Origin of the sequence: Rhodococcus sp. APC 3903, from assembly GCF_030407755.1 — a bacterium.
In the GTDB taxonomy this organism is placed as follows: domain Bacteria; phylum Actinomycetota; class Actinomycetes; order Mycobacteriales; family Mycobacteriaceae; genus Rhodococcus_F; species Rhodococcus_F erythropolis.
This window is the reverse complement of the sequence record NZ_JASDCV010000021.1, coordinates 1-115,343: the sequence shown is the minus strand read 5'-3', so window position 1 is coordinate 115,343 and position 115,343 is coordinate 1. Positions and strand designations below refer to the sequence as shown.

General features: G+C 63.5%; 100 protein-coding genes and 1 pseudogene (1 of these 101 running past the window's edge). 44 read left to right on the top strand and 57 right to left on the bottom strand.

The window, feature by feature from the left end:
- Window positions 1–328, bottom strand: the beginning of a protein-coding gene (locus tag QMA15_RS25810; protein ID WP_029255775.1) for a GNAT family N-acetyltransferase. The gene continues 404 nt to the left of window position 1, outside the view; 328 of the gene's 732 nt are visible here — the first part of the coding sequence; its start codon is at window positions 326–328; its stop codon lies beyond the left edge, outside the window.
- A 216-nt stretch (window positions 329–544) separates the two neighbouring features.
- On the opposite strand from QMA15_RS25810, the gene QMA15_RS25805 reads away from it, so the two are divergent.
- Both QMA15_RS25805 and QMA15_RS25800 read left to right on the top strand, forming a co-directional pair.
- A complete protein-coding gene (locus QMA15_RS25805) occupies window positions 545–1,315 on the top strand; it encodes an HD domain-containing protein (RefSeq protein WP_019749288.1) in 771 nt (256 codons plus the stop codon).
- 508 nt (window positions 1,316–1,823) lie between these two features.
- The gene (locus tag QMA15_RS25800; RefSeq protein WP_279164087.1) at window positions 1,824–7,307 is read left to right on the top strand and encodes a carboxyl transferase domain-containing protein; all 5,484 of its coding nucleotides are present in this window, start codon (window positions 1,824–1,826) and stop codon (window positions 7,305–7,307) included.
- A gap of 69 nt (window positions 7,308–7,376) precedes the next feature.
- On the opposite strand, the gene QMA15_RS25795 is transcribed toward QMA15_RS25800, so the two are convergent.
- Genes QMA15_RS25795 through QMA15_RS25785 form a run of 3 tightly spaced genes read right to left on the bottom strand, consistent with a single transcriptional unit; the run spans window position 7,377 to window position 12,213 of the window.
- A complete protein-coding gene (locus tag QMA15_RS25795) occupies window positions 7,377–7,658 on the bottom strand; it encodes a hypothetical protein (protein WP_030536904.1) in 282 nt (93 codons plus the stop codon).
- Window positions 7,659–7,669: 11 nt separating this feature from the next.
- Window positions 7,670–11,788 (bottom strand): cation-translocating P-type ATPase, encoded by a 4,119-nt coding sequence (locus QMA15_RS25790; RefSeq protein ID WP_279164053.1) that lies wholly within the window; start codon window positions 11,786–11,788, stop codon window positions 7,670–7,672.
- Window positions 11,788–12,213: a hypothetical protein gene (locus QMA15_RS25785; protein ID WP_020908416.1), complete on the bottom strand. Its 426-nt coding sequence runs from the start codon at window positions 12,211–12,213 to the stop codon at window positions 11,788–11,790. Before QMA15_RS25785 ends, QMA15_RS25790 begins: the two co-directional genes overlap by 1 nt.
- Before the next feature lie 183 nt (window positions 12,214–12,396).
- Here QMA15_RS25785 and QMA15_RS25780 point away from each other — a divergent pair, with 183 nt between their 5' ends.
- Window positions 12,397–13,344 (top strand): aldo/keto reductase, encoded by a 948-nt coding sequence (locus tag QMA15_RS25780; protein WP_141488672.1) that lies wholly within the window; start codon window positions 12,397–12,399, stop codon window positions 13,342–13,344.
- A gap of 2 nt (window positions 13,345–13,346) precedes the next feature.
- Here the strand turns inward: QMA15_RS25780 and QMA15_RS25775 are convergent, their stop codons facing one another.
- Window positions 13,347–14,117, bottom strand: a complete 771-nt coding sequence (locus QMA15_RS25775; protein ID WP_019749294.1) for a hypothetical protein — start codon at window positions 14,115–14,117, stop codon at window positions 13,347–13,349.
- A 136-nt stretch (window positions 14,118–14,253) separates the two neighbouring features.
- Entirely contained in the window at window positions 14,254–15,483 is a 1,230-nt protein-coding gene (locus QMA15_RS25770; protein ID WP_141488671.1) for a hypothetical protein, read from the bottom strand.
- 104 nt (window positions 15,484–15,587) lie between these two features.
- Here QMA15_RS25770 and QMA15_RS25765 point away from each other — a divergent pair, with 104 nt between their 5' ends.
- Window positions 15,588–16,934, top strand: coding sequence for a DUF5691 domain-containing protein (locus QMA15_RS25765; RefSeq protein WP_020970170.1), 1,347 nt, complete (start codon window positions 15,588–15,590; stop codon window positions 16,932–16,934).
- A gap of 58 nt (window positions 16,935–16,992) precedes the next feature.
- Here the strand turns inward: QMA15_RS25765 and QMA15_RS25760 are convergent, their stop codons facing one another.
- The 5 genes from QMA15_RS25760 to QMA15_RS25740 form a co-directional block, all read right to left on the bottom strand.
- A complete protein-coding gene (locus tag QMA15_RS25760; RefSeq protein WP_020970171.1) occupies window positions 16,993–18,123 on the bottom strand; it encodes an acyl-CoA dehydrogenase family protein in 1,131 nt (376 codons plus the stop codon).
- A gap of 8 nt (window positions 18,124–18,131) precedes the next feature.
- Window positions 18,132–19,307 carry an acyl-CoA dehydrogenase family protein gene (locus QMA15_RS25755; protein ID WP_007736177.1) on the bottom strand — a complete coding sequence of 392 codons (1,176 nt, stop codon included), beginning with the start codon at window positions 19,305–19,307 and terminating at the stop codon, window positions 18,132–18,134.
- A gap of 107 nt (window positions 19,308–19,414) precedes the next feature.
- Window positions 19,415–19,861: a hypothetical protein gene (locus tag QMA15_RS25750; protein WP_020970172.1), complete on the bottom strand. Its 447-nt coding sequence runs from the start codon at window positions 19,859–19,861 to the stop codon at window positions 19,415–19,417.
- Between the two features lie 67 nt (window positions 19,862–19,928).
- Window positions 19,929–22,463 (bottom strand): FtsX-like permease family protein, encoded by a 2,535-nt coding sequence (locus QMA15_RS25745; protein ID WP_019749299.1) that lies wholly within the window; start codon window positions 22,461–22,463, stop codon window positions 19,929–19,931.
- A gap of 4 nt (window positions 22,464–22,467) precedes the next feature.
- Window positions 22,468–23,241, bottom strand: coding sequence for an ABC transporter ATP-binding protein (locus QMA15_RS25740; protein ID WP_003945134.1), 774 nt, complete (start codon window positions 23,239–23,241; stop codon window positions 22,468–22,470).
- A gap of 260 nt (window positions 23,242–23,501) precedes the next feature.
- On the opposite strand from QMA15_RS25740, the gene QMA15_RS25735 reads away from it, so the two are divergent.
- The 4 genes from QMA15_RS25735 to QMA15_RS25720 all read left to right on the top strand — a co-directional run bounded on the left by QMA15_RS25735 (window position 23,502) and on the right by QMA15_RS25720 (window position 28,135).
- On the top strand, window positions 23,502–25,064 hold the full coding sequence (locus QMA15_RS25735; protein ID WP_020908422.1) for a long-chain-fatty-acid--CoA ligase: 1,563 nt from the start codon (window positions 23,502–23,504) through the stop codon (window positions 25,062–25,064).
- Window positions 25,065–25,086: 22 nt separating this feature from the next.
- Window positions 25,087–25,497 carry a YchJ family metal-binding protein gene (locus QMA15_RS25730; RefSeq protein WP_021344960.1) on the top strand — a complete coding sequence of 137 codons (411 nt, stop codon included), beginning with the start codon at window positions 25,087–25,089 and terminating at the stop codon, window positions 25,495–25,497.
- 56 nt (window positions 25,498–25,553) lie between these two features.
- On the top strand, window positions 25,554–26,144 hold the full coding sequence (locus QMA15_RS25725) for a hypothetical protein (protein ID WP_019749302.1): 591 nt from the start codon (window positions 25,554–25,556) through the stop codon (window positions 26,142–26,144).
- A gap of 92 nt (window positions 26,145–26,236) precedes the next feature.
- Window positions 26,237–28,135: an ABC transporter ATP-binding protein gene (locus tag QMA15_RS25720; RefSeq protein ID WP_290287072.1), complete on the top strand. Its 1,899-nt coding sequence runs from the start codon at window positions 26,237–26,239 to the stop codon at window positions 28,133–28,135.
- Window positions 28,136–28,237: 102 nt separating this feature from the next.
- Here the strand turns inward: QMA15_RS25720 and QMA15_RS25715 are convergent, their stop codons facing one another.
- Window positions 28,238–30,013: a DEAD/DEAH box helicase gene (locus tag QMA15_RS25715; RefSeq protein ID WP_003945121.1), complete on the bottom strand. Its 1,776-nt coding sequence runs from the start codon at window positions 30,011–30,013 to the stop codon at window positions 28,238–28,240.
- Between the two features lie 102 nt (window positions 30,014–30,115).
- Between QMA15_RS25715 and QMA15_RS25710 the strand changes: the two genes are divergently transcribed.
- The 4 genes from QMA15_RS25710 to QMA15_RS25695 all read left to right on the top strand — a co-directional run bounded on the left by QMA15_RS25710 (window position 30,116) and on the right by QMA15_RS25695 (window position 34,377).
- Complete coding sequence (locus tag QMA15_RS25710; RefSeq protein WP_020908425.1) at window positions 30,116–30,943, top strand: carbon-nitrogen hydrolase family protein; 828 nt, start codon at window positions 30,116–30,118, stop codon at window positions 30,941–30,943.
- 55 nt (window positions 30,944–30,998) lie between these two features.
- Window positions 30,999–31,625 (top strand): phosphoribosyltransferase family protein, encoded by a 627-nt coding sequence (locus QMA15_RS25705; protein ID WP_029255786.1) that lies wholly within the window; start codon window positions 30,999–31,001, stop codon window positions 31,623–31,625.
- A gap of 126 nt (window positions 31,626–31,751) precedes the next feature.
- Window positions 31,752–32,450 (top strand): hypothetical protein, encoded by a 699-nt coding sequence (locus QMA15_RS25700; protein ID WP_019749306.1) that lies wholly within the window; start codon window positions 31,752–31,754, stop codon window positions 32,448–32,450.
- 139 nt (window positions 32,451–32,589) lie between these two features.
- Window positions 32,590–34,377 (top strand): long-chain fatty acid--CoA ligase, encoded by a 1,788-nt coding sequence (locus QMA15_RS25695; RefSeq protein WP_019749307.1) that lies wholly within the window; start codon window positions 32,590–32,592, stop codon window positions 34,375–34,377.
- Window positions 34,378–34,433: 56 nt separating this feature from the next.
- Here the strand turns inward: QMA15_RS25695 and QMA15_RS25690 are convergent, their stop codons facing one another.
- From QMA15_RS25690 to QMA15_RS25680, 3 genes are all read right to left on the bottom strand, one after another.
- Window positions 34,434–35,420: an NAD-dependent epimerase/dehydratase family protein gene (locus tag QMA15_RS25690; protein ID WP_279164054.1), complete on the bottom strand. Its 987-nt coding sequence runs from the start codon at window positions 35,418–35,420 to the stop codon at window positions 34,434–34,436.
- A gap of 87 nt (window positions 35,421–35,507) precedes the next feature.
- Complete coding sequence (locus QMA15_RS25685) at window positions 35,508–36,878, bottom strand: FAD-linked oxidase C-terminal domain-containing protein (protein ID WP_195790704.1); 1,371 nt, start codon at window positions 36,876–36,878, stop codon at window positions 35,508–35,510.
- Window positions 36,875–37,576 carry an FCD domain-containing protein gene (locus QMA15_RS25680; RefSeq protein WP_021334305.1) on the bottom strand — a complete coding sequence of 234 codons (702 nt, stop codon included), beginning with the start codon at window positions 37,574–37,576 and terminating at the stop codon, window positions 36,875–36,877. The genes QMA15_RS25685 and QMA15_RS25680 overlap by 4 nt, the downstream gene beginning before the upstream one ends.
- A 92-nt stretch (window positions 37,577–37,668) precedes the next feature.
- On the opposite strand from QMA15_RS25680, the gene QMA15_RS25675 reads away from it, so the two are divergent.
- Window positions 37,669–38,286 (top strand): isochorismatase family cysteine hydrolase, encoded by a 618-nt coding sequence (locus tag QMA15_RS25675; protein ID WP_020908430.1) that lies wholly within the window; start codon window positions 37,669–37,671, stop codon window positions 38,284–38,286.
- Window positions 38,287–38,291: 5 nt separating this feature from the next.
- Here the strand turns inward: QMA15_RS25675 and QMA15_RS25670 are convergent, their stop codons facing one another.
- Window positions 38,292–38,933 carry an alpha/beta fold hydrolase gene (locus QMA15_RS25670; RefSeq protein WP_020970182.1) on the bottom strand — a complete coding sequence of 214 codons (642 nt, stop codon included), beginning with the start codon at window positions 38,931–38,933 and terminating at the stop codon, window positions 38,292–38,294.
- An 83-nt stretch (window positions 38,934–39,016) separates the two neighbouring features.
- Between QMA15_RS25670 and QMA15_RS25665 the strand changes: the two genes are divergently transcribed.
- Window positions 39,017–42,460 (top strand): bifunctional RecB family nuclease/DEAD/DEAH box helicase, encoded by a 3,444-nt coding sequence (locus tag QMA15_RS25665; RefSeq protein ID WP_279164057.1) that lies wholly within the window; start codon window positions 39,017–39,019, stop codon window positions 42,458–42,460.
- A gap of 45 nt (window positions 42,461–42,505) precedes the next feature.
- Here the strand turns inward: QMA15_RS25665 and QMA15_RS25660 are convergent, their stop codons facing one another.
- Window positions 42,506–43,681, bottom strand: a complete 1,176-nt coding sequence (locus QMA15_RS25660) for an amino acid deaminase/aldolase (protein ID WP_020970184.1) — start codon at window positions 43,679–43,681, stop codon at window positions 42,506–42,508.
- Between the two features lie 70 nt (window positions 43,682–43,751).
- Window positions 43,752–44,399, bottom strand: a complete 648-nt coding sequence (locus tag QMA15_RS25655) for a TetR/AcrR family transcriptional regulator (protein WP_020908434.1) — start codon at window positions 44,397–44,399, stop codon at window positions 43,752–43,754.
- Window positions 44,400–44,477: 78 nt separating this feature from the next.
- Here QMA15_RS25655 and QMA15_RS25650 point away from each other — a divergent pair, with 78 nt between their 5' ends.
- Window positions 44,478–45,791, top strand: a complete 1,314-nt coding sequence (locus QMA15_RS25650) for a D-arabinono-1,4-lactone oxidase (protein ID WP_019749315.1) — start codon at window positions 44,478–44,480, stop codon at window positions 45,789–45,791.
- A 3-nt stretch (window positions 45,792–45,794) separates the two neighbouring features.
- Here the strand turns inward: QMA15_RS25650 and QMA15_RS25645 are convergent, their stop codons facing one another.
- From QMA15_RS25645 to QMA15_RS25630, 4 genes are all read right to left on the bottom strand, one after another.
- A complete protein-coding gene (locus QMA15_RS25645; protein ID WP_019749316.1) occupies window positions 45,795–46,760 on the bottom strand; it encodes an adenosine deaminase in 966 nt (321 codons plus the stop codon).
- A 7-nt stretch (window positions 46,761–46,767) separates the two neighbouring features.
- Complete coding sequence (locus tag QMA15_RS25640; RefSeq protein ID WP_019749317.1) at window positions 46,768–47,529, bottom strand: crotonase/enoyl-CoA hydratase family protein; 762 nt, start codon at window positions 47,527–47,529, stop codon at window positions 46,768–46,770.
- A 35-nt stretch (window positions 47,530–47,564) separates the two neighbouring features.
- Complete coding sequence (locus QMA15_RS25635) at window positions 47,565–48,758, bottom strand: AMP-binding protein (RefSeq protein WP_031332046.1); 1,194 nt, start codon at window positions 48,756–48,758, stop codon at window positions 47,565–47,567.
- Between the two features lie 93 nt (window positions 48,759–48,851).
- Complete coding sequence (locus QMA15_RS25630; RefSeq protein WP_021344976.1) at window positions 48,852–49,652, bottom strand: enoyl-CoA hydratase/isomerase family protein; 801 nt, start codon at window positions 49,650–49,652, stop codon at window positions 48,852–48,854.
- Here QMA15_RS25630 and QMA15_RS25625 point away from each other — a divergent pair.
- Complete coding sequence (locus QMA15_RS25625) at window positions 49,651–51,051, top strand: FAD-binding oxidoreductase (protein ID WP_279164058.1); 1,401 nt, start codon at window positions 49,651–49,653, stop codon at window positions 51,049–51,051. The genes QMA15_RS25630 and QMA15_RS25625 overlap by 2 nt on opposite strands.
- On the opposite strand, the gene QMA15_RS25620 is transcribed toward QMA15_RS25625, so the two are convergent.
- Both QMA15_RS25620 and QMA15_RS25615 read right to left on the bottom strand, forming a co-directional pair.
- Window positions 51,011–52,495, bottom strand: coding sequence for a DHA2 family efflux MFS transporter permease subunit (locus QMA15_RS25620; RefSeq protein WP_019749321.1), 1,485 nt, complete (start codon window positions 52,493–52,495; stop codon window positions 51,011–51,013). The genes QMA15_RS25625 and QMA15_RS25620 overlap by 41 nt on opposite strands.
- Before the next feature lie 2 nt (window positions 52,496–52,497).
- Window positions 52,498–53,121, bottom strand: coding sequence for a PadR family transcriptional regulator (locus QMA15_RS25615; protein ID WP_019749322.1), 624 nt, complete (start codon window positions 53,119–53,121; stop codon window positions 52,498–52,500).
- Window positions 53,122–53,265: 144 nt separating this feature from the next.
- On the opposite strand from QMA15_RS25615, the gene QMA15_RS25610 reads away from it, so the two are divergent.
- Window positions 53,266–53,955, top strand: coding sequence for a GNAT family acetyltransferase (locus QMA15_RS25610; protein WP_141488663.1), 690 nt, complete (start codon window positions 53,266–53,268; stop codon window positions 53,953–53,955).
- 35 nt (window positions 53,956–53,990) lie between these two features.
- The gene (locus QMA15_RS25605; RefSeq protein WP_020970189.1) at window positions 53,991–55,025 is read left to right on the top strand and encodes a glutathione S-transferase C-terminal domain-containing protein; all 1,035 of its coding nucleotides are present in this window, start codon (window positions 53,991–53,993) and stop codon (window positions 55,023–55,025) included.
- A gap of 10 nt (window positions 55,026–55,035) precedes the next feature.
- On the opposite strand, the gene QMA15_RS25600 is transcribed toward QMA15_RS25605, so the two are convergent.
- Window positions 55,036–55,446 carry a VOC family protein gene (locus QMA15_RS25600; protein ID WP_019749325.1) on the bottom strand — a complete coding sequence of 137 codons (411 nt, stop codon included), beginning with the start codon at window positions 55,444–55,446 and terminating at the stop codon, window positions 55,036–55,038.
- A 154-nt stretch (window positions 55,447–55,600) separates the two neighbouring features.
- On the opposite strand from QMA15_RS25600, the gene QMA15_RS25595 reads away from it, so the two are divergent.
- From QMA15_RS25595 to QMA15_RS25575, 5 genes are all read left to right on the top strand, one after another.
- Window positions 55,601–56,350 carry a hypothetical protein gene (locus QMA15_RS25595; protein ID WP_029538444.1) on the top strand — a complete coding sequence of 250 codons (750 nt, stop codon included), beginning with the start codon at window positions 55,601–55,603 and terminating at the stop codon, window positions 56,348–56,350.
- A gap of 68 nt (window positions 56,351–56,418) precedes the next feature.
- Window positions 56,419–57,420 carry an ATP-binding cassette domain-containing protein gene (locus tag QMA15_RS25590; protein WP_182262100.1) on the top strand — a complete coding sequence of 334 codons (1,002 nt, stop codon included), beginning with the start codon at window positions 56,419–56,421 and terminating at the stop codon, window positions 57,418–57,420.
- Window positions 57,417–58,190: an ABC transporter permease gene (locus QMA15_RS25585; RefSeq protein WP_019749328.1), complete on the top strand. Its 774-nt coding sequence runs from the start codon at window positions 57,417–57,419 to the stop codon at window positions 58,188–58,190. Before QMA15_RS25590 ends, QMA15_RS25585 begins: the two co-directional genes overlap by 4 nt.
- Before the next feature lie 36 nt (window positions 58,191–58,226).
- Window positions 58,227–62,036 (top strand): ABC transporter ATP-binding protein, encoded by a 3,810-nt coding sequence (locus QMA15_RS25580; RefSeq protein WP_279164059.1) that lies wholly within the window; start codon window positions 58,227–58,229, stop codon window positions 62,034–62,036.
- Window positions 62,037–62,211: 175 nt separating this feature from the next.
- On the top strand, window positions 62,212–65,973 hold the full coding sequence (locus QMA15_RS25575; RefSeq protein ID WP_019749330.1) for a multifunctional oxoglutarate decarboxylase/oxoglutarate dehydrogenase thiamine pyrophosphate-binding subunit/dihydrolipoyllysine-residue succinyltransferase subunit: 3,762 nt from the start codon (window positions 62,212–62,214) through the stop codon (window positions 65,971–65,973).
- 99 nt (window positions 65,974–66,072) lie between these two features.
- Here QMA15_RS25575 and QMA15_RS25570 read toward each other — a convergent pair whose 3' ends face one another.
- Window positions 66,073–66,702 (bottom strand): TetR/AcrR family transcriptional regulator, encoded by a 630-nt coding sequence (locus QMA15_RS25570; protein ID WP_007736130.1) that lies wholly within the window; start codon window positions 66,700–66,702, stop codon window positions 66,073–66,075.
- A gap of 71 nt (window positions 66,703–66,773) precedes the next feature.
- Here QMA15_RS25570 and QMA15_RS25565 point away from each other — a divergent pair, with 71 nt between their 5' ends.
- From QMA15_RS25565 to QMA15_RS25555, 3 genes are all read left to right on the top strand, one after another.
- Complete coding sequence (locus QMA15_RS25565; RefSeq protein WP_290287071.1) at window positions 66,774–68,348, top strand: NAD(P)/FAD-dependent oxidoreductase; 1,575 nt, start codon at window positions 66,774–66,776, stop codon at window positions 68,346–68,348.
- Window positions 68,345–69,175 carry an SDR family NAD(P)-dependent oxidoreductase gene (locus QMA15_RS25560; protein WP_019749333.1) on the top strand — a complete coding sequence of 277 codons (831 nt, stop codon included), beginning with the start codon at window positions 68,345–68,347 and terminating at the stop codon, window positions 69,173–69,175. The genes QMA15_RS25565 and QMA15_RS25560 overlap by 4 nt, the downstream gene beginning before the upstream one ends.
- A 63-nt stretch (window positions 69,176–69,238) precedes the next feature.
- Window positions 69,239–70,180 (top strand): alpha/beta hydrolase fold domain-containing protein, encoded by a 942-nt coding sequence (locus QMA15_RS25555; RefSeq protein ID WP_019749334.1) that lies wholly within the window; start codon window positions 69,239–69,241, stop codon window positions 70,178–70,180.
- A gap of 77 nt (window positions 70,181–70,257) precedes the next feature.
- On the opposite strand, the gene QMA15_RS25550 is transcribed toward QMA15_RS25555, so the two are convergent.
- Window positions 70,258–71,142: an ABC transporter substrate-binding protein gene (locus QMA15_RS25550; protein WP_279164060.1), complete on the bottom strand. Its 885-nt coding sequence runs from the start codon at window positions 71,140–71,142 to the stop codon at window positions 70,258–70,260.
- Window positions 71,143–71,345: 203 nt separating this feature from the next.
- Here QMA15_RS25550 and QMA15_RS25545 point away from each other — a divergent pair, with 203 nt between their 5' ends.
- The 4 genes from QMA15_RS25545 to QMA15_RS25530 are packed head-to-tail and all read left to right on the top strand — an operon-like array spanning window position 71,346 to window position 74,808.
- The gene (locus QMA15_RS25545; protein ID WP_019749336.1) at window positions 71,346–72,284 is read left to right on the top strand and encodes an ABC transporter substrate-binding protein; all 939 of its coding nucleotides are present in this window, start codon (window positions 71,346–71,348) and stop codon (window positions 72,282–72,284) included.
- Between the two features lie 4 nt (window positions 72,285–72,288).
- Window positions 72,289–73,434: an ATP-binding cassette domain-containing protein gene (locus tag QMA15_RS25540; protein ID WP_020908449.1), complete on the top strand. Its 1,146-nt coding sequence runs from the start codon at window positions 72,289–72,291 to the stop codon at window positions 73,432–73,434.
- Between the two features lie 4 nt (window positions 73,435–73,438).
- Complete coding sequence (locus QMA15_RS25535; RefSeq protein WP_019749338.1) at window positions 73,439–74,122, top strand: ABC transporter permease subunit; 684 nt, start codon at window positions 73,439–73,441, stop codon at window positions 74,120–74,122.
- Window positions 74,119–74,808 carry an ABC transporter permease gene (locus QMA15_RS25530; RefSeq protein ID WP_279164061.1) on the top strand — a complete coding sequence of 230 codons (690 nt, stop codon included), beginning with the start codon at window positions 74,119–74,121 and terminating at the stop codon, window positions 74,806–74,808. The genes QMA15_RS25535 and QMA15_RS25530 overlap by 4 nt, the downstream gene beginning before the upstream one ends.
- Window positions 74,809–74,879: 71 nt before the next feature.
- Here QMA15_RS25530 and QMA15_RS25525 read toward each other — a convergent pair whose 3' ends face one another.
- The 4 genes from QMA15_RS25525 to QMA15_RS25510 all read right to left on the bottom strand — a co-directional run bounded on the left by QMA15_RS25525 (window position 74,880) and on the right by QMA15_RS25510 (window position 78,295).
- Window positions 74,880–76,073 carry an NADP-dependent malic enzyme gene (locus tag QMA15_RS25525; RefSeq protein ID WP_003945072.1) on the bottom strand — a complete coding sequence of 398 codons (1,194 nt, stop codon included), beginning with the start codon at window positions 76,071–76,073 and terminating at the stop codon, window positions 74,880–74,882.
- 378 nt (window positions 76,074–76,451) lie between these two features.
- Window positions 76,452–76,826, bottom strand: a complete 375-nt coding sequence (locus QMA15_RS25520) for a hypothetical protein (RefSeq protein WP_020908450.1) — start codon at window positions 76,824–76,826, stop codon at window positions 76,452–76,454.
- Between the two features lie 3 nt (window positions 76,827–76,829).
- Window positions 76,830–77,441: a MarC family protein gene (locus tag QMA15_RS25515; RefSeq protein WP_003945093.1), complete on the bottom strand. Its 612-nt coding sequence runs from the start codon at window positions 77,439–77,441 to the stop codon at window positions 76,830–76,832.
- Window positions 77,441–78,295: a PHP domain-containing protein gene (locus QMA15_RS25510; protein WP_020908451.1), complete on the bottom strand. Its 855-nt coding sequence runs from the start codon at window positions 78,293–78,295 to the stop codon at window positions 77,441–77,443. Before QMA15_RS25510 ends, QMA15_RS25515 begins: the two co-directional genes overlap by 1 nt.
- Window positions 78,296–78,453: 158 nt before the next feature.
- Here QMA15_RS25510 and QMA15_RS25505 point away from each other — a divergent pair, with 158 nt between their 5' ends.
- Both QMA15_RS25505 and QMA15_RS25500 read left to right on the top strand, forming a co-directional pair.
- Window positions 78,454–79,524 carry a magnesium and cobalt transport protein CorA gene (locus QMA15_RS25505; protein WP_019749341.1) on the top strand — a complete coding sequence of 357 codons (1,071 nt, stop codon included), beginning with the start codon at window positions 78,454–78,456 and terminating at the stop codon, window positions 79,522–79,524.
- Between the two features lie 133 nt (window positions 79,525–79,657).
- The gene (locus QMA15_RS25500; protein ID WP_007736117.1) at window positions 79,658–80,104 is read left to right on the top strand and encodes an SRPBCC family protein; all 447 of its coding nucleotides are present in this window, start codon (window positions 79,658–79,660) and stop codon (window positions 80,102–80,104) included.
- A gap of 25 nt (window positions 80,105–80,129) precedes the next feature.
- On the opposite strand, the gene QMA15_RS25495 is transcribed toward QMA15_RS25500, so the two are convergent.
- Window positions 80,130–80,714 carry a suppressor of fused domain protein gene (locus QMA15_RS25495; RefSeq protein ID WP_019749342.1) on the bottom strand — a complete coding sequence of 195 codons (585 nt, stop codon included), beginning with the start codon at window positions 80,712–80,714 and terminating at the stop codon, window positions 80,130–80,132.
- A 71-nt stretch (window positions 80,715–80,785) separates the two neighbouring features.
- On the opposite strand from QMA15_RS25495, the gene QMA15_RS25490 reads away from it, so the two are divergent.
- Both QMA15_RS25490 and QMA15_RS25485 read left to right on the top strand, forming a co-directional pair.
- Window positions 80,786–81,484: a metallophosphoesterase gene (locus QMA15_RS25490; RefSeq protein ID WP_113683138.1), complete on the top strand. Its 699-nt coding sequence runs from the start codon at window positions 80,786–80,788 to the stop codon at window positions 81,482–81,484.
- Window positions 81,474–82,337 (top strand): hypothetical protein, encoded by an 864-nt coding sequence (locus QMA15_RS25485; protein ID WP_003945080.1) that lies wholly within the window; start codon window positions 81,474–81,476, stop codon window positions 82,335–82,337. Before QMA15_RS25490 ends, QMA15_RS25485 begins: the two co-directional genes overlap by 11 nt.
- Here QMA15_RS25485 and QMA15_RS25480 read toward each other — a convergent pair.
- Window positions 82,330–83,436, bottom strand: a complete 1,107-nt coding sequence (locus tag QMA15_RS25480) for a winged helix DNA-binding domain-containing protein (RefSeq protein WP_279164062.1) — start codon at window positions 83,434–83,436, stop codon at window positions 82,330–82,332. The genes QMA15_RS25485 and QMA15_RS25480 overlap by 8 nt on opposite strands.
- 10 nt (window positions 83,437–83,446) lie before the next feature.
- Window positions 83,447–84,712, bottom strand: coding sequence for an ATP-binding protein (locus QMA15_RS25475; RefSeq protein ID WP_141488657.1), 1,266 nt, complete (start codon window positions 84,710–84,712; stop codon window positions 83,447–83,449).
- Window positions 84,713–84,838: 126 nt separating this feature from the next.
- Between QMA15_RS25475 and QMA15_RS25470 the strand changes: the two genes are divergently transcribed.
- On the top strand, window positions 84,839–85,075 hold the full coding sequence (locus QMA15_RS25470; protein ID WP_202022982.1) for a hypothetical protein: 237 nt from the start codon (window positions 84,839–84,841) through the stop codon (window positions 85,073–85,075).
- Window positions 85,076–85,078: 3 nt separating this feature from the next.
- On the opposite strand, the gene ugpC is transcribed toward QMA15_RS25470, so the two are convergent.
- From ugpC to QMA15_RS25440, 6 genes are all read right to left on the bottom strand, one after another.
- Window positions 85,079–86,248, bottom strand: a complete 1,170-nt coding sequence (ugpC, locus tag QMA15_RS25465) for a sn-glycerol-3-phosphate ABC transporter ATP-binding protein UgpC (RefSeq protein WP_020908458.1) — start codon at window positions 86,246–86,248, stop codon at window positions 85,079–85,081.
- 4 nt (window positions 86,249–86,252) lie between these two features.
- Entirely contained in the window at window positions 86,253–87,083 is an 831-nt protein-coding gene (locus QMA15_RS25460; protein WP_019749348.1) for a carbohydrate ABC transporter permease, read from the bottom strand.
- Window position 87,084: 1 nt separating this feature from the next.
- Entirely contained in the window at window positions 87,085–87,966 is an 882-nt protein-coding gene (locus QMA15_RS25455; protein WP_044480569.1) for a sugar ABC transporter permease, read from the bottom strand.
- A gap of 80 nt (window positions 87,967–88,046) precedes the next feature.
- Window positions 88,047–89,384: an ABC transporter substrate-binding protein gene (locus QMA15_RS25450; RefSeq protein ID WP_029538448.1), complete on the bottom strand. Its 1,338-nt coding sequence runs from the start codon at window positions 89,382–89,384 to the stop codon at window positions 88,047–88,049.
- 226 nt (window positions 89,385–89,610) lie between these two features.
- On the bottom strand, window positions 89,611–90,105 hold the full coding sequence (locus tag QMA15_RS25445; RefSeq protein ID WP_003945065.1) for a general stress protein: 495 nt from the start codon (window positions 90,103–90,105) through the stop codon (window positions 89,611–89,613).
- A 106-nt stretch (window positions 90,106–90,211) separates the two neighbouring features.
- Entirely contained in the window at window positions 90,212–91,174 is a 963-nt protein-coding gene (locus QMA15_RS25440; RefSeq protein ID WP_020908461.1) for a CoA ester lyase, read from the bottom strand.
- A gap of 72 nt (window positions 91,175–91,246) precedes the next feature.
- Between QMA15_RS25440 and QMA15_RS25435 the strand changes: the two genes are divergently transcribed.
- The 5 genes from QMA15_RS25435 (at window position 91,247) to QMA15_RS25415 (ending at window position 96,785) form a co-directional block, all read left to right on the top strand.
- A complete protein-coding gene (locus QMA15_RS25435; RefSeq protein WP_019749352.1) occupies window positions 91,247–92,533 on the top strand; it encodes a CBS domain-containing protein in 1,287 nt (428 codons plus the stop codon).
- Window positions 92,530–93,072, top strand: a complete 543-nt coding sequence (locus QMA15_RS25430; protein WP_003945067.1) for a DUF1003 domain-containing protein — start codon at window positions 92,530–92,532, stop codon at window positions 93,070–93,072. The genes QMA15_RS25435 and QMA15_RS25430 overlap by 4 nt, the downstream gene beginning before the upstream one ends.
- A gap of 115 nt (window positions 93,073–93,187) precedes the next feature.
- On the top strand, window positions 93,188–94,615 hold the full coding sequence (locus QMA15_RS25425) for a lytic murein transglycosylase (RefSeq protein ID WP_279164063.1): 1,428 nt from the start codon (window positions 93,188–93,190) through the stop codon (window positions 94,613–94,615).
- Window positions 94,616–94,760: 145 nt separating this feature from the next.
- Entirely contained in the window at window positions 94,761–95,624 is an 864-nt protein-coding gene (locus QMA15_RS25420; RefSeq protein WP_003945171.1) for a lytic murein transglycosylase, read from the top strand.
- A 24-nt stretch (window positions 95,625–95,648) separates the two neighbouring features.
- On the top strand, window positions 95,649–96,785 hold the full coding sequence (locus QMA15_RS25415; RefSeq protein ID WP_003945178.1) for an Mrp/NBP35 family ATP-binding protein: 1,137 nt from the start codon (window positions 95,649–95,651) through the stop codon (window positions 96,783–96,785).
- A gap of 65 nt (window positions 96,786–96,850) precedes the next feature.
- Here QMA15_RS25415 and tatB read toward each other — a convergent pair whose 3' ends face one another.
- From tatB to sigE, 4 genes are all read right to left on the bottom strand, one after another.
- The gene (gene tatB / locus QMA15_RS25410; RefSeq protein WP_003945177.1) at window positions 96,851–97,243 is read right to left on the bottom strand and encodes a Sec-independent protein translocase protein TatB; all 393 of its coding nucleotides are present in this window, start codon (window positions 97,241–97,243) and stop codon (window positions 96,851–96,853) included.
- A 74-nt stretch (window positions 97,244–97,317) separates the two neighbouring features.
- Window positions 97,318–98,796 (bottom strand): trypsin-like peptidase domain-containing protein, encoded by a 1,479-nt coding sequence (locus QMA15_RS25405; protein WP_279164089.1) that lies wholly within the window; start codon window positions 98,794–98,796, stop codon window positions 97,318–97,320.
- 97 nt (window positions 98,797–98,893) lie between these two features.
- Window positions 98,894–99,253 (bottom strand): hypothetical protein, encoded by a 360-nt coding sequence (locus QMA15_RS25400; RefSeq protein WP_042952454.1) that lies wholly within the window; start codon window positions 99,251–99,253, stop codon window positions 98,894–98,896.
- Between the two features lie 52 nt (window positions 99,254–99,305).
- Window positions 99,306–99,902, bottom strand: coding sequence for an RNA polymerase sigma factor SigE (gene sigE, locus QMA15_RS25395; protein WP_029255812.1), 597 nt, complete (start codon window positions 99,900–99,902; stop codon window positions 99,306–99,308).
- Window positions 99,903–100,232: 330 nt separating this feature from the next.
- Here sigE and QMA15_RS25390 point away from each other — a divergent pair, with 330 nt between their 5' ends.
- Window positions 100,233–100,868: an O-methyltransferase gene (locus QMA15_RS25390; protein WP_007736091.1), complete on the top strand. Its 636-nt coding sequence runs from the start codon at window positions 100,233–100,235 to the stop codon at window positions 100,866–100,868.
- On the opposite strand, the gene glgC is transcribed toward QMA15_RS25390, so the two are convergent.
- Window positions 100,865–102,079, bottom strand: a complete 1,215-nt coding sequence (gene glgC, locus QMA15_RS25385; protein ID WP_003945185.1) for a glucose-1-phosphate adenylyltransferase — start codon at window positions 102,077–102,079, stop codon at window positions 100,865–100,867. The genes QMA15_RS25390 and glgC overlap by 4 nt on opposite strands.
- Before the next feature lie 132 nt (window positions 102,080–102,211).
- On the opposite strand from glgC, the gene glgA reads away from it, so the two are divergent.
- The gene (gene glgA / locus QMA15_RS25380; RefSeq protein ID WP_070386685.1) at window positions 102,212–103,384 is read left to right on the top strand and encodes a glycogen synthase; all 1,173 of its coding nucleotides are present in this window, start codon (window positions 102,212–102,214) and stop codon (window positions 103,382–103,384) included.
- A gap of 6 nt (window positions 103,385–103,390) precedes the next feature.
- On the opposite strand, the gene QMA15_RS25375 is transcribed toward glgA, so the two are convergent.
- The 10 genes from QMA15_RS25375 to dapE all read right to left on the bottom strand — a co-directional run bounded on the left by QMA15_RS25375 (window position 103,391) and on the right by dapE (window position 111,838).
- Window positions 103,391–104,230 (bottom strand): putative RNA methyltransferase, encoded by an 840-nt coding sequence (locus tag QMA15_RS25375; RefSeq protein ID WP_031331085.1) that lies wholly within the window; start codon window positions 104,228–104,230, stop codon window positions 103,391–103,393.
- Window positions 104,231–104,345: 115 nt separating this feature from the next.
- Window positions 104,346–104,513 (bottom strand): DUF3117 domain-containing protein, encoded by a 168-nt coding sequence (locus QMA15_RS25370; protein WP_003945169.1) that lies wholly within the window; start codon window positions 104,511–104,513, stop codon window positions 104,346–104,348.
- Window positions 104,514–104,664: 151 nt separating this feature from the next.
- A complete protein-coding gene (locus QMA15_RS25365; protein WP_019749361.1) occupies window positions 104,665–105,234 on the bottom strand; it encodes a DNA-3-methyladenine glycosylase I in 570 nt (189 codons plus the stop codon).
- Window positions 105,234–105,611, bottom strand: a complete 378-nt coding sequence (locus QMA15_RS25360; protein ID WP_019749362.1) for a DivIVA domain-containing protein — start codon at window positions 105,609–105,611, stop codon at window positions 105,234–105,236. The genes QMA15_RS25365 and QMA15_RS25360 overlap by 1 nt, the downstream gene beginning before the upstream one ends.
- 32 nt (window positions 105,612–105,643) lie before the next feature.
- On the bottom strand, window positions 105,644–106,585 hold the full coding sequence (locus QMA15_RS25355; protein WP_019749363.1) for a glucosyl-3-phosphoglycerate synthase: 942 nt from the start codon (window positions 106,583–106,585) through the stop codon (window positions 105,644–105,646).
- Window positions 106,582–107,481, bottom strand: coding sequence for a dihydropteroate synthase (gene folP / locus QMA15_RS25350; protein ID WP_279164064.1), 900 nt, complete (start codon window positions 107,479–107,481; stop codon window positions 106,582–106,584). Before folP ends, QMA15_RS25355 begins: the two co-directional genes overlap by 4 nt.
- A 30-nt stretch (window positions 107,482–107,511) precedes the next feature.
- Window positions 107,512–109,284, bottom strand: a complete 1,773-nt coding sequence (locus QMA15_RS25345; RefSeq protein WP_019749365.1) for a long-chain-acyl-CoA synthetase — start codon at window positions 109,282–109,284, stop codon at window positions 107,512–107,514.
- A gap of 112 nt (window positions 109,285–109,396) precedes the next feature.
- Window positions 109,397–109,954 carry a TIGR00730 family Rossman fold protein gene (locus QMA15_RS25340; protein WP_020908470.1) on the bottom strand — a complete coding sequence of 186 codons (558 nt, stop codon included), beginning with the start codon at window positions 109,952–109,954 and terminating at the stop codon, window positions 109,397–109,399.
- The gene (locus tag QMA15_RS25335) at window positions 109,948–110,751 is read right to left on the bottom strand and encodes a TIGR00730 family Rossman fold protein (RefSeq protein ID WP_003945176.1); all 804 of its coding nucleotides are present in this window, start codon (window positions 110,749–110,751) and stop codon (window positions 109,948–109,950) included. The genes QMA15_RS25340 and QMA15_RS25335 overlap by 7 nt, the downstream gene beginning before the upstream one ends.
- A 16-nt stretch (window positions 110,752–110,767) precedes the next feature.
- Window positions 110,768–111,838, bottom strand: coding sequence for a succinyl-diaminopimelate desuccinylase (gene dapE / locus QMA15_RS25330; protein ID WP_198586343.1), 1,071 nt, complete (start codon window positions 111,836–111,838; stop codon window positions 110,768–110,770).
- A gap of 49 nt (window positions 111,839–111,887) precedes the next feature.
- Between dapE and dapD the strand changes: the two genes are divergently transcribed.
- On the top strand, window positions 111,888–112,841 hold the full coding sequence (gene dapD, locus QMA15_RS25325) for a 2,3,4,5-tetrahydropyridine-2,6-dicarboxylate N-succinyltransferase (protein ID WP_019749368.1): 954 nt from the start codon (window positions 111,888–111,890) through the stop codon (window positions 112,839–112,841).
- A complete protein-coding gene (locus QMA15_RS25320; protein WP_290287069.1) occupies window positions 112,841–114,223 on the top strand; it encodes an amino acid permease in 1,383 nt (460 codons plus the stop codon). The genes dapD and QMA15_RS25320 overlap by 1 nt, the downstream gene beginning before the upstream one ends.
- A 9-nt stretch (window positions 114,224–114,232) precedes the next feature.
- Here QMA15_RS25320 and QMA15_RS25315 read toward each other — a convergent pair whose 3' ends face one another.
- Window positions 114,233–114,991, bottom strand: a complete 759-nt coding sequence (locus QMA15_RS25315; RefSeq protein WP_021345003.1) for an ABC transporter permease — start codon at window positions 114,989–114,991, stop codon at window positions 114,233–114,235.
- Window positions 114,991–115,343, bottom strand: a pseudogene (locus QMA15_RS25310) (ABC transporter ATP-binding protein); the annotation flags it as partial. The pseudogene QMA15_RS25310 and the gene QMA15_RS25315, both read right to left, overlap by 1 nt.

The following is a 115,343-nucleotide window of genomic DNA, read 5'->3' as shown; positions in this document are numbered from 1 at the left end:
CGAGTGCGGAACCGTCCATTTGCACCGAGCCGAACTGATCCACAACGCGCCACCCTTCCGGCGGCTGATGATCAAATCCTCGTAAACCTACTGTGCCGCCTGGACCTACGAGTGTGCGTAGGTTCTCCCAGTCTTCGGCGTCCAACTCGGGCGGATGACCGACAAACGGAGCGACTGTCGGGTCGTATCGCGCAACTCTCCCTGCCCAGCGAGCGAATTGCGCATGATGTCCGCGAAGACCTTGTCGCACAGGATCGTCCAGTGGATGGATGTCGACATCCGTGTCAACAGTCTCGACAAACGACGCCAGGGTCGCCTCCGTGGTCATCGAACCTCTTCCTATCCAAGTCTTCCAGTGATGGAGGCGACCGAAACTCCCCGCCCACCTCGATCACAACGCTAGGAACACTTGCTGTCGTAGTCGCCGGATAGAATCAAGATGATTCTGACTTCCGCCCCACGCCCAGTCACGACCACGGTTCGAGGGCAGATTCTCACAAAGACTTTCGTCGCGACATCTACACCAAACGAAAGGCTGTTCGCCATGAGCCACTCCGACCCGATCAGATCTGCATTCGACCAGCTACCTCTGAAGGAAATGGACGCAGCGACGCTGGTCTTCGCGATCGAGAGCGCCGTCGACGAGATGGCTCTCCCGGGTGAAACCTTGCGGCTCGCCATGGAGGTCGCGACCCTCGCGCACCTCGATCAGTTCAGAAAGAACGGGATCAAGTCAAACGAGGATCCCTACATCGTTCATCCCCTACGAAATGTGTTGCGGCTGCTTCGGTACGGGTGCTCCGATGTCGAGATCCTGAGCGCAACCGCGCTTCACGACACGGTCGAGGACCGACCACACGCCGTCATCGCACTCCTCGGTGGCCGGACTGCGGACGACATGTCTGCATCCGAAGCGCAAGAACGTGCGTCAACACTCATCGCCTCGCACTTCGGCCACAGAATCTCCGAACTTGTTGAGGCAGTGACCAATCCAATCGACTACCCGCACGACAACACCACCGGCTACCAGGATCACGTCATCCGCGCGATCGCGGATCCCGCAGTGTTCCTCGTGAAGTTCAGCGACTTCGTCGACAACGCGGGAAGCGTGAAGTACCTGAGCGAGACCGACAGGCTGAGGCTGGTCACGAAGTACGAACCACTCGTGGAGCACTTCAAGCGGGCTTCGCTTGCTCTCGCCAACGCATTGCAGCTCCCTCCCGCAGGACTCGACGCGATCGCACAGCACATTGCAACCATCGAAGGCGATTTCTCGAATACAGTCCGAGGGGACATAGAAAATACTCGCCAGTAGTACCGATCAGTAATAATCGAGCAATCGGGCGAATTCTCCGAATACGCGATTTTGTTACCAGTGAGTATTCACTTTCTTGCCAATTTCATTACCATCGTGATCCGTGTCACAGGGTCGAATTCCATTGCACTGCAATGATTTAACGCTATAAGTGTAACCGTGGTTCACGTTGACTAATATTCTTCAATTCGCCCAGGTGACATGAGCGTCGACATACTGCATTCTTAGATAAACCAGGGATTCCCTGGAAGCAGACACAATATGTTGCTGATTCGTGATTGGAGCGGTTCTGAGTCCACGCCTGCAGGGTGGCGTACAAGGCACGCCGTGCCTGAGCGCAGGGGACTCTACGAACCGGAAGGGCAATCACTTGCCGACGCGCAACCGGGGGAAACACAGCGCATCGCGGCGTAGTTCACGAACCAGGTAATCCGGGTATGTGGGACACGGTCGGCTCATATCGCAACGTACGTGACGAAGAATCTCATCAAGGACGGTGGCAGTGACAATGTTCAAACGAATCGCAGTGGTCAATCGAGGTGAGGCCGCGGTCCGGCTGATCAGGGCTGTACGCGAACTGAACGCCGAACACGACTACGGCATTCGCGTCATTGCACTGCACACCGAGGCCGAGCGCCGCGCCATGTTCGTCCGCCAGGCCGACGAGGGTGTGACCCTGCGCAGCACCGGCACCGGCAGCCCGTATCTCGACTACGCCGAACTCGAGCGAGCACTCCTCGCAGCCAAGGCCGACGCAGTCTGGGTCGGCTGGGGCTTCGTGGCCGAGGATCCCGCCTTCGCCGAGATCGTCGCGAAACTGGGCATCACGTTCATCGGCCCGAGGGCCGACGCGATGCGCCTGCTCGGAGACAAGGTTGCCGCCAAGATCCTGGCCGAGAAGGTCGGCGTACCTGTCGCCCCGTGGAGCGGCGGACCGGTCGAAACGCGCGCCGACGCTCGTCGTCATGCTCAGTCCATCGGATACCCCCTGATCATCAAGGCCCGAAGCGGCGGCGGTGGACGCGGTATCCGCAAGGTCTGGGCCGAAGACGAACTCGAAGTTGCACTCGAGCGCACGCAGGGCGAAGCAGAGCGGTCCTTCGGCGACCCCGTCGTCTTCCTCGAACGCCTTGTCACCGATGCACGCCACGTCGAGGTACAGGTCATCGCCGACAACCACGGCAATGTCTGGGCTCCGGGCGTTCGCGACTGCTCGATTCAGCGTCGCAACCAGAAGGTCATCGAAGAATCCTCTTCCCCCGTCCTGACCGAAGAACAGTCTGACCACCTCAAGAAGGTGTCCGCCGAACTGGTCAAGGCAGCCGGATACCAGGGCGCAGGCACGGTCGAATACCTCTACCAGCCCGAGAACAAGCTCTTCACGTTCCTCGAGGTCAACACCCGTCTGCAGGTCGAGCACCCGATCACCGAGGTCACCACCGGAATCGACCTCGTCAAACTGCAGATTCTGGTCGCCAGTGGTGACGAATTGGTCGGTGACTGCCCGCCCGCATTCGGCCACGCCGTCGAAGCCCGTCTCAACGCCGAGGACGCGGACAACGATTTCGCGCCGGCACCCGGCACCGTTCAACTCCTCAAGTTCCCGCTCGGCTCCGGCATCCGGGTCGACACCGGCATCGCTGCCGGGGACGTCATTCCGCCCGACTACGACTCGATGGTCGCGAAGGTCATCGCCTGGGGCCGCAACCGCTCCGAGGCACTTGCGCGCCTGCGTACCGCCCTTCGTGAAACCACAGTCGTACTCGACGGCGGCACCACCACCAAGTCGTTCCTCCTCGATCTACTCGATCGCGACGAGGTCATCTCGGCATCCGCGGATACCGGCTGGCTCGACCGCACAGGCGCCCTGACCGGCACCACTCGCCGCGCGGACGTCGCACTGATCGCCACCGCCATCGATGCCTACGACGCCGAGGAGTCCCTCGAGCGTGCGGCCTTCCTCGCCTCGGCACGCGGCGGCCGTCCCCGCGCCAACCATGCGATCGGCCGTACCGTCGAGCTCAACTACCAAGGTCAGGCATACAAACTGACCGTCGGACGTATCGGCCCGCACCGATACCGCGTCGACGGAGACGCCGGCGACATCGAGGTCGACGTCGATCGTCTCGGTGACTTCGAGTCACGGCTGGTGATCGGTGATCGGCGCTTCCACGTCGTTTCCGTCGTGAGCCCGGCTCGCTATCTCGTCGAGGTCGACGGCATCAGCCACCAGATCAGCCAGGACGACGCCGGAGTGGTCCGCGCGCCGGCTCCCGCCGTCGTGGTGGCTGTACCGGTCGCGGTCGGCGACGACGTCGAAGCCGGCTCCACCCTGGTCGTACTCGAATCCATGAAGATGGAGACCGCAGTTCGCGCACCGTACGCGGGCAAGGTGCGTGAAGTTCTCGCTACCGTCAACTCTCAGGTCGATGCCGGCGCGCCGCTCCTGCGCGTCGACCAGGTCAGCGAGGAAGCTGTCACGGAGAAGGCTCCGCGAGTCCAATTCGATCTTCCGGCGGCAACTTCCGGTTCCGACGCCCGCGACGACGCGTTGGCACAGCTCGAAGCACTGACCGCGATGATCAGTGGCTACGACGTCAGCGGTAAGCACGCAAACGCTGTTCTGGCCGAGTACGACGCACTTCGCAGCGCTCTCGAATCCGAGGACCGCGAACTGGTACAGGCCGAACTGGCTGTGCTGACCACCTTCGCCGACATCTGCGAACTCTCGCGCAACAAGCCCACCTCGGGTGAGTCCGCGAAGGACGAATCCGTCCACAGCCCCCGCGAGCACTTCCACACCTTCCTGCACTCACTCGACTCCGAGCGCGAAGGTTTGCCGACGTCGTTCCGCACGAGACTCGAACGGGCACTTCGCCACTACGACGTCACCGATCTGGAAGATCGCCAGGCCGTCGAGGAAGCGGTGTACCGACTCTTCCTGGCTCTGCAGCGCATGGAAGCCCAGATCCCGGTCATTGCAGCACTTCTCGAAGGCTGGCTCGTCGGCGACAAGGCTCCAGGTTGCTCGGCTCAGGAGCTCAACGAGGTTCTCGATCGACTCATCGTCGCGACGCAGGTCCGCTACCCCGTCATCGGCGACGTCGCCCGCAACCTTCGCTTCCGGTTCTTCGACGAGCCGCGCATCCGCAAGGTTCGCGAAGACGTCTACGACGGAGTACGCGGCAACCTCGCCTACCTCGAAGAGCAGCCGGACGCTGCCGATTTCGACGAGCGAATCGCCAACCTCGTCGCCACTCCCGAACCGCTCCTGGACCTGTTGGGTCGAAAGATCGGCCTTGGCAACCGCGATGGCGGCCCTCTGCTCGAGGTCATCACGCGTCGCTACTACAAGATTCACTCCTTCGAAGACGTCCGCGTTTTCGAGCACGTCGACCGCCGTTTCGTGACCGGTAACTTCGACCTCAAGGGCGACGGGCTGCATCTGGTCTCGACGGTGGCCGAATTCGACGCTCTCGGAACGGCTCTCGACGATGTCGCCACAATCGCGCAGGATGCTCCATCCGGTCGCGGCCTGGTAGTCGACATCTACCTCGACTGGCCGAATCAGCCCGCCGACGGCGACACGCTCGTCGAGACGCTGCGCACCGAACTCTCGCGCAACGAGACGATCACCCGGTCCCGCCGCGCGACTGTGATCATCTGCAATCCGAATGGGGAGCCGGTCCGCTGGGTCACCTTCCGCCCGATCGACGGTGAACTGGTCGAGGACAACATCATCCGCGACATGCATCCGCTCACGGGTCAGCGTCTGGACATGTGGCGCCTGAAGAACTTCAACGGCAAGCGTCTGCCGGCTCCGGAGAACACCTACCTGTTCCACCTCTCCGCCAAGGAGAACCCGAAGGACGAGCGCCTGATCGCTCTCGCGGAAATCCGTGACGTGACACCGCAACTCGACGACGAAGGTCAGATGGTTGCGCTTCCGGCCATCGAGCGCACACTTGCCGCGTGCCTCGACGGCATCCGCCGTGCGCAGTCCCAGCGCGGAGACAAGCGTCGACTGGCAGCCAACCGCGTCGTGCTCTACGTGTGGCCGGTCGCCGACGTTCCCAGCGAACGCTTCTCCGTGATCGCTCAGAACGCAGCCCGACTGACCGTCGGCGCCGGGCTAGAAGAGATCACACTCATCACCCGCCTGAAGGACCGAAAGGGCGGCGCGCCCAAGGAAGTTGCGCTGCGATTCTCCTACCGCGCAGGTGCCGGTGTGGTCATCAACAAGACCACGCCTCCCACTGAACCGCTGCTCCCCCTCGACGCGTACGCCCAGAAGGTCCAGAGTTCGCGGGCACGCGGCACGGTGTACCCGTACGAGCTGATTCCGCTCCTGACCGGCACCAAGGGCACCTTCGTCGAGCACGACTTCGACGAAGCGGGCGTCCTCTCACCTGTCGAGCGTCCGTACGGGCTCAACAAGGCCGGCATCGTCGTCGGCCTCGTGAACACTCCGACGCCGCGCTATCCCGAGGGAATGACCCGTGTCGCGCTCTTCGGTGACCCCACCAAGGCGCTCGGTACCGTGGCCGAGGCCGAATGCTCACGCGTGGTCGCTGCCATCGACCTGGCCGAGAAGTTGAACGCTCCGGTCGAGTGGTTTGCACTGTCCTCGGGTGCCACCATCTCGATGGAGAGCGGCACCGAGAACATGGACTGGGTCTCCCGTGGCCTGCGCCGGATCATCACCTTCACCCAGAACGGCGGCGAAATCAATATCGTCGTCACGGGAATCAACGTCGGCGCTCAGCCCTACTGGAACGCCGAAGCCACCATGTTGATGCACACCAAGGGCATTCTGGTGATGACCCCGGACAGCGCGATGGTGCTGACCGGCAAGCAGTCTCTCGACTACTCCGGTGGCGTGTCGGCCGAAGACAACTTCGGTATCGGTGGTTACGACCGCGTCATGGGCCCCAACGGCCAGGCGCAGTACTGGGCCCCCGACCTCACTGCGGCGTGCGAGATCCTGTTCCGTCACTACGCACACTCGTACCTCGCTCCCGGCGAACGGTTCCCGCGTCGCGCAGCGACGACGGACCCAGTCGATCGCGACGTACGTAGCTTCCCGCACACCCACCCGTCGAGCGACTTCGAGACGGTCGGCGACATCTTCTCCTCGGCGAAGAACCCGGATCGCAAGAAGCCCTTCGATATTCGCACCGTGATGCGGTCGGTGGTCGACCAGGACCACTCGGTTCTCGAGCGTTGGGCCGACATGGCCGGCGCCGACACCTCTGTCGTTCTGGACGCGCACCTCGCCGGACATCCGGTCACAGTGGTGGGCATCGAATCCCGCGCGATCCCGCGTAAGGGTCACTTCCCCGCCGACGGTCCCGACACCTGGACGTCGGGAACGCTGTTCCCGAACTCGTCGAAGAAGACGGCCCGCGCGATCAATGCGGCGAGCGGCAACCGTCCGATCGTGGTGCTGGCCAACCTGTCCGGCTTCGACGGTTCACCGGAGTCACTGCGCAACATCCAGCTCGAGTACGGCGCCGAGATCGGCCGCGCCATCGTCAACTTCGACGGACCGATCGTGTTCTGCGTCGTTTCCCGCTACCACGGCGGCGCGTTCGTCGTATTCTCCGGTGCGCTCAACGACAACATGGAAGTTCTTGCTGTCGAAGGTTCGTTCGCCTCGGTACTCGGCGGCGCCCCCGCCGCCGCAGTGGTCTTCACCCGTGAGGTGAACACCCGCACCAACAACGACCCGAAGGTGCAGCAACTGGAAGCAGACTTGGCAGCAGCCAAGGACGACACGGAGAAAGCACACCTGCGCGTCGAACTGAACGCTCAGCGCATCGCCGTCCGCTCCGACAAGCTCGGCGAAGTGGCATCCGAATTCGAAGCGATCCACAACATCCAGCGGGCCCGAGAGGTCGGCTCGGTGGATGAGATCGTCCCTGCCGCAGAACTGCGTCCGCAGATCATCGCAGCAGTCGAACGCGGCATGAAGCGCGCACTCGCGCAGTAAGTTTCTCCGCACGTCGAGCGGTCCCGCGAAATGCGGGGCCGCTCGATTTGTGTCCGCACCGCGCCGGCCTCAGACGCCCTCGAGAGCCTCTCCGATCTCTTCGAGGACGTGATTGTGCTGCTCTGTTGCGAGCAGATGCCCCGCCGCGATGGTGACTGCCACGGGCCACTCGATGATCTCGAACGCAACCATCAGTCCCATCACCGCAAAATAGGCGATCTGCTCGGGTCTCGGAACCGGAATGGCACCGACGATCGGTAGCTCCAACTCGAAGCTCCGTGCCGAACGGACGGATTCCACTACCGCGCGGTGATCGACGGGGTTCGTGTGGTCGACGGTGTTCTGGGACATGTCACGATTCCTCAGGATTCATCTCGGGTCGCCCGGGAGTTCGGCGACGTGTCACTTCCAGCAGCGACGCTCACAAGCGTGTCCGATTCACCGGTTTCCGCTTCTTTGATTTCCGCTTCGCTGATTTCCACGCTGTCGCGAGCGCTGACTCCCCCGGTTCGGGAGGTGTACGCGGTGCTCGTCCGCGTCGGGATCTTGCGAATCGTCGACTGACCTTCCGCGCTCTCCTCAGTTCCAGTCTCCTCAGTTGCGGCGATCCGCTCCAACACCCGCGGAGCCAGCGCCGCCAGCAGCGTCGCTGCCGACGCACAGCCCACTGCTTGACCCCACCCAATCGGACCGAGCGGCGTGCAACCGAGAAATTGGCTCACCACCGGTGTGCTGACGAGCGTCGCCAGCGCCGCAGCGGACCCGGCAACTGTTGCGACCACCAGCGGACTGCGCGATTCGAGCAGCGTCTGCCCCAGTTGGGTGCCCACCAGGGCAACCAACGCCACCGTCGACGCTCGCCGCCGCCTGCCGCTCGTCCGGGCCATAAGCCACGCTGCCAGCGCACCGATTGCCGTGGCACCACCGCGGACAGCGATCGTCTGCCACAACGCATGAGTGTCCATCTGTTCGGACTTCTCGGATCCGTTCTCGGACGGGGTGCTCACCGCAAGCGCAGCAGCGGGCAAGGCGTCCGTCATCAGATTGACCAGTAGCAACTGCCTTGCGTTGAGCGGTGATTCGCCGGACAGCGCAGAACCGATCAGAGCGAATGCGACTTCACCCGCGTTGCCTCCGAGCAAAACCCCCACCGCTGATCTGACCCGCCGCCACAATTGACTGCCCTCGTCCAATGCGTCGGTCAATCCGCCGACACGGCAGTCGAGGAGCACGATGTCTGCGGCGCCGCGCGCCGGATCGCTGTCAGTCGACGCCACCCCGATTCCCACGCTGGAAACTCGGATCGCCGCAGCATCGTTCGCGCCGTCACCGACCATGGCGCACACGCGCCCGTCAGTCTCCAACGCTTGCACGATCTCGACCTTCTGCTCGGGTGTCACGCGCGCAAAGACGCTGCTGCCGCGGACGGCGTTCCGTCGTTCTGCGCGAGAGAAGTTCTCCCAGTCCGGACCGGTGACCACGTCCTCGCGCGCCACATCCATCCCCAGTTCGGTGGCGACCGCCGCCGCTGTTGTCGGATGATCCCCGGTCAGCACGCGCACTTGCTGTCCGTTGCCTTGAAGTTCTCGAACAAGTTGCGTTGCTTCGGGTCTGAGCGTGTCCGAGAGTCCGAGAAGGCCGACCGCTTCCAACCCCTCGGAGCAACACTGTTCGAGAAATTCCGAGTCCTCCGCAGCGCGTCGCGCATCGTGTTCCGACAACTCGCGCTGTGCGACGGCAACCACCCGCAGTCCGCGTCCGGCCATGCTCTGAACGTGGCTCGCCGACACAGCATTCGGATCCCGCCCTGCCTCCGCCACGAATTCCGGTGAACCCTTCAGTGCGATCCGTCTGCCCAGTAGGGCTGCCGAGTACGGCCGCCCAGACCTGAACGGAACGAGGTTGAGCGCGTCGGCATCACCGAAAACCCGAGCCTCGTCCAGAGCTTGTTCGGCTGCATCGACGACGGCGGCGTCCGTCGAATGAAAGACGCGATCGTCGCGACTTCCCAGAGCACTGCGCGCCGCAACTTCCAAAATCTCACTTTCGCCCCAACCGTCGACGCGTTCGACCGCGGCCACCCGTAGCTTGTTCTCGCTGAGGGTTCCGGTCTTGTCGAAGCAGACCACGTCGACACGGCCGAGCGCTTCGATCGAACGTGGAGCACGCACCAACACTCCTGCTGCAGTGAGCCTTCGAGCTGCCGCCTGCTGAGCCAGGGTCGCAACCAGAGGCAATCCCTCCGGCACGGCGGCCACGGCAACGGCCACGCCTCCGGTGACGGCGCGGCGCAGACCGGTACCACGAATCAGACCCGCGACTGTCACCAACGCTCCGCCTCCGATACTGGCCGGCAGAGTCGCCCTGGTGAGTTCGCGCAGTCTGTTGGTCAGGCCCACAGCAGGTCCGGATCGGGATACACCGACATCGGCGCGCCTGGTCACCGTTCGAGCTCCGGTGGCCGTGACCACGCCACGACCGGAGCCGGCAAGCACTGTTGTCCCGGTATAGGCCATGCACCTTCGCTCGGCCAGGGGCATCCCAGGGGTCGGGTCGGTCTGCTTGTCGACGGGCATGGACTCCCCCGTCAACGACGACTCGTCGACTTCCAGCGATTCGGCGCTCAACAGTCGACAATCGGCGGGCACGATGTCCCCGGACTCGAGGGCCACGACGTCACCGAGTTCGAGCGCGTCTGCCGCAGTCTCGACCGTGCCGGCGTTGGTTACTCGCCGAGCTACCGGTTCCTGAGTCCGCAAAAGTCGCTGCACTGCCCGTTCCGAATGAAGTCGTTGAACAGCGGACATCGCGGCATTGCCGACCAAAACCGAACCGACCAGGACGGCGTCTACCGGTGAACCGAGGACTGCACTGGCCGCCGAGCCGGTTGCCAACACCGGCGTGAGTGGATCCGCCAATTCTGTTCGCAACGCCGATAATCCGTCACGGATCAACCTGAAGCGTGCGGGCGCTCGCACACGAGCGTCGGCGCGGCGCGGTGTATGCCGGACGGATTCGGCGAGTTCGCGAACGACAGAATCACCGTCCATCTCATGCCAGGTATCGCTCGGAGTACCGACAGGGGCGGGAGCCTGAATCACAGATCGGGACAGGGTGTATCCGGTCCACAGTCCCGCGGCCGAACCAGCCGTGACCGGCCCCGGCCCAGCCCCTCGAATTCCCGGAAGCATAATCAAGGCGCCCAATGCCGAAGAACCCGAGGAGAGTTCGACGCCGCGCCTCGTCGCTGTTCGGGCAGCCGAGAGCGCATGGACGACCCGCCACGCCCCGGCCAAGTCGGTGTGGATGTCGGCACTCACGTGCTCGCCACTCGGTGGTGAAATCCCGATGCGCAGCACTGCCTGCCCCGCTATCGCCCTACTCGACACGATCGCAACTGTCCGACCCTCGGCCACCAGTGCCGAGAGAGCTTCGCGCAGGCCGGCTTCGGGAGTCGATGGCGCCGGATAGAGCTCGTCGAATCCGCTTCGCAGTGATCCGAGCCCGTCGTCGTCGATCGTGGCCGCTGCGACTCCGCTCGCGCGTATCTCACCTATCAGTGATTCCGCCAACCCTTTTCGCACCGGTCTTACGACAACTTCGGCGCCGTCGATGCGGTGTCTTCCGACCCCGAGTGAGCCGGCGTCAAGCGCTTCCCTGGCATGTGCCCACACCACGACGCGGTCCGACTCGGACACCTCTCGTATGTCGGAAACCCGGAGCGCGTCTTCGAAGAGGACACTCGGATCGACGAGGACGGTATCGACACGATCGAGCATGCGTAGAGCCGCGGGGTCCGAAACGGCGACGTGGTGCGTCCGCCACAGACCGTATGACAAACCAGCAGCGAACGATTCGCGTGACATCCGAAGCGGCCGCGGCGCCGAAACCTTGATGCTCGTCGCAACGGTGTCACCGCCGGCAGACACGGTAGCCAGTGCAGCCCCAGCCGCCAGCTGAACCCCAGCGATCCTGTCGGCATAACGCTCCCCCGGACCACTCGGGTCACGCCTCGTGGAAGCACCGCGACCACCAGATTCGAATGGCCGCACCCGCCGAGAGTTTCGCGCCGCCAGAGTTTCGCGTAGCAGCATCGTCCGCAGCCCGAAATCCACGCCCAATGACGCAGGCGCGTAGGTCAGAACATCCGCGAACGACGTCGCCGACTCCAATGCGAAGTCGGTGAGCGAACGGCCAAGGCGCTGTTCGATTCGCCGACGCACCCGGGGTTGATAATTGATCGCTGACGCCGCCGCCGAGACATAGGCGGAACCCGGCATTCGCGGGGCACGAAGAATCGATCCCGCTGCTGCAGGAATCATCCCGACGCCCGCCAGCGCAAGAGTGCCGGTCCGCAGCGCCACGTCACTGACAGCGGTTCGCGGAATCGTCGAACCACCGACCAACGCCAGACCCGACAACGCCAGGCGCGGCGGCAAAGTTGCCACCGACACCGCACGCCGGGCCATCGCTGAGAACATCAGGAAGTGGATCGAGTGTGCGAAGAACTGTGAGTTCGATCCTGCGACCGACTGGCCGCCTTGTGGGAGTTTCCGCTCGATTCCTTCTTGGCCGGTTCCGTCTTGGTCGCGCGCCCAACCGCCTTGACCGCACGATCGGGCCGCGCGCTCTTGCGATCCCATTCGTGAAGTACCAGGGCCGTGCCGCCGACCGCCAAGAGCACCGGCCACTCCACCAATCCCGCCGCGCCGACGGCGGCCATCGTGAGAACCGCGGTCGGCGTCGAGGAACTACCCGCACGAATTCCGTCTCGGACGCCCTCCGCCGTTCCGCGTATCCCGCCCGTCACTCCACCGATCACTCCGCCACCGACGGCTCCAGCCACCGTCGTCGTTGCGTCTGCCACACCACGAACGACGCGGGTGGCTTCGTCGACAATCATCATCGGACGCTCCTATCAGCAGTCCATCGAAGAATTCAGTATTTGAGGCCATACCCAACACCGACGGCGGCAATCACGATCCGATACATTTTTCGGCGAACCTGGCGAGGGCGCGCCATCGTCAGCGCCGTGAGAGGGTACGGTGCGGGATGCAGCGACCACCTTCATCGACGGGAGTTCCACACAGTGGCGATCATCGGAAATTCGGACCTCGACATCTTCCGACTTAGCTTGGGCGGCAACCCTTTCGGATGGACAGCAGACGAGAAGACGTCCTTCGAGATCCTCGACTCGTTCGCCGAAGCCGGTGCAAACTTCATCGACACCTCCGACTCGTACACGGCGTCGGCTCCCGGCAATTCCGGCGGGGAATCCGAAACGATCATCGGGAAATGGATCACCGATCGGGGACTGCAGAACGACATCGTCGTCGCCACCAAGGTGGGTAGCCATCCCGATTTCAAGGGACTGAAGGCCGACAACATCGCGGCCGCAGCTGAGGCGTCGCTGCAGCGCCTGCAGACGGACTGCATCGATCTGTACTACGCACATTTCGACGACCCGCAGACTCCGCTCGAGGAAACTCTCGAAGCCTTCAATGCGTTGGTCGTCGCGGGCAAGGTTCGCTATCTCGGAATCTCCAACTACAGCCCCGACCGCGTCCGGGAGTGGCTGCGGATCACCGAGGAGAACGGTTACGCCGCGCCCATCGCGCTGCAACCGCACTACAACCTGGTGCACCGCAAGTCGTACGAACCCGAACTCGCGCAGATCGCCACCGACAACAACATCAGCGTCTTCCCGTACTTCGCTCTCGCTTCCGGCTTCCTGACGGGAAAGTACAAGACCCGCGCGGACATCGAAGGCAGCTCCCGCGAACGGCTGACCGCCGGATACTTCAGCGACGCCGGACTCGACGTCGTCGCGGAACTGGCAACAATCGCGCAGGCACACGAAAGCGAGATCTCGACCGTCGCGCTGGCCTGGCTGCTGACTCGACCGGGCATCACCGCACCGATCGCGAGCGTCAGCCGGCCGGAGCAACTCCCGGCGCTACTGGACGCCCCGAATCTGGTGCTGTCGTCGAATGAACTGGACACTCTCGAACGGGTGTCGGCGGCAGTCGGCGCCTGAAATCAGGCAGTTTTGAGATGAGCGCCGAGGGCCGTGTTGTTGATCGTCCAGAACGACCAGCCGTCATGGCTCTCGGTGTCGCCTGAAATGTGACCGGTCACGGCATTGGCGGCCGCGGTCGGATCAGGGAATCGGCGGCCTTCCATCGGTCCGCGCATGATCTCGACGACCTCGGTACTTTCGTCGAAGCGTCCGACCCAGCGGTATCCATGGCAATCAGCCGTCATCTCGAGGCGATTGTCGACAACTTCGATCTCCTCGACACCGCTGGCGCGACGCTTCTTCGCGGCGACCGGCGACGTCTTGCGCTTGGTCGCAACCGGGGCCTCCACGTAAATGCTCGGATCCTTGACCGCAGCCAGTCCCAGCGCATCCCAACGATCGTGACCGTGTACGACGCGTCCGCGCGGAATCGCGTGATGTCCGGTGCGATTGCGTCCGGGGCTGTCCATGATCCACAGGTCGACCTCGGCACGGATGTCGTCCGCGACCTCGTTGGAGGGCAGCATGAAGAACTCGTGCGGGTCTGCAGCCAGGTCGACGAACACCCAGAACTCGGAGCGCGTGTCGTCGCTCTCGAGCGACTCGTCCTGACGCCTGGCCTGCCAGTCACCGTCGAGCTTGGAACGCACTCGGACGATTCGGCTGATGCCGTCTGCGCCCGTCACCTCGACGGGATTACGACGTGAGTGCGTGAGGCGGACAGCCTTGCCCCCACGCTGCGTAGCTTCGGAAATGAACGCATTGATGCCGCGGCTTGCGGTGTCTTCCATGATCGACCTGTCTCGAGCGGGTACGCCCGCATCACCGGATCGGCATCGGGGTCGAGCAAAGAGCGAATTCTCGGCCTGTTCTTCGATCGTGCGGCCGGTCAGTACCTTCGACCTTACAGCTCCGGCGACAGCCTGACTACGGCGCCCGACGCTCGTTCCCGGAGGTCAGCAGTGCAATGTCCCCGTAAAGAGCCGCCCGGTGAGCGAACATCAGTTCTTCCACACCGTCGAATTGATCCCCGACGTAGTGCGTGTTGGCAGCCGAAAGTTCACGTGAACCAGAGCGCGCGAGGAGGTCGTCGATCCGGCTGTCGAGGCTCGCTGCATGCGCAACCGCACGCTGCGAACTCAACTGATCCTCGGCCCGTGCGACCAGGTCACCGATCCGCGCGAGCGCCGCGACGCGCTCGACCAGCTGGTCCCAGACCGTGCCGAGCGCTTCCCTTCGCGAAGCGATTCCGGCTCGCGTTCCCTCGTCGCGTGCCAGCGCAGCCGCGTCGTCCAGCTCTGCGAGTATCGAACGCAGCGCTACGGTATCGACCGCGATCTGCGTGATCTCGTCTGCCAAGTCCAGTTGATTACGTTGAATGACGAAGTGATCGGAATGCCACGCGCTGGAACTCTCGATCCGGTCGAAAAGATTCCCGGCGAGGTAAAGCAGTGCGTCGTACTCACCGGCGCGTCCTTCGGGTTCGGAATCGACCAGTCCGTCGAGGACTTCCGCGATACGTCTTCCGGCATCGGCGACGACACCGGTTCCCTGGACCTTCCCGAACTGGGCGGCGAGTTTGTCGAGTGCTGCGTTTCCACTGCTGGCCACGACACCGAGACCCACCGGCAGCTTGGCCGGAACCGGCGTGCGGGTGAGCCCGGCAAAGAGAGCCTCGCGCTGCTCGACGTCGAGATGGAGACCGTCGCGGCGGTCCTTGCGGATGGCACGGACGCTGCTCGCGAAATGACGATTGGAATGCACGATCGCCGATCGCATCGACTGAACGCGCTTGTCCAGCGTCTGCACCCGCCGTTCGAGGACAACCTGAACGGGACCGATGCGTGTCGCGAGCAGTCGACGCCTGGTGCGGGCCAGCTCGTCGGTGAGATACCTCAACTCGGAAAATCCGCCGATCTCCGGGAACGAACGTCCGACAGTGCGCCGGTTCGCCAGGATCGACCGCGTCGACTCGTCCGCATAGCCGCCGGCGATCAGCAATGCGACATCGTCGGACAACTCCGGCCGGTTCGACTCGACGGTCCCCGCCGCACACCACTCCCTGACTCGGGTGGAGATGAGCGTTCGCCGTTCGGTCACCGACGCCACGACAAAGACGTCGCCATTTCCGTCTGCCATCTCACGGCCATCCGTCATCTCACGCCTCCTGCTGGGTGCCGGTTACCACTGTTCCAGAATCTGCCGACACGCGCCCGACCCCTGCTCCCGAAGCCGACGCACCTCTGCCATACCGTAGGCGGGTGACCTCCCTGCGATCAGACGCGCAAGCAGGTCACTCGCGCGCACCGCGGACTCCTCCAGCGGTTCAACCACTACTTCCCGATCTCGCGATCGAACAACTCCAGTCGTTGTTGCAGGTACGTTCCTGGACTCTCGCGGAATGGTTCGCGATGGCCGACCAACGCGGATTCCTCGCGCCCGCGGCCAGTGTTCCGCTCTTCATGGAAGCCGCGCTGAAGTATCCCGAGCACCGCGAGGCGCTCCTTCGCCTCGCCGGTCGACGCGGGCAGTACCTGGCGGAGCAGAATCCCGATTGGGCCCAATTGCGGCGGATCGGGTCACGCCGGGACGAACTGTGGCTATCGCCCGATCCGAACGACCGTACGGCCTGGTTCGATTACATACGTACGGTCGACCCGGAACTGGCGAGCGAGGAGCTCGAGATCGCCTGGGACGAGGAGCCCACCGCAAACCGCCTGCACTTCCTCGATCACCTCGAGGTCGGACTGGGTGAACACGATCACACCCTCCTCGAGCGTGCACTCGACGATCCAGCCGTGCGGGTTCGTGAGCGTGCAATTCAACTACTACGGCAACTCCCCCGATCTCCTTTTGCCTCTCGCATGGTCACTCGGGCTAAGTCGTGGGTCCGGCTCGAGACGAAGCCGTTGCGACCGCGCCTTGCCGTCCGGTTGCCAGGCTCGCTCGACGACCTCGCATTTCGTGACGGCATCGAAGACGTCCACTACAAGAACAAAGGCATCCGGCGCTGGTGGTTACGGCAAGTCGTGACCGCCACTCCACTGACGCTGTGGGAATCGATGGCCGGTTCGCCACGCGAGGCCCTCACCATCCCCATCGAGAAGCAATGGCGCACCGTGATGATCGAATCATGGACTGCCGCAACAGTTCTTCAGAAGAACACAGCGTGGGCGTCGGCATTTCTGGAGCGGGACGGGCGCACGACCGACCGGAGAATCGTCGCCATCGCGGACCCACGCGAGCGCGTCGAATACATCGTTGCCGGCCACGCGGACGAATACCTTCTGGGCGTCGACGGCAGCGCACTACTCGACGGCATCGACCGTCCATGGCCCCTGGCCGTCGCCGAAAAGTTGTTGAACGCCTTGGAGAACGAAGCGATGGAGCATGCTGCTACGGGTGAGGACTTGGGCATTCACTCGCGACACAGTCACTTTTCCACTCTGCGAAGCGTGCAGGCGCGCTTCCCTTTCGACGCCGTACCGCTTCTGCAGGACGCGGCGGCACGAACGAGTGACCCCGGGTGGCAACAAGCATTCACCGACAGCGCCGTCAACATCGAGCAGCGCCAACTCCGCTTGGACGTTCTACGTAATCACCACTGAACGACAAAGGGGCCGCATCCCTCGAACAGAATGCGGCCCCTCTGTCGATGGTGAAAGATCAGACCACGCTGACCATCTCGTGATCAGCCACACCGGCGGCCAACACCCGGAGGTGATCTTCGGTGCTGCCGAGGGTGTGCTCGATGGCGACGAGGCGACTCACGTAATGACCCACCGGGTATTCGGCGGTCATACCGATACCACCGTGCATCTGGATCGCTTCCTGGCCGATGAGCCGAGCCGAGCGCCCGATCTGCAACTTCACCCGCGAAGCGATCACCGGATCCACGACGCCGTCGGCAAGGGACATCGTTGCGTACAGACTCATGCTGCGCGCCAACTCGAGCGAGACGTACAGATCGGCGGCACGATGCGTCAATGTCTGGAACTTTGCGAGCGGAACACCGAATTGCTTACGCGTCTTGAGGTATTCGGTGGTCAGACGCAGCGCCTCTTCCATTGCTCCGACAGCCTCGGCGCACAGCGCGGCCTGCTCACGGATCTGTGCGGCCTGGATCAGAGCAGAAGCGTCTCCGCCCTCACCGAGCGCTTCGGCGGGAGTATCGGTGAACTCGATCTGCGCCCCGCGCAAACCGTCGTGAGTGGCGTAGGACTTGCGTACCAAGCCCGAGGCATCACTCTTGACGAGGAACAGTCCGACGCCGCCATCCGGGAGCGCAGCGCTCACGACGAGGATGTCCGCCGTCGCGCCGTGCCCGACCGGATTCTTGATGCCGGTGACGGTCCAGCCGCCGTCGACCTGCGCCGCCGCGGTGGCCCGTTCGGTTGCCGGCCAACGGATTCCTGGTTCCTGATCGGCGAACGCGAGGAACGTGGTGCCCTCGGCCACTCCGGGAAGAATCGACGAGCGCTGCTCTGCGCTGCCTCCTTCGGAGATGAGCCCGCCCGGCGTCACGACCGCGTCGAGTAACGGTTCGGGGGCCAAGCGTCGACCGATCTCGGTCATGACCGCACCGATTTCCACCGGGCCCGCGTCCATGCCGCCGTCGTCCTCGGAGAACGTCAGGCCGAGCAAGCCGACCTCGGCCAACTGCTTCCAGACCTGCGGGCTCCACCCTGGATCGGAGTCGATGATCGCGTTGCGCTTCTCGGCGTCGTAGCTACGCGCTAGGAGGTCTTTGGTGGTGTCGCGGAGAAGCTTCTGCTCGTCGTTCAGTTCGAAGTCCATGCCACGCCTCACAATCCGAGGATCGAGGAGGCGATGATGCTGCGCTGCACTTCGCTCGATCCGCTGTAGATGGATACCTTGCGGTAGTTCAGGTACGTCGGGGCAGTGTGCTGCGCCCAGCTCGCGGAGGCGATGTCGCTGCCCGCGTCGTACGGCAGTGAATCAGGGCCGGCCACGTCCATCAACAATTCGACGCTCGCCTGCTGCAATTCGGAGCCACGAAGCTTGAGCAGCGACGACGCCGGGTTCGGCTGGCCGTCAGCGGAACTGGCGACCACCCGGAGCTGAGTAAGCTCGAGGGCAAGCAATTCGTTTTCGAGTTCGGCGAGGCGAGCAGCGAAGAGCGGATCTTCGAGCAGGGTCCCGTTGCCGACCTTGACCTCGGCAGCGCGGGCCTTGGCCTGGGCCAGACGAACCTTCGAGAAACCGACGCGGGTGACACCGGTGCGCTCGTTGCCGAGCAGGAACTTGGCGTAGCCCCAGCCCTGATTCTCTTCACCGACCAGGTTCTCTCCCGGAACGCGGACGTCCTCGAAGAACACTTCGTTGACCTCGTAGCCGCCGTCGATCAGCTTGATCGGGCGGACCGTGACGCCAGGCGTCTTCAGGTCGACCAGAATGAACGAGATACCTGCCTGGCGCTTGGGCGCATCGGGATTGGTACGCACGAGGCAGAAGATCCAGTCGGCGTACTGTCCCAGCGTCGTCCAGGTCTTCTGACCGTTGATGACCCAGTCGTCGCCGTCGCGGACCGCGCGGGTCTTGAGCGAAGCGAGGTCGGAGCCGGCCTCGGGTTCGGAGAATCCCTGGCACCACCAGATGTCGAGGTTCGCGGTCGCGGGAAGGAACTTCTCCTTCTGCTCCTGCGAGCCGAAGGCTGCGATGACCGGACCGACCATGTTGGCGTTGAACGCCAATGGTTCGGGGACCGACGCAAGCTGAAGTTCGTCGAGCCAGATGTTGTGCTGGACCGGGGTCCAGTCCTTGCCGCCCCACTCGACCGGCCAGTGCGGTACCGCCAGACCGTGAGCATTGAGGATCTGCTGCGCCTCGACCATACGGTCGCGCCCCAACTCCTCGCCGTGGGCGTACGCCTCCCTGATGTCCGCGGGGATTTGCGTACGGAAGAACGTCCGCATCTCGTCGCGGAACGCTAGTTCCTCGTCGGTCAATGCCAGGTTCATCGGGATTCCTTCGCACTCGAAACCGGATTCATGTTCGGTTCGACCGTACCCCGACGACCATGGAGGCGGAACAGGTACCGCGAAAGACGGCACTCAGGGCCGACCTTCTACACGGTTTTGAGGACCAACAGGTAACCCCCGCCCGCGGCGTCGATGCTCGTTTCCACGTTCAGCGACGGAGCCAAACGTGACAACCGATCGATCAACCAATCCGACGCTTCCTGGGCGTCGTCTTTGCCGGGGCAGCGAGCGACGGCGACGCGGCCACCCTTGCGCTCGAGTTGCTCCACGACCCCGATGATCGGAGCGGGATCCACGACGAACAGCCGATCCGGCCATTCCACAACAGGTTTGACCGCACCCTTCTTGGTGTTGCATGCGCGGTGCGCCAAGCGTTCGACGCCACCTTTTGTCTTGCCACCCTTTTTTGCGGTGTTGATGCTGTCGATGCTCGGGCCGCGCGGATCATTGACGGACATGTCGGGATCGACCGGTTCGTCGCACAGCCAGCAGCGCCAGGATTCACGTTCGCCGACTTCTTGAAGGGTGCTCATGTGGCAACGGTACCGTGCGCACTTTCGGCTGCTTCCGCTACCAAAAGTGCGCACGGGGCCGAAGGCCCTACATGTCTGCAATCGCCTCCAGCGGCTTCGTCTTGGCCGCTCGGTTGGCCGGCCACAGCGCCGCCAAGACACCGACCACACCCGAGCCGATCAGCATTCCGACCACCTGACCCCACGGGATCGTGATCTTGTCGAGGCCCTGATCCGCGAGAGTGCTCACGAAGGCCCAACCGAACGCGATGCCGAGAACAACTCCGACCGCCGCGCCGTACACCGCGATGAGCACCGACTCGAGGTAGATCGTGCGTCGCATCTGTCCGCGCTGCATGCCGACAGCTCGCAGCATTCCGATTTCTCGTCGCCGCTCGACCACCGACAGTGCCAAGGTGTTGATGATGCCCAGGATTGCGATCACGACCGCGAGTGCAAGCAGTCCGTAGAGGATCGCCAACAAGGTGTTGATCTGCTGGCCCTGAGTTCCCTTGAACTCCTCACGATCCTGCACCTGGACGACGACGTACTTCTCCGTGGCCGTTTCCAGCTCGGATCGCAGCGTAGTCAGATCCGCACCAGGCTTCGCCTTCACCAGCACCACGAAGTCCGGGAGACTCTCGGCCGGCATCAGTTTCCGGTACGCCTCGTCCGAGACGATCCACGAGCCGATCAGCTGGTTGTCCTCGAACACTCCCGCGACAACGGTCTGGTACTCGACGCCGCCAGGACCGGTCAACGTCTGGGTCGAGCCGACAGTCCAGCCCTTGTCATCCGCAGTCGACTTCGAGACGAGCATGTTGTTGCCGGTCAGATCGACCGTGCCCTCGAGGATCTTGTACTCGAGCACGCCTTCGATCGGTCCGTCGAACGAAGCACCCTGCTCGTCCTCACCGTCGACCTTCGCGCGCACCCCGTGCAAGGACGTCGCGCTCTGTACGTCGGGTACCTGCCGGACCGCGTCGGCCGCACCTCGCGGCACACCGATCGCGTTGGGACCGGTCAGGATGTAGTCGGCCGAGACACCCACGTCCACAAGAGCATTGATGCTCGCCTTGGCCGAGGAACCGAACACTCCGATGACCGTCACCAGCATCAGACCGAGAGTCAGCGCGAATGCCGTTGCGGCCGTACGGCGAGGATTACGCACCGCATTGGTACGGGCCAATCGCCCGATGGCGCCGAACGGCTTGGCGAACACGGCACCGAGCGCACCGACGATCGGTCGCGACAGCGCCGGAGCCCCGAGAAGAACCGCGATGATCAACGAGAACGCACCGAGTCCGACTATCAACGCAGCCCCACCACCGGTACCGCGAGAGCCGAACACGAGCAGTGCCACACCGATCACGCCGAGAATCGCACCGATCAACGTCCGCACTCGCAGTGAGTCACCGGTAGAGGCGAACTCCTCACGCATGGCCGCTACCGGCGGGATCTTCGACGCACGACGAGCCGGGGCGTAAGCGCTGAGCGTCGTGACGACGACGCCGACCACCAACGCGACGATGATCGTGCGGGCACCCACCTGGAGCGGGCCTTCCGGCAGACCGACGTCGAATGTGTTGAGCAGACTGCGCAATCCGTAGGCGAGACCGATACCGCCGAGCAGACCGATGATGCTGCCGATGAGTCCGACCACGAGCGCCTCGGTGACCACCGAACGGCCGACCTGCGCTCGGCTCGCACCGATCGCACGCAGCAGCGCCAGCTCACGAAGACGCTGCGCCACGATCATCGAGAAGGTGTTGTAGATGATGAACGTTCCGACGAGCAGAGCAATCGCGCCGAACGCCAACAGGAAGTAGTTGATGAAGCTCAGCGCCGAGTCGACCTCGGCCTTGGTCTCCTCACGAACCTGGTCGCCGGTCTGCACCTTGAGATCGGGGAAAACCTGCTCGACGCGTTGCTGCAGTTCCGTCTGCGACACCCCGTCGCCCGCGACGTCGATGTACTCGACGTGTTGGCCGTCGGTGAAGAGTCCACGGGCCTGCTCGTCGGTGAAGAGCGCGCCGATGAACCCGCCGGTGTCACTGCCCGCCCCCTCGTAGATGCCGGACAACGTCACGTCCACGATTCCGCGGGCCGGTGCCAGAACCTTGGCGGAGTCCCCCACCTTCAGTCCGGCTCGCTCGGCGGCGCTGGTGTTCAGCGCGACCTGACCGGTCTGCGTCGGAGGCGCGCCCTCGACGAAGGTGTCGGGTTCGGCAATCGCCTGGCCCGGCGGTAGGTAGGACTGACCGATACTCGGCGCGCCGCCGGTCTGAACAGCGCCGCCGTCTGCGTTGATCAGGACGATCTGTCCACTGACGGCCGGGGCTACCGCTCGGACGCCGTCGACTGCGGCAAGTTTGTCGACATCCTCGACCGGAACGCCACTGGTGTTGCGCTCTTCCATCGATACCCGGACGTCGACGCCCTGGGCGGTGTTCTCGAAGATCGAATCGAAAGTCTTCTGGAGGGTGTCGGTGAAAACGAACGACCCCGCGACAAAAGCCGTGCCAAGCACCACGGAGAGAACCGTCAGCGCAAGTCGCACCTTGTGTGCCGCCAAGTTGCGCAGGGAAACCTTGCGCATCGGCGAGTTGCTTACCGAAGCCATGTGCTCAAGCCCCGGCTTCCACGTTCACGACCGCCTGCGGAGCGTCCAGACGCTTCATCCGGTCGAGGACCGAATCCGCCGTAGGCTCGCGCAATTCGTCGACGATCTTGCCGTCCGCGAGGAACACCACCCGGTCGGCATACGCCGCTGCCCGCGGATCGTGCGTCACGATCACCACGGTCTGGTTGAACTCGTCGACGGCCGCCCGCAGGATCGAGAGCACCTCCCCGGAGGACTTCGAATCGAGGTTTCCGGTCGGCTCGTCGCCGAAGATGATCTCCGGCTGACCCGCCAGGGCACGCGCACACGCCACACGCTGCTGCTGACCACCCGAGAGCTCTCCCGGCCGGTGATCGAGGCGATCCCCGAGACCCAGCTTGGTCAGGACGCTGTTCAGCCAGGTCGGGTCCGCTTTGCGTCCCGCGATGTCGAGCGGCAACGTGATGTTCTCGAGCGCCGTCAGCGTCGGCACCAGGTTGAACGCCTGGAAAACGAAACCGATGCGGTCGCGTCGCAATTGGGTCATCTGTTTGTCGGAAAGCGTCGTGAGTTCCGTGTCGCCGATGAGAACGGAACCCGAACTTGCGGAATCCAGACCGGCGAGGCAATGCATCAGCGTCGACTTACCGGAACCGGACGGCCCCATGATCGCCGTGAACTCACCGCGGGCGAAATCTGCGGACACCGAACTGAGTGCGTGCACCTGGGTATCTCCGGTGCCGTAGGTCTTGGACAGGCCGACTGCGCGGGCCGCGACATCCTGGGCGTGCGAACTCATGATCGCCTTTCCTGTTCACTTCGGTACTACTTGTGGGCGTGACGGGCGCCCGTGAAAACACGGACGCCCGCAATGGTTGGTTCCATCCTGTCGGGTGTCGGGCGCGCTCGCCATCGGGGACCACCCTGATATCTGCAGCCGAGCCGGTCAGGGTCGCGGGAATGTGCTCTTTCTGCTTGTGCGCATTGACGAGAAACAGCGATACGAAGACCGGGCGCACATTAACCTTGTGACACCAATCACACGAGAGAGGCGGCCGAATGTCCGACGCCACCGCTGGAATCATTTTCGATCGGCTAGAGCACTGGGCGACGGTCAAGCCTGATCAAGCAGCGATGACCTTCCAAGGGACCGAATACACGTGGGCCCAGTGGCGAGACCGCATCTTGCGTATCGCCGCCGCCCTCGCCGAATCCGGCATCGGCGCCGGCGACACTGTCGCGTTCGTCGACAAGAATCATCTGTCCTGCCTCGAAGTCACCTACGCCGCCTCACTGCTCGGCGCCGCGAATGTCATTCCCAACTGGCGACTTTCGGGCGAAGAGCTGGATTACGTCCTCGCGGACTGTGGCGCTCGCATTCTGTTTGTCGGCAGCGAACTACTCCCCCAGATCGTCGCCATGCGCGACCGCTTGACGGCCGTCGAATCGATCTTCGCCGTCGGCGGGGAACACGACGAGTTCGAACCGTGGATCGACGAGGTCACACCGCTGCACTCCCGCCCCGAGGTGAGCCCCGATGCCACCGCTCTGGTTCTCTACAGTTCCGGGACGACCGGTCGGCCCAAAGGCGTACAGCTCACGCATCGAAACCTGTTCGCGCACAGCAACAATGTGCTCGAAATCCTGCCGGCCCACGAGGATCACCGATTCTTGATCGCGATGCCGATGTTTCACGTCGGCGGAACGTGCTACGCCATCATGGCAATTCACACCGGTGGGCGCTGTTACTTCACGAGAGAAGCCGACGGACCGTCGATCTTCGCCGGTCTCGCCGCCGGAGCCAACATCGCCTTTCTCGTCCCACCGGTCATTGCCGGAGTCCTGGCCGCAGGCGAGCAGGCCGTCGCCGCCTTCAAGGCATTCAAACGCATTACCTACGGCGCCGCCCCCATGCCCCTTCCGTTGTTGCGAGCAGCACTCGCGGCTTGGCCAGACACCGAATTCGTCCAGGTCTACGGCATGACCGAAATGGCAGGTGTCATTACCGCGTTGATGCCGGACGTTCACCGCGACGAGTCGCAGGTCGAGCGCATGGCATCAGCAGGCACGGCGATCCCCGGCGTCGAGATGCGTGTGGTGGACCCCGTCACGCTCGAGGACGTGCCCACCGGAACGACCGGTGAACTGTGGTGGCGATCCGAACAGTGCACCCCCGGATACCTGGGCAAGCCCGAGGCGACAGCCGAAACGATTACCGCAGATGGGTGGCTGCGTAGCGGCGACATGGGCCGCGCCGACTCCGACGGCTTCGTCTTCATCGAGGACCGCCTCAAGGACATGATCATCACCGGCGGCGAGAACGTCTACTCCCCCGAGATCGAACGAGTACTGGTGGAGCATCCGGCAATCGCCGAGGTCGCGGTCATCGGCGTTCCCGACGACCGCTGGGGTGAAACCGTCAAGGCAGTCGTGGTTCTCACTGCCGAAGCGCAGATCGACGAAGCCGAACTGATCACCTACACACAGGAACGCCTCGCAAAGTTCAAGTGCCCGACCAGTATCGACGTCGTCGAGATCCTTCCCCGCAATCCCACCGGAAAGATCCTCAAGCGCGACCTCCGCAAACCGTACTGGGACAACCGCGAACACAAACTGGTCTGAGTTCGCGTGCTGTAATGGGGCGGTGACTTCGCGCCGCCCCACCACACCCAATCCGACCGATCCGTGCCCGTGCGGCAGCGGCAACGCGTTGGCCGAATGCTGCGGAAAGTACATCAGCGGTGAAGCGCACGCACCGACTGCCGAAACCCTGATGCGTTCGCGTTACACGGCCTTCGCTGTGATGGACGACGAATATCTCACGCAGACTTGGCATCCCGCCCATCGCCCCACCGAACTCGATCTCGACCCCGACCAGACATGGCTCCGGTTGGAGATCCTGGACACCGAACGGGGCGGGCTGTTCGATTCCGACGGCGTCGTGGAATTTCGCGCTCACTACACATTCGGGCGCGAGCGGGGAATGCTCCACGAACGCAGTCGATTTGCGCGAACAGAGGGTAAGTGGCTCTACGTCGACGGCGATATCGGTTAGGTAACTCCGGGCACCGCCGCCGCGGATCCCGATAACACGAGCCCTACGATCGAGTCATGACAACGAACCGGACGAGATCATTTGCCGCTGTCGCTGCCATCGCAGTGGGCGTGAGCCTGACTGCCTGTTCGCAGGACGCGGAGACCACTCCCACGGCAGCCACCTCGGCCGTCACCTCGACCTCGAGTGCAGCAGCGTCGACCACAGAACCAGTCCCGACGGACAGCTCCGACAAGACGTCGGCTGCGGGCACCGAATCCAAGCTCACCGTCGTCGACATCCGAGTGGGCGAGCACGACGGATTCGATCGTGTCGTCTACGAAATGGGCGGAACCGGCACACCCGGATGGCGCGTCAAGTACGTCGACGCGGCGACACAGGAAGGCAGCGGTAAGCCCGTGGACATCAAGGGTGCCGCAGTGATCCAGGTCCTGATCGACGGTTCCGCCTATCCCTTCGACAGCGGAGTCGAGCAGTACTCCGGCCCCAACCCGGTCCCCGGTGTCGGCGGAGTCGTGACCGAGGTCAACGGGTCCAACGTCTTCGAGGGAGTCACGCAGTCGTTCATCGGCGTGACCGAAAAGCAGCCGTTCACGGTCACGACGCTCAGCGACCCTCCGCGCGTGGTGGTCGACGTGGCCCGCTGAGGCCGCACTTGACCTGAAGTTTGGTTGAGGTTCTACCTTCGTGTCGTACCGGCCACGTAATCTTCGTGGCCGGCGACCGGAGGGGCGAAGTCATGAGTATGGAAGTCACCGCGTGGAACGCGATGTACAACGCGATGCACGCGCAAGAAGATCGGCGCCCGTTCTCGAAGGCGACACTGAAGCGGATCGCGACGTTCGCAGTTCCACAGAAACGCAACCTCAGCTGGTACCTCGTACTCAGTGTTGTCACTGCTGCGCTTGCCGTGGCAACACCCGTCCTGGCCGGGCGCGTGGTCAACGCGATAGTCGGCGGCGACGCCGTCGACGTGGTCGTCAAACTTGCCGCCCTGATCGCACTGGTAGCACTTCTCGAAGCCGCTCTGGGACTGTTGACCCGGTGGCTCTCGGCCAGCATCGGCGAAGACCTGATCCTGCATCTGCGCACCACCGTCTTCGATCACGTCCAGAAGATGCCCATCGCGTTCTTCACCAGAACTCGAACCGGAGCACTGGTCAGCCGTCTCAACAACGACGTCATCGGCGCTCAGCGCGCCTTCAGCGACACCTTGTCCGGAGTGGTCAGCAACCTGGTCACCCTGGTGATCACGCTGATCGTCATGCTCGGGATCTCCTGGCAGATCACCGTCCTCGCGCTGCTACTTCTCCCGATCTTCGTCATCCCCGCACGGCGCATGGGCGCAAAACTTGCAGCACTCAATCGTGAAGCAGCCAACCATAATTCGCTCATGAGCACCCAGATGACGGAGCGGTTCTCCGCTCCCGGCGCGACTCTGGTCAAGCTGTTCGGCCGCCCGTCGCAAGAGTCGGCGGAGTTCGCGGTTCGCGCCAGGCGTGTGCGCAACATCGGAGTCCGGACCGCAATGCTGCAGTCCGTCTTCGTCACAGCACTGACGCTGGTCTCGGCCCTTGCTCTTGCCCTCGTCTACGGACTCGGCGGCTTCTACGCGCTGCGCGGACAGTTGGACGCAGGCGCCGTCGTGGCGATGGCACTGTTGTTGACGCGGCTGTACTCGCCGTTGACCGCACTGGCCAGCGCCCGGGTCGATGTCATGAGCGCCCTGGTCAGCTTCGAGCGGGTATTCGAGATTCTCGATCTGGCGCCGCTCATCACCGAGAAGCCCGATGCACGCACGGTGCCGCAGGGCCCGGTGTCCGTCGAGTTCAAGAACGTCACTTTTGCTTACCCGTCTGCCGACAAGGTGTCACTAGCTTCTCTGGAGGAAGTCGCGATCCTCGACACCCGCGGCGGCGAGGACGTGTTGCACGACCTGTCTTTCCGCACGGAAGCAGGGCAGATGGTCGCCCTGGTCGGCACGTCCGGCGCCGGAAAGTCGACCGTGGCGCAGATGATTCCGCGCCTCTACGACATCGACTCCGGTTCGGTCGAGTTGGGCGGCGTCGACGTCCGCGACCTCAGTGCCGATTCCATCCGCGAGACCGTCGGCATGGTCACGCAGGACGGGCACCTGTTCCACGAGAGCCTTCGATCCAACCTGCTCCTTGCGCGACCGGATGCCACCGAAGAAGATCTGCGCGAGGTTCTGGAGCGAGCACGGCTCACCGACCTGGTTGCGTCGCTGCCCGACGGACTGGAGACCGTGGTGGGTGAACGCGGTTACCGCCTCTCGGGCGGCGAGCGTCAACGCCTGACCATCGCACGACTGCTCCTGGCCCAGCCTCGCGTCGTCATCCTGGACGAGGCCACCGCGCATCTCGACTCGACGTCGGAAGCCGCGGTTCAGGAAGCACTCGGCGAAGCACTCGCCGGACGGACTGCGGTGGTGATCGCTCACCGGTTGTCGACGATCCGTTCCGCCGACCTGATCCTTGTCGTCGAAGCAGGCCACATCGTCGAGCGCGGCAACCATGAGGAACTGCTCGCGCGCGGTGGCCGCTACGCCGAGTTGTACCGCACGCAGTTCGACACCAACGCCCGGAAGAACGGCGCCCTCGCACCGACGCCGATCTGATACCGCGCAGCGCCTTGCCCCCACACACAGAAAACAGGCGCTGTCCTCCTCGCGGAGGGCAGCGCCTGTTTCAGTCTTTATGTCAGTCGTTGAAGCTGTAGGTCAGTCGTTGTAGCGATCGCGTCCGCCACCGCGGCGGTCGTCACGTCCACCGCGATCGTCCCGGCCACCACGGTCGCCACGGCCACTCGGACGTCCCTGCGGCGGGCCGAAATCAGGCTGCAACTGGATCAGGACGCCGGAGATGCGTGTGCGACGCAAAGCTTCGAGAGTCTCGTTGGAGAGGTCGGCCGGCAGCTCGACGATGCTGTGATCCGGGCGAATGCTGATGTGCCCGAAGTCGCTTCGACGAAGTCCACCCTCGTTGGCGATGGCACCGACGATGGCACCCGGAACGACGCGGTGACGCTTGCCGACTGCAATGCGGTATGCGGCCAACTCCTGGCCCTCGGGTCCACGCGAGCGAGGAGCCGGGCCGTCGTCGAAACGACGAGGGGGACGCGGTTCACGCGGCTCGCGCTCACGACGCGGCGGTGCCGGCGGCTCGGGAGAAAGCAAGAATGCTTCGCCGTCGCGCGACTGCAATGCCAGAGCGGCAGCGATGTCGATGAGCGGAACATCGTGTTCCTGGTCGTAGTCCTCGATCATCTTGCGGAACATCGCGAGATTCTCCGAGGCCAGGCTCTCGGTGATGGAGTCACCGAACTTGGCCACGCGCTGGGCGTTGACGTCGTCGACACTGGGAAGCTGCATCTCCGCAAGCGGCTGACGCGTCGCCTTCTCGATGGACTTGAGCAGATGACGCTCACGCGGAGCGACGAACAGCAACGCGTCACCCTGACGACCGGCGCGGCCGGTACGACCGATGCGGTGAACGTACGACTCCGTGTCATGCGGGATGTCGTAGTTGACGACGTGGGAGATTCGATCGACGTCGAGGCCTCGAGCGGCAACGTCGGTCGCGACAAGGATGTCGAGGGCGCCGTTCTTGAGCTGACCGATGGTCCGCTCACGCTGTGCCTGGACGATGTCGCCGTTGATCGCGGCGGCCGAGTGCCCGCGGGCCCGCAGCTTCTCCGCCAGGTCTTCGGTGGCCTGCTTGGTACGGACGAAGATGATCATCGCCTCGAATGCCTCGACCTCGAGGACTCGGGTCAGTGCATCGAGCTTGCGCTGATGAGCAACCTGAATGTAGCGCTGCGTGATGTTCGAGGCGGTCGACGTCTTGGACTTGACGGTGATCTCGACCGGATTGTTCAGGTACTGCTTCGAGATCCGGCGAATCGAGCCGGGCATCGTTGCGGAGAACAGGGCGACCTGCTTGTCGCCGGGGGTGTCGCGGAGGATGCGCTCGACGTCCTCCTGGAACCCCATCTTGAGCATCTCGTCGGCCTCGTCGAGAACGAGGTACTTGAGATTGGTCAGATCCAGGGTGCCCTTTTCGAGATGGTCGATGACACGACCCGGGGTACCGACGACGACGTGTGCGCCGCGGCGCAGGCCGGACAGCTGGACGCCGTAGCTCTGGCCACCGTAGATCGGCAGCACGTTGAGTCCGGGGATGTGCGCGGAGTACTTGCCGAATGCCTCGGCAACCTGAAGCGCCAGCTCACGCGTGGGAGCAAGCACCAGCGCCTGGGTCTGCTTGATCGACGTGTCGATCCGCGACAGGACTGGAACTGCGAAAGCTGCGGTCTTGCCGGTACCGGTCTGTGCGAGACCGACGACGTCCTTGCCTTCGAGCAGCGGCGGAATGGTGGCAGCCTGAATGGGCGAGGGCGACTCGTAGCCCACGTCTGACAGTGCCTTCAGTACCCGATCATCGATGTCGAGGTCGGCAAATGTTGGGGGTTCGGGGTCACGCTCAATATCACTCATTTGACCAGCAGTTTAGCGGATAGAGTATAGACACGACGACATACCGGGGGTGCATTTACGACAGATCCACCCTCCCAGCGGGTTTCGCCTAGCGTATGGAGCATGACCGAAGCCACCGTTGCCACCCCCGCCCAGACCGTTGTCGCGATTGCCCAATTCGCCCCGGGGACGGACAAGAAAGCCAACCTCGAATCACTGCGATCACTGGCTTCCGATGCAGCAGCACGGGGCGCGAAAGTTGTCGTGGCGCCGGAATACTCGATGTTCACCGCACCGAAGACGGATGAACGACTGATCGAGTCCGCGGAGGACCTGGACGGCGAATTCGGTTCGGCACTGGCGGCGGTCGCCGCGGAGTTCGGAATCTTCCTCGTAGCGGGAATGAACGAGCGGATCGACGACGTGAGCAGAATCTCCAACACCCTCGTCGCGATGGACCCGAACGGCGAACTGGTGGCGACCTACCGGAAGCTGCATCTCTACGACGCATTCGGCTACCAGGAGTCGGCCGTGATCCGTGCCGGCGACATCACGGAACCGCAGACTTTCGGGTGCGACGGCCTGACCTTCGGCCTCCAGACCTGCTACGACCTGCGCTTCCCGGAAGTCACCCGGCGCATCGTCGACGTCGGCGCGGACATCCTGCTCCTGCCCGCCCAGTGGGTGCCCGGGCCACTCAAGGAAGACCACTGGACCACTCTCGTACGCGCCCGGGCCATCGAGAACACGATGTACATCGCAGCGGCTGACCAGAGCGCGCGCGGCGGCGCGGGTGCCAGCATGATCGTCGACCCGATGGGCGTCGTGATGTGTTCACTGGGCGAGCAGGTCGGGGTTGCCGCCGCGACTGTTTCGGCCGCTCGCATCGCCGAAGTACGCGAGAAGAATCCCGCTCTCGCGCTGCGGAGGTTCACTGTCTCGTCGCGGTGACCTGCAGCGGGTAGCGTCGAACAGGTCGGGGTTCGAGCTTCTCGAGGACAACGCAGTGACCCAGTATCGGGATCGATCTTCCGCCGGCAAATTTCTGGCCGGGCGGCTCGAGTCTTTGCGTCTCGACAAGCCTGTCGTTCTCGGACTCCCACGCGGCGGAGTACCGGTCGCAGCCGAGGTGGCTGCGGCACTGAACGCTCCGCTGGACATCGTGGTGGTGCGCAAGCTCGGCAGTCCGTACAACCCGGAACTGGCGATGGGCGCCATCGGTGAGGGTGGCGTGCGGGTCCTCAATCACGACGTCATCGCAGCGGTTCGCGTCTCGAAAAGTGAACTCGCCGCCGTCGAACGCGACGAACGAACCGAATTGGAACGGCGAGCGCGGCTCCTGCGCGAGGGACGGACCCCGGTTTCCCTCCACGGACGCACCGCAGTGATCGTCGACGACGGAATGGCCACGGGTGCGAGTGCCGCCGTTGCCTGCCGCTGCGCGCGCACCGCGGGTGCTGCCTCCGTCATCGTCGCTGTCCCAGTTGCCTCCCCTGAAGCAATGAGAGTGATCGCGTGCTCAGCTGATCGGGTCGTCTGTCCCTTCGTTCCTGCCCTGCTGGGCGGCGTCGGTGCTGCATTCGAGGACTTTCATCAACTCAGCGACGACGAAGTGCTGACCTTCCTCGCCTGAGAGGACACCCCTCCAGCCTGAGCGCAGTCCAAGAGATCTCTGAGAATTTGTGATGTGTGCAACATTTCGCTCCTCGGTGCCGATAGCCCAAATGGAACAAAAAGAATTCGGCTTTCTGGAGGAACCGTGACCATCTCGACCGATACCGTCGACGCCGTCGCAGCTGCGTGCCGTGACCGCCTGGGCGACCCTTCCGCCTGGGTTGCGTCAGACGCTTATCGACAGAGCCTCGCCCTGTGCATCATCGAATCCGTTCAGTCCACGTCGGGCCACAGCGAAGTGACCGTCGTAGATCGCTACCTGGCGTACCGGAAAGCCCGCGAAGACAAACCCGTCACGGACGGCGCACGCGAACTACTCCGCACCTTCGAGGAAGCCGGGAGTTCGGACCAGTGGGCAGGCAAGATCGGCTCGTACAAGCGTCGCTACACGGCGACGGGTGTCCCGATCGAGGCACGTCACATCCAACAGGTCGCCGAAAAACTCCATCACTTGCGGATCAACAGCGTCGAGGACCTGCTCTCTGCTGCCGATTCCGACAACGCTCTCGACGCGGTTCACCTTGCCTGGGTGGACGCCTGCGGAGACGGTTCCGAAGTGACCTGGGCACACCTGTTGATGTTGGCCGGAATTCCACACACCGATCTGGGTACCGCTGCCGACACGTTCATCAGCGCAACACTCGGCACCACCGAGTTGCCAGGAGACACCTCGGAGATCCTTGCAGCTACTGCAGAGCAACTCGGAGTGGATCCGGACCGATTGGACTACGCAATTCGCCGGTGGTTGTCCGTGCACGGCCGCATGCTCCAACACGTCGCCTGAGTACCTGTAAACAAGCGGTCACACTAAACTGCAGGTCAGCGCCCGACCAGTTCTACCGAATAGTAACGACAGTGCAAAATGACGACTAATGTGATGCAATGCACATCAGAAATGTCAGTAGTCACTGGAGGGGTCAATAGTGCGCGAGTTCTCAGTTCCACAGTCGTTCTCAATTCCGGAGAACGTATCCATGGCCGACTCCGTGTTCCGTCACGCCGAAGAAGACCCCACATTCGTGCCGTTCAAGAGGCCGTCGAACGGTGGATGGGTCGACGTCACTGCAGCTGAATTCGCGAAGCAGGTCTCCGCAGTTGCCAAGGGCCTGATCGCTTCGGGCGTCGAGCTCGGCGACCGCGTCGCTATCCTGTCAGCAACTCGCTACGAGTGGGTCGTTCTCGACTACGCCATCTGGACTGCCGGCGGATGCACCGTCGCGATCTACGAGACCTCCTCCCCTGATCAGGCGCAGTGGATCCTCGAGGATTCCGCGACAACACTTCTGGTCGTCGAAACGGCCAAGCACGCGGAGACTCACAAGGAAGTCACCGACGGTGCAGAAGCCCTCCGCGAGGTTCTGGTCATCGAGTCAGGTGCTATCGACGAGCTGTCCAGTCGCGGTTCGGCAATCACCGACGAAGAACTGCACACTCGTCGTCACCAGGTCACCGCTGCCTCGCCCGCGACCCTGATCTACACCTCCGGAACCACCGGACGCCCCAAGGGTGTCCAGCTGACGCACTCCAACTTCTACGCCGAGTCCAACGCCTGCCGCCTGGCGATGCCGGAGTCGATGGTCCCCGGCAAGAAGACGCTGATGTTCCTGCCGCTCGCCCACGTATTCGCGCGAGCGATCTCCTTCGGCGCTTTCGACGCCAAGGTCACCGTCGCCCACACGTCGGATCTGACGACGCTCCTCGAGCAGTTCGCCGGTTTCAAGCCCAACTTCATCCTCTCGGTACCGCGCGTGTTCGAGAAGGTGTACAACTCGGCTCGCCAGAAGGCAGTCGACGGCGGTAAGGGCAGCATCTTCGACAAGGCTGCCGCCACTGCCATCGAATACAGCGAGTCCCTCGAAAAGGGTGGCCCCGGGCTGGCACTCAAGCTCAAGCATGCGGTATTCGACAAGCTCGTCTACTCGAAGTTGCGCGCAGCTCTGGGCGGCGAGTGCGAGCGTGCAGTCTCCGGTGGCGCAGCCCTCGGCGCGCGTCTCGGCCACTACTTCCGCGGCGTCGGCATCCCGATCTACGAGGGCTACGGACTCACCGAGACCAGCGCCGCAATCACCGTCAACACCTCGAGCGCGCAGCGCGTCGGCACCGTCGGCAAGCCGATCAACGGCCATGCAGCACGGATCGCCGAGGACGGCGAACTCCTCCTGCAGGGCCCGGTCGTGTTCGCCGGCTACTGGCACAACGACAAGGCGACGGCCGAATCGATCGTCGACGGCTGGTTCCACACCGGCGACCTCGGATCGATCGACAACGAGGGCTACGTCTCCATCACCGGGCGCAAGAAGGAAATCATCGTCACGGCCGGAGGAAAGAACGTCGCACCGGCAGGCCTCGAGGATTCCCTGCGTGCGCACGCTCTGATCAGCCAGTGCCTCGTCGTCGGCGACGGTCAGCCGTTCATCGGTGCACTGATCACCCTCGATCCGGAGACTCTGCCCGGTTGGGTCGAGCGCAACGGCCTGCCCGCCGGCACCGCTATCGCGGATCTGGTGAAGAACGCCGACCTGATCGCCGAGATCGACTCGGCCGTTGCCGACGCGAACAAGAAGGTCTCCAACCCCGAGCAGATCAAGAAGTACACGATCCTCGAGGTCGACTTCACCCAGGAGACCGGTGAATTGACGCCGACGCTCAAGCTCAAGCGCAACATCATTCACGAAGCTCACAAGACCAAGATCAGCGACCTGTACGCCTGATCGATCGTCTTTCACGAGTCTGGCCCGGTTCGAATGCGAACCGGGCCAGACTCGTTTCACTGTCCGGCGGAGAGTAGTTCCTTTTCGATCTCGGATGGAAGGCCGTGCACCGCACGATCCTCCCGCTGGGTCGGCAGAGTTTCCCGTTGCATCCATTCCCAGGTATCGCGCACGGTGTCTTCGACGGGACGGCACCGCAACCCTGCCCGCGCCGCCTTGGCAGTGTCGGCTTCGAGGAAACCCGCGAACTCGCCCTCTTGCGGGACCCAACACGGCAGTTGTGTCCACGGTTGCGCTCCCGCTGCTGCAAGTCGGTCCTCGTCGATCCACACCAACTCCGCACCCGAACCGGTGGCGTCCATGCACGCCTCGAGGAGCCCGGAGGTAGTGGTGTGCCCGGACGCACTGATGACGTCGTATGTCCCGCTGATTTCGGCCGCCAGTCCGGACAGGACAAAAGATGCGATGTCGCGGGCATCGACGTACTGCAACGGTCTGGTCGGCGCTCCGGGAGCAACGACGCGTCCGCCCTCAGCGATGCGCTGCAACCACCACGGCAACCGCCCGATGTCCTCGTGCGGGCCGAGGATCAACCCTGCCCTCGCGAGCAGCGCGTCCGGGAAGGATTCCAGGACAGCGAGTTCGGCCCCGCGTTTTGCGGACGCGTAATCGCTGTTGTCATCGGACGTCGCAGATGCGGCAACCACCGGCGAGCCCTCGTCCACGTGCAAGCCCCATTGGTAGACGGATCCACTGGAGATGTATGCGTACCGGTCGACGTGACCGTGCAAGACGCGTGCATTCTCACCGACCACTCGGGGGCTACCCGACCAGGTGTCGACGACAAAATCCCATCGACGATCACCGAGCGCCTCAACCATCGCTCGCTGATCGGTGCGATCCGCGAACAGAACCTCCGCGGTAGGTGGTGGCGCTCCGGTGAGCCCCCGATGGAGCACTGTCACTTCCCAGCCCCGTGCCAGGGCGTCGTCGACGAGGGCACGGCCGAGGAACCGTGTTCCTCCGAGCATCAGCAGCTTCATGACGGCCATCGTCACTCGAAAAGCGTCGTGCAGCAACAAGTTCGTCTGGTAGCGCAATTTCCGACGAGTGAGGGTCGGACGAAGCGCTCAGATACCCCGTCCGGGATTGAGAATGCTCTTCGGATCGAATGCGGCCTTCACCGCAAGCATCAACTGGCGTTCGGTCTGGCCGACCATGTCTGCCATGTACGGCGCTTTGAGAACCCCGATACCGTGTTCACCGCTGATCGTTCCGCCCAATGCCAGTGCGCCGGCAACGATATCGTCGAAAGCTCCGCGCGCACGATCCTGCGCTCCCGATTCGGCAGCGTCGAACACGATGGTCGGGTGGAGATTGCCGTCGGCGGCGTGGCCGAAGGTTCCGATCGTGACACCGTGGCGATCGGCCGCTTCACGAATGCATCCCAACATGGACGGCAACGCCGGCACCGGCACCGCGACGTCGTCGAGAAGTACCGTGCCCAATGCCTCGAGAGCGGGCAACGCCATCCGGCGGGCGGCAGTGAACTCTTCACCTTCCACCGGATCGTCGGTATGGAAAACCTCTCGAGCCCCGGCACTTTCGCACGCCGCGGCGCAGTCCGCTGCCTCGGCGGCCGCCGACCTACCGTCGCACTGGATGAGCAGCATCGCCCCGGCCGATTCGTCCAGCCCCATCTTCGTCAGCCGATTGACCGCGCCGATGGTGACGCCGTCCATCAACTCCATCTGACACGGTTCGGCCACTGCCGACACGGCGAGGACGGCATCGATCGCGGACTCCGCGGAATCGAAGAAGGCGACGACAGTGGTCGCGGCAGTGGGCGCCGTACGCAACCGCATCGTAGCTTCGACGATGACCGCGAGAGTTCCCTCCGAGCCCACGAGCAGATGTGTCAGGTCCAGCCCCGCAACATTTTTGCGCGTCCGTGCACCGGTACGGATCACACGCCCGTCGGCGAGTACCGCCGTCAGGGCCGCGACGTGATCACCGGTGACGCCGTACTTGGCGCAACAGATGCCGCCTGCATTTGTCGCCAGATTGCCGCCGATACTCGAGATGGCCCGGCTTCCCGGATCCGGTACGTACCAAAGACCCTGCTGTGCAGCAGCTTCCGCCAGGTCACCATTGATCACTCCGGGCTCCACCGTGGCGGTGCGCGCGGCAGGATCGATCTCGAGAATGCGATCCATGCCCGCGACGCTCAAGACGATGCACCCGTCGAGCGCATTGGCAGCGCCGGCCAACCCGGTACCTGCCCCTCGTGTCACCACCGGAACGGAGAGTTCGTGCGCCACCGTCATAACCGCGACGACGTCGTCGACCGTCTTCGCCTTGACCAGCGCGGCGGGTCTTCCGGCTGCAGTGAGCAGTGATTGATCCCGGACGTACGCGCCCATCCGGTCGGGATCGGTTGTCGCCCTGTCCCCCAGCGCTTTCTGCAAGCGTTCACCCAACAGATCGATACTCGTGGTCATTCCGTTCGTCCTTCGTAGAATCCGCGCACATGGCGCTCGACCAAATCGGCGGCCTCGTCAGCTGCGCCGCGCTCGATCGCGTCGGCGATACCCTCGTGCTCGGCCAGCAGTGCGCCGAGCGTGGCCGCCGAGTTCTCGCGCGAGTCGAGTTCGCTCAGCAGGTAGCCGGCGATGCTGTCGCGGAGAACCGTCATGACCAACCCGAACGCCTTGTTTCCGCCCGCTCCGGCGAGCGCAACGTGAAAGTCGACGTCGGCGTCGTGGAATGCGACCGAGTCGTCGGCAAGTGTTGCGATGCGCATTCGCTCGATCGCAGCCCGGGCGTCCTCTGGCACGGCGGCGACGGTTCGCAGCGCAGCAGCTTCGAGCAGCACTCGCAATTCGACAAGATCGCCGAGCGGAACCGCGCCCACTTGCAGTGCCGTACTGAGAGCGGTGGCCGCAGAATCGGCGGTGTGCTCGTGCGTCACCCGAGGCCTGGCAGTCGAGGTGGTGTCCGCGCCGGTCAACAATCCCTGTGCTTGCAGGACACGAAGTGCCTCGCGCACCGTCGATCGACCCACCGAGAAGGTCTGCGCGAGTTCCTGTTCGGTCGGCAACGCCTCGCCGACGGGAAGCGAGCCGTCGAGTATGGCAGCACGGATTCTTCCCGACACGGCAAGGCTGAGCGGCATGCGCGACAACGGAGTCGTATCCATGCCGCGACGCTACCACCCCTTGCCTGCTTGTCTGACAAACTGTTTAATTGAGAAGATTCGTGACCCGGACCACAACAGACAAGGTGTCGACCATGACCGACAAGCTCGAATTGGATCCAGCAACCACTGCCGTCGTGCTCATCGAGTACCAGAACGACTTCACCACCGAGGGCGGTGTTCTTCACGAGGCCGTCGCTCCGGTCATGGAATCGAACGGACTCCTCGCGAACACCACTGCGCTGGTCGATGCGGCTCGGGCGGCAGGTGTCACCGTGATGCACGCACCGATCACCTTCGCCGAGGGGTACAACGAAATCACCTCGCATCCGTACGGCATCCTCAAGGGCGTCGTCGACGGCAAGGCTTTCGTGAAGGGTTCCTGGGGAGCTGCGATCGTCGACGAACTCGCCCCGAAAGACGGCGACATCGTCATCGAGGGCAAGCGTGGACTCGACACTTTTGCCAGCACAAACCTCGATTTCATTCTGCGCAGCAAAGGAATTCGCACGATCCTTCTCGGCGGCTTCCTGACCAATTGCTGCGTCGAATCGACCATGCGCACCGGATACGAGAACGGTTACCGGGTCATCACACTCACCGATTGCGTGGCAGGCACCTCGGTCGCCGAACACGAGAACGCGATCACCTACGACTACCCGATGTTCTCGCACCCCGTCACGTCGAAAGAGGTGCTCGGCGCGCTCTCCTGAGAGGACTACCTGGAATGCGCGAGAAGGAATTCACGGCTGACGTTGGTGACACTGGCGTGAACCTTCTCGTGCAGCAGGTCGTGACCGGCGTCCTCGAACTCGCGCATTTCGACGTTGCGCAGCGTCCGCGCCCAGTCTCGGACGGGATCGACCGGGGCGATCCGGTCGTCGGTACCGTGAACGACCAGGACTGGGATGCCCGCGTCGGAGAGTTCCGCCCACCCGTGTTGCTCCACCGCGCTGCGCGGAATGCCGCACAACACCGCGGACGCGAATTCGTGATCGCGATGAGCCAGCACCGTCAGCGCAGTCACAGCACCTAACGAATGACCCATCACCGCCTGCGGAACTTCGGGCAGTTCCGCCAAGGCGATGTCAGCCAGCGCGGCTGCATCGGCAGCAAGATCGGAGAGCGGAGCCCCGACTCCCGGATCACCCTCCGACAAGCCGTGTCCGGTGTGATCGATCGCCCACACGTCGATCCCCGACGCCGTCATTGCGCCCGCGAAACGGTGATACTGCCCGCTGTGCTGACCGAGGCCGTGCAGAAAGACCAAAGACACAGTGGGCACTGCGCCCCCTGCCGCCGGCCAATGCCGAAAGTGCACCTGACCGGTTCGTCCGTCGAAGAAGGGCATGCTCGTCATTCTGCACTCTCCTACGGGTATCCGCGGGCGGTGGGCGATTACTGGTGGGTTGCCTTGTCGGTGAGCGATGGCACAATCTCCGTGTGTTCCTACTCGATGATCAGATCGTCTACAGCGCCAGTGACCTCTCGGCCGCGGCCTCGTGCGAGTTCGCACTGTTGCGGCAACTCGACGCCCGCACCGGTCTGATCTCAGCCGAGGCGGTCGAGGCAGATCCGATGCTCGAGCGGACGTCGAGCCTCGGCGACTCGCACGAGCGCGAACAGCTTCAGAAGTTCATCGATCAACACGGAGACGGCGTCGTCGTCATGCCGCGACCGGAACACTCACGCGCAGGCCTGACCTCTGCCACGTTGGCCACCATCGAGGCAGCACGATCGGGCGCGCCCGTCATCTATCAGGGAACCTTTTTCGACGGCCGATTCCTCGGGTTCTGCGATTTCCTCGTCCGCGAAGGCGACACCTACGCGGTCTACGACAGCAAGCTCTCCCGGCACGCCAAGGTGTCGGCACTTCTACAACTCGCCGCATACGCGGATGCGTTGGAGCGCAATGCAATTGCCGCCTCCGATCAGGTTCATCTACTGCTCGGCGACGGCAGCACGTCGTCGCACGACATCGGAGACATCGCGCCGGTATTCGCAGCACGCAGAGCTGAACTCGAACGAGTCCTCGACGAGCACCGCGCCGAGGGGAAACCGACACAGTGGCTCGACGATCGGTACCTGCGTTGTGGTCGATGCGACACCTGCAGCGTCGAAGTCGAAAGTCATCGGGACCTGCTGCTGGTTGCGGGCGTCCGCGGCAATCAGCGTGAACAGCTGATCGTCTCGGGGATCACGACAATTGACGAACTCGCCGCGAGCACCGGCCCTGTCGAGGGAATTCGACGGGAAACACTCGACAAACTCCGTGCACAGGCCGCGGTTCAACTTCGTCAGGAACAATCCGGCGACGCCGAATTCGAGGTCTACGAACCCTCGGCGCTCGGCGGACTACCCGTCCCCGACGACGGCGACATCTTCTTCGACTTCGAGGGCGATCCCCTCTGGGCCGAGGACGGATCCACCGACTGGGGGTTGGAATACCTTTTCGGTGTGGTCGAAGGACCGGCGGACGACTACGTGTTCAAGCCGTTCTGGGCACACGATCGCGACGGTGAACGCCAGGCACTCCTCGACTTCCTCGACTACGTCACCGCGCGCCGAGAAGCTCACCCCGGCATGCACATCTATCACTACGCCGCGTACGAGAAATCGGCGCTGTTGCGCTTGGCCGCACGTCACGGTGTCGGCGAGCAAACGGTGGACACGCTGCTCAGCGAGAACGTGCTCGTGGACCTGTACCCGATCGTCCGTGCCTGCCTGCGGATCGGACAACGCTCGTACAGCATCAAGAAACTCGAGCCGCTGTACATGGGTGAGCACGGCCGCGACGGCGACGTGACCAATGCCGCCGCTTCGGTTGTCGCTTATGCCGACTACTGCCAATTGCGCGACGGAGGACAAGCCGACCAGGCCAGGGAACTTCTTCAGGGCATCTCCGACTACAACGAGTACGACTGCGAATCCACTCTGCGCCTGCGTGATTGGCTTGCCGAGCGCGCCGCAGAACACGGCGTCGAACTTCGTGAGCCGACCGGGCAGATCAAGATTCCACTCGAGGAGCTCACCGAATCGGAGATCGCGCTCCGCGAATTCGCAGGACACAAGGCAGGTTCGGCGCGTACCCCCGATCAGCAGGCAGCTGCTCTACTGGCTGCTGCGGTGGGGTACCACAATCGTGAGCGGAAGCCGTACTGGTGGGCCCACTTCGACCGATTGGTCACACCGATCGAAGACCTGGTGGACATCCGCGACGTCATGGTGGTCGAACAGTCCGAAATCGAGGCGGACTGGCACAAGAGCACCCCACGTCAGAAGAAGTTCCGTCGACACATTCAGCTGACCGGAAGTTTCGGCACCGGAACGTCTTTGAGCCCGGGCAGTGATCTGTTCGCTCTCTACGCAACCCCCTCCCCCGATGCTGTTGCCAGCGAGAACCCCACCCAACGCGGCACCAGCAGCGTCAAGGTCACGGCCGTGGTCAAGTCCGAAGGACTCGACGTGGTCACCGTCGAAGAACTGCTCGGCGGTGACGAATACCTCGATGCTCCAGTCGCATTGGCACCTGGTCGTCCGATTCCCACCGGACGCATGGAGAAGTCCATCGCCGCTGCCGCATCCGGCGCCAGCGAGATCCTGCCCGAACTGCCACCCGTAGCAGCGGTCGACATTCTCCGGCGCAGCACCCCGAGGACACGCTCGGGTTCACCGCTCCCGCCCGTCGGCACCGACAACAACTACGCGGACGCCATCACCGCCGCACTTCTCGACCTCGATGATTCCTACGTGGCAGTACAGGGTCCCCCTGGTACGGGCAAGACCTACACGGGTGCTCGTGTCGTCAAGACACTGATCGAACAACATCAGTGGCGAATCGGAGTCGTGGCTCAGTCACATTCGGTGGTCGAGAACATGCTCGGCGGCATTCTGAAGGCCGGCGTGGACCCTGCACTGGTCGCGAAGAAGGGCAGCCGCAGCAAGACCGCAGAATGGCAGGACATCGCATCCGAAGAATATGCGGGATTCATCGCCGAGGCCGAAGGCGTCGGCTGCGTCATCGGCGGCACTGCGTGGGACTTCGCGAACACCGATCGTGTTCCGGCGGGCAGCTTGGACCTGCTCGTGGTCGACGAGGCGGGCCAGTTCGCGCTCGCCAACACCATTGCCGTCGCGATTTCCGCGCGAAACCTGTTGCTGCTGGGCGATCCGCAGCAGTTGCCGCAGGTGAGCCAAGGTACTCACCCCGAACCTGTCGACGAATCGGCGCTCGGTTGGCTCGCCGAGGGACACGGCGCACTGCCACCCGAACTCGGCTACTTCCTCGAGAAGACTTGGCGGATGCACCCGGATCTGTGTGCGCCCGTGTCCGCACTGTCGTACGAGGGCAAGCTCCATTCTCAGGAAACCGTGAGTGCGGCAAGGAAACTCGACGGACTCGCTGCCGGAGTGCACACAGTGTTCGTCGATCACCGCGGCAATTCCACGTACTCCCCGGAAGAGTCCCAGGAAATCGTTCGCCAGATCCAGGGCCTTCTCGGTACGCCATGGACCGATCCGAGCGAGTTCGAGGGAACCCGGCCCCTGGAGCAGTCGGACATCCTCGTGGTCGCGGCATACAACGCCCAGGTCGGTACCGTCGAGCGCGATCTCACCGAAGCCGGTCTCACGGAGGTCGAGGTCGGGACCGTCGACAAGTTCCAGGGCCGCGAGGCCGCGGTGGCAATCGTGTCGATGGCCGCATCTGCCGTCGAGGACGTCCCGCGAGGAATGTCGTTCCTCCTGTCGCGGAACCGCCTCAATGTTGCTGTCTCCCGCGGCAAGTGGTGCGCGATCATCGTCCGATCACACGCGTTGACGCAGTACATGCCGAGCACGCCCGCAGGGTTGGTGGAGCTGGGCGCGTTCATGAGGTTGACGAGCTAGCCGAATATTTTCACACCCAAACGCTGCCCTACCCGAAGCACTGTCCTACCCGAAACACTGCCCTTCGCCGCGGTAGGTGGGAACCGAGGTTCGGGTGCCGTCGGCTTCGACCACATACACGCGGTCGAAGCGCTCGCACAGCTCGCCGGCCTTGGCGTGACGGAACCATACGCGGTCGCCGATCGCGATGTTTCCGGCTTCCTTCCCGGTGACCGGTGTCTGGACTTCGCCGGCTCCTTCGTTGCGGAGCAGTTTGAGGCCAGCGGGCCAGACCGGTGACGGAACGCGGGTGGCTCCGGCAGGTCCCGACGCGATGTATCCGCCGCCGAAAAGGGTCGTGACGGACGGCGTCGGCTTGCGCACGGCCGACAGTGCGAAGAACAGCGCCGGATCGGGACGGAAGGCACGGTAGCGGTCGAACAGGGTCGGTACGTACAGTCCGGAGCCTGCTGTTACCTCGGTCACCACAGGATCGGCCGAGCTGACCTCCAGCGACCCCGTACCGCCGCTGTTGACGATCTCGAGTGCACCCACGGCATCGGTGACGGCCGCGACCACAGCGCCCCTTCTGGACGCCAGTTCGCGTGCAGAGGCCTTCTTGACCCAACCGATCGGAGCGCTGGTGTCCGGGAGGCCGGCGATCTGGGCCTCGTAGAACATCACTCCGACAACTGAGAATCCGCGCTGGCGAGCACGCGCCGCGAGTGCGGCGACCGCGGCAGGTTCGCGCAGCGGCGAGCGTCGTACACCCAGATGGATCGGACCGATCCGCAGTGACGCATCGACGTCGAGACATACCCGGACAGGCGCATCTCCCGTCGACGCCGAACGAATGAGATCCAACTGCGCATCGTCGTCGACCATCAAGGTGATCGATTGGAGTGCGGTGTCATCGGCAGCGAGATCGGCGATGGCGCCACGATCGGCGGTCGGGTATCCCATCAGGATGTCCCGTGCGCCGAGCCCGACCAGCCACAGAGCCTCGCGCAGTGAGTACGCCATGATTCCGCGGAACCCGCCGGATGCAGTCAGTGTGTCACCGAGAGTTTCAGTCAGAACCGTACGACAACGAACCGATTTGCTCGCCACTCGCACCGGGGTTCCACCGGCGCGGCGCACCAGGTCGGCTGCATTACTGCGCAGTGTGGTCAGATCCAGAGCAGCCAGAGGCGGGTCGAGTTCTCGCGTGGCAGCAGTGAGTCGATCGAGGGTCCTGGTCACAGATGATCCAATCGTCGCGGCGTGCGACCAGTCAATCACCAATCCTGGACGTATGTCCAGGATGGCGGTTCTACTGAGGCGCGACCACTGCTTTATTGGCGATTACCTGAACCATTTCTCCGAACTCGGCAATGGTCGCGTCGGAGTCACGATCAACCAGCCAACGCAGAACAAGGCCGTCGATCATTGCAAGACTCAGTCGCGCAATCGAACTCAACGGCTCCGTCCACACCGTGCCCGATATCTTGGCGCACTCTTCGAGAAACGACACCGCGAGCTCATCCATGATTCGGTACTGCTCAAATGCAACTGCCCCAGCACGTTCGGCTCCGAGATTGCGACTACGCAGCGCCTGCGCGGTAATTTCGTAGGTCAACAACTGGCGATCCGGGGTTGCTTCGATGGTCGGCCACATTCCGGTCAGGCCGATATGCAGCAATTCCCTGAGCCCCTGCACGCCACTGAGATCCGGCGCATGGCGGACCTGCGCGAACGCATACTGCATCGACGCACTGAGCTGCAGAATGAGCGTTTCACCCATTGCCGCGATCAGCGCTTCCTTGCTCTCGAAGCAGTAATGAACGACGCCGAGCGATACGCCGGCCTCCTCTGCCACCGCCCTTACCGTCACAGAACTGACACCGCGCTGTTCCGCAATAGACAAAGCGGACTCGACCAATTGTGTGCGGCGTTCGTCCGCCGGAAGCCTGTTCAGCATCCAATGATCGTAGAACGCAAATGACAAAATCTTCGCGCAATACTTGCCTGGACGACCGTCCAAGTACATTATTGCGTAATGGCTTCGGACACTTGGCAGAACTGGGCGGGCACTCAAAGTGCCGCGCCGCGTCGCTTTGCGACGCCGACAAATACCCGTGAACTTTCGTCGTTGGTCGCCGAGGCCGCGGCGCGCGGCCAACGTGTGAAGGCCGTCGGCGCCGGCCATTCGTTCACCGGTGTCGCGGTCACCGACGGTGTCCTCGTCAGCCTGGACAACTTGAGCGGAATCGACTCGATCACGCCGACCGACGACGGTGCGCTGGTCACTGTTTTTGCAGGCACTCGCCTTCATGCTCTCAACGACGCCTTGTGGCAACGCGGATATGCGATGGCCAATCTCGGTGACATCGACGTCCAGTCACTGGCCGGCGCGACGTCCACCGGCACACACGGCACCGGCGCACGATTCGGCGGTATCGCCACACAGATTCGCGGAATCGAGATCGTTCTCGCCGACGGATCCGTCGTTACCGCAAGCGCTGACGAAAACGTCGAATTGTTCGAAGCAGGCCGCCTCGGATTGGGCGCAATCGGCATCATTTCGAAGATCACTCTCGCCTGCGTCCCGCGATTCACACTTCGCGCAATCGAGGAACCCGACACGCTGTCTCACATACTGGACACCCTCGAGAGCGATCGTCTGGGCTTGGACCACTTCGAGTTCTACTGGTTTCCGCACACCGACCGTGTCCTGACGAAGAGCAATACGCGACTGCCCGGAGATACCGAACCCGATCCAGTGGGCAAGGTCCGCGCGTTCGTCGACGACGAACTCCTCTCGAACACACTCTTCGAAGGTGTCAACCGCGTTGCCACCCTGGCACCGGCCGCGATCCCGAGAATCAACAACGTGTCGTCTCGATTGCTCGGCGCCCGGGAGTTCACCGATCGCAGTTACCGAGTATTCGCGTCTTCGCGCCGGGTGAAGTTCAAGGAGATGGAATACGCGATTCCCCGCGAACACGTCACCGAGACACTCCACGAAATCGACCGCTGGATGAAGAAGTCCGGAACTAACGTCGCGTTCCCCGTCGAAGTACGTTTTGCTGCCGCCGACGACCTCTGGCTCTCGACTGCTCACGGACGCGACACCGCATACATCGCCGTACACCAGTACCACCGACGACCCGAAACCGAATACTTCGCCGCAGTGGAAGCCATCGCCCGCGCCGTCGACGGCCGGCCGCATTGGGGAAAAATGCACAACCGGACCGTCGACGACCTGCGTCCTACGTACGACCGACTCGACGACTTTGTCGCCGTGAGAGACAAGTACGACGCGAATCGTGTGTTCGACAACGAATACTTGCGTCAGGTACTCGGCGACTGACGGTCAGCGCCGCAGCAGTTCCGCTTTTCGTGCATCGCTCGCAAACGAGGCTTTGATCGAGTTCCGGGCGAGGGTGTCTCGCTCGGCCTCGGTCAGACCCAAGGCTCGGCCCAGTTCGGTGAAATTGTCGTCGACGTATCCCCCGAAGTAGGCCGGGTCGTCGGAGTTGACCGTGACGATCAAACCCATCTCGAGCATCGATCGAAGCGGATGATCCGACAGCGAATCGAACACCCGCAGACGAACGTTCGACAACGGGCAGACCGTCAGTGGAATCTCCTCGTCGACCAGACGCTCGATCAGGGCAGGATCCTCGAGTGCCCGGACTCCGTGGTCGATCCGCTCGGCGCCGAGAATGTCGAGCGCCTGCCAGATGTACTCGGGCGGTCCCTCCTCGCCGGCGTGAGCGACGACGTGCAAACCCTCGGCACGCGCGCGGGCGAACACGTCCTCGAACAGTGACGGCGGGTTGCCGACCTCCGCGGAGTCGAGTCCGAGCCCGACGATCGGAGCCTGCAGGCGAATTATCTCGGAGAAGATCTCCTCGGCGTCCTTGACGGGCTGATCTCGGAGGATGGCGGCGATTGCCGCGCTGCTGAGCCCGAACTCGCGCTCGCTCGATGCCACCGCATCCATGATCCCGTCCAGGACCTCGGTCAGCGGAACACCACGGACTACGTGCGCCTGTGGATTGAAGAAGAACTCGGCATGCGCGACGCCGGCCGCAGCCGCCCGGCGGAAGTACGCTCGCGTCAGGTCGGCAAAATCCTCCGCGGTGCGCAGGACGGCCATGTTGGCGAAGTAGAGATCGAGGAACGACTGCAAGTCGGTGAACTCGTACCTCGACTTCAGATCGTCGATGTCCTTGTACGGCAGATCCATTCGATTGCGCTCGGCAAGTCGGTAAATCTGTTCGGGCTCCAGAGAACCCTCGATGTGCATGTGCAGTTCTGCGACAGGTGTAGCCATGTCGGTGTTACCGCCCCTTCCAGACCGGGGCGCGCTTCTCGGCGAACGCCGTCGCACCCTCGCGTGCATCTTCGGATGCGAATACCGGCGCCATGACCTGCAACTGCTTCGCGAAAGCTTCGTCGTCGGACCAACCGCCGGCCTTGACGATGATCTCCTTGGTGACCGCTACCGCGAGCGGTCCGTTGCGGGTGATTCGATCAGCCAGCTCCAGTGCGCCGTCGAGCGCCTTGCCCGGTTCGGTCAACGTGTTCACGAAGCCGTAGCGGTATGCCTCCTCGGCGGTGAAACTGTCGCCGGTCAGCGCCAGTTCCAGAGCCTTCTGGTACGGAATCCGCTTGGGCAGGCGCAACAATCCGCCGCCACCTGCAACCAGTCCTCGCTTGACCTCCGGGATACCGAACTTCGCTTCGGACGACGCCACCACCAGGTCGGTGGCAAGCACGAGTTCCGTGCCGCCTGCCAACGCGAAGCCCTCGACCGCCGAAATGATCGGCTTACGCGGTGGCCCTTCCGTGAATCCGAGACCGCGTCCCGGCACGAGGACGTTCTCGCCGGCCACGAATGCCTTCAGATCCATACCGGCACAGAAGTTTCCGCCGGCTCCTGTCAGCACGGCCAAGGACAGATCGTCGTCCGCATCGAGCTCTTCGACCGCGGCGGCCAACGCGTGACTGACCGCCGAGTTGATGGCGTTACGCGCCTCGGGCCGGTTGATGGTGATGATCAGTGTCCGCCCGCGCCGCTCGGTGAGAACCTCGTCCGCCATGATGTCCCTCTCGTTTGTCGACCACGCTCGCGTGACTACGCGACGTTGCGTTCGACAATACGGACGAAGCCATCGGGGTCGATCTGCGCGGTGTCGTGAGTGCAGAACCACCCCTGGGTGAACCTCGTCGAGGTCGCTTGCGGCGAGTTCCAATACCGACGCGTGACACTCGGTCCACGGCACAACAACTCGCCGAAACCACCTGGCGCATCCGGGCCGTACAACGCCACTTCCATTCCACCGAAAGCGATTCCGACGCTTCCGAGGTGGGTGGGCGCCGACTCGGTTGGCAGAATGAGACCAGCCCCACAGGTTTCGGTTTTACCCCACCCGATCACATGCCGAGCGGCCGGGAACAGAGTCAGCAGCTTGGATTCCTGTTCGGCCGTGATCGGCGACCCGCTGCAATCGATCCACTGCACCGACCTCGAACCGGCACGTGCCGCCGGTCCGAGCGTGAGCAACCGTGGCTCGAGCAAGTCCTCGGGCCGCCCGGTCACGATGTCGACGGTATGCACACTCTCACGCCAGAAGTCCCCGGCGAGGACCACCGTTCCACCGACCACCAACGTCGCGAGCACGTGCACGAACTGCCGCACCGACTTGAAGTCGTTGTCCACCAGCAGATTCCGCACACCTTCGACGCCGTAGTCACGCGAGTGCAGAATTCCGACGATGGCAGAAAGCACGTTCTCGTTACTCAACTCGACGCCAAGCATCTCGCCCGAAGAATCCGCGGTGTACGCGAGGATCGCCATCTCGTCCGGGGCGGCGCCGTCGTCGATGAACGGAACACCGTGCGGGAGTTCCCCGTCGAGCACCAACACCGAACCACTGTCCGCGATGACGAAGTCCGCCGCGTCATCACTCAAGTGCACACCGACGGAGACCGGAACGCCGCCGGCGAGGATGACGCCGAGGCACGCCTCCATCCATCTCACCCCAGCGGCGACACGAATGGCCACACGGTCACCGATCTCGACGCCTCGCGACTTCAGCCCTCCCGCGACCCGCGACGCCTCGGCCCACAGCTCCGCGAAGGTGACCTGCTCGCCGTCGACCTCCTCGACCGCGACGCGCGAGGAGAACCGATGGACGGCGATGTCCAGTAGTTCGGACAACGACGGGTCCAGTTGGCTGTACCGAAGCACCCCGTCACCGGCGCGGGTGACGCGGGCGTCGGCGAGGAGCTGATTCGAACACGGGTATTCCACAAGCGTCGACCGCATCGATACCTCCACGTCACTGACAACCCACCGGCCATTCGACTATATGACGTGGATCACAGTTCGTGGAGGTCTCTGGCGATAATCGTCGCAAACTTACTTTCCGGAGTAGACCGCTTTGCCCGGTCCGACGTCGAGGAAACTGCGGACAGCGCCGCGTAGGTCATCGGTGGCGAACAGCGCACCGGACACCCCGGGGGTCACCGAATCCGCGTGGGCGATCCCGCCGGAACGCCAGGCCGCGACGATCTGTTTGGTGGCGTCGTGGGCTCGCGTGGGTCCGTCCGCCAACCTGGTCGCCAGGGCACGCGCCGCAGCATCGACATCGTCGTGAACTGCATTGACGACGCCCCACGAGTGCAGGGTTACGGCGTCGTAGAGATCGCCGGTCATGACCAACTCCCGAGCCCGTCCGGAACCGGCACGCTCGGCCAAACGCTGCGGTCCACCCATGGACGGCGTCAGACCGACCACTGTCTCGACCAGTCCGAACTTCGCCTTGGGCGCCGCGAGGATGATGTCGCAAGCCAAGGAGATCTCGAATGCAGCAGTCAGCGTCAACCCGTGCGCCGCATAGATCACCGGGCACGGCAATGCCTCGAGCGGATGGCAGATCTGGGCGAACAGTTGGCGCCACAACTCCGCGCCCTGCTCCGGGTCGAGGCCGTCGAACACATGGACGTCGACGCCGGCCGAGTTGACCTTGCCCTCGGCGCGCAGAAGCACCGCGCGCGGTGGGTTTTCGGTCAGCGCCGCAACATCGGCGATGACCGCGTCGAACATGGCCTGATCGAACAGATTGAGTGGTCCGTGCGCGAACGTCAGGACAGCCACCTCGGCACCACCATCGGTGGTGAAGCGCTCGAGACGGGTGGGATGCGATTCGGGAGCAGTCATGCCGCCACACTGCCACATCGAACCGGCCTACGATCGTCGGGTGGACGGTCTGAGAAATGCGCTCGCGGACGTTGTGGGACACCGGTTCGTCGTCACCGACGCCGACGTGTTGACGACCCGTTCCACCGATCAGACAGGGCGGTACACGGGCCGTGCCTGCGCCCTGGTCCGACCGGCCGATACAGCCGAAATCGCTGCACTGCTGAACGTGTGCCGCTCCCGCGGTGTACCGGTCACCGTTCAGGGCGGGCGAACGGGCCTGGTCGCCGGCACGGTGCCCGAACACGACGACGTCCTGCTCTCCACCGAACGCCTCGCGGCGATCGGCGACGTCGATCTTGCCGCCGGGCGGATCACCGTCGGGGCGGGAGTGACACTCGCGCAGGTACATTCCGCGGCGGCCGCCGCCGGTTTGAAGTTCGGTGTCGACATAGCCTCGCGGGACACTGCGACGATCGGCGGCATGGTGTCCACCAATGCCGGTGGCCTGCACACGGTTCGATACGGGAACATGGCCGAACAGGTGCTCGGACTCGAGGTGGTACTCCCCGACGGAACTACTGTGCGCCGGTCATCGAAAGTGCTGTCGGACAACTCCGGATACAACCTGCCCGCGCTGTGGGTCGGTAGCGAAGGAACTCTAGGGGTGGTCACTTCCGTCGACCTGAAATTACGGAAGATACCGACCTACCGCGTGACGTCGCTGATCGGTTTCGACGCACTCCAGGACGTCGTCGAGGCGGGGCGAGTGTTGCGCGCTCTCGACGGCGTCGACGCACTCGAATTGTTGGACGGGCGCGGTCTCGAACTGGCCGCACGCCATTTGAACGCCGCGGTTCCGACGGGGCGACCGTGGTACCTCCTCGCCGAGGTGTCCGCGGCCCACGATCCGCTGGAAGACCTGGCCGAGCTGCTCGAACGCATCGGCCCACCGCAGACCCCGGCCGTGGCGGTCGACGCCCACGGCTCGACGCGCTTGTGGGCGGCACGCGAATGCTTCGCCGAGGTGGTCGGATTGTTCGGTCCCCCACTGAAATTCGACGCGGCGCTACCGCTGGACTCGCTTGCCACCTTCACCGAGGACGCAACGGCGGTGATCGCGAGCCGAGCGCCCGAGGCAATTCCGATCCTGTTCGGACACGTCGCTGAGGGAAACATCCACCTCAACGTCCTGAACTGTCCGAACGCCGACATCGTGTATCGCAGTGTCCTCGAACTGGTTCGCGATCACGGCGGAAACGTCAGTTCCGAGCACGGGGTGGGCTCGCTCAAACGCAACTATCTGGACCTGGCCCTCTCGGCGCAGGACATAGCCACGATGTGGGCGATCAAGCGAGCCCTTGACCCGAGCGACTATCTCAATCGCGCAGTGATGTTTCCCGACGCGCTTCGGCACTGACGGCCATCGCGTCGTCGTGCGCGTCCCCGCGTAAAGGCCGGGCGAAGCACACCGACGCGACGAAACCGATGAGCAGCACACCCGCAGGTAGCCAGATCGACTCCGACATCGCCGTGCTGAACGGTTCACGGACGAACTCGGGGAGGTGACCAACGCCGGCTTCCGAACTGCCGCCGGTCAGTCCCTGAGCCGCCAATCGTGCAGTGATCAGAGCGCCGATCGCAGCGCTGCCGAGAACCGCACCCACCTGCCGGGTGGTGTTGTAGACGCCGGCGCCCGCGCCCGCCTGCATCGGAGGCAGGTTGTGTGTGGCGGTGGCCGCGAGCGGAGACCAGATGCACGCGTTGGCGAAGCCGATCAGGCCGATCGGCAGGAGCAGTTCCCAGATCGCGACGTCGGGAGACATCACCAGTGCCAGCCAGCCCAAGGCGACGGCGAACAGCAGGAAGCCGGTGCCGGCGATGTAGCGCGGATGTGTCTTGTCGACGAGCTTGCCGATGATCGGGGCGAAGATACCGGTCAGCACTGCCATCGGAACGAGCAGCAACGCCGACTGCGTCGGGGAGAGGCCACGAACTGCCTGTGTGTAGAACATCAGCGGAAGGACCATCGACGTGATCGCAAAGCCCATCGCGGTGATGGCGACATTGGCGAGTGAGAAGTTGCGATCCTTGAAGAGTTCCAGGGGAAGCAAGGGTTCGTTCTTGTTGCGCGACTGGTAGAACACGAACACCGCGAGCAACACCACACCGGCGCCGATCAGGCTCCAGACGAATCCGTTCCAGTCGTACGAACTGCCTTCCTGGATTCCGAACACCAGAAGGAACATGCCTGCGGCGCTGAGGATCACGCCGGGGATGTCGAATTTGTGCTCGCTGGTCGGCAACGACGGAACGAGCTTCCAGGCGAGCAGGAAGGCGATGACACCAACCGGGACGTTGACGATGAAGATCCATTCCCAGCCGAGATTGTCCACCAGGACGCCACCGGCAAGCGGACCCACCAGGGTGGCAACACCGGCAACGGCGCCCCACAGACCCATTGCGGCGCCACGCTTGTTCGGCGCGAACGTGCGTGTGATGACGGCCATCGTCTGAGGCGTCATCATTGCAGCACCAAGACCCTGGAAAGCCCTTGCGACGATGAGCATCTCGACGCTGCCGGACAGACCACACCACAGTGATGCGCCGGTAAACAGTACGAGGCCGATCATGTACAGGTTCTTCGGACCGAACCTGTCACCGAGTCGGCCCGTGACGAGCAGCGGCACCGCGTACGCCAGCAGGTACGCGCTGGTGACCCAGACGACCTTGTTGATGTCGGTGCCGAGGTCCTCCATGATCGCGGGGTTGGCGACAGCGACGATGGTGCTGTCCACCAGAATCATGAAGAACCCGATACACAGCGCCCACAGCGCGTGCCAGGGATTGACCTGCTTTTCCATCTTCAGTCCTTAGGTAGTGCGGACGAGCCTGCGGAGCCGGCCAGCCGGTCGAGAAGTTCTTGTGAGAGCCAGGGCATTTCGCCGCTCTCGATGTCTGTCACCAACGCGCCGATCCACTCTCTTTCGGCGACGGTCAGTGCGTGGGCGTAGTCCGCGCCCACCGTGAAGATTCGTGGTTTCTCCGCGGCCTTCACCGCTTCGTAGTCGACCTCGAATTTCGCAATCGTCTTGTCGAGGTGCGCGAGACGGATCCGAAGCATCTGACACGCAGTCGATGCGGAGAGGTTGTGCATCTCGGCAAGCGCGAGTGGCAACCGCGGATACTCCCGCACCGGAACCGCCAACATCTCGCGTAGTTGATGTTCGAGGGCATCACGGCCGCGGGCAGTGATCTCGTACGTCGTCCGCTCCGGGCGGTTGCCCTCACGATCGGTCCCGATCGAAGCCAGAAGTTCCTGCTTCTCCAACCGGGAAACCGTGTGATAGAGCGATCCCGGCTTGATTTTCACCAGCTGATCGCCCCGCCGCACCGAGGCGAGTTGGTACATCTCGTACGGGTGCATCGAACGCTCGGACAGCAGGCCCAGCACGGTGATTCCCAAAGGCGTCAGTGACACGTCACCCATGAGTCCCCCTCCCTGACAAGCCGTAGTTGACTGACGAGCCGCAATTGACCATTTCTTGACTATTCCACCCGAAATAGTCCACATGGAATATACGACCTCTGTCCGTCTCGATCAACCCGTTCGAATCGGACTAGCCTGTAGCGAGTGGACGATCATCACCTCGACATCATCCGACTTGCCTGGGCGCGTGAGCTGGGACTCGGCGACTCGGCACTGCGTCCGGCGCACACGGCCCGGGTCGTCGGCGACGACATCCACGTTCTCGATCTGGCAGGCTCCGGTGCGATCGTCGGGCCACAGTGGTTCATCGAGCGCACAGAGGGCATCTCCGTCGACGCACTACTGCAACCGGCGCGTCTCCTCGAGATCGCCGGCGATCACGGCGGGCGAATCACCGGTCCCGTCGATCTCGCTTTCCTCGGCGACTACACGGACGCGCCACCCGACGAGCAACTGCTGATTTCCCACGAGGTCGACGACGCCCTCGCCGTCGCTGCGCTGTGCCCACCCGACGACAGCACCACGGCCGACCTCGAGAACCGGACGCGGTGGTTCACCGCCGTCACCGATTCCACCGAGGTGCTCGGATGCGCGGCGTACTCCGAATTTCAGGGATTCGTGGCAGATCTCACGACCCTGACTGCTCCTGCGCATCGCCGTCACGGAATCGGCTGCGCAGTAACGCTTCTCGCTGCGGAGGACGCTCTCGATTCCGGGTTGATCCCCCAGCTACGCACGAGTCGCGGCAGCGCGATCGCCGCGACGCTTCCACGTAAAGCCAAATTCGACGTTCTGGGGGCATACGCTCGGGTACACGTGCACCTGCCCAGTTGACACTCGAAATGACACTCGAACGAGAGGGACCGCAGATGAGTACGGAAGACGGCGCGAGCGAACCGACATTCGTCGAAGAGGGTCGTGAATTCAAACGCGACACCAACTACATCCCGACCCGGATCACCGAGGACGGTCGCGACGGTTACCCCGTCGAACCGGGGCGATACCGGTTGATCGTGGCACGTGCCTGCCCGTGGGCAAACCGCGCCATCATCGTCCGCCGTCTGCTCGGCCTCGAAGACGTACTGTCGATGGGCATCTGCGGTCCGGTTCACGACAAGCGAAGCTGGACTTTCGATCTCGACCCGGGCGGCGTCGATCCCGTACTGAAGATCCCGCGACTACAGGACGCGTACTTCGCCCGAGATCCCGAATACCCCAGGGGAATCACGGTGCCCGCCATGGTGGAGATCGCGACGGGCAAGGTGGTCACGAACGACTACCCACAGATCACCCTCGACTTCTCGACGCAATGGAAGAAGTACCACCGCGAAGGCGCACCGGATCTGTACCCGGAGCCTCTGCGAAACGAAATCGACGAAGTGGCCGAGTACGTGTTCCGCGACGTCAACAACGGCGTCTACCGCTGCGGTTTCGCCGGTTCACAGCAGGCGTACGACGAGGCATACGACACGCTGTTCGCCCGCCTCGACTGGCTCACCGAACGTCTTGCCCGGCAACGCTTCCTGGTGGGAGACACCATCACCGAGGCCGATGTGCGCCTGTTCACCACGCTGGTGCGATTCGATCCCGTCTATCACGGCCACTTCAAGTGCAACAGAAGCAAACTCAGCGAGATGCCGGTGCTGTGGGACTACGCACGCGATCTGTTCCAGACTCCCGGATTCGGTGACACCATCGACTTCACACAGATCAAAGCGCACTACTACATCGTGCATTCCGAGATCAATCCCTCCGGAATCGTGCCCAAGGGACCGGAATTGACGCACTGGCTCGAACCGCACGGGCGCGAACAGTTGGGTGGCCGACCGTTCGGGGACGGCACACCGCCTCACCCGCCCATCCCGTCGGAAGTGGTTCCAGCAGAGCACTGGGCCACCAGATAGGTCGCGGCGGCTACTCCCCTGCGTACGTGCCGAAACTCCAGTACACACCTTCGGGATCACGGCAGGTGAACCCCCGCGAACCGTAGTCCTCGTCGCGCAATCCCTGCGTGATCGTGGCGCCCGCCGCGACAGCGCGTTCGTGGAGTGCATCAGCTGCGTCCGCGTCGTCCACGACGATGTATACCGAACCGATTCCAGGCGGCAGGCCGGCGATCGCCGAATCGGTGCGCGGCGAACCCAGCATGATGCCGCCACCGCCCGGCCAGTCGAGTTGGGCGTGGTCCACCACGTCTCCCTCGCCGTAGACGACCTTCTCCACGAAACCGAAGGTGCTCACCAGAAAGTGGATTGCAGCCCGGGCGTCGAGGTAGCGCAGTGTCGGCCAGATGGTCGTCGAACGAGATTCCGAAGTGGCGGTCATAACACTCGAACTCCTGCCTGGGAAAACTCACGAAGAAAACCGAGTCTCGTACGAGCCTATGGCCCCTGCGATCACCGCCGCTACCGAAAACTTCACCTATTCTCGAGATACGGTCCACCTCGCTTCAGAGGAGGACAACTGTGGAGGGGCAGCAATGAGCAAGTCGACGAACAACGACAGCGGGCGTATCGAGAAGGTCCTCGTTTCCGTTCTCGACAACGGAAGCCGCCTGCAAGCGCCCGCAGTGGCCAAATACGTCAACCACGTCCGTAAAGCGCACCCCGACGAGTCACCTGCTCAGATCGTCGAGCGGATGGAAAAGATGTTCATTCTCGCCGTGACCGGAAGCGGCAGCGCCGTCGGTGCCACGGCCGCGGTGCCGGGCGTCGGAACAGTCGCGTCCATCGCTGCAGTCGGTGCGGAATCGGCTTTCTTCCTCGAAGCGTCGGCGCTGCTCACATTGGCAATAGCGTCTGTCCACGGAATCTCCGTGCAGGATCATCAGCAACGACGTGCCCTGGTACTGGCAGTCGCACTCGGCGAATCCGGCATGGAGATCGTCCAGAAGGCCACCGGGATCACGGCCAAGAACTGGGGAACGGCAATCACGAGCAAGATTCCCGGACCCACGATGAGGGGAATGAACAGCACCCTCGTGCGGAAATTCGTGACCAAGTACGCCGCCAAGCGCAGCGCACTGATCCTCGGCAAGCTCGTTCCCGCCGGAATCGGTGCGGTCATCGGCGGTGCGGGTAACCGTGCCATCGGCAAGGGAGTCGTCAAGAATGCGCGCGAAGCCTTCGGACCGGCACCGGCCAGGTGGACCGATCACCTGATCGTGATGCCTGCCGACGATGCCGCAGTGCTTCCCCAGACGGAGTCACGCCGGGCCATCCGCAGATAGCCGTCCGGGCCGTAGGCTCGCATCACGTATTCGCCGCCGACCTGGGAGCAGCATTGACGAACACCGCAATGGGATCCTTCTCTGCCCCCATCGAGATTCGTGGGTTGACGAAGACGTTCAAGGCGGCGCGCGCGGTCAATGACCTGAGCTTCGACGTTCAGGCGGGCTCGATCACCGGGTTTCTCGGCCCGAACGGTTCGGGCAAGACGACCACGTTGCGGATGCTCCTCGGACTGGTGTCACCGACGTCGGGATCGGCCACGATCAACGGCACTCCGATGCGTTTGCTGCCCAACCCGGCCCGGGCCGTCGGCGCAGTACTCGACGTCGGCAGTCTCCATCCGAAACGAACGGCGCTCGGACACCTCGAGATCTACGCGGCCGCTATCGGCATGCCGACTCAGCGCGCAGCGCAGGTTCTGGACATGGTCGGTCTGAGTTCGGTCGGAGCCCACAAGACCGGCACCTTCTCACTCGGGATGCGCCAACGCCTGATCCTTGCCACCGCGATGCTCGGTGATCCCGAGATCCTCGTCCTCGACGAACCCGCGAACGGACTCGACCCCGAAGGCATGGCGTGGCTACGTCAGTTCCTGCAGACCTTCGCCGGTTCCGGCCGAACGGTTCTGATCTCGAGCCACGCGCTTCGTGAAGTGGAAGCGACGGTCGACAGCGTGGTCATCGTCAGCGCCGGCTCACTCGTCTACCAAGGGACCATGGACGAACTTCGTCGCTCCCAGCGCAGTCGACTGCTCGTCTCGTGTTCCAATCCAGCGCTCCTCGCCACGGCATTGGCCGCTCGCGGAATCATCGACGCCCAGATCACGCAGGACGGACGGCTCGCCGTGGGCGGCACCGACACGTCGGTCCTCCCACCGGTGGCGTCGGCGGCCGGTGTCACGATCTTCGGTGTCGCGACCGAAGGCGCAGATCTCGAGCAACTGTTCCTCGCGATGACAACACCGCAGTACGCGGTTCCCCAGGTCGGATACCACCGCCCACCCGGTCCCGGTTCCGGACCGGGCTATTACGGCCCTGCCGCATACGGACCTTCCGGAGGACACAGATGACCACGCTCGTGCGCGCGGAGACACTCAAAGTTCTCACCTTGCGCTACTGGTGGGCACTGGCCATCGCACCGGTGGTCGTGGCCGTGCTGATTGCTGCCTCGACTCGGACGTTCGTCGAAGTTGTGGCCGATTCGGCCGACACCACTTTCGACGTCGATGTCGTGTCCACCGGCGTCAGCCTCGGTGTCTCCAACACGCTTGTCCTGGTGTTCGCGGCCGTCTTCGGAGCGCTCACCGCCGGATCCGAATTCGGCTACAAGACTCTCACTACAACGTTCCTCACAGCTCGCGGCCGCGACGGAGTTCTCGGCGCAAAGCTTGCCGTCGTCGCGGTATTCGCCGTCGGCTACGCACTGGCGGTCGAAGTAGTCAGCATCGGCGCGATGTTGCTCTTCGGCCGGGACTTCAGCTTCACCACCGATCTCTTCGCCATCTGCGCCGCAGGCATTCTGGCGTGTGCGCTGTGGGCACTACTCGGCGCCGGGGTGGCCCTGCTCACCGGTTCGTCGATGGCCGGTGCCCTCTCGGTCATCCTGTGGTTCGTCTTCGGTGAATGGATCGTCCGCGCCGTGCTGCTCGCGATGGATCTCGGTGGGATCGGGGCCGCGCTTCCGGTGTCGGCCACGATCGGCACGATCGTCAATGCGGCACCGTCGATCGACGTCGACGCGTTTGCGTCCTGGCCGAGCGGCCCGATGATGCTGGCCGCTTGGGTAGTTCTGTTCTGCGGGCTCGGTTGGCTACGGACCAGGACCCGCGACATCACCTGAAAAAGCTGTCTGGGGCCGGGTCTACCGTGGATCTCGATGAACACGATCAACACGGACAGTCCGGTAGCTGGAGAGGTGGATCGAGCTCCGGGCTGGATCCGCCGCTTGGCCCACGCATGCTGGTTGCACCGAAGAGTTGCGATCGGCGCGCTACTCGTTACGGTCATCGCCTCTGCGATCGACATCTCGTTTCCTCTCCTGACCCGCTATGCGCTCGACGCCGCAAGCCAGGAGAACCCGGGCAAGGTGATCGGGTTCGTCGCGTTGGCGATCGCGTTGCTCGCGATCGTCCGCTTCGCGTGCCAGTACGGCCGACGGATGCTTGCCGGCCGACTCTCGCTCGACGTTCAACACGACTTGCGGCTCGCCCTGCTCGGTTCGCTGCAACGCCTCGACGGACGCGGGCAGGATCAGATCCGCACAGGCCAGGTCGTCTCCCGGTCCATCACCGATCTGCAGCTCGTCCAGGGTTTGCTCGCGATGGTGCCGATGTCCGCAGGAGCGCTCCTGCAATTCGTGCTGGCGATCGGCATCATGGCGTGGCTCTCGCCGCTGTTGACTCTCGTTGCTGTCGCCGTCATCCCAGCAGTAGGGCTGGTGGTGTTCCTGATGCGACCGATGCTCTTCGCCGCAACATGGTCCGCGCAGCAGCGGGCCGCCGACCTCGCCCAACACGTCGAGGAAACCGTCACCGGCGTTCGCGTCGTCAAGGGATTCGGGCAGGAACAACGAGCCGTCGACCAGCTGGAGAAACATAGCCGCACGCTGTACTCCGAGCGCCTTCGCGCCGCGTGGTTGAACGCGAAATTCGCGCCAACCATGGCCGCCTTGCCTCAGCTCGGGCAGGTGGGAGTGATCGCTCTCGGCGGGTATCTCGCACTGCACGACAAGATCACCGTGGGAACGTTTCTCGCGTTCGCCACCTACATCGTGACGATGACCGGAGTCACCCGAACTCTGTCGTCGGTCATCGTCATGGCGCAGCTGGCGCGCGCCGCTGTAGAGCGTGTCTACGACGTCATCAACGCTCAGCCGGACATCGCCGATCCAGACCATCCGGTGGACCTGCCCGACGGTCCTCTCGGAGTCACCTTCGACGACGTGGCATTCGGATTCGACACCGAACGCGACGTCCTGACCGGGCTGAACCTCCGCATAGAACCGGGCGAGACCGTCGCCGTCGTGGGTCCGGCCGCGTCGGGCAAGACCGCGTTGTCCTTGCTTCTCCCGCGGTTCTACGCACCGACTTCGGGTGCGGTGACAGTCGATACCGCCGGCGAGACGTTCCCCATCGGCGAACTGCGCAGTGAGCAGCTTCGTGCCGCCGTCAGCCTCGTCTTCGACGAACCGTTCCTGTTCTCGGACACCATCGCCGCCAACATCGCATTGGGTCGAGAGGACGCCTCCGACGAGGACATCCGCGACGCAGCAGGACTGGCACAGGCAGATTCGTTCATCGAGGCACTCCCGGACGGATACGACACCGTTGTCGGTGAACGAGGTCTGACGCTGTCGGGCGGCCAGCGCCAGCGCATCGCACTTGCCCGGGCACTGCTCGTCGACCCACGGATCCTGGTCCTCGACGACGCGACCTCCGCCGTCGATGCGGCTACCGAAGCCGCGATCTTCGACGCGTTCCGGGCCAGACGGCGCCAGACCACGCTCATCCTCGCTCACCGGCGGTCCACCCTGACGCTCGCAGACCGGGTCGCGGTTCTCGACGGCGGGCGGATCATCGACTCCGGAACCGTGGACGAACTGGAAGCGCGATGTCCGCTCTTTCGTGCCCTGTTCTCCTCGCCGCCGGAACTACCGGCCGAACTCGACGACGTCGACTCCGATGCTTTCGGACGTGACCGCAGCGAGCCGACAACCGAGCAGTTGTGGCCGCAGGCACCGGAATCCGAAGCCGACAGCACAGCCGCTACGACGCAGGGTGCGGGCGGACCGATGGCCGGAGCGCTCAGCGGAATCGCGGTGACGCCGTCCCTGCGGGCAGCAGTCGATGCTCTCCCACCCGCACGCGAAGACCCCGGAATCGCTCCTGAGAGCCTGCGCGAATCGAATCCACAGTTCTCACTACGACAGATCTTGAGGCCGGTCCGCTGGGTTCTACTGGCGGTTGTCGTGTGCCTTGCCCTGGACTCCGCAGCGGCGATCGCATTTCCCTCCCTCGTCAGATACGCGATCGACCACGGAGTCGTGACCGCGGACAGCAGCACGCTCTGGATAGCGACGGCATTCGGCGCGCTCCTGGTCGCCGCGGACTGGGTCGTCGTCGCGGTCATGACGGTGCTCACCGCCCGGGCCGGCGAACGCGTGTTGTTCGGGCTCCGCGTGCGCAGCTATGCACATCTGCAGCGTCTGGGCCTGGACTACTACGAACGTGAATTGTCCGGGCGCATCATGACGCGCATGACCACCGACGTCGACGCGCTGTCGTCGTTCATCCAAACCGGCATGTCGACGGCGATCGTGAGCGTTCTGACCGTCGGCGGAATTTCGATCGCACTCCTGGCGACCGACGTGACGCTCGGACTGGTGGCGCTGGCCGTCATCCCACCGCTCGTGGTTGCGACCGTGATCTTCCGCAAGATCTCCTCGGTTGCCTACAGCCAGTCCCGCGAACGGATCTCGCTCGTCAATGCCGACTTCCAGGAGAACATCGCCGGTCTGCGAGCGGCTCAGGCCTACCGCCGCGAAGAAGGTGCGGCGCGTAGGTTCGCAGAACGCTCCGAAAGCTACCGCCGATCGCGGATGCGGTCGCAGCGAGCCATTTCGATCTACTTCCCGTTCATCTCGTTCCTGTCCGACCTCGCGTTGGCCGCAGTGGTGTTCGTCGGCGCGCACCAGATCGCCAACGGGTCGACGTCACCCGGCGTACTGATCGCGTTCGTGCTCTACCTCGGCCTGCTGTTCGGACCGATTCAGCAACTCTCACAAGTGTTCGATGGTTACCAACAGGCAAACGTCGGATTGCAACGAATCGGTGACCTTCTGCGTACTCGGAGTTCGATCGAAACAGCCGACAGCGAGGATCTGATCGCGATCTCCGGACGGCTCGACGGCGCCGTCCATCTCGACGGGGTCGGGTTCCGGTACTCGGGTGCGGACGTCGACGCCCTCTCCGATTTCGATCTGCAGATTCCGCCGGGCACGACGGTTGCCCTCGTCGGCAGAACTGGTGCCGGGAAGTCGACGGTGGTGAAGTTGCTCGCCCGCTTCTACGACCCGACGTCCGGATCCGTCGACGTGGACGGAACCGACATCCGGAACTTCCACCTCTCGCAGTACCGACGTCGCCTCGGCGTGGTCCCGCAAGAGGCGCATCTGTTCACCGGCACGGTCGCCGACAACATCGCGTACGGGAGGCCGTCGGCGTCGCACGCGGAGATCGAGGAAGCGGCGCGTTCCGTCGGCGCACTGAATTCGATAGCCGACATGCGTGGAGGCATGAATCATCCCGTCGGCGAGCGCGGCCAGGGGCTCTCGGCGGGCCAACGCCAACTGATCGCATTGGCCCGTGCCGAACTGGTCGACCCGGACCTTCTGCTCCTCGACGAGGCGACCGCGACGCTCGATCCCGCGACCGAACGAATGGTGCTCGAAGCAAGTCGGTCGGTCACCCGGAAACGGACTTCCGTCGTCGTAGCTCACCGCCTCGCGACAGCTGCCCGAGCGGACCTCGTTGTCGTAGTTGACCGGGGACGTATCGTTGAATACGGCCCGCACGATGTTCTGCGGTATGCCGGTGGTCACTACTCGGGACTCTGGGATGCATCGCAGGCGCGTGAGGGGAATAATCTGACGTCGAGAACTGTCATCGAAGGCAACCCCGTCGCGTGACAGTCGGCACGGATTTGTACCGCCGAGAGGTAGTGCGCGATCGCAAGATCACGGACTTCCGTGAGACAGCTCACAAATTGTGTGCCGCACAATTGCTCGTCACACGCTCGGGCTAATCTCATATATATAGGCGCTCTGATCGGGTACCGAAATAGAAACGAGGCGAACACCTGCCGTGAGCAGCAGTTCTACATCCCAATTCGGACAGAACCAGTGGCTGGTTGACGAGATGTACCAACGCTTCCAGGACGATCCGTCGTCCGTGGATCCCAGTTGGCACGAATTCTTGACCGATTACTCGCCGGACTCGGCGAACACGGGAGGTGGAAACGGGACTGCCTCGAACGGCAACGCGGCTGCACCCGCCGCTGTTGTAGCTCCGCCTGCTGCTCCCAAGGCCACGCCTCCCGCCCCCAAGACCGCACCTCCTGCGCCGCCTGCCAAGGCGGCCGCACCGGCCCCCGCGAAGACGGCAGCGCCCGCCGCGAAGGCAGCCCCCGCCAAGCCTGCAGCAGCCAAGCCTGCGGCCGCTCCCGCGAAGCCCGCTCCCGCCGGCGGAGCCGAGGAAACCAAGGTTCTCCGCGGCGCCGCAGCAGCAGTCGTCAAGAACATGTCGCTCTCGCTCGAGATTCCGACAGCAACCAGCGTGCGTGCCATCCCCGCGAAGCTGATGTTCGACAACCGCATCGTCATCAACAACCACCTCGCGCGTACCCGCGGCGGCAAGATCTCGTTCACCCACCTCCTGGGTTACGCGATCGTCCAGGCAGTCAACGCGTTCCCCAACATGAACCGGCACTTCGCCGAAATCGACGGCAAGCCGAACGCGGTCACCCCCGAGCACACCAATCTCGGACTCGCGATCGACCTTCCCGGCAAGGACGGCAACCGCTCACTGGTTGTTGCCGCCATCCGGAACACCGAGTCGATGAACTTCGTCCAGTTCCACGCGGCGTACGAGGACATCGTCCGACGCGCCCGTGAAGGCAAGCTCACCGGCGAAGACTTCACCGGCGTCACCATTTCGCTGACCAACCCGGGCGGCATCGGCACGGTTCACTCCGTTCCTCGCCTGATGAAGGGCCAGGGCGCCATCATCGGTGCCGGCGCGATGGAATACCCCGCCGAGTTCCAGGGCGCCAGCGACGAGAAGCTGGCCGAGATGGGCGTCGGCAAGTTGATGACCCTCACCTCGACCTACGATCACCGCATCATCCAGGGTGCCGAGTCGGGCGATTTCCTGCGCACGATCCACAACCTGCTGATCAGCGACGAGTTCTACGACGAGATCTTCCACGCGCTCGGCAACCCGTACGAGCCGGTGCGTTGGCGCAAGGACGTGCCGGAAGGCGCTGTCGACAAGAACACCCGTGTTCTCGAACTGATCGCTGCATACCGTGACCGCGGCCACCTCATGGCCGACACGGACCCGTTGCAGTTCGTCAAGGACAAGTTCCACAGCCACCCCGACCTCGACGTCATCAGCCACGGCCTGACGCTGTGGGATCTGGACCGCGAGTTCAAGGTCGGCGGCTTCCACGGCCAAGAGAAGATGAAGCTGCGCGACGTGTTGAGCGTGCTGCGCGACGCGTACTGCCGCCACGTCGGCGTCGAGTACACGCACATCCTCGAGACGGATCAGCGTCAGTGGATCCAGGACCGCGTCGAGGGCCATCACGCCAAGCCTTCGGTCGCTCAGCAGAAGTACATCCTGAGCAAGCTCAACGCCGCCGAGGCCTTCGAGACGTTCCTGCAGACCAAGTACGTCGGCCAGAAGCGCTTCTCGCTCGAAGGCGCCGAAGCCGTCATCCCGATGATGGACGCCGTGATCGACCAGGCCGCCGAGCACCAGCTCGACGAGGTCGTCATCGGAATGCCGCACCGTGGCCGTCTCAACGTGCTTGCCAACATCGTCGGCAAGCCGTACTCCAAGATCTTCACGGAGTTCGAGGGCAACATGAACCCGGCAGCCGCTCACGGCTCCGGCGACGTGAAGTACCACCTGGGCGCCAGCGGAACGTACATCCAGATGTTCGGTGACAACGACATCGCTGTCTCCTTGACCGCCAACCCGTCTCACCTCGAGGCCGTCGACCCGGTTCTCGAAGGCCTGGTCCGCGCAAAGCAGGACATCCTCGACAAGGGCGAAGAAGGCTTCACCGTCCTGCCGCTCATGCTGCACGGTGACGCTGCATTCGCCGGTCAGGGCGTTGTCGCCGAGACGCTGAACCTCTCGCTGCTTCGCGGCTACCGCACCGGCGGCACCGTACACATCGTCGTGAACAACCAGGTCGGCTTCACCACCGCTCCGGAACATTCACGCTCGTCCGAGTACTGCACCGACGTCGCGAAGATGATTGCCGCACCGGTCTTCCACGTCAACGGCGACGACCCCGAGGCGTGCGTCTGGGTTGCTCAGCTGGCCGTCGACTTCCGTGAGAAGTTCGGCAAGGACGTCGTCATCGACCTCATCTGCTACCGCCGCCGCGGTCACAACGAGGGCGACGATCCGTCGATGACCCAGCCGGCGATGTACGACGTCATCGACACCAAGCGCAGCGTCCGTAAGAGCTACACCGAGTCCCTCATCGGCCGCGGTGACATCTCGCTCAAGGAAGCCGAAGACGCACTTCGCGACTACCAGGGCCAGCTCGAACGGGTCTTCAACGAGGTCCGTGAACTCGAGAAGTTCCAGCCCGAACCGTCCGAGTCCGTCGAACTCGACCAGACTCCCCCGGCTCGCCTGACCACGGCTGTCGCTCCCGAGGTCCTCGAGCGCATCGGTGATGCGTTCGTCAACGTCCCCGACGGCTTCACCGTTCACCCGCGCGTCAAGCCGGTTGCCGAGAAGCGCCGCGAAATGGCCCGTGAGGGACATGTCGACTGGGCGTTCGCAGAATTGCTCGCGTTCGGCTCGTTGGCCGAGCAGGGTGCCTTGATCCGCCTCGCCGGTCAGGACTCCAAGCGTGGAACGTTCACGCAGCGTCACTCGGTCCTCATCGACCGCAAGACCGGCAACGAGTACAGCCCGATCGCCAAGATCGCTGCCGACGCCGAAAACGGCGGCAAGTTCATGGTCTACGACTCCGCACTCACCGAGTACGCAGGTCTGGGCTTCGAGTACGGATACTCGGTGGGTAACCCCGACGCTCTGGTCCTGTGGGAAGCGCAGTTCGGTGACTTCGTCAACGGCGCGCAGACCATCATCGACGAGTTCATCTCTTCGGGTGAGGCCAAGTGGGGTCAGCTCTCCGACGTCGTGCTGCTCCTGCCACACGGTCACGAGGGTCAGGGTCCGGACCACACCTCCGGTCGCATCGAGCGTTTCCTTCAGCTGTGTGCAGAAGGCTCGATGACCGTCGCGGTTCCGTCGACTCCGGCCAGCTACTTCCACCTGCTGCGTCGCCATCACCTCGACGGCATCCGCCGTCCGCTGGTGGTCTTCACGCCCAAGTCGATGCTGCGTAACAAGGCTGCAGTCAGCAACGTCGAGGACTTCACGACGGGCAAGTTCCGTTCGGTCTTCGAGGAGCCTGCATTCGAGAGCGGCGAAAGCGCCCGCGAATCGGTCAAGCGGGTTCTGCTGGTCAGCGGCAAGCTGTACTGGGAGCTTCTGGCGAAGAAGCACAAGGACGAGCGTGACGACATCGCAATCGTGCGCATGGAGCAGCTCTACCCCGTGCCGAAGCGTCGTCTCAAGGAGACCCTGGACCGTTACCCGAATGCGGATCAGTTCCGTTGGGTTCAGGAAGAGCCCGCAAACCAGGGTGCGTGGCCGTTCCTCGGACTGGCTCTGCCGGATCTTCTGCCGGAGACCTTGACCGGCATCAAGCGCATCTCGCGTCGTCCGATGTCCGCTCCCTCTTCGGGATCGAGCAAGGTGCACGCGGTGGAGCAGCAGGAGATCTTGGACGAGGCGTTCCTGCCGACCAACTGAGCAGTGGCGTTCCTGCCGACCAACTGATGTGACACAGAGTTACTCGAGGCCGGGCCCACATTCCGCAAGGAGTGTGGGCCCGGCTTTTCTGCGTTCGCGTCAATTCGATTGCAGCAGACCCAGATCCGGCCCGGCATCGAAGCCGACGGCGGCCAGCGCCAACGCGGGCAACGACTGAACCGTCAGGTCGATCAGTTCCTCGCGGGTGATGGCGGGCGCGCGGAGCCAACTGATGGTGGCTTCCTCGACAAACGCGATCCAACCTCGAACGGCCAACTCCACCTGAGGCGTTCGAGTCAGGCCGATCTTGGGGAGCTGATCGAGGGTTCTCTTGGCCATGATGTCGCGAGTCTGCTCGAACACCTCACGCATCTGCGGATCCCCGCTGGCGGTCCCCCGGAGCAGCGAGACGTAGGTATTGCGGTTCTCGGTCACGTAGTCGACGTACGACGCCAGCACCGATCGGAGGGTGAGCATCGGATCGTCCGACTCGCTCGGCTCCGTGCGCTGGAGCATCTGTTCACTGCTGTGTCGGACGATGGCGAGATGGAACTCGCTTTTCGACGCGAAGTAGTGGAACAGAAGCCCACGCGACACCCCCGCTTGATCGGCGATGTCCTCGACGGAAATCTGCTCGAGCGGCCGTTCGGCCAGCATGCGCGCCCCGAGATCGATGAGTTGCGCTCGGCGTTGCGCAGGGTCGAGCCGCGTTCGCTTTACTGCGTCCATGCCCAATAGACTACTGAATATCCGTCAATAAGCTATTGACCGTGACTCAATAAAGGCATATCGTTCCCTACATGAGTCTTCCAGTTACAGATACCTCAGCACCTGCCGCGGATACTCGCCACGTCGGCACACTGATCATCGGCAGCGGTTTCGCCGGTCTCGGTGCGGCGATCAAACTGGCACAGGCCGGCATCACCGACTATGTCGTTCTCGAGCGCGGCAACGACGTCGGTGGAACCTGGCGTGACAACAGCTACCCGGGCGCCGCGTGTGACGTGCCGTCGCATTTGTACTCGTACTCTTTTGCACTCAATCCGGAGTGGACGCGCTCCTTCTCCACCCAGCCCGAGATCTACAAGTACATCCAGTCGGTGGCCAACCGCCACAAGGTGCTCGACAAGCACATCTTCGACTGCGACGTTCTCTCAGCCCGATGGGACGAGTCGTCGGCTCAGTGGCACGTCAGCACCAACAAGGGTGAATTCGTCGCAAAGATCGTCGTCTCGGCCGTCGGTGCACTGTGTGAGCCTTCACTTCCGGACATCAAGGGCATCGACGGATTCAAGGGCGAGATTTTCCACTCCTCGCGCTGGAACCACGATGCCGATCTGACGGGCAAGCGCGTGGCCGTCATCGGAACCGGCGCCTCCGCCATCCAGATCGTGCCCGCTATCGGCAAGAAGGTCTCACACCTCGACGTGTACCAGCGCACTGCGCCGTGGATCCTGCCCCGCGCAGACCGCGAGTACACCAAGATCGAGCATCTCGCGTTCAAGTACCTCCCCGGCTTCCAGAAGTTGTGCCGCACCGGTATCTACTGGATGCGAGAGACGCAGGTCGTCGGCCTGGCCAAGGCGCCGGTCTTCATGAAGCCGCTGCAGTTCGCCGCCGAGCGTCACCTGAAGGCTCAGATCAAGGACAAGGATCTTCGTAAGAAGGTCATGCCCAACTTCCAGATCGGCTGCAAGCGCATGCTGATCTCGAACAACTACTTCCCCACCCTCGCCAAGGACAATGTCGACCTGGTGACCGAAGGCATCGAGGAGGTGACCGCCAACGGGATCGTCTCGAAGACCGGCACCACGCGTGAGATCGATGCCATCGTCGTTGCGACCGGATTCCACGTCACCGACTCCCCCACCTTCGCGGGAATCTTCGGCAAGGACGGACGCTCGCTCGCCGAGGTCTTCGAAGAGACCGGTATGCAGGGATACAAGGGCGCGGCAGTTGCCAACTTCCCCAACATGTTCTTCCTGGTCGGCCCCAACACCGGCCTCGGACATTCGTCGATGGTCTTCATGATCGAGTCGCAGATCAACTACCTGGTCGACGCGATCGCCACCATCGACAAGTACGACATCGGCACCATCGAGGTGCGCAAGGACAAGCAGGACAAGTACAACAAGGACCTGCAGGCAGCTATGTCCAAGAGCGTGTGGAACAACGGTGGTTGCGCCAGCTGGTACATGGACAAGCACGGAAACAACACCACCCTGTGGCCTGGCTTCACCTTCCAGTTCCGCAATGCCACCAAGCATTTCGACCTCGCGGCATACCGCAGCGTCGCCACCTCGGATCTCGGCGCCGTCGGCACCGCGACCACTTCACAGATCGACCTCGACGACGAGAAGGCAGTAGCACAATGAGTGATTTTGCAGGCAAGGTCGTAGTCATCACCGGAGCGGGATCGGGCATCGGTCGCGCACTCGCACTGAACCTGGCCGGCCAGGGCGCCAAGTTGGCGATCTCCGACGTGGACACCGTCGGGCTCGCCGAGACAGCCCGTCTGGTGGAGGCCATCGGCGCCGAGGTGAAGTCGGACCATCTCGACGTCACCCAGCGTGAAGCGGTTCTCGAGTACGCCGACGCGGTTGTCGCCCATTTCGGCAAGGTCAACCAGATCTACAACAACGCCGGAATCGCGTACCACGGCACCTTCGAGAAGTCCGAGTTCAAGGACTTCGAACGGGTCATGGACGTCGACTTCTGGGGAGTTGTCAACGGCACCAAGGCATTCCTTCCCCACGTCATCGCCTCCGGTGACGGGCACATCGTGAACGTGTCGAGCCTCTTCGGTCTGCTGTCGATGCCGGGTCAGAGCGCCTACAACTCGGCCAAGTTCGCCGTTCGCGGTTTCACCGAGTCGCTTCGCCAGGAAATGCTGATCGCCAAGCACCCGGTGAAGGTGACCTGTGTGCACCCGGGCGGAATCAAGACCGCCATCGCACGCAACGCCACCGCGGGCCCGGGCGAAGATCTTGCGGTCTTCTCCGAGTTCTTCGACCGCAAGCTCGCGCGCACCACACCTGAGGACGCCGCCAAGACGATCGTCAACGGTGTTCGCAAGAGCAAGCCGCGAGTTCTCATCGGGATGGACGCAATCGCACTCGACGCCTGGGTTCGCCTCGTAGGATCGGGCTACCAGCGCATCGTCGCGATCGTCGCCGGCCGAATGATGCCCAAGTCCAGCTGAGTTCGTTTCACAGCGTCGTTCGTTTCACAGCGCAGTTCGCATAAAGAGTCAGGAGCCCTGCCGGTGAGCACGTTCACCCTTCCGCTGCCCGTGGTCGCATTCTTGTTGAAGCCGTACTTCCGTCTGGCTTTCAACTCGCGGCTGCCGTATCGGATTCAACGTCTGTTGCTCGAGGCCGGGGCACCGCTACAGCAGGTTCCAGCGGGCGCCGTCGTGCGCCCGCTGGAGCTGGCTTGCCGACCGGCTGAGAAGATCACCGTCGGCGCAACCGAGCGCCCCACCGCAGTTCTCTACCTGCATGGCGGGGCGTACACGCTGGGTTCGCTGGCCACACACCGTTCTCTCGCAGCTCATCTCGCCCGTGAGTCGTCCAGTGCGGTCTTCACCTTGGACTACCGTCTCGCGCCGGAGAATCCGTATCCCGCCGCTCTCGACGACGCGGTCTCAGCCTTCATGCAGTTGGTCACCGAGTTCGACTATTCGGAAGACCGCGTTGCCATTGCCGGCGATTCGGCCGGTGGCGGTCTGGCCGCGGCGACCGCTCTGCGTCTGATCGAGCGTCACGGCGTGACCCCCGGCGCGCTCGCACTGATCTCGCCGTGGGTCGATCCCGGCGATCGGGGTGCTACCAAAAAGGCCGACCTGGTGGTCAACACAGCTTGGTCCTTCGATGCCGCCGACGCTTACCTTGCCGGCGGCGACCGTACTGATCCTGGCTACGCGCCGATGCACGGCAAGCTCGACGGGTTGCCGCCCACCAGGATTCACGTCGGTTCCGAGGAGGTCCTCTACCCGCAGATCATGACGTTCACCGACAAGCTCTCCGCTGCCGGCGTCGACGTGTCACTGGTGGAGTACGCACGACTGTGGCATGTGGCTCACGCACAGGCGTCACTGGTGAAGGAAGCAGCTGACGCCGTTGCCGACCTCGGCCAGTTCATCGCATCGAAACTGATTCGCGCCAAGGATGATTCGAGTTCAGCAGTGGGATCGAACAGTCACTGACGGGCCAACTCCGTCCATGTCACTGACGGGTGGCCCACTCCGTCCATGTCACTGACGGGTGGCCCACTCCGTCCATGTCACTGACGGGTGTCCCACCAGGTCCGTGCCACTTCCGAGGCTGACGCCTTGCCGGTCCGCACCTTCTCGATCATTGCGGCGAGATCGGTGGTGGACAGTTCACCCGCAACGACGCTGAGCGCCTTGGCAGCCGAATCTCCCAGTGCGCCCGCCCGGAAGAGCGGAACGACATTCTGCGCAACCAGAACGTGATTCGAATCAGCGAGCACTGTGACGGCATCGGATTGCGCCAGCGCTGACAGCGTCGTGGTTCCGAATACCTGTGCACCGGGTACGTCTGCCGGCGTGGCCTGATCGACGCCGGCGAAGACACACTCGGCGCCCTCGGCCAACTGTTCCACTGCCCCGTCCTCGACGAATCTCGCGGAGACGAGCGGCGTCGCCGCGGCGCACGAAGGAGCAAAGGCTTCTATCGTCTTCGCTCCCAACGACTGTGCGTATCCTGTGTCGAGCGCAAGGACCGCACGGTCTTCGGCCATCGCATAGTCTGAGACCGAAAGACCCTCCGGCAGGGAGCGACTCAAGGCTTCGAAGACGTCGTCGGCCTTGCGGGCCGGGGATGACGGGTCGTAGTGATCGAGCAGCGCACCGGTGAACTCGGGCACCAAGGTGACTCGCGCTGCGTCCAGAGCCTCGAGTGACTGGGTTCTGCCTCCACCCACCGATTCGACGCGAGCCGACAGACCGGAGGATGAGAGCACCGTCGAATACACCTCGGCCAACACCGAACTCTCCACTGATGCGTCAGCAGCCACCACGATCTGGTCACGAGACTCCGCTCCGGCGCTCTCTACCACCGAATCACCGTTTGCGCATCCGCTGAGAATTGGCAGGACCATCAGTGCTGCAACAACAGTCGAATACTTCGTGCGTGTGCTCTTCACCGAAATCCTCACATCCAATCCCATGGATCGAAAACCGTGCCATGTCGGTACCTATCGTTACACTTGTCGGGCGATGCGCGGTAACCAGTCCTGACGCAGCCACTCGGTGGCGGCGCCGTCGAAGCCACTCGGGTGGCTTCGCCACAAGGGGATGGTTTCCGACGCCCGAAACACGGGACGCCCGAAAAACCGGAAGGACGCTCATGCGCACCTCACGATTTCGTTCCAACCGTTGGCTCGTAGCCGCGGCAACCGTTGTCTCTCTGACTGCACTGACAGCGTGCGGTAGCAGTGACGGTGACTCCAACAGCGATCCCAACGCGGTTGTCGTCGGCTCCGCCAACTTCACCGAATCCGAGACGATCGCCAACATCTACGCCGAAGCACTGCGTGTCAACGGGTTCGATGTGTCCACGTCGTTCAATGTCGGCAGCCGTGAGGCGTACATTCCGGCGCTCAAGGACGGGTCGATCAGCGTCATTCCGGATTACACGGGAAATCTCCTGCAGTACTTGGATCCCGACAGCACGGCCACCAGCTCCGCTGATGTCCTCGCTGCTCTTCCCGCAGCTCTCGGGTCGGAATTGGCCATTGCGACGCCTGCATCCGCCGAGGACAAGGACGCCGTGGTCGTCACGAAGGAAACCGCTGACAAGTGGAACCTGAAGACGATCGCCGATCTGGCTCCGCATTCCGCCGAGGTCAAGTTCGGCGCTCCGGCCGAGTTCCAGGAACGTCCAGCCGGATTGCCCGGTTTGAAGTCCAATTACGGTCTCGACATCTCGGCAGCCAACTTCGTCCCGATCGCCGACGGCGGTGGACCGGCAACAGTGAAGGCTCTCTCGTCCGGCGACATCACGGCGGCAAACATCTTCACGACGTCTGCCTCGATCCCGGCAAACAACTTCGTGGTTCTCGAGGACCCGAAGAACAATTTCCCGGCTCAGAACGTGGTGCCGGTGCTGCGCGCGTCGAAGTCTTCCGACAAGTTGAAGACAGTCCTCGATGCGGTGTCCGCCAAGCTCACCACCGAAGAGTTGTTGGCACTCAACGTCCAGGTGTCCGGCGACACCAAGACGGAGCCGGCAGCGGCGGCCAAGGCGTGGGTGACGGCGCAAGGCCTCGACAAGCCGGTCTCGTAGTCACGTGATCACCTTCGAGGGCGTCACCAAGCAGTATCCGGACGGCACCACCGCCGTCGACCGTCTCGATCTCACCATCGAGGCCGAGTCGTTCACGGTGTTCGTGGGGCCGTCCGGGTGCGGCAAGACGACGTCGATGCGCATGATCAACCGGATGATCACACCGACGTCGGGCAAGATCTTCGTCGACGGTCGTGACATCGCCCAGACCGACGCGGTGAAGCTGCGTCTCGGCATCGGGTACGTCATCCAGAACGCCGGCCTGCTTCCGCACCGCACCGTGATCGACAACGTCGCAACAGTTCCGGTACTGCGCGGTGAGTCCCGCCGCGCAGCGCGCAAAGCCGCGTTGGGGGTCCTCGAACGAGTCGGTCTGGACATCTCCCTTGCCACCCGCTATCCCGGGCAACTCTCGGGTGGGCAGCAACAACGTGTGGGAGTTGCGCGTGCATTGGCTGCCGATCCGCCGATCCTGTTGATGGACGAGCCCTTCAGCGCCGTCGACCCGGTGGTGCGTGAGGATCTGCAGACCGAAATGCTCCGTCTTCAAAGCGAACTGAAGAAGACGATCGTCTTTGTCACCCACGACATCGACGAGGCAGTCAAACTCGGTGATCACATTGCCGTCTTCGGTCCCGGCGGGCGGCTTCAGCAGGTTGCGGCGCCTCGCGACGTGTTGGCCGCACCGGCAACGGATTTTGTCGCCGGATTTGTCGGACGCGATCGCGGATATCGGGGATTGTCGTTCCGCGCTGCCGACGAGGTTCCGTTACACCCCGTACGCACGGCCGTCGAGAACGAATTGAAGGCTCTGCGTCTCGAATTGGGCGAGTGGGTTCTCGTGGTCACGGACAGCGGAAGTCCACAGGGATGGATCGACGTGACGGGCGTCGAAGGCCTGCGCTCGGGACGCACTCTCGCGCAGTCGACGTCGGCCGGTGGTTCGTTGTTCTCCCCCGGCGGTGATCTACGCCAAGCACTCGATGCGGCAATCTCGTCCCCTTCCGGTATCGGCGTTGCCGTCGACGGCGAGGGAGCGGTCATCGGCGGGATCCTTGGCTCCGAAGTCGTGGCGAAATTGGCAGATCAGCGTCGACGCGAGGACGAGGAACGCAACCGAGTCGCCTTCACCGAGGGATTCGGGGCGTAGCGGCATGCGCTGGCTCATCGACAATTTCTCGACGGTCGTGGACTACTCGAAGACCCATCTGTATCTGGCGCTGCTGCCCTTGTTGATCGGTCTCCTGATTGCTGTTCCGGTCGGAACAGCGATCCGCAACGTCAGATGGCTGCGCCGAATCACGTTGACCCTGGCGAGCATTGCGTTCACGATTCCGTCGCTCGCGCTGTTCGTCACCATCCCCCAACTGTTCGGACTCAAGACCCTTGATCCGCTCAACGTCGTGATCGCACTGAGCGTCTATGCGACGGCACTGCTCATCCGGGCCGTGCCCGAAGCACTCGATTCGGTGCCGGACAACGTCATCGACGCTTCCACCGCCGTCGGGTTCACACCGCTACGACGCGCCCTGACGGTCGAGTTGCCCTTGGCACTGCCGGTGATGATCGCGAACATCAGAGTTATTGCCGTTACCAATATTTCGCTGGTTTCGGTCGGATCGCTGATCGGAATCGGCGGGCTGGGAGTTCTGTTCAAACAGGGCTACGACCGCGACTACCCGGACCAGATCGTTGCCGGCATCATCGCGATTGTCGTGCTGGCCCTGGCGCTCGATCTGATCCTGTATCTGATCGGCCGATTCCTGACCCCGTGGACCAGAACATCGACCTCGTCGAAGGTCCCCGCCGTCGTGGCTGCCGAGGGGGAACCCGTATGAGCATCTTCACCGGAGCCTGGGACTTCATCGTCGATCCCGGAAATTGGAGCGGCGACACCGGAATCGGCACCCGCATCCTCCAGCACCTCTGGTACAGCGTTCTGGCCGTGGCGCTTTCGGCTGTGATCGCGGTGCCCATCGGATTACTCATCGGCCATCTGCGTCGCGGTGAGATCGTGGTCGTCAGTCTGGTCAACGCACTGCGGTCACTGCCCACTCTCGGCCTGCTCACCTTCCTTGTTCTTCTCATGGGCCTGGGAGTGATGCCGCCGATTCTCGCCCTCGTCATCCTTGGTATTCCCCCACTACTCGCCGGCACGTACGCCGGAATTGCCAGCGTCGACCGCGGCGTCGTCGAGGCCGCGCGGGCGATGGGTATGACCGAACTCCAAGTGCTCATCCGCGTCGAGATACCCAATGCGCTGCCATTGATTCTCGGCGGACTGCGTAACGCGACACTGCAGGTGATTGCCACGGCAACGGTCGCCGCCTACGTCAACCTCGGCGGCCTCGGCCGTTACATCTTCGACGGTCTCGCGCTCTACAAGTACGACCGAGTGGTCGTCGGCGCAATCCTGGTCGCGGTTGTGGCTCTGGTCGTGGACGGCTTACTGGCGCTGGTGGTCTGGGCATCGGTTCCCGGGACCGGCAGGCTGCGCCGAACACCCGACCTCACTCGTCTGTAGATCGGTACACACGAAAAAGCCCCGATCGGAACCTTGTGTGCGGGTTCCGATCGGGGCTTTCGTAGTCCCTCTTAGCTGGTCACGCCCTCAGCATGCGCTGCGGCCGCGACGGCTTCCGCTACTGCGGGTGCCACGCGAGGGTCGAGTGGGCTGGGGACGATTTTGTCCGCCGCCAACTCGTCGCCGACCACCGACAGGATTGCCTCGGCGGCAGCGAGCTTCATACCTTCGGTGATGCGACGGGCGCCGGCGTCGAGCGCGCCCTTGAACACACCGGGGAAGGCGAGAACATTGTTGATCTGGTTCGGGAAATCACTGCGACCCGTAGCCACGATCGCCGCGTACTTCGACGCGGTTTCGGGGTGAATCTCCGGGTCCGGGTTGGAGAGCGCGAACACGATCGACTCGGGAGCCATCGAAGCGATGAGCTCCTCGGGGATCTTGCCCGCCGAGACACCGAGGAACACGTCGGCACCTTCGAGAGCCTCGATGGCACCACCGTGCAGGTCGCGGGGATTGGTGCGGGCCGCGAGTTCTGCCTTCACGTCGTTGAGGTCGCTGCGCTCGCCCGAGATGATGCCCTTCGAGTCCAGCACGATGACGTCGCTGATTCCGGCGGCGAGCAGGATGTTCGCGCAGGCAACACCCGCAGCACCGGCGCCGGAGATGACGACCTTGAGTGTGGTGATGTCGCGGCTCTGGACCTTCACGGCGCCCTTGAGGGCAGCGAGGACCACGATGGCGGTTCCGTGCTGATCGTCGTGCATGACGGGGCAGTCGAGGGCTTCGATGACGCGCTTCTCGATCTCGAAGCAACGCGGCGCCGAAATGTCCTCGAGGTTGACCGCGCCGAAGCTCGGGCGCAGACGGATGAGCGTCTCGACGATCTCGTCGGGATCCTTGGTGTCGAGAACCAGCGGAATGGAGTTCAGTCCGGCGAAGTTCTTGAACAGTGCCGACTTGCCCTCCATGACGGGCAGCGACGCGCGGGGGCCGATGTCGCCGAGTCCGAGAACCGCGGTGCCGTCGCTGACCACGACGACGAGTCGGTTGGTCCACGTGTATCGATCGGCGAGGGTTTCGTCTGCAGCGATGGCGCGGCTCACCTGAGCAACACCCGGCGTGTAGGCGATCGAGAGGGCCCGCTGCGTATCGAGCGGCGCGGTGGTCTCGACCGAGAGCTTGCCACCGACGTGAGCGGCAAAGATTTCTTCGTCGGTCAACTCGACCTTGGGTACGTTGATGGCTTCAGTCACGAGGGACACGATGACACTCCTGATTAGTCCAGCCTCAAGCGGGGCTGGGTTACTGGGAAGTAATCCTTCGGACCGCTGCGAAACCACGTTCACAACGGTCAGAGATCATTTCTTCCGCGAACGACTACTGAGAAGAAGAGCATTCGGCGTGCGCGAGAAAGTGGGCCGCAATACATCCGAAGCGTCATGGTGTGGGGCGGGTGAGCCCTGGCGTATCCATGCAATCTAGGTTTCGTGAGAAATTCTGACGAAACCTGCACTTCGGGGCCGGGCTGTGGCGCCGCCTCGAAGTAACTCCAGTTTGCCACCAGAGTCGGATCACAATCAAATCCTCCAAGCGGTCGGATTCCTCACCACACTCGAACCCCAGCCGTCATCCCCACCGTGTCATCCCCACCACTGCGTCACCAACAACAGCCCCGCCACCACGAGCACGACCACCGACCCGGCAACCGCCGCGATACCCCGCCTGCGGTCGCACCAGATCTGCGCGGCCAAAGCAACCACCGAAGCCGCAATGTGCGCGGTGATCGACGTTGTTCCCGGACCCGGGAATCCGCGGTTGCCGCCCAGATATGCCGAACCGATGATGACGAGTGTCAAGACCACGATTCCGGCCGCCACGGTGCCGCTCAGGGCGCGTAGAGCGCGAACCAGCAGCCATTGTCGTTTGTCGGCGGGATAGTCGTAATCGTCTTCGTACTGATAATCCTGATAATCCTGGTACCGGTAGTCGTCCTCGTACCTGTCGTCGTATGTCATCTCTTACGCTCCCGCGACGAATCCGCGGACTGATTCCGCAATGAGTTGAACTGCGATGGCAGCGAGCAAAAGACCGGCGATGCGTGCCAGCAGGCTGATGCCACCCTCACCCAGTATCCGGATCAGTGCCGTCGAGAAGCGCAGGACCACGAACAGCACCAGGTGGATGGACAGAATCGCCAACGCGATCGCCAGATACGACGCCGCTTCACCATCGGCCTGGGCGACAAAGACGATGACGGCCGCAATCGCACCGGGACCGGCCATCATCGGCGTTCCCAGCGGAACGAGTGCGACGTTGACGTCGTCGGCTCCCTGCGGACGGTTGGAGGCCTTTCCGGTCAGCAGTTCGAGTGCGATGAGAAGCAGGAGTAATCCGCCTGCGCCCTGCAATGCCGGAATGCCGATGTGGAGGTAGTTGAGGATCGCCTGACCGCCGATGGCAAAGACCGAGATGACCGCAAGGGAGACGGCGGGGGCCTGCCATGCCGCTCGGTTGCGATCTTCACGGCTTTTGCGGCCGACCAGTGACAAGAACACCGGGATGACTCCGGGCGGGTCCATGATCACGAACAGCGTGATGAACACGGTGAGGTAGAGCGTGGTGTCGAGCATCAGCGCCCAAGTACCTCCACGCCGGTGGCAGCCGAGACGAGTTTGTCGAACTCGGCCTCGTCCGTGAGCTCGTCGCCGAGTCCGATCGTCTTGTTCTCGCCGTGGTAGTCCGAGGATCCGGTGACTGCCAAACCCAGGTCGACGGCCAGGCGGCGCAGGACGTCACGATCGTCGCTGCGATGGTCCGGGTGATCGACTTCGAGACCCCCGAGACCCAGATCGGCCAGATCACGGATGTGGTCGAGCGCAAGCAATCCGCCGCGCGAACGGGCCCGTCCATGCGCAAGGACAGTTACTCCCCCGGCCGCTGCCACCAGTTCGACGGCGTACTCGAGCGGAGTGTCGTACTTGGGGACGTCGTATCGCCCTCGACTGGACAACAGGTCGGAGAAAGCCTCACTGATGCTCGACACCACTCCCGCTCGCATCAGGGCCGCTGCGACGTGCGGGCGTCCGACGGACGGACCGGCGTCAGCCAGGATCTGATCGGGATCGACGGGCAGACCGTCGCGCGCCATCATGGTTGTCATCACCCGGATACGTTCGACGCGTTCGGCGCGCAGTCGCTCACGTTCTTTGGCGAATTCGGGATGCGTCGGATCGAACAGGTACGCCAGAAGATGAACAGCGACCGGCCAGCCACGCTCACCTCGACCTTCGCACGACATCTCCATCCCACGAACCAGGCTGACGCCGGCCGGCAAGGCGTGCGCCGCCTCGGCCCAGCCCGAAGTCGTGTCGTGATCGGTGATGGCGACGACGTCGAGTCCGGCGTCGGCTGCGGCGCGCATGAGGGCAGCCGGGGTATCGGTGCCGTCCGATGCGTTGGAGTGGGTGTGAAGGTCTATTCGCACTGTTCCAGTGTGTCAGCAATCGGCAACTTCATCGCGCTCCGGTGGGCGAGCCGGAAGCTGACGTACGATTACGCCGCAGCGGCAGCGCAATTCGATCACGTGTCGCTGCAGTGCCGTTCCCCTGCACTACAGACCGAGAAGGAGCGAGCGTGCCAACCATGCCGTCACTGCCGAATTGGTCGAACGGCAAATCGACGCAAGCCGATGCGCCCAAGATCCCCGTTCCGGCAGCCCGCGCGATCGTCGACTGCGCGGTCTACGTTGACGGCGTGCGGTTGCCGGGCAAGTACACGCACCGCGCCGCGTTGGCCGAGGTCCGTAGTCGAGACAACGCGTTCGTCTGGGTGGGCATGCATGCACCCGACGAAGGCCAGATGCAAGATGTCGCAGCAACTTTCGGACTCCACGAGTTGATGGTCGAGGATGCCGTCCATGCACACGAGCGCCCGAAACTCGAACGCTACGACGACGTCATGTTCCTGGTGCTGCGCACGGTCGTCTACGTACCGCACGAGTCCGTCGCGACGGCGAGCGAGATCGTCGAAACCGGCGAGATCATGGTGTTCGTCGGCCCCGACTTCGTGGTGACCGTCCGTCACGGGGATCACTCCGAACTGGCAAGCGTGCGCAAGTCACTCGAGCAGAATCCCGAGCGTCTCGCCATGGGCCCGTTCGCGGTGTTGCACGCGATCACCGACCACGTCGTCGACAGCTATCTCTCCGTCATCCAACTCGTCGAGCAGGACGTCGACAGCATGGAAGAGTTGGTGTTCAACCCGCGGAACACCGTTGCCGTCGAGCATATCTACCTGCTCAAACGTGAAATCGTCGAACTACGACGCTCGGTCACTCCACTCGGATTGCCACTGCTCCAGCTGACCCAGCCCGCGGGCGGCCTCGTCCCGAAGGAGATCCGGCGATACTTCCGTGACGTAAGGGATCACCACACGATCGTGGCCGAACGTATCTCGGAATACGACGAGGTGTTGAGTTCTCTGGTCGATGCCGCACTCGCGAAGATCGCGGTGCAACAGAACACCGACATGCGCAAGATCTCGGCTTGGGTCGCTATCGCCGCCGTGCCGACGGGCGTTGCCGGTATCTACGGAATGAACTTCGAGAACATGCCGGAACTCGGTTACAAGTACGGCTATCAGTCCATCCTGTTCCTCATCGCGTCGGTGTGTGTCGGCTTGTTCTTTCTCTTCCGTCGCAACAACTGGCTGTGAACCTCGCACGCTGACTCCCTGTACTTGCCACCGTCGCAGGCGGACAATGGATATGGGTACGCATTTTCATTCCGTTCCCGAAATTCATTTTGCGACAAGCAAATTCAGATCCAGGAGAGATGGAGGAACAACCATGCCTACAGTCGAGCAGTCTGTAGAGATCGCGTTGCCACCCAAGGACGTCTGGGAGTACATCGCCGTCGCCGAGAACTGGCCCAACTGGGAGAATTCGATGGTCGAGTGCAAACAGATCACCGACGGCCCGATGGGCGTGGGAAGCCGTTGGCACGGTGTCTCGAGAATCCTGGGCAAGCGCCTCGAGTGGACATCCGAATTCACCGAGTACGACCCACCGAGATCGTCGAAATCGACGTCCGTCGAAAGTCCGGTCAGCTTCTCGCAGACCACGACCTGCGAAGAAGTCGGTGACGGCACTCGGGTCACCTACCGACTCGACAGCGAAAGCGGACTCGGCGGCGTATTCGGCAAGATGGCCGACCCGATCGTGACGAAAGCATTTTCACGGACCGTTCGGGTAAGTCTCGAGAACTTGGCGGACATCCTCGTGCACGCCGAATGATCTGACGGACAAAGCGCCGGCGCAGCTAGAGCGAGGCAGCGGAACGGTGCGGATCGCGAATGTCGATCCCCGCCTCGGTCCACGCTTCCCGCAGGGCCTCCGCGCCGCGCAGACGCACCCAGGCGGCTTCGGTACCGGTCAGGGGGACCACACCGAGGAAGCGCACCGGATCGAACGGCTCCGGCAGCGTCAGGTCGGCGATCCCGCTGTCACCGAGAAGCACCGCCGTGAACGCAGTGTCCTTCCACAGCGGCTCGCCCAGGTCCAACAGTGCGTCCTCGAGCAGCACGACCCCTTCGACGGACGGCGCCGCAGCCAGCACCGCGAGCGTCCTGGCGACACCCGACGCGACACCCGTGCCACCGCGCAGGGTGAGCACCAACTCGGCGCGAGGACCGCGTGTGGGGTCTGCGACCAGTTCGTTGGGGTCGCCCATCGGATGACGCGAGCACCCCAGTGTGACGTAGCGGACCAGGCCGTCGGGTGATTCGAAACGCAGCACGTCCAGCGGTTCGACACCGAGGAACGTCACTGAGGCCGCGGTGGGGTCCGGCCCCTCGATGCTGCTGACGAGATGGGCCCGGACGGAAGATACGACGCTGTCTGACACTCGTCCATCTAAACACCGTGCCCGCGAGGTTCGCAGCGCAGATACCTCGCGGTGGCGGTAGCGTCGTCGAAATGGTCTCCGTTCTCGCTGTCAGCGACGAGACCGTCGAATTCCTGTGGAGCAGTCAAGTTCGTTCACTCGGAGTCGACGTGATCCTGGGCGCGGGCGATCTGCCGTTTGCGTATCTGGAGTACCTGTCTGACCAACTGAATGCGCCGTGCGTGTTCGTTCCCGGGAACCACGACGTCGATCTGTCCGGATATTCGAACAAGAGATCCGGTTGGATGCGGGCAGGTATGCCGGCGCAGTGGCCCGGCCCGACCGGCGCAGTCAACGCCGACGGACGCATCGTGACCGTCGCCGGTCTGCGGATCGCGGGCCTCGGTGGTTCCATCCGATACAACACGGGTCCCAATCAGTGGTCCGAGCGCCAGCAGAGCCGACGCGCCCGCTCGCTCACCTGGCGAAACGCCTGGCAATCGCGGCTTCCCGGCGGCCGGGCGGGCGTGGATGTGCTGCTCACCCACAGCCCCGCCCGCGGTGTCGGCGACGCCGAGGATCGGCCACATCGTGGGTTCGAATGCTTCACCCCCTTGATCCACACCCTCGATCCGACGGTCATGATTCACGGACACATCCACCCGCACGGGCGAACACCTCTCGATCTGGAGGTAGGCCGGACTATCGTGCTCAATACCGTCGGCTTCACGCTGATGGAGATTTCCCCAGGTACTCCGCCGACGATCGTGAGGCGCCGACATGGCTCGTGACACCGGATTTCCCACAGCCGACGCGGAAAACGACTTCGCTCGTCAGCGTCGACGCGCCGACGTTGCCCGTCTGGTCAGTTGGCTACGACGCGAACCCGACGACGTCAACGCGATCCTGCCGTTCGACGAGGTTGTCGCAGCGCTCGGCAAGGTTGGTGAGAAGTCTCTGGGTCTGCAGGTCGTCACCATCGAATCGATAGTCGGAAGTGTCGACCGCACAGGTGATTTCGACAGGTACTTCCGTCCGACGTCCACTCACTCGCGCGCTCGTTGGGAGCGACTTGCGGTGGCGCAACGACGCGGCGAATCGGTACCACCTGTTCAGTTGTATCGCGTCGGCTCCATGCATTTCGTGATCGACGGACACCACCGAGTGTCGATTGCGTGTGCGATGCACCAGAAGACAATCGACGCGTACGTCACCGAGATCATCACGCGCATCTCGCCGGAAGGCATCACTCAGCGCGCCGATCTGCTCATCAAGGACCATCGCCGACTCTTCCTCACTCGCGTTCCGCTGCAGGGCTCGCAACGCGAAGCTGTCCAGGTCACCGACCCGTGGGAGTACGCCGAACTCAGTGAGTGCGTGGAGGCGTGGGGTTTTCGGCTCATGCAGGAAAAGGGCGAGTTCCTCGGCCGAGACACGGTCGCCCGGCGCTGGTTCGGCGAGGAGTTTCTCCCCGTCGTGCGAATGCTGAGGGGCGCCGACATGTTGCCCGAGCACACCGACGCCGAAGCGTACTTGTGGATCGCCCGGGAGCGGTACCGACTGGTGCGGCGGCACATGTGGAATGACGAGATCGTGGCCGAACTACGCGATCGAGCACCGCGAAAGCACAAGCCTGCTACGTAGCGACAGCGAACCGCACCTCTCGGGTCGGGATCTTCGGGTGCATGAACTTCAGCAACGAACGCGCTTCTTTCTCGATGGACGCGAGCGCGGTCTTCGGTTGCTGCGCAAACAGAGTCGCGCTCAACTCGACCGTCTCCTTGGCCGGCGTCACCGTCGCGAATCCCACCACCTTTCCGCGCACCAGGATGGCGGGCTTGATGATGCCGTTGACGGTGAAGACGCGAGTTCGATACTGCTCGTCCATGATTCGCGAGCGGTCGGCGTGCGAGAGCAGGATGTTGTCGAACGGAGCAAGGATTCTGACCGGCGGTGTTCCGGAGGTCGGTCGTGGCGCATCCGGCAGGTCGAACACCTCGGTCCCTTTCGCGTTGACAAAGGTGATCAGGCCGGGACGTAGCCTCTCGAAGACTTCGGCGAGTCTCGTGAGCCCCGACCACGCTTGCGCATCCTTCACGCTTGCGGGCCCGAAGCCAGCCAGATAGCGCAGCACCATCGCGTCGGGATCTGGAGTTGAACTCACCTCTGCGCCAAGCCAATTCTCCAAGGTCGTCAGTGCCGGCGCTCCGGATCGTCCCCACAAACCTCGCGGTGGGACCTGCACCATCGGCAGTAGCCCTCGAACTCCGTGCGCCAGTCCCTCGGCCGCGTGGCCGGGAAAGCGCTCTGCCAGTATCGGTCTCATCTGCATCTGAGTAAGCGGCCCGTCCGCTACCAGGTCACGCCCCGCCTGCGCCAGCGCGTCGAGATCCAACCCGGTGAGCGCCGCACGCTGAGTGCTGTTGGTGTGGAGGTCGCGTTCCATGATCGTCTGAACCGTGGCACGGAAGGGACCCGCATCGGCGGCCGAGAGGGCAAAGACCGTGCCCCGCATGGCAACCAGCCGCACCACCTGGCGCTTCTCGACAAGGGTGGAGAGGTCTTCTGCCGCAAAGTTCTTCAGCCGCGCCCACAGTGCCAGGTAGGGCGGATTCGGCGCCTGGGCCTGCAGACCTGCCAGATGCTCGATCGCATCCAACGCGCTGACCTCGGCCCGCCGCAGCAGGAACTGCCGCGCCAGAGTCGCCAGGTTGAGCTCGCGATCGGTGATCAGTGCAGACATCGACAACTCCTCAACGATCGTGGTCAGGGGCGGTGACGATCTCGAACGGTATCTCGACTCGCGCGAGCGTTCCGGACCCTTCACCCGGTCCGACCGAGAACGAGCCACCAGCGGCAACCACACGCAGTTCGTGCGAGAGCAGTCCGATGTGCCCGGCGGCCCGTCGTTGGGCAATCCGATCGGCGCTGATCCCCCGACCGTCGTCCGAGACCACGAGCACCGCACGGTGGTCCAGCCGCGCAAGCTCGATCCGGACGTTCTGCGCGCCGGCATGTTTGACGACGTTGCCCAGAAGCTCTCGGGTGGCGCCGAACAAGACCTCGTCCGCGGACGTGCGTAAATCGTCGTTCCAGCCCGAAGTGTCGACGTCGACCACCACTCCGCCGCGTCCCTGCGCCGAGCGCGCGAGGTCCCCGATCGCGCGGGCAAGGCCAACGTGGACGAGAACTGTGGGATGCAGTTCCGAGACGGACGACCTCAGCAGCGTTGTCGCTTCACCAAGCGCTTTCCCAGCTCGCGCCAATGCGACGGGTTCCGCACTGCCTGCCAATTCGTCGAGATCCATCCGCGCCGCGAGAACGTACTGGAGCGCCCCGTCGTGCAGTTGCTCGGACAGTTCTGTGCGCTCACGCTGCTCGAGCCCCATGAGTTCGGCCAGAAGGCTCGTGCGATGCCCGACGAGCTGCCCGATGGTCAACACTCGTGACCTTTGAATCCGAGTCAATCCGATTGCGCCCGCACCCACCCCGGCCAAGGCCATGGTACTCAGCAGGATCGACGGCCACGGCTCGGAATTCGAAGTCATCGTTGCCCAACTGGAAGCAAAAAACACACCGATCGTGCAGGCAACGACGCCGACACACACGTCCGTCCGCAGTTGCGTACACGCAAGAACCGGAATGACGAAGAGCCCGTTGCTCAAGATGTCGGCGGTCCAACTCTGCTCGGCTGCGAGACCGGTCAGCAATGTCAGAGTTGCGAGCACGGCGAGGTCGACGAACAAGCCGAGCCAGATCATCGTCACCGGGCCGGTGCCGCCTTTGCGGATCCACAGCGCCACGGCTGCCGACCAGAGGGCATAGGCGCCCAGAATCGCGAAACACCATCCCGCGTCGTTCATCGGCGGGACGAAGATCAGTGTCAGGGCGATGAACAGCACCAGAGCGCCGCGCACCGTCAGTTGGAGGTACGCACCGCGGTAGGCGTGTTCGCGCATGATCCGTTCGAGGTCCGGGCCGCCGGGCAGGTGCTCGGTTCGTACCGAGGATTCGTTCATCTGTCCTCCTGTGCCGCCCATCCCAGTTCCCTGTGAATGAGCTTCGCACACGAGATTTCACAATCAACCCGCAATACCGTGAATGGCACAGCATTCACCGAACCTCGAAACCACGCAGGAGTGCGCATGATCTCGACCCGAGCAAGCAAGCGCCGCATCGCCACTCGATTTGCCGTCGCCGGCGCCCTGGCAGCGGCGCCGATCGCCGTGGTCGCCGGAACAGCGCAAGCCGCCCCGGCCTCCACCCATCACGAACAATTCGGCCGCCTGATCCCCCTACCCGAGCCGGCCGACGCAGCGCCCGGCCCCGAACAGGTACCGCTCCCCTGGGGCGCGACGTATTCGGTCACCTTGCCCGGGTAACGGTCACAGCAGCAGATTGGCTCCCGTACCGCCGTCGAACACTGCGATCTTCGCGGGATCGAACCACAGATCGATAGACCTGCCCTGGGCCACCGTGGACTCGGACGAGAGCCTGGCAACCAGTTGACCGCCACCAGCGACGGCCGTTCCCGAATCGGCGGCGAGTTCCTCGAGTTCACGAGAATTGACGGCGGGGCCACCAGCGAGGAAATACGCGTACTTGTCGGAACCCATCGATTCCAGCACGTCGACGTCGACTGTGAACGTCCCACCGTGCGGCTTCTGCGATGCATCGACCAGCGCCACGTCCTCGAAATGTTCCGGCCTGATACCGACCACGACGTCCTTGCCCGAGCCGCTGCCCGAGATCTTCGACTGCGCCGCCGCGGGCAGGCGAACATCGCCGATCGGCGTGCTGACGCCGTCCGCCGTCAACTGTCCGGGGAAGAAGTTCATGGACGGGGACCCGATGAACCCCGCCACGAACAGATTGTTCGGACGATCGTAGAGTTCTTGCGGCGCACCGATCTGTTGCACGATTCCGCCGCGCAGCACGACTACCCGATCGCCGAGCGTCATCGCCTCGGTCTGGTCGTGGGTCACGTAAATCGTTGTCGTACCGAGTCGCTGCTGCAGACGGGCGATCTCCGTCCTCATCTGCACGCGCAGTTTGGCGTCCAGGTTGGAAAGCGGCTCGTCCATGAGAAACGCCTTCGGGCTGCGCACGATTGCGCGTCCCATCGCGACACGCTGACGCTGACCACCCGACAGGTTCGCCGGTTTGCGATCGAGATGCTGGGTGAGGTCGAGCACCCGCGCCGCGTCGTCGACCTTGGCGTTGATCTCGTCCTTGGACATCTTCGCCAATGTCAACGGGAACGCGATGTTCTGGCGCACCGTCATGTGTGGATACAGAGCATACGACTGGAACACCATCGCGATGTCGCGGTCCTTGGGGGCGCGTTCGTTGACGCGTTCACCCGCAATCCGCAACTCACCGGTCGAAATGTCTTCCAGCCCGGCAATCATGTTGAGAGTCGTGGATTTTCCACAACCGGACGGGCCCACGAGAATGATGAATTCTCCGTCGGCGATGGTGATGTCGACATCACTGACCGCCTTGGCTCCGTCCGGGTACAGCTTGGTCACCTTGTCCAGCACGATCTCGGCCACAGGCTTATCCCTTCACTGCGCCGGAAGTAAGCCCGGCCACGATACGACGTTGGAAGAACAGAACAAAGATGATGATCGGAATGGTGATGACCATGGCGGCCGCGGCGATCGACCCGGTGGGCTCCTCGAATTGTGAAGCGCCGGTGAAGTTCGCGATGGCCGCAGGGGCGGTGATTGAGCGTTCGGTCGACGTCAACGAGATCGCGAACAACAGATCGTTCCAGCAGAAGATGAAAACCAAGATGCCCGCAGTGACGATACCGGGCGCGGCCAGTGGAGCCACCACCTTCCGGAACGCCTGACCCGGCGTCGCGCCGTCCATCTGAGCCGCCTTCTCGAGTTCCCACGGAATCTCTTTGAAGAACGCCGAGAGCGTATAGATCGCCAACGGCAACGCAAAGGTGATGTACGGCAAGATGAGTCCGGCCCAGGTGTCGAAGAGTCCGAGCCGTCGTTCGATGTCGAACAACGGGCTCACCAATGAAATCTGCGGGAACATCGCGATCAGCAGTGCAACACCCACCAGCAGCTTCTTGCCCGGAAAATCCAGGCGCGCAATGGCGTACGCCGCCATGGTCCCGATCACCACGGCGATGACCGTCGAGATGAGTCCGATACCGATGGAGTTGATCAGAGCACTGGTGAAGGCGCTGGTGTCGAAGATTCCTCGGTAGTTGTCCAGGGTCCACTTCTCCGGAATGAACTTGCCGTCCTTGATCGTTCCGGCCGGTTTGAAGGACAGGCTGGCGATCCACAGGACGGGAACCAGCGCGTACAGCAAGACCAGAAGGTTGACGACGGACCAGCTGATCTTGAGTCTGGGAGTCACGGTCATGTCAGCGTCCTTCCGTATCGGATCCGGGAGCCGAAGCACCGAAAAGTTTGATGAAGATGAACGCGATCACGGCCACACACACGAAGATCAGCACGCTGATCGCGGATCCGATGCCCAAGTTGAACGCTTTGAACAGATTGTCGTAACCCAGAATCGACACCGACCCGGTGTCGTTCGCTCCCTTCGTCAGCACGTAGATGTTGTCGAAGATGCGGAACGCGTCGAGTGTGCGGAACAGCAGAGCGACGAGGATGGCGGGCTTCATCAGCGGAAGGATGATGCGTACCAACCGGGTCCACGCGCCGGCGCCGTCCACCTGAGCCGCCTTGAGAAGGTCGTCGGGCACGAGCGCCAAGCCGGCGAGCAGGAGCAGCGCCATGAACGGCGTCGTCTTCCAGACCTCGGCAAGGACGATGATCGCGAGCGACGGGATCTGGTCGGTGAGCGGCGCACTGCCGTCGGGCAGGAGATTGGCGAGGTAGCCGGTCCCCGGCGTCCACGCGTAGTACCAGCTGTATGCCGCCGCGACGGTGACGATGCCGTACGGGATGAGCACCACGGTGCGGACGAGCCCCTTACCCACGATCGTTCGGTGCATCACCAGTGCGATGGTCAGTCCGAGAACGAACTCGATGACGACCGAGACGACAGTGATCGACGTCGTCACCGCGAACGCTTGCCACCAGTAACCGTCGGTCAGCACCGACACGTAGTTGTCGAACCACACGAACTTTCGTTGATCCGGGAAGCGCAGGTCGTAGCGCTGCAAACTCAGCCAAACGGCGTAGACCACCGGATATGCGGTCACCGCGATCATGAGAATCGCGGCCGGGGCCACCAGCCAGAGACCGAGGCGACGCTCGGCCGCCTTTCCGTCCGACATCTTCGACTTCGCGGAGTGCTTCGGCTCCGGCGAGGGCGTCGCGACTGTTGTTGCAGCTCCCGAATTTTCGCTGTCGATCGTCACGGAATCAGCCCCTCGGAATTGACTGCCTTGCGTACCTGCTCGGCAAGATCGTTCACGGTCGATTCCGGATCGATGTTTCCTACAGGGTTCAGCGTGGCAGTGATGAGCGTCGAAATACTCTGATAGGCAGGAGAAACCGGACGAACCGAAGCGGTGTCCAGGCTGTCGCGAACCTCACGCCACGCCGGGTACGCCTCCTGGAACGCCGGGTCGTCGTACAGGCTCTCGAGAGTCGGCGGAACGCCACCGGCTACCGCGTTGTTGCGCTGATTCTCCTCGTTACGCAGACAGGTGAGCGCCTCGAACGCGAGGTCCGGATGCTGGCTGGTCTTGGCCACCGCTACGTTGAAGCCGCCGATCGTGACCTCGGCCGGCTTACCCTCGATCACCGAGGGATACGGAGCGGCAAGGAAATTCCGTTCTCCGTTCACCGTGAGCACCGTGTTTCCGGTGTTCTCACTGGTGACGTTGCCCTTGTCGTCGATGTACGGCAGATCGCCCTTCTCGGCGTTCTCCATGATGCCGGGCAGCACGAACGGCCAGTTGACCTGGAAGGCAGATTTGCCGCTCTCCATACCCAGTCGCGACGACGCTTCATCCCCCTGCGAGATCGAGGGATCCGCACCCTTCGCGGTAGCGACGCGCTTCATGACGGTCAGCGCCTGCTGGGCAGCATCACCGTCGGCCACCGTCACGGTTGTTCCGTCGGGCCCCACCACCGATCCGCCGGCACTGGCGAGAAGGGTGTTGAACCAGACCATCAATCCTTCGTACTGCTTGCCCTGCACACCGATCCAGCTGGGGCGCCCCTCCGCGGCCAGGCCTTCGGAGATGTCGATCATCTGATCCCAGGTTTGGGGTGGTTGCCCGTCCGGCATCAAATCCTTTCGATACCAGAGCAATTGGGTGTTGGTGTTCAATGGCGCCGCATAGAGCTGGTCCTGCCACTTCGCCGACTCCAGCGGACCTTCGAGCGTCCCGTTGCTGACCTCGGCCGCCACGTCGTCAGGAAGCGGCAATGCCCATCCGGCTTCGGCGAATTCGGCAGTCCACACCACGTCGAGCGTCATCAGATCGAGTGACTTGTCATTGCCGGTCAGACGCCGGGCCAACTGAAGTCGCTGGTCGTCGGCACCCTTGGGCAGAGTTTTCTGCTCGACCCGGTACGCACCGTTCGACGCCGCCGAGCAATTGGCGGCGGCCTCCGCATACTGCTCGGCGCCGTCGGCGGCGGTGTAGAAGGACAGCACCACGCCGTCGTCATTGTCTGATCCACACGCACTGAGCAAGGGCGCCAACAACAATGTCGCCGCGCCGAGCAGCCCCACCCTCAATTTCTTCTTCTGCCCCGCCTGCAATCTCTTGTTCTGCACAGCCGTCCTCCTCGGGCGGCGAGACGGCGCAGTCGATTCGGCTGGCCGACGCACCACACATCGGCACTTTTGCCGGAGAAGGGACCTATTTCCTTGTCCGGCAAACGGTCACGGGAAGGAGTACTGCCTCGCCCGCGTGTACATAAAGTAACCGAGATCACACAAGTTGGCAGCCCGAGCGAGAATGTCAGATGGCGAGCTTGGCGAGCAGGTCGCGCGCTGACTCCGCCGTCTTGGGCTCACACAGTACGTCGTAACGTCCGGCGACCAACTGCATCGTCGAGGCGAAGTCCCGCTGCCCACGCGTCGCGGCGTACGGGATGGTCGTGGAGATGACACCGAAGATGATGCCGCCCACGATGCCCGCGATCAGCGGAGCGAGGAACCCGCCGGTGACGATTCCGAGCACCAGGCCGAAGAAGACACCGAGCCAGGCACCGGAGACGATGCCACCACCGATCACCTTGGCCCACGTCAACCGGCCGAGAACGCGCTCGACCTGCATCAGGTTCACGCCGACGATTGTGACGTCCTGAACCGGGAATTCTTGATCGGAGAGGTAATCGACTGCGCGCTGCGCCTCGGCGTAGGTGGGATACGACCCGATGGGCCATCCCGAAGGCGGTGTCGGCAACGCTCCACGGCGCGACCCATTCGACGATTGACCGAGCGGATTGGACATGGCTGGCAGCGCTCCTCTTTTCGGGCACGTCATCCACGCGGATGACGCAAGTACATCTACCCCTATTGTGCCCTTTACAGACCTGATTCGTTCGGCTATGCGAGCGTCAGGCGTGTTCGGGCGGCGTGAATTCCGACGTGCGCGTCATCCCCGCGGCGCGGCCCTTGGCCGAAATCACCAGTGCCATCTTGCGACTCGCCTCGTCGATCATCTCGTCGCCGAGCATGACGGCGCCCCGCCCTCCTCCGGCGGCCGAGGTGTGGAACGCGTACGCGTCCAAGATGAGTTCTGCACGGTCGTAATCGGATTGGCGCGGACTGAACACCTCGTTGGCCGCCTCGATCTGCGTGGGATGCAGAACCCACTTGCCGTCGAAGCCGAGCGCTGCCGTCCGCGCCGCCGACCGAGTGAAAGCCTCTACGTCGCGAATCTGGAGGTACGGACCGTCGATCGCCTGGACGCCGTGTGCACGTGCGGCCATCAAGATGGTCATCAAGATGTGGTGATACGCGTCACCGCGGTCGTAGCCGTCCGGTTGCTCACCGACGACCAGAGTTCGCATGTTCAAGCTCGCCATGAAGTCGGCCGGGCCGAACACGAGTGCCTCGACGCGGGGGCTCGCGGTGGCGATCGCGTCGATGTTGGTCAAGCCGATCGCGTTCTCGATCTGCGGCTCGATTCCGATCTTGCCGACTTCGAGACCGTTGGCCTTCTCGACCTGCGTCAACAACAAATCGAGTGCCTGGACGTGACTCGCGTCGGGAACCTTGGGCAGCAGAATGGCGTCCAGATGCGCTCCGGCGCGGCCGACCACCTCCACGACGTCGGCATACGTCCATTCGGTGGTCCAGTCGTTGACTCGGACGACCTTGACCTGTTTGCCCCACCCGTCCTCGGCCAACGCGTCGCCGATCGACTCTCGTGCCGCCTGCTTCGCCAACGGCGCCACCGCGTCTTCGAGGTCGAGGAAGATCTCGTCGGCGGGCAATCCCTTCGCCTTGTCGATCATCTTCCGACTGCTGCCGGGAACTGCCAATACCGATCGACGGGAACGGTTGCGTGAAGTCATTGCGGACTGCCCTTCTCGATTTTCGGTGGCGCCGTTGCAGATTTTGACGCTGGACGAATTAGCCTTGCAATCATGGCAGCAGCAGGCAAGGTATTTGCAGCCAGGCTTGCCGGCCTGGTTGTACTCGGCCCGGACGGCGAATCGATCGGTCGTGTGCGCGACGTCGTCATCACGGTCCGTATCGGACGCCAGCAACCGCGGGTTCTCGGTCTGGTGATCGAAATGTTCACGCGCAAACGCATTTTCGTTCCGATGCTCCGCGTGACAGCCATCGAGCCGAGTGCGGTCACCCTGACCACGGGCAACGTCAGTTTGCGGCGCTTCAACCAGCGGCCGGGTGAAGTACTCGCGCTGGCGCAGGTACTCGATTCGCATGTGCGCGTGGACGACCCGGAACTCGAGGAGCTTCACGGCGTCGACACGATAGTCGTCGACCTCGGGATCGAATCGACGCGAACGCGAGACTGGGTCGTCTCGAAGGTCGCCGTTCGCGGCCATCGCGGACGCCTCGGTCGACGCGCGGCGATTCACATCGTCGACTGGCAGCACGTCGCCGGCCTCACCCAGAGCGATCTCTCGCTCCCCGGCCAGGGCGTAGCTCACCTCCTTCTGCAGTACGAAGGGATGCGACCCGCCGATGTGGCCAACGCCATGCGCGAACTGCCGGAGAAGCGCCGCCACGAACTGGCCGTGGCACTCGACGACGAACGCCTCGCCGACGTCGTGCAGGAACTGCCGGCGGACGACCAGACCGATCTGCTGATGCACCTGGAAGTCGAACGTGCCGCCGATCTACTCGAAGCGATGGATCCCGACGACGCCGCCGACCTGTTGGGCGAGCTGCCCGAGACCGAAGCCGAATCACTGTTGCAGTTGATGGACCCGCAGGATTCCGAACCTGTTCGACGCCTGCTCGAGCACTCCCCGGACACTGCCGGTGGTCTGATGACGCCCGAACCGGTGGTACTGACGGCCTCGACGACCGTCGCCGAGGCCCTTGCCCGCGCCCGCAACTACGACGTGACCCCGGCGCTGTCGAGCATGGTCTTCGTCGTACGTCCGCCGACGGCGACTCCGACCGGGCGGTATCTCGGCTGCGTCCACTTGCAGAAGCTTCTCCGCGAGCCTCCCGCCAGCCTGGTGGGCGGAATACTCGACACCGACATGCCCCGGTTGGCGCCGGACGACTCGCTGGCGTCGGTCACCCGATACTTCGCGACCTACAACTTGGTATGCGGGCCGGTCGTGGACGACGAGAACCACCTGATCGGGGCCGTGACAGTCGACGACGTGCTCGATCACCTCCTGCCGGAAGACTGGCGTGAGGATTACTCCGACGACGAGGAACTACTCCGATGAGCGAACGGGCGTCGAGCACGACCGCACGGCAACGACTGGAAACGCCTCGCGGAAGCCGCCGGTTCAATCTCGATTTCGACGTCGAAGCTGTCGGGCGCGTCAGTGAACGCATCGCCCGCTTCCTCGGTACCGGGCGTTATCTCGCGATCCAGACGATCATCGTGATCGTCTGGATCCTGATCAACGTGTTCGCGGTGGCGCTGCAGTGGGACCCGTATCCGTTCATCCTGCTCAACCTCGCCTTCTCCACCCAGGCCGCCTACGCGGCGCCGCTGATCCTCCTGGCCCAGAATCGTCAGGAGAATCGCGACCGGGTCTCGCTCGAGGAGGACCGCTCACGCGCCGAGCAAACCAAAGCGGACACTGAATTCCTCGCTCGCGAACTCGCAGCGCTGCGCATCGCCGTCGGCGAGGTCGCCACCCGCGACTACCTGCGGCGGGAGCTCGAGGAGATCAAGTCGATCCTTGCCGCCGACGGCGAACCGACCCCGAAGAAGAAGCACCGTGACTCGAATACTGCGAAACAAAGTCACAACTAGCTGAGCGTTCGCTGAGTTTTGCTGCACGCACCGTGACCGATATGTAACGTAAGTCACAGCAGGATGGATTATCACGGTGGGTACTCCGAGGCGGGAGCACCAGCAAAGGGGAATCGTGCGAGTACGCGGAATGATTGCAGCATCCACACTGGTGGGGGGACTGCTTGTCGTAACAGGTCCAGCAGCCCTCACGGCCGGAAGCGCACCATCCGGCGGGTCGCAGGTCCCCATCGCCCTCGCAGGCTCCGCCTCCGTTGCGCAGCCGGACTCTGTCGACTTCCTCCCGACGCCCCGCACCGTCCGAACGCAACGATCGGCCCCACCCAGCGATACGGTCGCCGGCGCTCCGGCAGCGCCCAACGCTGCGGCCGTCGTCCTCACCTCTCTGGGCATCCCCGAGATCGTTCTGAACGCGTACCGCTCCGCAGAACTGGTGATGATGACCGAGGCGCCAGGTTGCGGCATCCCCTGGCATCTCCTGGCCGGCATCGGACGCATCGAATCCGGTCACGCCAACGGCGGCAAGACGACGTCGGTGGGTACGACGGTCACCCCGATCCTCGGCCCTGTCCTCGACGGACGGCTGGCAGGCAACGAAGTCATTCGGGACACCGACAAGGGAGCGATCGACGGAGACCCGACCCACGACCGCGCTGTCGGGCCGATGCAGTTCATTCCGGCCACCTGGGCCGGTTATGCCAGCGACGGCAACGGGGACGGAATCAAGGACCCCAACAACGTCTTCGACGCGGCGCTCTCGGCAGCGAAGTACCTCTGCAGCGGCGGACTCAACCTGCGCGATGTCGCCCAGGAGACCAAAGCTGTTCTGCGGTACAACAACTCGGCCGCCTACGCGGCAAACGTGATCATGTGGTCGACGGCATACAAGAACGGTGTCATTCCTTCCGGTCAGCTCCCGTACACCACCGGCATCAACACCGGCAGCTCGGCGATCAACGCCGCCGCCTCGGCAGACTCCGCCGCTTCGGCCGTTCTCGCCGCTGCTGCAGCTACCGACCCGGCGGCAGGCGACAAGGAATCTGCGTCGACGACTCCGACCACCACCCCCCCTCTCTTCCCAGGCCTGCCCGACATGCCCGCGCTCTCACCCGAGATCCAGGCACTGATCCCGCCGGGAGTAACGCCGACCAGCCCCACTCCGGGACCCAACGCCGCCCGGAACGCGGCTCCCGGTCCGATCATCCCGCTCCCCGTCCTCACCTCACGGGGTCTCGTCTGGCCGATTCTGATGGCTGAGGGATGGCGCTGGCCCGACGACATGTGCGTGATCCTTCCGGATCCAGCAGCACTCGACGCCTTGCAGGACGGCATCCTTCTGCCGTGCACGGTCCCAGGAATGGCAGTAGCCGCCACGGCACCCGCCACCACCGACGCAGCGCCCGCGGAATCTTCGCCGCCGGCTGCCCCGTCGCCTGAGCCCGCTCCGTCACCCGCACCGGCCCCCGCACCGGAACCTGCCCCGGCCCCGGCTCCGGCATTCGCGCCGTTCTTCCCGGGCCTGCCCGGCATGCCCGCTCTGTAACCAAAAAATCACGAAAGAACAGTGCATATGCCCCAAACTGCCCTTCTAGATCACGGTTGAATAACGGAAACGCAACAAATCAGGTAGCCTCGACTCCGTCAGTTGAACGGAAAACCTCCTCGCGGAGGTTCAGGAGGCATACACAGTGGGTCGGCACAGCAAGAAGACAGATTCGCACATCCGTCGAAATTCGGTCATCGCGCTCACCGGACTCATCCCTATCGGACTCGTCACCGCAGCCAACACGGCCGGCGCCGCTCCCAAGGTTCCGTTCTTCAACACCAGCTCCGCCGAAACGGTGGACACTGCCGCGCAAGCCACGCAGGAACCGCAAGCGCAGATTCTGCCCGCCGTCGAAGCAATCGCCGAGCCCGCTCCCGCCCCCGCGCCGGAACCCGCGCCGTTGGCTCCCGTGCAGGCGACTCCCCCGCTCCCAGCCTCCATGGCCGAGGGCGCACTCGGAATCCCGAGCGTGAGCGTCGCCGCATACCAGAACGCCGAGCGGATCCTCGCCGTCGAGAAGCCCAACTGCAACATGCACTGGACACTCCTGGCCGGTATCGGCCGCGTCGAATCCGGCCACGCCAACGACGGCAAGGACGCCGACGCGAACGGCAACCTCTACAAGCCCGTGATCGGCCTGCCACTCAACGGCAGCCTTCCCGGCCAGGCCGTCATCATGGACACCGACGGCGGCGCCCTCGACGGCGACACCGTCTACGACCGCGCAGTCGGCCCGATGCAGTTCATCCCGTCCACCTGGAACCAGTACGCCGGCGACGGCAACGGTGACGGAATCGCCGACCCCCAGAACCTTTTCGACTCCGCACTGACCACCGGCAAGTACCTGTGCGACGGCGGACTCAACATGCAGGACGTAACCCAGGTTGCCTCCGCGATCCACCGCTACAACAACTCGGCCGCCTACGTTGCCAATGTTCTGGCCTGGTCGCTCGGGTACTCCACCGGCATCGTGCCCGCCGCATCGGACCTGCCGCGCATCCACTGACCTACCTGGACTTACCATGGAGTCATGTCTGTACTGACCGAGTCCGACGTTCGCTCCGCGCTCGCGCGAGTTCTGGACCCAGAGATCCGCAAACCCATCACCGAGCTGGGGATGGTCAAGGGGATCTCCCTCTCCAGTGACAACAGCGTCGACATCGGCATCTATCTCACGACCGCCGGTTGCCCGATGCGCACCGAGATCACCGAACGCGTCACCAAGGCCGTCGCCGACGTCGCCGGGGTCGGTGCGATCCGCGTCGAACTCGACGTCATGGACGACGCCCAGCGGACCGAGCTCCGCAAGTCGCTTCGCGGCGATTCCGCCGAACCCGTCATCCCGTTCGCCCAGCCGGGTTCACTCACCCGCGTCTACGCCGTAGCCTCCGGCAAGGGTGGCGTCGGAAAGTCCAGTGTGACAGTCAATCTCGCGGCAGCAATGGCCGCGCGCGGGCTGTCTGTCGGCGTACTCGACGCGGATATCTACGGTCACTCGATCCCCCGCATGCTCGGCACCGACGCCAAGCCCACTCAGGTCGAGCGCATGATCATGCCGCCGGTTGCACACGACGTGAAGATGATCTCCATCGCGCAGTTCACCCAGGGCAACACTCCTGTCGTCTGGCGCGGACCGATGCTTCACCGCGCGCTCCAGCAGTTCCTCGCCGACGTGTTCTGGGGCGATCTGGACGTGCTGCTTCTCGATCTGCCGCCCGGCACCGGTGACATCGCCATCTCGGTGGCTCAGCTCATCCCGAGCGCCGAGATCCTGGTCGTCACCACACCGCAGCAGGCCGCTGCCGAGGTCGCCGAGCGAGCGGGCGCCATCGCCCTGCAGACCCGCCAGCGCGTCGCCGGCGTCGTCGAGAACATGTCGTGGCTCGAACTTCCCGACGGCACCCGCATGGACGTCTTCGGCGAAGGCGGCGGGCAGACCGTCTCCGATCGCCTCACGAAGGCCGTCGGCGCCAAGGTTCCGCTTCTCGGACAGATTCCGCTGGACCCGTCCGTCCGCGAGGCAGGCGACGCCGGGACGCCGATCGTCCTCAGCGCTCCCGATTCACCCGCTGCCATCGCGCTCAAGGACATCGCCGACAAGTTGGCCGTCCGTCAGCGCGGGCTCGCCGGAATGTCGCTCGGTATCAATACGGTTCGCAACCTGTAGAACCCCCCTCATACGAAAGGGCGCCTGTCACCGATCGGTGACAGGCGCCCTTTCGTATGTCGAATCTAGGTTGCGTCGAAGTCCACAGGAGGGCGTTCGCCCGCGGTGAGTGGCTTGTCCTTCGACAGCGTCTTCGGCTCCTGCACTCCGCTCTGCGGCTTCTTGTCGAAGTTGCCCGTGAAGATAGAGTCGTCGCCGTCGAGGAGGTGCTGGGTGATCACGGCGCGCGGCGTCATTCCGCGCAGCTTGTTCAGATCTGCGAGTGGTTTACGCAGATCCTCGAAATCGGTGCCCAGTTCTTCCTTGAGTTGATTGGAAGCGCCCGAAGCATATTCGCGCACCTGCCTCAGGGACTTCGTGACCCAGGAGACCGCACCAGGAAGCCGCTCAGGTCCCAAGATGACCAGAGCCGCTACGAGGAGGATCATGAACTCGCCCCAACCGATGTTGCCAAACACAGGGTCAGCCTACTGTGTGCTCGCTCGGTGCGCGCATGTCCGGATCAACCTCACAGGAAGATCGCAGGGTCCGATCAGTCGGACACAGGCGTGACCGAAATGTCGACCTGCCGTCCGTCGCGGATCAACTGGACGTTGACCGGCTGATCGACGGTCGTCGCGTTGACCGCAACCACCAGTTCGTCGGCACTCGTCACCGGTCGGTCACCGACCTTGACGATGACGTCACCCTCGACGATCCCCGCACGTTGCGCTGGGCTGCCGTCGCGGACGTTGGCCACCGCAGCACCGCTGGTCGCGTCGTTGACCGCGGTGCGGGCATTCACGCCGATGTCGGGGTGATGAACCTTGCCGTCGCGAATGATGGTCTGCGCCACCTCGGTGACCGTATCGATCGGGATCGCGAAGCCGAGCCCGACCGAACCACCGGACTCGCTGAGCATGGCCGTGTTGATACCGATGACGCGGGCTTCGTCGTCGACGAGTGCACCACCTGAGTTGCCGTGGTTGATCGCCGCATCGGTCTGGACGGCGTCGATGACGGCGTTGGTGTCGGTGCCTTCACCCGACAAACGCAGAGGCCGGTTCAGCGCACTGACGATTCCGCGGGTGACGGTCTTGCTCAATCCGAGCGGTGAGCCGACGGCGACGACGTCGTCGCCGACCTGAACATCCTCGGATTTTCCGAGCTGAGCGACCGTCAGATTGTTGGCCGACACCTTGAGCACCGCGAGGTCTGTCTTGACGTCACGTCCGACGATCTGGGCGTCGGTCTTGGTTCCGTCGGAGAAGATCACCTGGATCTTCGCGTCCTGAGCAGGCGGTACGGCCGAGGAGATCACGTGGTTGTTGGTGACGATGTATCCGGCGCCGTCGATGACCACACCGGAACCCGTACTGCCCTGGTCACCGACGGCGACCTGAATCGACACCACGGAAGGCAACACTGCGTCGGCGACCTTCGCCACCTGAGACTCCGGCTGTTCACCGCCGCCGGATTGAACGAGCGTGACACGTGAGCTGGTGAGTGAACTGTGATCGGCGGTGATGACAGTGGCGAGCAAGCCACCGACAAGAGCGATGACAAGTGCCATGCCCGCAAGCGCGGCCAGTGCCGAGGGGGCGACCTTGCGACCGAACAACAGCTCACGCACGTCGAGCTTCTGGGCGGGAGGCAACTGCACCGGCGCCTCGGACTCTGCAGGCTTGCCCAGCGAGACCTCGGATTCAGGATCGCGCCACGGATCACGCGGGGGTTCTTCGTCGGGTGTGTTGTTCGCCGACGCCTCGGGATCGCGACCGATCGATGCGGTGGCGTCTGCGGGTCGACCGAACGCTTCGGCCAGAACCGGGTCCGGATTCCCGATCACGACGTCGGAAGACGGGGTCGATCGCGTGGCAATCGGAGTGAACGAGCCCTCGACTCCACTCGGTCGACCGAACACCTGGCGCGAGGCCGGATCGATCTGAGGTCGGTACACCGGCCGGGGGTCGAGCACCGGCGCATCTGCCGGTCGATCCGCCGAACCGCTTGCCGAAGAATCCGAGCTCACTCCGGAGTGCCCCCTCTTTCCGTCAGTCACGTTGTCCAGTATCACTGATCCGTGCCGGGAAGCTGGCGCGCGGCGTCATTTGCGCCAGCGCGCGGTGTCATTTGCGCCAGCGACGGGACAACCGCTTGCTGATGGTGGAAAAGCCTGCGGGCTGATTGCCGACGGAACCGTCGGTGTTTTCCGAATTGGGTCCGGTGGTCGGACTGTTGCACGAGGGAATCTGACTGAGAAGTCCCACCAGGGACAACGGCATCGTCATCTCGCCGCTTCGACGCAGCGCACCACGTGCCTGCTGCTGAGCATCGACGGCCGCAGCGCACTCGGCGCAGATCGAGATGTGATGCGAGGCCCGCAAGTAGGCCTGCATTCGGAGTTCTCCGTCGACGTAGGCAGCGATTGCCTCGCTGGCCAGATGTTCGGTCGAACCGAACTGGCGATGTGCCCGCGCCTCCGTCATTCGTCCCTCCAGGTGATTGACCACGTCCCGCTCTGTAGCTCGAATCCGACCGTCAGAAACCGACGAGTTCGGATTCGGCTGCGCGCTGCGCTGCCAGATGATCACGAATCGCCTGTCGCCCACGATGGATACGGCTACGAACCGTTCCGAGCTTCACTCCCAGTGTGGCACCGATTTCCTCGTACGACAGACCTTCGATGTCACAGAGCACAACAGCGGCGCGAAATTCAGGTGCGAGTGAGTCGAGTGCGGCCTGCAGACCTGCGTCGAGGCGCGCGTCGTGGTAGATCTGCTCGGGGTCCGGACCGGGTGAGGGAACGCGGTCGTAGTCCTCGGGCAGCGCTTCCATACGGATGCGGTTGCGTCGGCGAACCATGTCGAGGAACAGGTTTGTGGTGATGCGGTGCAGCCAGCCCTCGAAAGTTCCGGGCTGATAATCGGAGAGCGAGCGGAACACCCGAATGAAGGTGTCCTGCGTCAAGTCCTCGGCGTCCTGGGCATCGCCTGACAACCGGTAGGCCAGGCGGTACACCCGGTCACCGTGCTGACGCACGAGTTCATCCCAAGACGGCATGGAGGACTTCTCACCAGTTGCATCGAACACAGCAGTGCCGATCAATTCGGAATCCACAGCCGATTCCGTCGTCAAAACTTCCGACTCTCGAGGGCGAGGCTCGTCGTTGACCTGGTAAATAAGTTGATCCTCCTGCTCGGGATCGCGTAGTTCGATCACCGCGTTGTCCGAATCACGTAATGCGCGATATTCGGGAGAACCAGCCGTTGCTGTGATTTGTTCCCGATCACCGAGCTGCGAAAGACCAACTTGGTAAAAATCGATACCGCCGTGCGATCTTCGATCCGGCGATGTATACACCTTTTCTCATCGCGGTGTGCACGCCATATGAGGAGCCTGAGGGATTCCTGAGAATCCTGGTGACTGCGCGCCTTGCAGCGACAATCCGAACCGCCCGATAACCTCATGAGCGTGACCCACGCCGAACAGATACTCCGCCACGTCGAGGACGTAGTTTCCGAGGACGAGATTTTGACCGCGGCGCGAGATCGAGCGCTGGATCTCGGAGCCCATCCGGTGACGCCCGCCGTCGGTGCGACGCTCGCGATGTTCGCGAGGATGCTCGACGCGAAGACGGCCGTCGAGGTGGGTACCGGAGCCGGCGTGAGCAGCCTGTGGCTTCTGCACGGAATGCGCGACGACGGCGTCCTGACCACGATCGACAGTGAACCCGAACACCAGCGGGCGGCCAAGCTGACCTTCCGCGAAAGCGGAATCGCTCCGGCACGCACTCGCCTGATCAACGGACGGGCTCTCGACGTACTTCCCCGGCTCGCAGACGGCGGCTACGACCTGGTGTTCGTCGACTGCGCCGCGATCGACCACCCCCACTACGTCCGCGAAGGTGTCCGCCTGCTGCGCTCCGGCGGTGTCATCGTTCTGCACAACGCCCTGGCCGACGGCCGCGTTGCCGACAGCTCCGCTCGCGACGCGACAACGGTTGCGGTCCGAGAAGCAGCAAAGGCCGTGACCGAGGACGAGCGACTCATTCGAGTCCTCCTCCCCCTCGGCGACGGCCTCCTCTGCGCGAGCAAGCTCTAGATCCAGACGCCCTTACCGATGGCGACGACGCCACCCTGACTGACGGCAAATCGTTCGCGGTCACGTTCGAGATCGACGCCGATGATTTCGCCGTCACCGACCACGACGTTCTTGTCGAGGATCGCGCGCCGCACGACGGCGCCCTTGCCGATGCGCACACCCGGCATCAGCACGCTGCCCTCGACGGTCGCACCGTCCTCGATCATCACGTTGGAACTGAGTACCGAATTGCGCACGGTCGCCGCGGACAGGATCGACCCCGCACCGACCACTGATTCCTGAGCGAGTCCGCCCTTCACGAACTTGGCGGGCGCGAGATTCTCGGTGGCGCCGCGGATGGGCCAGCGACGGTTGTAGAGATTGAAGATCGGGTGCACCGACACGAGGTCCATATGAGCGTCGTAGAAGGCGTCGAGGGTACCGACGTCACGCCAGTAACCGCGGTCTCGATCGGTGGCGCCGGGAACGACGTTGTCCTTGAAGTCGTAGACCGACGCCTCACCCGCCGCGACCAAGGCGGGAATGATGTCTCCGCCCATGTCGTGGTCGGAATCGGAGTTCTCGGAATCAGCGCGGATGGCGTCCACGAGCACCTTGGTGGTGAACACATAGTTACCCATGGACGCGAACGTGGAATTTGGGTCGTCCGGTGTCCCGGGAGGATGGGCGGGCTTTTCCAGGAACTGCGTGATGCGTCCGGACTCGTCACTGTCGATGCAGCCGAAAGCGAAAGCCTCACTTCGCGGTACACGAATACCCGCGACCGTCACGCCTGCCCCGGATTCGATGTGGTGCTGCACCATCTGTTCCGGATCCATCCGGTACACGTGGTCGGCACCGAAAACCACGATGTACTCGGGGTCCTCGTCGTAAACGAGATTGAGCGACTGCAGGATTGCGTCGGCACTGCCGGTGTACCAGCGCGGCCCGAGCCGCTGCTGGGCCGGGACCGGAGTGATGTACTCACCCGCGAACCCGGACAATCGCCACGTCTGCGAAATGTGACGGTCGAGTGAATGTGACTTGTATTGCGTCAACACACAAATACGCAGATATCCCGCGTTGACAAGGTTGCTCAACACGAAGTCGATAAGTCGATATGCACCTCCGAAGGGCACTGCGGGCTTCGCTCTGTCCGCGGTCAGCGGATACAAGCGTTTGCCCTCGCCCCCGGCGAGCACGATTCCAAGCACATGCGGCTGGCTTCTCACACCGCTAACCTATCCGCACTGGTGAACTCCCGCTAGCGAAGCAGTCCGAGAGGTCCGATCGTGTCCCCCTCCGAACGGTCGGGGATAACGCGATCGGTAGCCGGATCGACCACGGGCGGTTAGGTTTAGCGCGTGCGAGTCGCAATGATGACCAAGGAATACCCGCCGGAGATCTACGGCGGTGCAGGAGTACACGTAACCGAGCTCGTCGCTCAGATGAAGCGGTTGTGCGAGGTCGACGTGCACTGCATGGGCGCCCCGCGCGAAGGCGCGATCGTCCACTCTCCCGACCCCGCTCTCGCCGGATCCAACCCAGCCTTGACGACGCTCTCCACCGAGTTGCGGATGGCGGACGCCGCGGCCGGTGTCGACATCGTCCACTCCCACACCTGGTACACCGGACTGGCCGGGCATCTCGCGTCGGCTCTCTACGACGTGCCGCACATCCTCACCGCGCACTCACTCGAGCCCAGACGCCCGTGGAAGGCCGAACAGCTAGGCGGCGGCTATCGGATCTCGTCGTGGTCCGAACGCAACGCCGTCGAGCACGCAGACGCGATCATCGCCGTCAGTTCAGGTATGCGACTCGACGTCCTCGACGCGTACCCCGCCGTCGATCCGAGTCGCGTTCACGTAGTGCGCAACGGAATCGACACCGAGGTATGGCATCCCGGGGGATCTGCGCCGGGAGCGCCGTCCGCACTCGCGTCGATCGGGGTCGACCCCGCAAAACCCATCGTGGCCTTTGTCGGACGGATCACGAGGCAGAAGGGCGTCGGGCACCTCGTCGCGGCAGCACACCACTTCGACCCGGAGATTCAGCTCGTGCTGTGCGCCGGCGCTCCCGATACGCCGGAGATCGCCGCCGAAACGGAGAAGGCAGTGGCCGAACTCGCCAGACATCGGGGCAATGTCTACTGGGTGCGCGAGATGCTCCCGACCGAGCAGATCAGGGAAATACTCTCGGCAGCAACGGTATTCGTCTGCCCTTCGGTGTACGAGCCCCTCGGAATCGTCAATCTCGAAGCCATGGCGTGTGAGACCGCCGTGGTCGCTTCCGATGTCGGCGGTATCCCCGAGGTGGTCGCCGACGGCGTCACCGGTCGACTCGTGCACTACAACGCCTACGAGCCGAACGCATTCGAGGAATCACTCGCTGCCACCGTCAATGCCGTTGTCGCCGACCGAGAAGGCGCCGACGCGATGGGTCGTGCGGGCAGAATCCGTGCTATCGACGAGTTCTCCTGGGCCGAAATCGCCAAGCAGACGCTCGAGGTCTACGCGGACGCCGTCACGAGACGCTGATCCGCGTCAGATCTTGCGATAGGTCGAGACCGTCGCCGACGCGGTGACGGTGCTCGGCTGCGGCAGCTTCGCCACGGCGGCAGCCAGATCGGCGGGCGTCAGGTGCCTCGCCGACGGTCCCATCCCCACCAAGTCGAGGACGTCCTGGTGTGAGAGTGACATCGTGAACTCGACCTCGTCGCTGCTCACGCGCTCGAACAAGCCGGCCATCGACGATTCGAGACGTTCCACCTTGCGATCGTCGACCTTGACCATCTCGAGAATGTCGATCAGCTCGCGCAGATGCCTGTCGGTGGGCGTCAGGACCACCAGAACGCCGTCATCGGCGAGAACTCGATGGGACTGCGGACCGTTGCGTGGAGCGAACACACAGAGCACGTGGGAGAGCACTCCGTCTCGAATCGGAAGTGGTTGCCAGACGTCCGCGACGATCGAGCCGATCCTTTCGTGGATCTTCGCCGCTCGCCGTGCCGCGAACTTGGACACGTCCAAGGCTATTGCCCGAGAATCAGGCAGCGAATCCACGACGTGTGCGAGGTATTGTCCTGTGCCTGCACCGATTTCGACGATCCGCGCAAGATCCGCCCCTGCCGTCGTCGCGCAGGCCCGGGAAACGGCATCCATCAGCGGGCCGAAGTGGCCGGCGCCGAGAAGTCGTGCACGCGCGGCGATCATCTCGGCACTGTCGCCGGTGAACTTCGTGGCACCGCCACTGATCAGGCTCACGTAACCCTGGCGAGCCACGTCGAATCGATGTCCGCGATCGCACTCGGCGGCGCCGTCCACCAATTCCAACTCAGCAGCGCACTGCGGGCAGGACAGTAGATCGACCACGGCGGCAAGCATTGATCCGTCCTTTCGGCTACCGGCGGTGCGCACACTTCAGGCCCCGTACCGAAACGGATACGGAGCCTGCGTGCAATCACGTGCTGTTGTTCGTACTGCTACAACCTGGACCCGACTAGCTGGTGACGTTCGTGAGTTCCACACCGAGCGCTGCAGCTTCATCCGGGGTCAGCTCGACGACGAGGCGTCCGCCACCCTCGAGTGGAACCCGCATGACGATTCCTCGTCCCTCTTTGGTTGCTTCGAGGGGACCGTCCCCGGTCCGGGGCTTCATGGCCGCCATCCTCTGCTCCCTCCAGATCTGCGCTGCATTGCTCTGCGCCTCGACTAACGGTGCGCCCCGCCAACAATCAGCGAGGCTCGTACCCTCCATTGTTCCCTATGGATGCAGGAACCGGGAATCTGAGTCACATTTAGGGGTGTTCAGTCGACCGTCACACCTGCGCCGGAACCCAGCAATCAGCCACGTGATCGTCGACCATTCCGGTAGCCTGCATGAGCGCATAAGCCGTGGTAGGACCCACAAACTTGAACCCGCGTCGCTTGAGTTCCTTAGCCATGGCAGTCGACTCGGGAGTGACCGCCGGAACCTCTGCAATTGATGTCAGTCGTCTGGTGCGTCGAGGCGGCGAGAACGACCAGAGTAACGAATCGAGGTCCAGATCGGGTGAATTCACGAGCACTCGGGCGTTGGAAATCGTCGCCTCGATCTTCGCGCGATTGCGGACGATCGCGGCATCGGAGAGCAATCTCTCCACATCCGCAACTCCGTACGCTGCGACCTTGTCCGGATCGAACCCGTCGAAGGCTTCGCGGAACGCCTCGCGTTTGCGCAGAATCGTGATCCAAGAAAGCCCCGATTGGAATGCTTCGAGGGCGAGCCGCTCGAACAGTTCGTCGCGCCCGTGCAGCGGACGCCCCCACTCCTCGTCGTGATAGTCGCGGTACAGCGAGTCACCGGGCGTCTCGACCACCCAGCCGCACCGAACCAGTCCGTCTGCCATCAGCCCTGGGAATCCTTCGCTTCGGATTCGGTCTCAGGCGCCTCCTGCGTTGCTTCGGCCTTGGCCGGAGCATCCGCCTTCACCAGAACCTCGGACTTCTCGTCACGGCCCAGTTGCGCACGCAGAGAATCGATTTCCAACCCGAGGCGATGCAGGGCCCAATCCACTTCACTCGCCTTGTATCCACGCAACACCTGCTGAAAACGAAGAGCGTCGACATCCGCCCCGGTGACGTCCTCTGCCGGGAGTACGGTCGCCGTCGTGCCAGGAGGCAGCGGCGGCAGCTCTTCCGAGCGCCCGAACACAGCGCTGGCGGCGAGGAAGATCATCGCGCCGACCAGTGCCATGACAATCAGGTACAGGAGGATCGTCATCATGAACCGATACTCCCATACCCGAGTGTGAGCGGTCAGACCCCCGCGGTGCGCACTATCGAATTCATCGGGGGTCGATCGAGTAGCGAAACCTCAGTGGTCTCGGGCACGAAAGAATCGCCGTCGACCAGGAATTGGGTCAACCCGGCACCCGAATCCTCGATCCCGCACCGCCGGAGCATCGTTCCGATGATCTGCCGGCTCATCACGCCGAGGTCGGCGAGCGGCCGGTTGCGATGCTTGCGCACACCGAGATTGACCTGACCGATCGCCGCCAGCCCCAACGTGTCGTACGTGTCGAGCAGAAGGCCGATCTCGACGCCGTAGCCGGGCGCAAACGGAACAGCCGACAGCAGCTCACGGGTGCCCGCGTATTCACCGCCCAATGGTTGCAGTACCGACGTGAGTTCGGGCCGCAGCGCAGCCAACATGGGCCGCGCAACCAATTCCGTGACTCGTCCGCCGCCGTTGGCGTCCTCCGTGCCGCTCACGCGCAGCGGACGGCGGTAGTAGCCCTTCACCAGATGGATGCCGTCCACCGTGAGCAGCGGCCCCAGCAGTTTGGGCACGAACGCCGGATCGGGATTGATGAGATCGGAGTCGACGAATGCGATCAGATCGCCGGTCGTTGCGGCGACCGAACGCCACAGCACCTCACCCTTGCCCGCGGTCGGCGGGATGGACGGGACTGCGCTCTCACGACTGATCACCGTCGCCCCCGCCGCGCGAGCACGCTCGGCGGTACGGTCGGTCGAACCGGAATCGAGAACGATCAGCTCGTCGACCAAACCACCGAGCAACGGATGAATGGTGTCGACCACCGCAGCAACGGTGTCCTCTTCGTTGAGCGCGGGCAACACCACCGAGACGGTTCGGCCACCCTTCGCCCGTTCGAGTTCGGCGACCGTCCAACTCGGATGGTCCCAACTGTTGGCTTCTGCCCATACGCGGGTCGGGCCCGCACCGGTGATGCTCATGCCAGACCTCGAACCGTACGTACCGGGGCACGGCGTCCTTGGATCGCGGCCACCATGTCGACTACTCGACGGGTGGACGCCACCTCGTGAACACGGAACACCCGGGCGCCGCCAGCCGCGGCCATTGCTGTCGCTGCCAATGTTCCCTCCAACCTCTCGGAAAGCTCCACACCAAGAGTCTCCCCGATGAAGTCCTTATTGCTCAGCGCCATCAGCACTGGCCACCCGGTGTTTACAAGAACGTCCACTTTTCGCAACAACTCGAGCCCGTGGAAGGTGTTCTTACCGAAATCGTGAGTGGGATCGATCAGAATCGCGTCACGCGGCACTCCGAGTGCCAGGGCGCGTTCTGCCGCCGACACGACCTCGGTGACCACATCTGCGACGACGTCGTCGTAGCGGACACGGTGCGGACGGGTGCGCGGAACCGCGCCACCCGTGTGCGAGCAGACGATCCCGGCACCAGTCTCGGCGGCAACCAGGACGAGGTCGGGATCCGCACCCGCCCACGTGTCGTTGATCAGGTCGGCGCCCTCGCCCCGTGCCAAACGCGCGACGCCGCTCCGCCAGGTGTCGACGCTGATGATCAGCTCGGGGTACTTGGCCCTGATCGCGGCGACGAACGGAACGACTCGCCTGACCTCCTCGTCGGCGTCGACGAGGTCACCTGGCCCGGCTTTCACTCCCCCGATGTCCACCAGATCGGCGCCCTCGTCGACGGCCCTGTCGACGGCAGCCATCGCTGCCGAATCCGAGAACGTCGCGCCCTGGTCGTAGAAGGAATCGGGAGTGCGGTTGACGATCGCCATCACCAATGCACGGTCGACCGCGACCGGACGCCCACACAGCGTGGGCGCCGGACCTGGCTGCGCGGTAGAACCGGAGAGTGAAGACATGCCACTCATACTGGCATGACGGAACTCGGTCTAGCCCTTGGGTACCGAGCCCGCCGCGACCTTTCCGACGTATTCGTCGTACGAGTCCACATAACCACCCTCGCGGCCTTCGAGAACGTGCAGAGTGTCGGCGCCGACGTCGTAACCCTCGTTGCGCAATTCCACCTTGCGCGACTTGAAAGTGCTGGTGTGTTCGAGTGAGTCGACGATGCGGATGAACAGCGGGACCGCGTAGTTGGGAAGCTTGCCGTAGAGGTGAGCTGCAACTTCGCTTCCCTCGAAGCTCTGCCCGTCCCGTAGCTTCACCGCCGCCATGCCCGCGCGACCGTCGGTGCCCGGAATCTCGACGCCGTAGACAACCGCTTCCTCGACGGCCGGGTGCGAACTCAGTGCGCCCTCGACCTCCGTGGTGGCAACGTTCTCGCCCTTCCAACGGAAGGTGTCGCCGAGACGGTCGACGAAGGCGACGTGGCCCCATCCCTGCTTGCGCACCAGGTCTCCGGTATCGAACCAGGTGTCGTCGTCCTTGAATCCGCCGCGCACCAGCTTGCTGTTGCTCGCGGCTTCGTCGGTGTAACCGTCGAAAGGCGCTCGGTCCGTGACCTTGGACAGCAGGAGCCCGACCTGACCCGTGGACACCTTGCGAAGGCGACCATCAGCTCCACGCAACGCTTTTCCGGTGTCCTCGTCGAACTCCACGACGGCGTGCGGCAACGGACAGATGCCGGCCGTCTTGTCGACGTTGAGTGCGTTGACGAACGCGATGTTGCATTCGCTGGCACCGTAGAACTCGGCGACGCGGGGAATGCCGAAGCGCTGGGTGAATTCGGCCCAGATCTCCGGGCGCAGACCGTTACCCACCATCAGCCGAACAGCATTGTCGCTGTCGGTCGGCTTGACCGGCTGGTTGAGCAGATAGCGGCACAGTTCGCCGATGTAGGTGAACGCGGTCGCCTTGTTGAGTGCGATGTCGTCCCAGAACCGCGAGGCGGAGAACTGACGTCCGATCGCGATTGTCGCGCCGGACGCGAGCACCGAGGACAACGAGACCGTCAACGCGTTGTTGTGGTAGAGCGGCAGGCAGCAGTACAGAGTGTCCGAGCCGCGCAAGCGCACGCCCATCAACCCGAGGCCCGACATCGACTTCAGCCAACGGAAGTGAGTCATCAAGCTGGCCTTGGGCATTCCCGTGGTACCCGAGGTGAAGATGTAGAACGCCTTCTCCTTCGCGAGCACCTCGGCGGTGACCGCCGGGTTGGCGGCATCAGCCGTCTTCGCCAGATCCGCGAGTTCACTGACGAGAAGCTGCTTCGGTCCGGTAAACCCCGCCGGCAAGGATTCGAGGGCCTCTTCGCACTCGTCGGCGACCACCAGGACGCGCGCGTCGAGCAGCGTAAGGCTGTGTGCCAGAACGTCGTCGCGCTGGTTGTAGTTCAACATGCCCGCAGCCGCGCCGAGTTTGACGGCGGCCAACGCGATCAGCAGGGCTTCGGGGGTGTTCTTTGCCAGCACTCCGACGACGTCTCCGCGATCGACTCCTCGTCCGCGGAGGACGTCGGCGTAGCGGTTCACCAGTTCGTTGGCCTCCGCGTAACTGGTCGCGTGGCCCTCGAACCGGATGAACGGGCGCGACGGGTGCGCGTGCGCGGCCTTCTGGAAGATCAACCCGATCGATTCCTTGGCCGAAGGCTTGCGGGTGAGCCCGGCGGCCCCCCGCGCCAGGATCGGCACCTCGGTGATCATCGACGGCAGTTTTGCCGCCAGATCCAGCAGGCCGACGGTCGAACGGGCTTCCGAACTCATGGCTCCCCTAACACGTATCCGGCGCCCATTCGGCCGCCCAGTCTGCGGCCACCTTACTTCACGGTAATAAAGCCCGCCATGCCCCAGGTCAGGGTTTCACGCAGGCGTCTGATCAGGATCTGACGCACGCGTCGAGCGCAGCCTCGACGTCCGTCCGCACCAACAGAGTGTCCAAAGCCTGACGCCCGACGAAGCCGGTCCCGTCGAGCTTGTTCAACCACTCGAGCAGGCCGGTGAAGTGCCCGACGGGATCGAGCATCACCACTGGCTTCTCGTGCATTCCGAGGTAGCCGGCGGTCCACGTCTCGAACAGCTCTTCCAGCGTCCCGATTCCGCCCGGCAGCGTGATGAACGCGTCGGCGTGATCTTCCATCAGCTTCTTGCGCTCGCGCATGGTGTCCGTGACGATCAGCTCGTCGGCATCGACGTCGGCTACTTCCTTGTGCACCAGGGCCTTCGGAATGACGCCGACGGTCCAGGCGCCCGCCGCGCGAGCGGACTCGGCGACAGCGCCCATCATCGAGACGTTGCCACCGCCCGAGACCAACTGCCATCCGCGTCGACCGATCGCGGTTCCCACCTCGGCAGCCAATGCCAGGAACGATTCGTCCACCGGACCCGACGCGCAGTAGACGCAGATCGAGTACTTCTTGTCGGAATCGGTCACCATTCTTCTTCTTTCCCCAGATCTGCGGCCTCGTCGACGCCCTTGTCGGCGTTGAGGACGATTCGTACTGCTTCTTCCACACTGTCGGTGACGTGCAGCAAGTTCACGTCGCCCTCGGAAATCTTGCCGTCACGCTCGAGGGTGCCGCGAATCCAGTCGACGAGTCCGGACCAGTACTCGGTACCGAACAGGACGATCGGGAAGCGCGTGACCTTGTGGGTCTGCACCAGGGTCAGTGCTTCGAACAGCTCGTCGAGTGTTCCGAAGCCACCCGGCAGGCAGATGAATGCCTGGGAGTACTTCACGAACATCGTCTTGCGTGCGAAGAAGTACCGGAAGTTGATTCCGAGATCCACCCACTCGTTGAGTCCCTGCTCGAACGGCAGCTCGATGCCGAGACCGATCGAGTATCCGCCCGCCTCGCTGCAACCGCGGTTGGCAGCTTCCATGACTCCCGGTCCACCGCCGGTGATGACGGCGTATCCGGCTTCGGCCAAAGCCGTTCCCAGCTCACGGCCGGATTGGTACTCGGGATGATCGACCGTGGTGCGTGCCGAACCGAACACCGTCACCGCACGCGGGACCTCGGCGAGTGCGCCGAAACCTTCGATGAATTCGCTCTGGATACGCAGCACACGCCACGGATCGGTGTGTACCCAGTCCGTGGGTCCGCGCTTGTCGAGCAAGCGCTGATCGGTCGTGGTCTTCTCGTCTTTGCGCTTGCGTCGAAGCTGAACGGGCCCGCGGTGCTTGATCGACGAGCTCTGCTTCTTCGAAGCCGAATTCTTCTCTGGTGCCATGCGGCAAGGCTAACGGTCAGGCCGACAGATACTTCCTCAGCACGGCCGCGACGTCGGTGATCTGCTGCACCGGAACGTGCTCGTCGCGCTTGTGTGCGAGGTTCGGATCACCCGGTCCGTAGTTCACGGCAGGAATGCCGAGCGCCGAGAACCTGGACACGTCGGTCCACCCGTACTTCGCACGGAACTGACCACCGGCCGCCTCGATCAGGGCGGCAGCGGACGGGTTCGCCAAGCCAGGCAGCGCGCCGGGCGAGGAGTCGGTGACCTCGAATCCGAGGCCCAGACCGTCGAACACTTCGCGCACATGCGCCTCGGCTTGTACCTCACTGCGATCGGGCGCGAATCGGAAGTTGACGTCCATCTCGGCTTCGTCCGGGACGACGTTTCCGGCGACCCCGCCAGAAATCCGCACCGCCGACAAACCTTCGCGGTAGCCGCAACCGTCGATGTCGACCGAGCGCGGCTGGTAACTCGACAACCGCTCCAACGCACCGCCGAACTTGTGAATGGCGTTGTCCCCCAGCCAGGACCTGGCCGAATGTGCGCGAGTTCCCGAAGCCGTCAACCGAACCCGCATCGTGCCCTGGCACCCGGCCTCGATGAAACCGGCCGTCGGCTCACCGAGAATTGCGACGTCGGCCGCGAGCCATTCCGGGATCTCGCGTTCGATCCGTCCCAGGCCGTTGAAGGTTGCGGCGATCTCTTCGCAGTCGTAGAAAACCAGGGTCAGATCGTGGGCCAGGTTCTCGATGGTGGCCGCCAGGTGCAGAAAGACCGCATCGCCCGACTTCATGTCCACGGTCCCGCAGCCGTGCAGGATGTCGCCGTCACGCCGCGAAGGGACATTGTCCGCGATGGGCACCGTATCCAGATGTCCGGCGAGCATGACGCGACTGGGCAAACCACGCGAGGTCCGCGCCAACACGGCGTTGCCGTTGCGGATGATCTCGAAGCCCGAAGTCTGCTCACGCAGCGCATCCTCGACGGCCTGCGCGATGACGGATTCGTCGTGCGAGACGCTGGGGATGTCGACCAGGGCGGCCGTCAAGTCGATGGGGTCCGAAGCAAGATCGAGGATGCTCACACGCACCAGCCTAGGCCGGTGCACCCACCACCCAGTAATCTCTAGTCCCGTGAGCGCACAGGGAGCAACAGCAGTAGGTATCGCCAACGTGACCGCGGACGGAACCGTCCTCGACACCTGGTTCCCGGCACCGGAGCTGGGAACATTCGACAAGACCGGTACCGAGAACGTCGAGGGAACAGACATTCCTTCCGATCTTGCACTGCTGGCAGGCACTGACGACGCTCGCGAGGTCTCGCAGGTCGTCGTCCGCACCACCATCGCCGATCTCTCCAAGGCACCGGTCGACGCACACGACGTCTACCTGCGCCTCCACCTCCTCTCGCACCGTCTCGTCGCACCCCACGGCGTCAACCTCGACGGCCAGTTCGGCCTGCTCAGCAACGTCGTGTGGACCAACTTCGGCCCGTGCGCCGTCGAAGGCTTCGAGCAAGTTCGCTCGCGTCTGCGCATCCGCGGCGTCGTGACCGTGTTCAGTGTCGACAAGTTCCCCCGCATGGTCGACTACGTCGTGCCGTCCGGAGTGCGTATCGGTGACGCGGACCGTGTCCGACTCGGTGCGCACCTCGCCAGCGGAACGACCGTCATGCACGAAGGCTTCGTCAACTTCAACGCCGGCACCCTCGGTAACTCGATGGTCGAAGGCCGCATCTCCGCGGGCGTCGTCGTCGACGACGGATCCGATGTTGGCGGCGGCGCCTCGATCATGGGCACCCTCTCCGGCGGCGGCAAGGAAACCATCTCCCTCGGCAAGCGCTGCCTCCTCGGCGCAAACGCCGGCCTCGGCATTTCGCTCGGCGACGACTGCGTCCTCGAAGCGGGCCTCTATGTCACCGCGGGCACCAAGGTCACCGGCCCGGACGGCACCGTCGTCAAGGCCAAGGAACTCAGCGGCAAGTCGAACCTTCTCTTCCGTCGTAACTCGGTCTCGGGTGCCGTCGAGGTCGTGCCGTGGAAGGGCACCGGCGTCGAACTGAACGCTGCTTTGCACGCCAACGACTGATGACTGGCACCGACGTCTCCGACGGAACAACCACTGCTCTCGGCCACGGTCTCAAGGTCCGCCATCTGACGATGATGGGCCTGGGCTCGGCCATCGGCGCCGGCCTGTTCCTCGGAACCGGCGTCGGTATCGCCAAGGCCGGCCCGGCCGTCCTGATCTCCTACATCCTTGCGGGCGCCGTCGTGGTGTTCGTGATGCGCATGCTCGGTGAGATGGGAGCTGCGATCCCGGCCAGCGGTTCCTTCTCTCACTACGCCCGCCTGGGGATCGGCGAGTGGGCCGGCTTCGTGATGGGCTGGCTCTACTGGTTCATGCTGATCATGGTGCTGGGTGCCGAGATCACCGGAGCCTCGGCGATCGTGAACGACTGGGTGCCGTCGATCCCGCAATGGGTTGTCGCCCTGGTATTCGTGGTGTTCTTCGCCGTGGTGAACCTGGCCAAGGTCAGCAACTTCGGTGAGTTCGAGTTCTGGTTCGCCGCAATCAAAGTCACCGTCATCATCGCCTTCCTCGTCATCGGCGTCCTGCTGGTGTTCGGCATCCTCCCCGATACCGATCCGGTCGGTACCAGCAATCTGTTCGGGCAGGGCGGCTTCATGCCCAATGGGTTGTCCGGCATTGCCGCAGGACTGCTCGTCGTGGCGTTCGCCTTCGGTGGGATCGAGATCGTCACCATCGCGGCAGCCGAATCCGAGAATCCGGAACGCTCCATCGCCGTCGCTGTGCGAAGCGTCGTGTGGCGCATCAGTGTCTTCTACATCGGTGCCATCTCCATCATGGTTCTGGTGCTGCCCTGGAACGACCCCGAACTCGAGAGCGGCCCGTTTGTGGCCGTCTTGAACAAGGCGAACATTCCGGGTGTTGCCGGGTTCATGGAACTCGTCGTAGTGGTGGCGTTGCTTTCCGCCTTCAACGCCAACATCTACGGCACCTCCCGGATGGCGTTCTCACTTTCGCGCCGCGGCGACGGACCCGCTTTCATGGCGAAACTGTCGAGCACCGGAGTTCCGACCAATGCCGTTCTGCTGTCGGTGTTCTTCGGCTTCGTCAGCGTCCTGCTCAACTGGCTGCTCCCCGACGACCTGCTCGGCATCCTGCTCAACGCAGTCGGCGCCGCGCTGCTCGTCATCTGGATCTTCATCGTCGTCTCGCATCTGCGACTGCGTAAACAACTCGAAGCGTCGGGCAAGCTGACAGTTCGTATGTGGCTGTTCCCGTATCTGAGCTACGCGACTCTCGCGATGCTTGGCATCTTCGTCGTCCTCATGCTCTTCGACGCCGATGCCCGTGCACAGTTGATCTCGACCACCGTGTTGTTCCTCGTGATCGCGGCATTGGGTTTCCTGAACGCCCGTTGGCGTAAGCAGAATCAGCCCGCCTGATCCGTTCGCCTATGCATCCCGCCTGTTCACGACGACGATGCTGAGGCCGAATACGACGAGCACGAAGAGGGCGAAGTAGACCAGGCTGCCCCAGGGTCCCCAGTGGAAGTCGACGCTACCGCCGGAACCGAGAAAGTTGTTGGCGTTCATGAACGGCAGGAACGGCATGATCTTCTCGCCGGTACTTCCGAACAGGTTGAAAAGATTCTCGATCAGCAAGGGCCACAACAGCAGTAATGCGATCGCACCTGCAGACTGCCGGAGCAACGCGCCCACTCCTACGGCTAGAACTACGCAGAAGAACGCGTAGATCGGTGTTCCGTAGACGACCCGCCAGTTATCGTCGCCAGACAGAGTCAAGAATCTTCCGGCGTCACCTGATGTGGCCTTCGTGAGAGCGAAAGCGCCGAACGACAATACGAGAGTCAAGACCGCTCCGAAACCACCGATGAGGCCCGCTTTGGCGATGAGCACCGAAGCGCGGTTCGGAACTGCCTGGAATGTTGTTCGGATTGTCCCGAAGCGATATTCGCTGGTGATCGCGAGAGCCGCCATGATCATCAGAACCAACACACCGAAGCCGGTCACTCCACTGAGCGCCCCCGACACTGTCGGCATCATTGCACCATTGGGGCTACTGAGCGACGACTTGGCGCTCAGTCCGAAAACCGTAGCGAGTCCCAACCCGAGCACGATGATGATGATCGTGCACCACAACGGTGATTTGGTCGTGGTGATCTTGATACGTTCAGCACTGAGAACAGCCATTACAGTGCACCTCCCATAGCCTGCTGTGTGTATGCGTTCTGAGTTTCGGGGACTGCTTCGATACCGGACGCGTGGTACTGGACATCGTCTCCGGTCAACTTCATGAACGCATCCTCGAGCGACCCCTGCTGAGACGCCAACTCGTACAACACGATTCCCTGCGAACCAGCCAAACCACCGATCACGTCAGTGGTCGAATCCACGACCACCAACGCCGGCGCAACACCGGAACCGTCCTCACGCACCGTCAACCCCTGCGAGAGCAACACACTGCGCAACGCATCGAGCTGAGGACTACGCACCCGCACCGTCGACTCCGACGAGCGATCCACGAACTCCGCCACCGTCGAAT

What these genes read in the sequence shown, in the direction of transcription:
- QMA15_RS25655 (WP_020908434.1), bottom strand. Translation starts at nt 44,399, where the DNA reads ATGCTGAACAGGCTTCCGGCGGACGAACGCCGCACACAATTGGTCGAG.
- QMA15_RS25600 (WP_019749325.1), bottom strand. Translation starts at nt 55,446, where the DNA reads ATGACCGCCACTTCGGAATCTCGTTCGACGACCATCTGGCCGACACTG.
- QMA15_RS25685 (WP_195790704.1), bottom strand. Translation starts at nt 36,878, where the DNA reads ATGACCACGAGTATCGATCTGTTGGGTGAACGCTTGCAGAAAGCGCTG.
- QMA15_RS25675 (WP_020908430.1), top strand. Translation starts at nt 37,669, where the DNA reads ATGACCGACAAGCTCGAATTGGATCCAGCAACCACTGCCGTCGTGCTC.
- QMA15_RS25365 (WP_019749361.1), bottom strand. Translation starts at nt 105,234, where the DNA reads ATGGCAGACGGACTGGTTCGGTGCGGCTGGGTGGTCGAGACGCCCGGT.
- QMA15_RS25615 (WP_019749322.1), bottom strand. Translation starts at nt 53,121, where the DNA reads ATGGGTGACGTGTCACTGACGCCTTTGGGAATCACCGTGCTGGGCCTG.
- QMA15_RS25725 (WP_019749302.1), top strand. Translation starts at nt 25,554, where the DNA reads ATGACAACGAACCGGACGAGATCATTTGCCGCTGTCGCTGCCATCGCA.
- QMA15_RS25565 (WP_290287071.1), top strand. Translation starts at nt 66,774, where the DNA reads ATGAGTCTTCCAGTTACAGATACCTCAGCACCTGCCGCGGATACTCGC.
- QMA15_RS25460 (WP_019749348.1), bottom strand. Translation starts at nt 87,083, where the DNA reads ATGACCGTGACTCCCAGACTCAAGATCAGCTGGTCCGTCGTCAACCTT.
- QMA15_RS25670 (WP_020970182.1), bottom strand. Translation starts at nt 38,933, where the DNA reads ATGACGAGCATGCCCTTCTTCGACGGACGAACCGGTCAGGTGCACTTT.
- QMA15_RS25755 (WP_007736177.1), bottom strand. Translation starts at nt 19,307, where the DNA reads ATGAACCTGGCATTGACCGACGAGGAACTAGCGTTCCGCGACGAGATG.
- QMA15_RS25445 (WP_003945065.1), bottom strand. Translation starts at nt 90,105, where the DNA reads ATGTCCAATCCGCTCGGTCAATCGTCGAATGGGTCGCGCCGTGGAGCG.
- QMA15_RS25735 (WP_020908422.1), top strand. Translation starts at nt 23,502, where the DNA reads ATGTCCGACGCCACCGCTGGAATCATTTTCGATCGGCTAGAGCACTGG.
- QMA15_RS25485 (WP_003945080.1), top strand. Translation starts at nt 81,474, where the DNA reads ATGGCTCGTGACACCGGATTTCCCACAGCCGACGCGGAAAACGACTTC.
- QMA15_RS25740 (WP_003945134.1), bottom strand. Translation starts at nt 23,241, where the DNA reads ATGAGTTCGCACGCCCAGGATGTCGCGGCCCGCGCAGTCGGCCTGTCC.
- QMA15_RS25520 (WP_020908450.1), bottom strand. Translation starts at nt 76,826, where the DNA reads ATGACATACGACGACAGGTACGAGGACGACTACCGGTACCAGGATTAT.
- QMA15_RS25680 (WP_021334305.1), bottom strand. Translation starts at nt 37,576, where the DNA reads ATGGATACGACTCCGTTGTCGCGCATGCCGCTCAGCCTTGCCGTGTCG.
- QMA15_RS25480 (WP_279164062.1), bottom strand. Translation starts at nt 83,436, where the DNA reads ATGTCTGCACTGATCACCGATCGCGAGCTCAACCTGGCGACTCTGGCG.
- QMA15_RS25340 (WP_020908470.1), bottom strand. Translation starts at nt 109,954, where the DNA reads ATGGTGACCGATTCCGACAAGAAGTACTCGATCTGCGTCTACTGCGCG.
- QMA15_RS25475 (WP_141488657.1), bottom strand. Translation starts at nt 84,712, where the DNA reads ATGAACGAATCCTCGGTACGAACCGAGCACCTGCCCGGCGGCCCGGAC.
- QMA15_RS25585 (WP_019749328.1), top strand. Translation starts at nt 57,417, where the DNA reads ATGACCACGCTCGTGCGCGCGGAGACACTCAAAGTTCTCACCTTGCGC.
- QMA15_RS25505 (WP_019749341.1), top strand. Translation starts at nt 78,454, where the DNA reads ATGCCGTCACTGCCGAATTGGTCGAACGGCAAATCGACGCAAGCCGAT.
- QMA15_RS25375 (WP_031331085.1), bottom strand. Translation starts at nt 104,230, where the DNA reads ATGCTTGCCGCCGTGGTCGATCTACTGTCCTGCCCGCAGTGCGCTGCT.
- QMA15_RS25750 (WP_020970172.1), bottom strand. Translation starts at nt 19,861, where the DNA reads ATGAGCACCCTTCAAGAAGTCGGCGAACGTGAATCCTGGCGCTGCTGG.
- QMA15_RS25630 (WP_021344976.1), bottom strand. Translation starts at nt 49,652, where the DNA reads ATGACTGCTCCCGAATCGCATCCCACCCGTCTCGAGCGCTTCACCACC.
- QMA15_RS25625 (WP_279164058.1), top strand. Translation starts at nt 49,651, where the DNA reads ATGCCGCCACACTGCCACATCGAACCGGCCTACGATCGTCGGGTGGAC.
- QMA15_RS25335 (WP_003945176.1), bottom strand. Translation starts at nt 110,751, where the DNA reads ATGGCACCAGAGAAGAATTCGGCTTCGAAGAAGCAGAGCTCGTCGATC.
- QMA15_RS25570 (WP_007736130.1), bottom strand. Translation starts at nt 66,702, where the DNA reads ATGGACGCAGTAAAGCGAACGCGGCTCGACCCTGCGCAACGCCGAGCG.
- QMA15_RS25440 (WP_020908461.1), bottom strand. Translation starts at nt 91,174, where the DNA reads ATGACTTCACGCAACCGTTCCCGTCGATCGGTATTGGCAGTTCCCGGC.
- QMA15_RS25470 (WP_202022982.1), top strand. Translation starts at nt 84,839, where the DNA reads ATGATCTCGACCCGAGCAAGCAAGCGCCGCATCGCCACTCGATTTGCC.
- QMA15_RS25360 (WP_019749362.1), bottom strand. Translation starts at nt 105,611, where the DNA reads ATGATGACGATCCTCCTGTACCTGATTGTCATGGCACTGGTCGGCGCG.
- QMA15_RS25490 (WP_113683138.1), top strand. Translation starts at nt 80,786, where the DNA reads ATGGTCTCCGTTCTCGCTGTCAGCGACGAGACCGTCGAATTCCTGTGG.
- QMA15_RS25760 (WP_020970171.1), bottom strand. Translation starts at nt 18,123, where the DNA reads ATGGACTTCGAACTGAACGACGAGCAGAAGCTTCTCCGCGACACCACC.
- QMA15_RS25805 (WP_019749288.1), top strand. Translation starts at nt 545, where the DNA reads ATGAGCCACTCCGACCCGATCAGATCTGCATTCGACCAGCTACCTCTG.
- QMA15_RS25790 (WP_279164053.1), bottom strand. Translation starts at nt 11,788, where the DNA reads ATGTTCTCAGCGATGGCCCGGCGTGCGGTGTCGGTGGCAACTTTGCCG.
- QMA15_RS25720 (WP_290287072.1), top strand. Translation starts at nt 26,237, where the DNA reads ATGAGTATGGAAGTCACCGCGTGGAACGCGATGTACAACGCGATGCAC.
- QMA15_RS25560 (WP_019749333.1), top strand. Translation starts at nt 68,345, where the DNA reads ATGAGTGATTTTGCAGGCAAGGTCGTAGTCATCACCGGAGCGGGATCG.
- QMA15_RS25650 (WP_019749315.1), top strand. Translation starts at nt 44,478, where the DNA reads ATGGCTTCGGACACTTGGCAGAACTGGGCGGGCACTCAAAGTGCCGCG.
- QMA15_RS25390 (WP_007736091.1), top strand. Translation starts at nt 100,233, where the DNA reads ATGAGCGTGACCCACGCCGAACAGATACTCCGCCACGTCGAGGACGTA.
- QMA15_RS25715 (WP_003945121.1), bottom strand. Translation starts at nt 30,013, where the DNA reads ATGAGTGATATTGAGCGTGACCCCGAACCCCCAACATTTGCCGACCTC.
- QMA15_RS25400 (WP_042952454.1), bottom strand. Translation starts at nt 99,253, where the DNA reads ATGACGGAGGCGCGGGCACATCGCCAGTTCGGTTCGACCGAACATCTG.
- QMA15_RS25635 (WP_031332046.1), bottom strand. Translation starts at nt 48,758, where the DNA reads ATGCGGTCGACGCTTGTGGAATACCCGTGTTCGAATCAGCTCCTCGCC.
- QMA15_RS25605 (WP_020970189.1), top strand. Translation starts at nt 53,991, where the DNA reads ATGAGTACGGAAGACGGCGCGAGCGAACCGACATTCGTCGAAGAGGGT.
- QMA15_RS25775 (WP_019749294.1), bottom strand. Translation starts at nt 14,117, where the DNA reads ATGGAAGACACCGCAAGCCGCGGCATCAATGCGTTCATTTCCGAAGCT.
- QMA15_RS25645 (WP_019749316.1), bottom strand. Translation starts at nt 46,760, where the DNA reads ATGGCTACACCTGTCGCAGAACTGCACATGCACATCGAGGGTTCTCTG.
- QMA15_RS25580 (WP_279164059.1), top strand. Translation starts at nt 58,227, where the DNA reads ATGAACACGATCAACACGGACAGTCCGGTAGCTGGAGAGGTGGATCGA.
- QMA15_RS25770 (WP_141488671.1), bottom strand. Translation starts at nt 15,483, where the DNA reads ATGACGGATGGCCGTGAGATGGCAGACGGAAATGGCGACGTCTTTGTC.
- QMA15_RS25435 (WP_019749352.1), top strand. Translation starts at nt 91,247, where the DNA reads ATGGCAGCAGCAGGCAAGGTATTTGCAGCCAGGCTTGCCGGCCTGGTT.
- QMA15_RS25355 (WP_019749363.1), bottom strand. Translation starts at nt 106,585, where the DNA reads ATGAGCATCACCGGTGCGGGCCCGACCCGCGTATGGGCAGAAGCCAAC.
- QMA15_RS25620 (WP_019749321.1), bottom strand. Translation starts at nt 52,495, where the DNA reads ATGGAAAAGCAGGTCAATCCCTGGCACGCGCTGTGGGCGCTGTGTATC.
- QMA15_RS25430 (WP_003945067.1), top strand. Translation starts at nt 92,530, where the DNA reads ATGAGCGAACGGGCGTCGAGCACGACCGCACGGCAACGACTGGAAACG.
- QMA15_RS25590 (WP_182262100.1), top strand. Translation starts at nt 56,419, where the DNA reads ATGGGATCCTTCTCTGCCCCCATCGAGATTCGTGGGTTGACGAAGACG.
- QMA15_RS25515 (WP_003945093.1), bottom strand. Translation starts at nt 77,441, where the DNA reads ATGCTCGACACCACGCTCTACCTCACCGTGTTCATCACGCTGTTCGTG.
- QMA15_RS25500 (WP_007736117.1), top strand. Translation starts at nt 79,658, where the DNA reads ATGCCTACAGTCGAGCAGTCTGTAGAGATCGCGTTGCCACCCAAGGAC.
- QMA15_RS25785 (WP_020908416.1), bottom strand. Translation starts at nt 12,213, where the DNA reads ATGATGATTGTCGACGAAGCCACCCGCGTCGTTCGTGGTGTGGCAGAC.
- QMA15_RS25710 (WP_020908425.1), top strand. Translation starts at nt 30,116, where the DNA reads ATGACCGAAGCCACCGTTGCCACCCCCGCCCAGACCGTTGTCGCGATT.
- QMA15_RS25545 (WP_019749336.1), top strand. Translation starts at nt 71,346, where the DNA reads ATGCGCACCTCACGATTTCGTTCCAACCGTTGGCTCGTAGCCGCGGCA.
- QMA15_RS25690 (WP_279164054.1), bottom strand. Translation starts at nt 35,420, where the DNA reads ATGAAGCTGCTGATGCTCGGAGGAACACGGTTCCTCGGCCGTGCCCTC.
- QMA15_RS25535 (WP_019749338.1), top strand. Translation starts at nt 73,439, where the DNA reads ATGCGCTGGCTCATCGACAATTTCTCGACGGTCGTGGACTACTCGAAG.
- QMA15_RS25745 (WP_019749299.1), bottom strand. Translation starts at nt 22,463, where the DNA reads ATGGCTTCGGTAAGCAACTCGCCGATGCGCAAGGTTTCCCTGCGCAAC.
- QMA15_RS25595 (WP_029538444.1), top strand. Translation starts at nt 55,601, where the DNA reads ATGAGCAAGTCGACGAACAACGACAGCGGGCGTATCGAGAAGGTCCTC.
- QMA15_RS25800 (WP_279164087.1), top strand. Translation starts at nt 1,824, where the DNA reads ATGTTCAAACGAATCGCAGTGGTCAATCGAGGTGAGGCCGCGGTCCGG.
- QMA15_RS25320 (WP_290287069.1), top strand. Translation starts at nt 112,841, where the DNA reads ATGACTGGCACCGACGTCTCCGACGGAACAACCACTGCTCTCGGCCAC.
- folP (WP_279164064.1), bottom strand. Translation starts at nt 107,481, where the DNA reads ATGTCTTCACTCTCCGGTTCTACCGCGCAGCCAGGTCCGGCGCCCACG.
- QMA15_RS25640 (WP_019749317.1), bottom strand. Translation starts at nt 47,529, where the DNA reads ATGGCGGACGAGGTTCTCACCGAGCGGCGCGGGCGGACACTGATCATC.
- QMA15_RS25345 (WP_019749365.1), bottom strand. Translation starts at nt 109,284, where the DNA reads ATGAGTTCGGAAGCCCGTTCGACCGTCGGCCTGCTGGATCTGGCGGCA.
- QMA15_RS25795 (WP_030536904.1), bottom strand. Translation starts at nt 7,658, where the DNA reads ATGTCCCAGAACACCGTCGACCACACGAACCCCGTCGATCACCGCGCG.
- QMA15_RS25530 (WP_279164061.1), top strand. Translation starts at nt 74,119, where the DNA reads ATGAGCATCTTCACCGGAGCCTGGGACTTCATCGTCGATCCCGGAAAT.
- QMA15_RS25415 (WP_003945178.1), top strand. Translation starts at nt 95,649, where the DNA reads ATGTCTGTACTGACCGAGTCCGACGTTCGCTCCGCGCTCGCGCGAGTT.
- QMA15_RS25455 (WP_044480569.1), bottom strand. Translation starts at nt 87,966, where the DNA reads ATGTCGGACGGAAAGGCGGCCGAGCGTCGCCTCGGTCTCTGGCTGGTG.
- QMA15_RS25315 (WP_021345003.1), bottom strand. Translation starts at nt 114,991, where the DNA reads ATGGCTGTTCTCAGTGCTGAACGTATCAAGATCACCACGACCAAATCA.
- QMA15_RS25370 (WP_003945169.1), bottom strand. Translation starts at nt 104,513, where the DNA reads ATGGCGGCCATGAAGCCCCGGACCGGGGACGGTCCCCTCGAAGCAACC.